The 115,343-nt window shown below is 35.7% G+C and carries 84 protein-coding genes and 1 tRNA gene (2 of these 85 cut by a window edge); 56 read left to right on the top strand and 29 right to left on the bottom strand.

Features of this window, described 5'->3' with window-relative positions:
* From AVL50_RS06105 to AVL50_RS06085, 5 genes are all read left to right on the top strand, one after another.
* A protein-coding gene (locus AVL50_RS06105; RefSeq protein WP_062615599.1) for an ATP-dependent endonuclease crosses the window boundary here: on the top strand, positions 1–1,028 show its end. The gene continues 1,198 nt to the left of window position 1, outside the view; 1,028 of the gene's 2,226 nt are visible here — the last part of the coding sequence; its start codon lies beyond the left edge, outside the window; it ends in the stop codon at positions 1,026–1,028.
* A gap of 3 nt (positions 1,029–1,031) precedes the next feature.
* Complete coding sequence (locus AVL50_RS06100; protein WP_062615598.1) at positions 1,032–2,930, top strand: UvrD-helicase domain-containing protein; 1,899 nt, start codon at positions 1,032–1,034, stop codon at positions 2,928–2,930.
* Positions 2,931–3,297: 367 nt separating this feature from the next.
* Positions 3,298–4,407, top strand: a complete 1,110-nt coding sequence (locus AVL50_RS06095) for an efflux RND transporter periplasmic adaptor subunit (protein WP_062615597.1) — start codon at positions 3,298–3,300, stop codon at positions 4,405–4,407.
* A gap of 16 nt (positions 4,408–4,423) precedes the next feature.
* Positions 4,424–7,579: an efflux RND transporter permease subunit gene (locus tag AVL50_RS06090; RefSeq protein WP_062615596.1), complete on the top strand. Its 3,156-nt coding sequence runs from the start codon at positions 4,424–4,426 to the stop codon at positions 7,577–7,579.
* Positions 7,566–8,963 (top strand): TolC family protein, encoded by a 1,398-nt coding sequence (locus tag AVL50_RS06085; RefSeq protein WP_063850571.1) that lies wholly within the window; start codon positions 7,566–7,568, stop codon positions 8,961–8,963. The genes AVL50_RS06090 and AVL50_RS06085 overlap by 14 nt, the downstream gene beginning before the upstream one ends.
* A 246-nt stretch (positions 8,964–9,209) precedes the next feature.
* Here AVL50_RS06085 and AVL50_RS06080 read toward each other — a convergent pair whose 3' ends face one another.
* On the bottom strand, positions 9,210–9,815 hold the full coding sequence (locus AVL50_RS06080; protein ID WP_062615594.1) for a hypothetical protein: 606 nt from the start codon (positions 9,813–9,815) through the stop codon (positions 9,210–9,212).
* A 346-nt stretch (positions 9,816–10,161) separates the two neighbouring features.
* Between AVL50_RS06080 and AVL50_RS33290 the strand changes: the two genes are divergently transcribed.
* From AVL50_RS33290 to pheS, 17 genes are all read left to right on the top strand, one after another.
* On the top strand, positions 10,162–10,455 hold the full coding sequence (locus tag AVL50_RS33290) for a hypothetical protein (RefSeq protein ID WP_172826775.1): 294 nt from the start codon (positions 10,162–10,164) through the stop codon (positions 10,453–10,455).
* A 392-nt stretch (positions 10,456–10,847) separates the two neighbouring features.
* Positions 10,848–11,216, top strand: a complete 369-nt coding sequence (locus AVL50_RS06070; protein ID WP_062615592.1) for a DUF423 domain-containing protein — start codon at positions 10,848–10,850, stop codon at positions 11,214–11,216.
* A 51-nt stretch (positions 11,217–11,267) separates the two neighbouring features.
* Entirely contained in the window at positions 11,268–12,965 is a 1,698-nt protein-coding gene (gene recJ, locus AVL50_RS06065; RefSeq protein WP_062615591.1) for a single-stranded-DNA-specific exonuclease RecJ, read from the top strand.
* Between the two features lie 32 nt (positions 12,966–12,997).
* Positions 12,998–13,897 carry a rhomboid family intramembrane serine protease gene (locus AVL50_RS06060; RefSeq protein ID WP_062615590.1) on the top strand — a complete coding sequence of 300 codons (900 nt, stop codon included), beginning with the start codon at positions 12,998–13,000 and terminating at the stop codon, positions 13,895–13,897.
* 557 nt (positions 13,898–14,454) lie between these two features.
* Positions 14,455–15,264: a rhomboid family intramembrane serine protease gene (locus AVL50_RS06055; RefSeq protein ID WP_062615589.1), complete on the top strand. Its 810-nt coding sequence runs from the start codon at positions 14,455–14,457 to the stop codon at positions 15,262–15,264.
* Positions 15,265–15,572: 308 nt separating this feature from the next.
* Complete coding sequence (gatB, locus tag AVL50_RS06050) at positions 15,573–17,030, top strand: Asp-tRNA(Asn)/Glu-tRNA(Gln) amidotransferase subunit GatB (protein WP_062615588.1); 1,458 nt, start codon at positions 15,573–15,575, stop codon at positions 17,028–17,030.
* A gap of 174 nt (positions 17,031–17,204) precedes the next feature.
* Positions 17,205–18,302 (top strand): TlpA disulfide reductase family protein, encoded by a 1,098-nt coding sequence (locus AVL50_RS06045; RefSeq protein WP_157491170.1) that lies wholly within the window; start codon positions 17,205–17,207, stop codon positions 18,300–18,302.
* 356 nt (positions 18,303–18,658) lie between these two features.
* On the top strand, positions 18,659–20,203 hold the full coding sequence (locus AVL50_RS06040; protein WP_082795685.1) for a M28 family peptidase: 1,545 nt from the start codon (positions 18,659–18,661) through the stop codon (positions 20,201–20,203).
* 361 nt (positions 20,204–20,564) lie between these two features.
* A complete protein-coding gene (locus AVL50_RS06035) occupies positions 20,565–20,870 on the top strand; it encodes a hypothetical protein (RefSeq protein ID WP_157491169.1) in 306 nt (101 codons plus the stop codon).
* A gap of 368 nt (positions 20,871–21,238) precedes the next feature.
* Positions 21,239–27,250 carry a fibronectin type III domain-containing protein gene (locus AVL50_RS06030; protein ID WP_062615584.1) on the top strand — a complete coding sequence of 2,004 codons (6,012 nt, stop codon included), beginning with the start codon at positions 21,239–21,241 and terminating at the stop codon, positions 27,248–27,250.
* Positions 27,251–27,422: 172 nt separating this feature from the next.
* Positions 27,423–27,791, top strand: coding sequence for a hypothetical protein (locus AVL50_RS06025; protein WP_157491168.1), 369 nt, complete (start codon positions 27,423–27,425; stop codon positions 27,789–27,791).
* Positions 27,792–27,904: 113 nt separating this feature from the next.
* Positions 27,905–28,813, top strand: coding sequence for a bifunctional enoyl-CoA hydratase/phosphate acetyltransferase (locus AVL50_RS06020; protein WP_062615582.1), 909 nt, complete (start codon positions 27,905–27,907; stop codon positions 28,811–28,813).
* Positions 28,814–28,816: 3 nt separating this feature from the next.
* Complete coding sequence (gene buk, locus AVL50_RS06015; RefSeq protein ID WP_062615581.1) at positions 28,817–29,896, top strand: butyrate kinase; 1,080 nt, start codon at positions 28,817–28,819, stop codon at positions 29,894–29,896.
* Between the two features lie 3 nt (positions 29,897–29,899).
* Positions 29,900–31,084, top strand: coding sequence for a hypothetical protein (locus tag AVL50_RS06010; protein WP_062615580.1), 1,185 nt, complete (start codon positions 29,900–29,902; stop codon positions 31,082–31,084).
* A gap of 10 nt (positions 31,085–31,094) precedes the next feature.
* A complete protein-coding gene (locus tag AVL50_RS06005; protein WP_062615579.1) occupies positions 31,095–31,343 on the top strand; it encodes a DUF4177 domain-containing protein in 249 nt (82 codons plus the stop codon).
* A gap of 920 nt (positions 31,344–32,263) precedes the next feature.
* Entirely contained in the window at positions 32,264–32,728 is a 465-nt protein-coding gene (locus AVL50_RS06000; RefSeq protein ID WP_062615578.1) for a peptidylprolyl isomerase, read from the top strand.
* Positions 32,729–32,974: 246 nt separating this feature from the next.
* Positions 32,975–33,994, top strand: a complete 1,020-nt coding sequence (gene pheS / locus AVL50_RS05995) for a phenylalanine--tRNA ligase subunit alpha (RefSeq protein WP_044210091.1) — start codon at positions 32,975–32,977, stop codon at positions 33,992–33,994.
* A gap of 202 nt (positions 33,995–34,196) precedes the next feature.
* On the opposite strand, the gene AVL50_RS05990 is transcribed toward pheS, so the two are convergent.
* Entirely contained in the window at positions 34,197–34,730 is a 534-nt protein-coding gene (locus AVL50_RS05990) for an acyl-CoA thioesterase (RefSeq protein ID WP_062615577.1), read from the bottom strand.
* Positions 34,731–34,883: 153 nt separating this feature from the next.
* Here AVL50_RS05990 and AVL50_RS05985 point away from each other — a divergent pair.
* Positions 34,884–34,954, top strand: a tRNA-Cys gene (locus AVL50_RS05985).
* Between the two features lie 224 nt (positions 34,955–35,178).
* On the opposite strand, the gene AVL50_RS05980 is transcribed toward AVL50_RS05985, so the two are convergent.
* Entirely contained in the window at positions 35,179–35,958 is a 780-nt protein-coding gene (locus AVL50_RS05980) for an SDR family oxidoreductase (protein WP_062615666.1), read from the bottom strand.
* Positions 35,959–36,599: 641 nt separating this feature from the next.
* Between AVL50_RS05980 and AVL50_RS05975 the strand changes: the two genes are divergently transcribed.
* The 6 genes from AVL50_RS05975 (at position 36,600) to AVL50_RS05950 (ending at position 45,372) form a co-directional block, all read left to right on the top strand.
* Complete coding sequence (locus AVL50_RS05975; RefSeq protein ID WP_062615576.1) at positions 36,600–37,850, top strand: c-type cytochrome; 1,251 nt, start codon at positions 36,600–36,602, stop codon at positions 37,848–37,850.
* Positions 37,851–37,910: 60 nt separating this feature from the next.
* The gene (locus tag AVL50_RS05970) at positions 37,911–41,129 is read left to right on the top strand and encodes a TAT-variant-translocated molybdopterin oxidoreductase (RefSeq protein ID WP_062615575.1); all 3,219 of its coding nucleotides are present in this window, start codon (positions 37,911–37,913) and stop codon (positions 41,127–41,129) included.
* Positions 41,130–41,204: 75 nt separating this feature from the next.
* Positions 41,205–42,632 (top strand): NrfD/PsrC family molybdoenzyme membrane anchor subunit, encoded by a 1,428-nt coding sequence (nrfD, locus tag AVL50_RS05965; protein ID WP_044210028.1) that lies wholly within the window; start codon positions 41,205–41,207, stop codon positions 42,630–42,632.
* Positions 42,633–42,646: 14 nt separating this feature from the next.
* Positions 42,647–43,261: a DUF3341 domain-containing protein gene (locus AVL50_RS05960; protein WP_062615574.1), complete on the top strand. Its 615-nt coding sequence runs from the start codon at positions 42,647–42,649 to the stop codon at positions 43,259–43,261.
* A 30-nt stretch (positions 43,262–43,291) separates the two neighbouring features.
* Complete coding sequence (locus AVL50_RS05955) at positions 43,292–43,987, top strand: cytochrome c (RefSeq protein ID WP_062615573.1); 696 nt, start codon at positions 43,292–43,294, stop codon at positions 43,985–43,987.
* 38 nt (positions 43,988–44,025) lie between these two features.
* On the top strand, positions 44,026–45,372 hold the full coding sequence (locus AVL50_RS05950; protein WP_062615572.1) for a hypothetical protein: 1,347 nt from the start codon (positions 44,026–44,028) through the stop codon (positions 45,370–45,372).
* A 62-nt stretch (positions 45,373–45,434) separates the two neighbouring features.
* Here the strand turns inward: AVL50_RS05950 and AVL50_RS05945 are convergent, their stop codons facing one another.
* The gene (locus AVL50_RS05945) at positions 45,435–46,034 is read right to left on the bottom strand and encodes a hypothetical protein (protein ID WP_157491167.1); all 600 of its coding nucleotides are present in this window, start codon (positions 46,032–46,034) and stop codon (positions 45,435–45,437) included.
* A 497-nt stretch (positions 46,035–46,531) separates the two neighbouring features.
* Here AVL50_RS05945 and AVL50_RS05940 point away from each other — a divergent pair, with 497 nt between their 5' ends.
* A complete protein-coding gene (locus tag AVL50_RS05940; RefSeq protein WP_062615570.1) occupies positions 46,532–47,158 on the top strand; it encodes a hypothetical protein in 627 nt (208 codons plus the stop codon).
* 171 nt (positions 47,159–47,329) lie between these two features.
* On the opposite strand, the gene AVL50_RS05935 is transcribed toward AVL50_RS05940, so the two are convergent.
* From AVL50_RS05935 to pbpC, 7 genes are all read right to left on the bottom strand, one after another.
* Positions 47,330–47,995 carry a hypothetical protein gene (locus AVL50_RS05935; protein WP_062615569.1) on the bottom strand — a complete coding sequence of 222 codons (666 nt, stop codon included), beginning with the start codon at positions 47,993–47,995 and terminating at the stop codon, positions 47,330–47,332.
* Between the two features lie 123 nt (positions 47,996–48,118).
* Positions 48,119–49,246, bottom strand: coding sequence for an alpha/beta hydrolase-fold protein (locus AVL50_RS05930; protein ID WP_063850567.1), 1,128 nt, complete (start codon positions 49,244–49,246; stop codon positions 48,119–48,121).
* A gap of 82 nt (positions 49,247–49,328) precedes the next feature.
* Complete coding sequence (locus AVL50_RS05925) at positions 49,329–50,987, bottom strand: hypothetical protein (protein ID WP_157491166.1); 1,659 nt, start codon at positions 50,985–50,987, stop codon at positions 49,329–49,331.
* Positions 50,988–51,005: 18 nt separating this feature from the next.
* Complete coding sequence (locus tag AVL50_RS05920) at positions 51,006–52,304, bottom strand: OmpP1/FadL family transporter (RefSeq protein ID WP_062615566.1); 1,299 nt, start codon at positions 52,302–52,304, stop codon at positions 51,006–51,008.
* Positions 52,297–53,019 (bottom strand): type III pantothenate kinase, encoded by a 723-nt coding sequence (locus tag AVL50_RS05915; RefSeq protein ID WP_063850565.1) that lies wholly within the window; start codon positions 53,017–53,019, stop codon positions 52,297–52,299. The genes AVL50_RS05920 and AVL50_RS05915 overlap by 8 nt, the downstream gene beginning before the upstream one ends.
* Before the next feature lie 122 nt (positions 53,020–53,141).
* The gene (locus AVL50_RS05910) at positions 53,142–54,956 is read right to left on the bottom strand and encodes a sodium:proton antiporter (protein ID WP_062615564.1); all 1,815 of its coding nucleotides are present in this window, start codon (positions 54,954–54,956) and stop codon (positions 53,142–53,144) included.
* A 64-nt stretch (positions 54,957–55,020) separates the two neighbouring features.
* Positions 55,021–57,252, bottom strand: a complete 2,232-nt coding sequence (pbpC, locus tag AVL50_RS05905; RefSeq protein ID WP_172826774.1) for a penicillin-binding protein 1C — start codon at positions 57,250–57,252, stop codon at positions 55,021–55,023.
* A gap of 354 nt (positions 57,253–57,606) precedes the next feature.
* On the opposite strand from pbpC, the gene AVL50_RS05900 reads away from it, so the two are divergent.
* Positions 57,607–59,241 carry a hypothetical protein gene (locus AVL50_RS05900; protein WP_062615562.1) on the top strand — a complete coding sequence of 545 codons (1,635 nt, stop codon included), beginning with the start codon at positions 57,607–57,609 and terminating at the stop codon, positions 59,239–59,241.
* Positions 59,242–59,373: 132 nt separating this feature from the next.
* On the top strand, positions 59,374–60,645 hold the full coding sequence (locus AVL50_RS05895; RefSeq protein ID WP_062615561.1) for a Glu/Leu/Phe/Val dehydrogenase: 1,272 nt from the start codon (positions 59,374–59,376) through the stop codon (positions 60,643–60,645).
* Positions 60,646–60,706: 61 nt separating this feature from the next.
* Here AVL50_RS05895 and AVL50_RS05890 read toward each other — a convergent pair whose 3' ends face one another.
* Positions 60,707–61,831, bottom strand: coding sequence for a DUF4421 family protein (locus AVL50_RS05890; RefSeq protein WP_172826773.1), 1,125 nt, complete (start codon positions 61,829–61,831; stop codon positions 60,707–60,709).
* A 339-nt stretch (positions 61,832–62,170) separates the two neighbouring features.
* Here AVL50_RS05890 and AVL50_RS05885 point away from each other — a divergent pair, with 339 nt between their 5' ends.
* Both AVL50_RS05885 and AVL50_RS05880 read left to right on the top strand, forming a co-directional pair.
* Positions 62,171–62,839 (top strand): peroxiredoxin-like family protein, encoded by a 669-nt coding sequence (locus AVL50_RS05885; protein WP_062615559.1) that lies wholly within the window; start codon positions 62,171–62,173, stop codon positions 62,837–62,839.
* Between the two features lie 223 nt (positions 62,840–63,062).
* Entirely contained in the window at positions 63,063–63,806 is a 744-nt protein-coding gene (locus tag AVL50_RS05880; protein WP_062615558.1) for an AAA family ATPase, read from the top strand.
* Positions 63,807–63,864: 58 nt separating this feature from the next.
* On the opposite strand, the gene AVL50_RS05875 is transcribed toward AVL50_RS05880, so the two are convergent.
* Genes AVL50_RS05875 through AVL50_RS05860 form a run of 4 tightly spaced genes read right to left on the bottom strand, consistent with a single transcriptional unit; the run spans position 63,865 to position 65,925 of the window.
* Positions 63,865–64,281 (bottom strand): cytochrome c maturation protein CcmE, encoded by a 417-nt coding sequence (locus tag AVL50_RS05875; RefSeq protein WP_062615557.1) that lies wholly within the window; start codon positions 64,279–64,281, stop codon positions 63,865–63,867.
* A gap of 16 nt (positions 64,282–64,297) precedes the next feature.
* Positions 64,298–64,549, bottom strand: coding sequence for a CcmD family protein (locus AVL50_RS05870; RefSeq protein WP_062615556.1), 252 nt, complete (start codon positions 64,547–64,549; stop codon positions 64,298–64,300).
* 13 nt (positions 64,550–64,562) lie between these two features.
* Entirely contained in the window at positions 64,563–65,228 is a 666-nt protein-coding gene (gene ccsA / locus AVL50_RS05865; protein WP_062615555.1) for a cytochrome c biogenesis protein CcsA, read from the bottom strand.
* A 22-nt stretch (positions 65,229–65,250) separates the two neighbouring features.
* On the bottom strand, positions 65,251–65,925 hold the full coding sequence (locus AVL50_RS05860; RefSeq protein ID WP_062615554.1) for a heme exporter protein CcmB: 675 nt from the start codon (positions 65,923–65,925) through the stop codon (positions 65,251–65,253).
* Between the two features lie 359 nt (positions 65,926–66,284).
* Between AVL50_RS05860 and AVL50_RS05855 the strand changes: the two genes are divergently transcribed.
* The 4 genes from AVL50_RS05855 (at position 66,285) to fabV (ending at position 71,245) form a co-directional block, all read left to right on the top strand.
* On the top strand, positions 66,285–67,376 hold the full coding sequence (locus AVL50_RS05855) for a hypothetical protein (RefSeq protein WP_062615553.1): 1,092 nt from the start codon (positions 66,285–66,287) through the stop codon (positions 67,374–67,376).
* A gap of 151 nt (positions 67,377–67,527) precedes the next feature.
* Entirely contained in the window at positions 67,528–69,396 is a 1,869-nt protein-coding gene (locus tag AVL50_RS05850) for an ATP-dependent RecD-like DNA helicase (protein WP_062615552.1), read from the top strand.
* Between the two features lie 16 nt (positions 69,397–69,412).
* Positions 69,413–69,865, top strand: coding sequence for a helix-turn-helix domain-containing protein (locus AVL50_RS05845; protein ID WP_157491165.1), 453 nt, complete (start codon positions 69,413–69,415; stop codon positions 69,863–69,865).
* A 192-nt stretch (positions 69,866–70,057) separates the two neighbouring features.
* Positions 70,058–71,245 carry an enoyl-ACP reductase FabV gene (gene fabV / locus AVL50_RS05840; protein ID WP_062615550.1) on the top strand — a complete coding sequence of 396 codons (1,188 nt, stop codon included), beginning with the start codon at positions 70,058–70,060 and terminating at the stop codon, positions 71,243–71,245.
* Positions 71,246–71,320: 75 nt separating this feature from the next.
* Here fabV and AVL50_RS05835 read toward each other — a convergent pair whose 3' ends face one another.
* Both AVL50_RS05835 and AVL50_RS05830 read right to left on the bottom strand, forming a co-directional pair.
* The gene (locus AVL50_RS05835; RefSeq protein ID WP_063850563.1) at positions 71,321–71,812 is read right to left on the bottom strand and encodes a GNAT family N-acetyltransferase; all 492 of its coding nucleotides are present in this window, start codon (positions 71,810–71,812) and stop codon (positions 71,321–71,323) included.
* On the bottom strand, positions 71,787–73,097 hold the full coding sequence (locus tag AVL50_RS05830; protein WP_062615548.1) for a peptidoglycan DD-metalloendopeptidase family protein: 1,311 nt from the start codon (positions 73,095–73,097) through the stop codon (positions 71,787–71,789). The genes AVL50_RS05835 and AVL50_RS05830 overlap by 26 nt, the downstream gene beginning before the upstream one ends.
* Positions 73,098–74,366: 1,269 nt before the next feature.
* Between AVL50_RS05830 and AVL50_RS05825 the strand changes: the two genes are divergently transcribed.
* From AVL50_RS05825 to AVL50_RS05790, 8 genes are all read left to right on the top strand, one after another.
* Positions 74,367–84,017 (top strand): T9SS type A sorting domain-containing protein, encoded by a 9,651-nt coding sequence (locus tag AVL50_RS05825; RefSeq protein ID WP_157491164.1) that lies wholly within the window; start codon positions 74,367–74,369, stop codon positions 84,015–84,017.
* 168 nt (positions 84,018–84,185) lie between these two features.
* Complete coding sequence (locus AVL50_RS05820; protein ID WP_157491163.1) at positions 84,186–89,363, top strand: GEVED domain-containing protein; 5,178 nt, start codon at positions 84,186–84,188, stop codon at positions 89,361–89,363.
* 93 nt (positions 89,364–89,456) lie between these two features.
* Positions 89,457–90,629 carry an SAM-dependent methyltransferase gene (locus AVL50_RS05815; RefSeq protein ID WP_062615545.1) on the top strand — a complete coding sequence of 391 codons (1,173 nt, stop codon included), beginning with the start codon at positions 89,457–89,459 and terminating at the stop codon, positions 90,627–90,629.
* A 128-nt stretch (positions 90,630–90,757) separates the two neighbouring features.
* Complete coding sequence (gene hflX / locus AVL50_RS05810; RefSeq protein ID WP_062615544.1) at positions 90,758–92,017, top strand: GTPase HflX; 1,260 nt, start codon at positions 90,758–90,760, stop codon at positions 92,015–92,017.
* Positions 92,018–92,130: 113 nt separating this feature from the next.
* Positions 92,131–92,565 carry a DUF4440 domain-containing protein gene (locus AVL50_RS05805; protein WP_062615543.1) on the top strand — a complete coding sequence of 145 codons (435 nt, stop codon included), beginning with the start codon at positions 92,131–92,133 and terminating at the stop codon, positions 92,563–92,565.
* A 506-nt stretch (positions 92,566–93,071) separates the two neighbouring features.
* Positions 93,072–93,803 carry a bacillithiol biosynthesis deacetylase BshB1 gene (bshB1, locus tag AVL50_RS05800; RefSeq protein WP_062615665.1) on the top strand — a complete coding sequence of 244 codons (732 nt, stop codon included), beginning with the start codon at positions 93,072–93,074 and terminating at the stop codon, positions 93,801–93,803.
* Between the two features lie 229 nt (positions 93,804–94,032).
* The gene (locus tag AVL50_RS05795; RefSeq protein ID WP_172826772.1) at positions 94,033–94,356 is read left to right on the top strand and encodes a hypothetical protein; all 324 of its coding nucleotides are present in this window, start codon (positions 94,033–94,035) and stop codon (positions 94,354–94,356) included.
* Positions 94,357–94,556: 200 nt separating this feature from the next.
* Positions 94,557–94,799: a hypothetical protein gene (locus AVL50_RS05790; RefSeq protein ID WP_157491162.1), complete on the top strand. Its 243-nt coding sequence runs from the start codon at positions 94,557–94,559 to the stop codon at positions 94,797–94,799.
* A gap of 123 nt (positions 94,800–94,922) precedes the next feature.
* On the opposite strand, the gene AVL50_RS05785 is transcribed toward AVL50_RS05790, so the two are convergent.
* From AVL50_RS05785 to AVL50_RS05770, 4 genes are all read right to left on the bottom strand, one after another.
* Positions 94,923–95,384, bottom strand: a complete 462-nt coding sequence (locus tag AVL50_RS05785; RefSeq protein ID WP_062615540.1) for a hypothetical protein — start codon at positions 95,382–95,384, stop codon at positions 94,923–94,925.
* A gap of 244 nt (positions 95,385–95,628) precedes the next feature.
* The gene (locus AVL50_RS05780) at positions 95,629–96,132 is read right to left on the bottom strand and encodes a hypothetical protein (RefSeq protein ID WP_062615539.1); all 504 of its coding nucleotides are present in this window, start codon (positions 96,130–96,132) and stop codon (positions 95,629–95,631) included.
* Positions 96,133–96,279: 147 nt separating this feature from the next.
* Positions 96,280–96,822, bottom strand: coding sequence for a hypothetical protein (locus AVL50_RS05775; RefSeq protein WP_062615538.1), 543 nt, complete (start codon positions 96,820–96,822; stop codon positions 96,280–96,282).
* A gap of 173 nt (positions 96,823–96,995) precedes the next feature.
* Complete coding sequence (locus AVL50_RS05770; RefSeq protein ID WP_062615537.1) at positions 96,996–97,517, bottom strand: hypothetical protein; 522 nt, start codon at positions 97,515–97,517, stop codon at positions 96,996–96,998.
* Positions 97,518–98,048: 531 nt separating this feature from the next.
* Here AVL50_RS05770 and AVL50_RS05765 point away from each other — a divergent pair.
* Positions 98,049–98,837: a hypothetical protein gene (locus tag AVL50_RS05765; protein ID WP_062615536.1), complete on the top strand. Its 789-nt coding sequence runs from the start codon at positions 98,049–98,051 to the stop codon at positions 98,835–98,837.
* Between the two features lie 74 nt (positions 98,838–98,911).
* Here AVL50_RS05765 and sucD read toward each other — a convergent pair whose 3' ends face one another.
* Positions 98,912–99,790, bottom strand: coding sequence for a succinate--CoA ligase subunit alpha (gene sucD / locus AVL50_RS05760; protein WP_062615535.1), 879 nt, complete (start codon positions 99,788–99,790; stop codon positions 98,912–98,914).
* A gap of 176 nt (positions 99,791–99,966) precedes the next feature.
* Here sucD and yidD point away from each other — a divergent pair, with 176 nt between their 5' ends.
* The 4 genes from yidD (at position 99,967) to AVL50_RS05740 (ending at position 103,479) form a co-directional block, all read left to right on the top strand.
* Positions 99,967–100,188 carry a membrane protein insertion efficiency factor YidD gene (yidD, locus tag AVL50_RS05755; RefSeq protein WP_062615534.1) on the top strand — a complete coding sequence of 74 codons (222 nt, stop codon included), beginning with the start codon at positions 99,967–99,969 and terminating at the stop codon, positions 100,186–100,188.
* 175 nt (positions 100,189–100,363) lie between these two features.
* Complete coding sequence (locus tag AVL50_RS05750) at positions 100,364–101,479, top strand: aminopeptidase C (RefSeq protein ID WP_062615533.1); 1,116 nt, start codon at positions 100,364–100,366, stop codon at positions 101,477–101,479.
* A gap of 91 nt (positions 101,480–101,570) precedes the next feature.
* On the top strand, positions 101,571–101,987 hold the full coding sequence (locus tag AVL50_RS05745; RefSeq protein ID WP_172826771.1) for an FdtA/QdtA family cupin domain-containing protein: 417 nt from the start codon (positions 101,571–101,573) through the stop codon (positions 101,985–101,987).
* Between the two features lie 172 nt (positions 101,988–102,159).
* The gene (locus AVL50_RS05740) at positions 102,160–103,479 is read left to right on the top strand and encodes a lipopolysaccharide assembly protein LapB (RefSeq protein WP_157491161.1); all 1,320 of its coding nucleotides are present in this window, start codon (positions 102,160–102,162) and stop codon (positions 103,477–103,479) included.
* Positions 103,480–103,544: 65 nt separating this feature from the next.
* Here AVL50_RS05740 and AVL50_RS05735 read toward each other — a convergent pair whose 3' ends face one another.
* A complete protein-coding gene (locus tag AVL50_RS05735) occupies positions 103,545–104,291 on the bottom strand; it encodes a porin family protein (protein ID WP_082795683.1) in 747 nt (248 codons plus the stop codon).
* Between the two features lie 184 nt (positions 104,292–104,475).
* On the opposite strand from AVL50_RS05735, the gene AVL50_RS05730 reads away from it, so the two are divergent.
* Positions 104,476–105,366 (top strand): fructosamine kinase family protein, encoded by an 891-nt coding sequence (locus AVL50_RS05730; RefSeq protein WP_062615529.1) that lies wholly within the window; start codon positions 104,476–104,478, stop codon positions 105,364–105,366.
* Between the two features lie 246 nt (positions 105,367–105,612).
* On the opposite strand, the gene AVL50_RS05725 is transcribed toward AVL50_RS05730, so the two are convergent.
* The 5 genes from AVL50_RS05725 to kduI all read right to left on the bottom strand — a co-directional run bounded on the left by AVL50_RS05725 (position 105,613) and on the right by kduI (position 111,482).
* Positions 105,613–106,470, bottom strand: a complete 858-nt coding sequence (locus AVL50_RS05725) for an NAD(P)H-binding protein (RefSeq protein WP_062615528.1) — start codon at positions 106,468–106,470, stop codon at positions 105,613–105,615.
* Between the two features lie 351 nt (positions 106,471–106,821).
* Positions 106,822–108,027 (bottom strand): DUF4861 domain-containing protein, encoded by a 1,206-nt coding sequence (locus tag AVL50_RS05720; protein WP_062615527.1) that lies wholly within the window; start codon positions 108,025–108,027, stop codon positions 106,822–106,824.
* Between the two features lie 27 nt (positions 108,028–108,054).
* On the bottom strand, positions 108,055–109,395 hold the full coding sequence (locus tag AVL50_RS05715) for an MFS transporter (RefSeq protein WP_062615526.1): 1,341 nt from the start codon (positions 109,393–109,395) through the stop codon (positions 108,055–108,057).
* Positions 109,396–109,695: 300 nt separating this feature from the next.
* Positions 109,696–110,484 (bottom strand): gluconate 5-dehydrogenase, encoded by a 789-nt coding sequence (locus AVL50_RS05710; RefSeq protein WP_062615525.1) that lies wholly within the window; start codon positions 110,482–110,484, stop codon positions 109,696–109,698.
* A gap of 161 nt (positions 110,485–110,645) precedes the next feature.
* The gene (gene kduI, locus AVL50_RS05705) at positions 110,646–111,482 is read right to left on the bottom strand and encodes a 5-dehydro-4-deoxy-D-glucuronate isomerase (protein WP_062615524.1); all 837 of its coding nucleotides are present in this window, start codon (positions 111,480–111,482) and stop codon (positions 110,646–110,648) included.
* A 341-nt stretch (positions 111,483–111,823) separates the two neighbouring features.
* Here kduI and AVL50_RS05700 point away from each other — a divergent pair, with 341 nt between their 5' ends.
* The 4 genes from AVL50_RS05700 to uxuA form a co-directional block, all read left to right on the top strand.
* Positions 111,824–112,858: a LacI family DNA-binding transcriptional regulator gene (locus AVL50_RS05700; RefSeq protein ID WP_062615523.1), complete on the top strand. Its 1,035-nt coding sequence runs from the start codon at positions 111,824–111,826 to the stop codon at positions 112,856–112,858.
* A gap of 60 nt (positions 112,859–112,918) precedes the next feature.
* On the top strand, positions 112,919–113,929 hold the full coding sequence (locus tag AVL50_RS05695) for a sugar kinase (RefSeq protein ID WP_063850561.1): 1,011 nt from the start codon (positions 112,919–112,921) through the stop codon (positions 113,927–113,929).
* 295 nt (positions 113,930–114,224) lie between these two features.
* Complete coding sequence (locus tag AVL50_RS05690; RefSeq protein WP_062615521.1) at positions 114,225–115,067, top strand: SDR family oxidoreductase; 843 nt, start codon at positions 114,225–114,227, stop codon at positions 115,065–115,067.
* Positions 115,067–115,343: the 5' end (the start) of a mannonate dehydratase gene (gene uxuA, locus AVL50_RS05685; protein ID WP_062615520.1), read on the top strand. The gene runs 947 nt beyond the window's last position; the window shows 277 of its 1,224 coding nt (coding positions 1–277); its start codon is at positions 115,067–115,069; the stop codon falls past the right edge of the window. The genes AVL50_RS05690 and uxuA overlap by 1 nt, the downstream gene beginning before the upstream one ends.

The raw sequence follows: 115,343 nt of genomic DNA, 5'->3' as shown, positions 1-115,343 counted from the left end.
TAAGTACTCACAGTTCACATATCGTTTCAGAGAGTGACTATGATGATATAAAATACCTCAAAAAAACAACAGATAATAATGTTGTTGCAAAAAATATTAAAGACCTTGAAAAGGAATATGAAGAGAATGGTGAGCAAGAAAACTATCGTTTTTTAAAACAATACCTTACTTTAAATAGAGCCGAACTGTTTTTTGCTGATAAAGCAATACTAATTGAAGGAGATACAGAGAGAATCCTACTTCCTGCTATGATGAAAAAGTTTGACAACGAATATCATACTGATCAAATAACAGGGAGTACTCTACCTTTATTATCTCAAAATATTTCAATTGTCGAAGTAGGTGCTTACTCCCAGATATTTGAGAAATTTATTGATTTCATTGGTGTCAAAACTTTAATCATTACAGATATAGATAGTTTCTACGAGCAAGTTCTGTATGAAACAGATGGTGTTACGCCCAAGTGTTATGGGAATGGGAATGTGAAAAAAGAAACTGTAAAATGCTTCGCAAGTAATTCTGCAGCAACTCATACGTCTAATACAGCACTTCATTTCTTTCATGGAAATCAAAAAAAGTTAAACTATTATACTAATTTGGATTTTGATGCGAAAATTTTAAAGAAAGATAACTGTAAAATATGGATGGTAAATACAGAAGGAGATGTTTGGTTAGAACAGCCAAGAAAATGGATCTCAAGCGAAAGTGGAAATGTTTTGTTAGTATTTCAAACTCCAGAAGCAAATTATCACGCAAGAAGTTTTGAAGATGCTTTTTTTCACATAAACTCTGAGTTTATAAAAAATAAAAATCACTCGTTTAATTCATTAACTTCGAAATATTTGAAAAAATTCAAAAGTGATGAGATTAGTGTATTTGATTTTTCAGAACAAGCAGTCAATAGTAAACCATCTCTTGCAATTGAAATACTGTTAAACAGTAAGACTGATATTGATGGTAATTTGTATAGTAATTGGCAAACACCAGCATATATTAATGAAGGTTTAACTTGGCTAAAGGAAGATTAAGCAATGGACGAATTTCAACAAATAATGGAACACATCCATCGGGGAGAAAATTTTTTGTTAAGCGGTGGAGCTGGTAGTGGTAAAACCTATTCACTTGTTCAAGTAATTAAACAAGTAATCGAAGAAAACCCAACAAAAAAAATTGCATGCATGACATATACCAATGCAGCTGTTAAGGAAATTGATGAACGAGTAAATCATAAGAACCTAAACGTAACTACTATTCACGAGTTTCTTTGGGATGTTATAAGGCGTTATCAAAAAGAAATAGTAGAAGCATTGGTTGAATTAATTAATGACCCAGAAAATACAAAATTTAAAACAACCGAAACAGCACCTATTACAACTAACTTTTTTTCTGATGAGATAGAATACTCATATCTTTCAACAAACTTTTCTAAATGTAGAATTTCTCACGATGAAGTTCTATTACTTTCAAATTACCTTTTTAAAAAACATAAGAAGTTATGCGATATTCTAAAAGATAAATACAAATACATTTTTGTTGATGAGTATCAAGATACACAAGAAGAGGTAATTGAAATATTTCTTGAACACATGACTCAAAGTAGTAAATTTTGCATTATTGGTTTTTTTGGTGATTCAATGCAAGCAATTTATGATGAAGGAGTAGGTGATATTGTAAAATATCTTGAGAATGATAAAGTAAAAGAAGTAATAAAGAGGCAAAATCGCCGTAACCCTAAGTTAATTATTGATTTGGCAAATAAACTACGGACTGATAGTATTGAACAAGAACCGTCAACCGATAGTAATGCTCCTAACATGCAAAGTGGAACGGTTAAGCAAGGAACTGTACAGTTTCGCTATTCATCCAACAAAAACGATTTAGAGAAGCTAAAAACAGAGCTTGGTTGGGACTTTGAATATAACACTGTCTCTAAGAAAACTCAAGCTAAAGAACTTAATCTGACCCATAACTTAATCGCAGATAAGGCTGGATTTAGAGATTTAATGGATATTTATGATAAAGACAAGATAATCGATTTCAAAAACAGAATTAGAAAGTACCTAAAAGAAAATAACATTCAGACTGATTTTTCGGACAAAACATTTGGTGAAGTTATTGATTCATTATCTGTTGGAAAAACAGATAATGAACTAAAAAAAATTAAACCAACACCAGTCCAACAATCTTTCATTAGTCAGAATCAAGACCTTTTTACCTTTGCCAAGAGACTTCCATTTTCTGTTTTTATCAAGACTTATGTTGATAAAGACCAGTTAATTGACGATAAGAAACAAGATGAAGACGATGAAAATAAAAAAGGAAGTAGACGAGATGAATTAATAAAGCACCTTCACAAGATTCAACATATAATCCATTTATATAAAACAGGTGATTACAACGAATTTTTGAAACATACCCAGAAGCGTATAAATTCAATTTCAGGTAAACGCCAACTAAAAGAAGACATTGATAATTTAATTAATGTTGGTGATAAAACTATTGAAGAGATTGTCCAACACGCACATGAAAGAGGTATTTGCTTTATTGGTGATAAACTGACTTCTTTTAAGAGAGAAATGAGTTATGTTTATAACAGAGTAGCAAGTGTACCATTTCTTCAGTTTCAAAAACTATATGAATATCTTGAAGGACGTACTCCATTTTCGACTCAACACAAAACAAAAGGAACTGAATTTGACAATGTACTTGTGGTTTTAGATAATGGAGGTTGGAAAAACTATAATTTCGAGGCACTGTTTCTCAATTCAGGAAGAGCAAGTGTTTTAGAAAGAAGCCAAAAAATATTCTATGTATGTTGCACAAGAACAAAAGAAAACTTAACTGTTTTTTATCATAATCCAAGTAGTGAGGTAATTGCTCAAGCTAAGAGTTGGTTTGGAAAGGAAAATGTAAAATCAATACATGAATGAAAATAACTCCTTTAACATGCTATATGACCTTATATTTTATGTCTCAGGTAAAATACAAAATATCTGTTAATTTGAATTATTTTTCAAATTAGAATTAGAAAAGAGAAACGGAGATGATAAATAAATTACACATGGTTTGAAGAGTTATTACTTTTTAAACTATGTGTATTTTTTTAGCAAAAAAATCAAAAGAAAAAGCAATAACTATATATAAGTTCCTGAAAAAGAAGCAAACTCCCCAAACCACCCCACTTTCCCACCTCTAAACTCTTAATAAATACTAATGAATCAACTTTCGTTTAAACAATTAATATAAAAGAAGGAAATTGCAACAACTTAATTATCAACCCTAACAGACAGGATCATAATGTCCAGTAACAAAAGCTTAATTCTTTTATTATCACTTCTTGTACTATCGTGTAATAAAGATGAACAGACTACAAACAACAAACCCATTCATCCTTATAAAGTCGTTGAGGCTGAGGTAAGAGATGTATCTTACGAAAAATCGTACCCTGCAAGTGTAAAGGGGGAAGTCAGTAGTGAAGTGCGTGCTAAAATCAGTGGTTATATTGACGCAGTTTATGTAGACGAAGGTCAGAAAGTAAGAAAAGGGCAAAAACTCTTTCATATCGAAACGGCTTCTTTGAGTGAGCAGGTGGAAACCGCAAAGGCTCAGGTGGCAGTGGCTGAAGTGGAAGTGGACCGTTTGCGCCCGTTAGTAGAAAAGAAAGTAATCTCGGAAATTCAACTGAAAACCGCTGAGGCAAGATTAGCGGAGATGAAAAGTAACTTGAATACGATCTATGCCAACATTAGTTATGCTACAATCACAAGCCCGGTGAATGGAGTGGTCGGTTCTATTAATTTCCGTCAGGGAACATTGGTAGGCCCCAATACGGCTTCATTGACAGAGGTGTCTGACATTCAGAATGTGTTTGCTTATTTCTCCATGAACGAGAGAGATTTCCTTTCTTTCACCAAAGATGTGAAGGGGAAAGACATGGAAGAGAAAATTAAAAACCTTCCTGCTGTACAATTGCAATTAGCGGACGGTTCTATGTATGCCAATGAAGGACATATTGTAACGATTTCTGGTAGTATCAATCAGGAAACGGGTTCGGTGTCTTTTAGAGCGAAGTTCCCTAATCAGGAAGGTGTTTTGAGAGATGGTAGTAGTGCCCGTGTGATTGTGAGCAACATGGTCAGCAATGCCTTGGTGATCCCTTATCAATCTACATTTGAACAACAAGGACAGACGATTGTGTATAGAGTTTCTGATACGGACTCTTTGTACACTAAGAAAGTGACTTCAAGGATCAAAACAGACAAATTATTGGTGATTGACGAAGGCATCAAAAAAGGAGATAAGATTCTTGCTGAAGGTGTGAACGTGGTGCGTTCGGGCCAGAAGATCGTTTCCAAACCAACAACTGTTGATGAAGTACTAGAAACTTACCAAGCCACATTCAAATAAGATTAACTCCAATTTCATGTTACAAAAATTTATTGACAGACCTGTATTGTCAACAGTAATCTCTGTGGTGATTACATTGTTGGGGATACTAGGTTATATGGACTTACCGGTATCTCAATACCCCAATATCGCTCCGCCTACTGTTGCTGTAACAGCCAGTTACCCAGGTGCCAGTGCACAGACCATTCTTGAAAGTGTGATTGTGCCGATTGAAGAACAGATCAATGGTGTGGAAGGCATGACGTATATGACGTCGAGTGCATCCAATGACGGTGCGGCTTCTATTACCGTTTTCTTTGAGCAGGGCATTGACCCCGATGTGGCGGCGGTAAACGTTCAAAACAGGGTGGCAAGAGCCAATGCCAAATTACCGGCAGAGGTGATTCGTAGTGGTGTGATCACAGAAAAGAAGGAAAACTCTTCTTTGATGTATGCAGCCATCTATTCAGAAAATAAAGATTATGACGAGACTTTCGTGTCCAATTATTTTAATATTCAGCTGAAACCTGAGTTGCAAAGGGTAAAAGGGGTGGCCTCTGTTTCTCCGTTTGGAGCCAGAGATTATTCGATGAGAATATGGCTTGATCCTGCGAAAATGTCGACGTATTCAGTGACGACTACTGATATTCAAAATGCCATCAATGAGCAAAGTTTAGAAGCGGCAGCAGGTGCTTTGGGACAAAACTCCGGTTCTCCTTTTGAGTTTGTAATCAAATATAAAGGCCGTTATAAAACACCGGAAGAGTACAAAGATATTATTATCCGTTCGGAAGGAAATGGCCGTTATTTACGTTTGAAAGATGTGGCGGATGTAGAGTTAGATGCCTTTTCTTATGATACAAGGTCCATCACATTAGGGCACCCAAGTGTGAGTTTTGGTATTTTCCAAACACCAGGTTCCAATGCGCAGGAAGTGATCGAAAACTTGCACGTAGAATTGCAGCGCTTAGAGAAGACCTTCCCTGATGGTATCAAGTACGTGATCAACTATGACACCAACAAGTTCTTGACGGCTTCTATGGATAAAGTGAAAATAACATTGATTGAAGCCTTTATCTTGGTATTCCTTGTGGTATGGATCTTCTTACAAGACTTTAAGTCTACATTAATTCCAGCCATTGCTGTACCCGTAGCCATTATTGGTACATTCTTCTTCTTGGGTGTTTTAGGATATTCCTTAAACTTATTGACGCTTTTTGCATTGGTACTCGCCATTGGTATTGTGGTGGATGACGCCATTGTAGTAGTGGAGGCCGTCCATGCCAAACTAGATAATGGAGAGAAAGATGCACACAAGGCGACAAGTAAAGCCATGAGTGAAATTTCTGGTGCCATCATCTCTGTAACATTGGTAATGGCGGCGGTATTCGTTCCAATTACTTTTATCAAAGGTCCATCAGGTGTATTCTATGAGCAGTTTGGTGTGACATTGATTATTTCGATTTTAATCTCAGCCGTCAATGCCCTGACACTAAGTCCGGCCTTGTGTGTACTCTTCTTAAAGTCACATGAAGGGGAAGAGAAAAGAACATTTTTAGATAAATTCTATGAAGCTTTTAACCTAGCATTTAATATAGGTGTAAAGAAATATACAAGAACTTTACAGGTATTCTTAAAGCACAAGTGGCTTACATTGGTGGCATTGGTTTTCAGTTTTGGAGGCATTTATTATTTCGATGCCAATACGCCATCAGGTTTTGTTCCTTCAGAAGATAGAGGTGTAATTTTTATCAATATGGAATTGCCAATTGGTTCTTCAATGGATAGAACTTTTGCTATGACAGAAGAAATGTTGGCGGCTATTAAAGGAACGGAAGGGGTACACTCTGTATCCATGCGTTCGGGTTCCAACTTCTTCTCAGGTGCAGGTAGTTCATACGCTTTAGGTTTCGTGCTTTTGAAAGATTATAAAGAAAGAACAACTCCTGAAACAACTAAAGACGGTATCATTGCAGAGATGCAAAGAAGAACGGCTCATATCAAAACGGCCAGAACGATCTTCTTTGTACCTCCAAGTATCCCAGGTTTTGGTAGTTCAGATGGTTTTGAATTCCAGATCTTAGACAAAGCTTCAGGTCAGTTGTCAGGATTGGATGAAGTGGCGAAAAAATTCACTTCAGAAATTCAAAAGTCAGAAGTAATTGCCTTTGCTTCCAACTCATTTAATATGGAATTCCCTCAATTAGAAATGGAAATTGATGTTGCGAAAGCCAAAGAATCAAAAGTATTGGTGGGTGATATTTTCAAATCCATGCAAGGGTTTATCGGCGGTTATTATGTGGCGGACTTTACACGATTCGGTAAACAGCTTCGTGTGAATATGCAGACCAAACCGGATGATCGTAAGAATGAAGGAAGTTTGGATAATATGTTCGTCAGAAATAGCGAAGGGACTATGGTTCAGATTTCAGAATTTGTGAAACTGACAAGGTCCTATGGTCCTCAGTCTATCAATAGATTCAACCTTTATAATGCCGTTTCTGTAAAAGGTGGTGTAGTTGCAGGACACAGTTCAGGTGAGGCCATTGCTGAAATCAACAGAATTGCTCAGGAAACATTGCCATTGAATTACGAAATCGCTTACTCTGGCTTGACAAGAGAGGAGATCAGTTCATCAGGGCAGTCGGTCTATATCTTTATGCTGAGTATTTTGTTTACGTACCTTTTCTTAGCGGCGCAGTATGAAAGTTATGTTCTTCCATTTGCTGTATTGTTCTCTATACCTTTTGGGGTATTGGGTGCTTATAGTTTTACAAACTGGAGAGGTTTAGAAAACAACATTTACTTCCAGGTAGCGATGATCATGTTGGTAGGTTTATTAGCTAAAAATGCCATTCTGATTATTGAGTTTGCCTTGCAAAGAAGAAATGAAGGATACTCACTTTATGATGCCGCAGTGGAAGGTGCAAGAGAGCGTATTCGTCCGATCTTAATGACATCATTTGCATTTATCTTAGGTTTGACTCCATTGGTAATGGCTAGTGGAGTAGGAGCTGCTGGTAATAAATCTATTGGTACAGGTGCTGTGGCAGGGATGTTAGTGGGTACTTTATTAGGACTGATTTTTATTCCGGTATTGTTCGTGGTGTTCCAGGGCATTCATGAAAAACTATTTAAGAAGCGTACTCCTCAAAAACCTGAAAAAGAAGAACTAGAACATGCAGTATACTAAATTAACCCTATTAAGTGTACTCCTAAGTATGCTTATGTCTTCTTGTCTGATCCGTAAAGATTATACAAGAACTGTAGAGATAGACGACGAAAGCCTTTACAGAATCACCAACGAAAATGTGGCCCATGATCAGAATTTTGGGCAAATCATCTGGTCTGATTTCTTTAAAGACAGCTTGTTGACAGATTATATAGACAGAGCTATCACCAACAATTACGATGTAAGAATAGCATTGGAAAATGTGGAGATTGCCAAGTCACTATTCAAGCAAGGAAAGAGTGTAAACCAACCGACTGTCAATGGTAATATTTCGGCGGGTTACACCCAAAACTCTGCCAATACTCCAATAGGTAATGCTTTTGGTAATCAACAGCAATACAATGTGGGAGTGGATATGTCTTGGGAAGCGGATATTTGGGGTAAATTAAAAGCCACAACGGAAGCTTCAAGAATGAATTTACTGACACAAGAGGAAGTAAAGAAAGCTATTGTTTCTGATTTGGTCAGCCAAGTGGCCTTTAATTATTACCGCCTGATTGGTTTTGATAAACAAAGAGAAATTTTGTTGAAAACGATCAAATCAAGAGAGGAAAGCTTAGAGGTGACGGAAGCATTGTACAAAGCTGGTGAATTGACTTTGGTGGCCGTAAAGCAATCAGAAGCTTTGCTTTACAATTCAAAAGTGTTGTTGGTGGAAGCGGAGAAGAACATTGAAATCTCAGAAAATGCCATTTCTTTCTTAATGGGAGAAAACAACCACGCCATTGAAAGGGATTCTGTATTCAATGACCGTTTTGATTTTAAGTTAGATGTAGGTCTGCCTATACAGTTATTAGAAAACAGACCTGATGTAAAAGCAGCGGAGTACAATTTGATCAGTACTTTTGAAAGGGTAAATATCGCGAAAGCAAATTTCTATCCTTCTCTAAGAATTTCTGCTTCAGCAGGCCTTCAAAGTATTCAAGTGCAGGATTGGTTTAACCCGTCTTCTTTCTTGTTTAATGTTTTAGGTTCAGCAACACAACCGATCTGGAATCAACGTCAGATTAAAACACAATACGAGATCACACAAAGCGAAGAGAAAATTGCTTTACTGAATTTCCAGAAGCAAATCCTTTTGGCAGGGCAGGAAGTCTCGAACTCTGTTTTAATTATTGACAAACAAGAAGAGGTGATCATCAATCAAGAAGCAGAATGTGAAGCTTACCGTCTAGCGGTAGAGTATTCTCAAGACCTTTTGGGGTCAGGATCTGCCAATTACTTGGAAGTAATCACTGCCCGTCAAAACCTTTTGCAAGCAGAAATCATTTTGGTCAATAATAAATTGGTGAAAATTACAGAACTGATCCGCTTGTATAACGCCTTAGGTGGCGGATGGAGCTAGGTTTTTGAGGGAAGAGTTTTGAGTTAAGAATTAAGAGGGAAGAGGGATGAGGTATTTCCTCCTTTTATATCGCAAGTGTTAAGCCGATAGGCGCCACTTGTGATGGCACATTGGCAAAGTCTCCTGACTTCGAAATGAATAAAAATAGGGTATTTATATTCGAAGTCAGGAGCCAATAATCAGTTCCAAGTGGCACTGTCGCTTAATACTTGAAACATCGTGATTGGATCTGCTCTATTTTATTTTTTAGAAAAACATATAGCCCAAATTAAACCTAATTTCCATCCCTTCTTTTTGATATAAATCTTGATCTGTAGGAGTGTGATCAGGTGTGTATAATCCAATAGGGTAACTTGCTAATACCTGATAAATAAATCCTTTCTTGCCCACATGTCTGTAAGTTAACTGTGGTGCAATATAGGCTTGAAAAGGAAAAACTCTTCGTTCTGCGTAAGTGTCAAATGATGAACCCGCTAATCGTTTTCCAGTATCCCATTGTCCCAGTAATGCAGCGCTTAAGAAAAGCTGTTTAAGATGTCCCCTTTTAGATATTCTATTGTCATGGATATAATATTTTGGAGCAATGGATAATACATTGAATAATCCAAGGGCAGTTCCATCAATATAGTTGTTTGTACCCATTTCAAAACTGACATCCCCTTGAATTCCCCATTTATCACTAAACTGATAATCATAGAAAAGATGAATATTAAAAAGTGGAAGCATTTTAAAGGAAAAAGGTGTATTTAAGATACCCATGTGTGAAATACCTTTCTTTACTTGTTGAGAATAAGAAGAAAATGAAATTGTGAAAAATAAGAATAGCAGGATTGATTTTATTTTGAATGACATTTTAGATTGAAGATTACGTTGCTTTTTCAATTAGTTTATACCCTAGATAAATGAAGGAGAATTGATGACAAGGTGTATACTTTGTTTTGGGATCTTTTAACAGTGATTGTAATGAAGCGTTAAGAATGTAGAATTAAGAAAAATGGTTTGTGTGGACGTTGCAGAGATGGTCTTTTCTACACCATGTTTCAAGTGTTAAGCGTTAGCGTCACTTGGAACTGAGTATTGGCGAAGTCTCCTGACTTCGAATATAAACACCATAATTTCATTCATTTCGAAGTCGGGAGACTTCGCCAATATATCATCACAAGTGGCGCCTTTCGGCTTAACACTTGCGATATAAAAAGTGGGAGATGTCTTCCCAAAAGCCCATAATTTCAATTATGGGTCTACGTCTACGAGTATACGGCATATGGTCTTTGTTGTGGTTCAGCGGACGTTGCAATGCAACATCCCTACAGGGTCTCTTTCAATCAATGATACTTCAATTGAAAAGATGTCGTTATGTAGAGCCACAATGCCTTGTGGCTTAAGAACCACCATAAAAACCACTTACCAACTAGATTTTCTATTATTTATGGAATTTAGAAATCAGGAGATTTCTGGTGATCTGCAGGACACGAATGACGCTATCGCTTAACATTCGCGCCAGTGGGAGATGTCTTCCCATAAGCCCATAATTTCAATTATGGGTCTACGTCTACGAGTATATGGCATATGGTCCTTGTTGTGGTTCGGCGGACGTTGCAATGCAACGTCCCTACAGATGGTATTCTTCATTCATTATCCCTATCTTGCATACTAAGTACTAGGACAGAAGAAAAGGGATAATTTTAGCTTGTTATTTTTTATTCTAATCAAGGCAGATTTGCAGAGCATAGCCTTAGTTACGCGATAAAAATCTAACAAGGCAGATTTGCAGAGCATAGCCTTAGTTACGCGATAAAAATCTAACGAAGAGTAGGATAAAAAAGATAAGATAAAATGTACCTTTACTTTTGTCACAGTACTTATATAAACCAACAAACAAAAATGGAGAAAAAAATCATTCAAACAGGAGCCATAATTTGTGCTTTGGCCGTTGCGATAGGTGCCTTTGGTGCACATGGATTGAAACCCACATTAGAACAGTTTGGAAGGACCGAAACCTTTGAAACAGCAGTGAAATATCATTTTTATCATGGATTAGGCTTGTTGCTTTTAGGAGCATTAGCCAATAAGATAGAAGGAAGCTGGTTGAAATGGTCTGCCGTATTTATGGTATTGGGTATCCTTATTTTCTCTGGAAGTTTATATATATTGTCAGTAACCGGAATCACATGGTTAGGAGCGATTACTCCTATTGGTGGTGTAGGTTTTATTGCTGCTTGGGTGGCATTGGCCTTTGGCATAAAAAAATAACGTACGCGTCGTTGGGGTTGACCTATTTGTCTACCCACAAAATAACAGAACATGAATAAACAGTGGACATTAATCCCTGAACCTAAAGAAGAATACGTCAAAGCTTTATTAAAGCAACCCAATGTGCCCAAAGTGATAGCAAGTTTGCTGGCACAAAGAGGAGTGCATACTATTTATAGTGCACGCGACTATTTCCGTCCTACATTAGAAAAACTGCACGATCCATTTTTAATGAAAGATATGGATGTGGCTGTAGCCCGTCTGACATTGGCCATTGAGAAGGGAGAACGTATTCTTTTTTATGGAGATTATGATGTAGATGGCACAAGTGCTGTAGCTTTATTTATGCATTTCTTTCAGGATTTTTATCCTAATATAGACTTCTATGTTCCTGATAAATACACTGAAGGATATGGTGTTTCATTAAGAGGCGTAGAATACGCTGTTGCTACCAATTGTCAATTGATTATCTCGTTGGACTGTGGCAGTTTGAATCATGATGAAATAGCAGAGTCCATCCATAGAAATATAGATTTTATAGTTTGTGACCATCATCAAGTAGGAGAAGAATTACCGGAGGCAACAGCCGTTTTGAATCCCCAAAGAAGCGATTGCAACTATCCGTTCAAAGGGCTTTCAGGATGTGGTGTTGGATTTAAACTATTGCAGGGCTTTTGTCAGAAACATGGCATTGACCCAACGCCTTTATGGCAACATCTAGATTTGGTAGTACTTGGAACTTCTTGTGATGTGGTACCAATGCTGGATGAAAACAGGGTATTATGTAATCAAGGTTTAAAGTATCTCAAAAATACTGAAAAAGAAGGATTAAAAGCCTTGTTTACCGTATTAAACCTTACGCCGGCGGATTTAAAACTACAGGACTTAGGATATAATTTCGGGCCATTGATTAATTCAGCGGGAAGAATAGCACACGCACAAATAGCGGCGGAAGTTCTATCATCCAAAGATCCCAAAGAAGCTCTGGAACAAGCCAAGGAACTCGGTCGTATCAATGATCTGAGAAAAAAATATGATACGCAGAATACCAAAGAGGCAATGGAGATGGCCGAAACAGAACAAAACAAGAGTGCCTTAGTTTTATATAGTGAAAATTGGCACAAAGGTGTTTTGGGTATTGTAGCTTCAAGGTGTGCTGAAAAATATGGTAAACCAACGGTGGCACTGACGCTTTCAAGAGATGAAGTGACAGGTTCGGCAAGAGGGATAGGTGATTTTGATATTCATGCTGTTTTGACCAGCTGTCAGGACTTGCTGACAAAGTTCGGCGGTCATACTTCAGCGGCAGGTGTGTCATTAAAGGAGGAAAATCTGTCAGCTTTTAAGCAAAAATTTGTGGCAGAAGTGGACAAACTGACGAATGGAAAGGAATTTGTATCGGAGGTAAAAGTAGATTTAAATGTAAATCTATCCGATCTGGATCTTGCTACCGCAGGTATTATTGAGAAAATGAGGCCGTTTGGACATGATAATCCTCCACCTGTTTTTCAAGCTAATAATGTCATTGTAGACGGTACTCCAAGAGTGTTGAAAGACAAGCACCTTAAGATGAAAATAAGTCAAGGAGAAAGAGAACAAAAGTTTGATGCCATCGCTTTTAGTCAGGCAGAAAAAATGGAAGCATGTGTTGGCGGTAAAGTGGATGTTCTTTTTAGATTGGAAATCAATGAGTATAAAGGAAGGAAAAACCTGCAGCTCAACATTAAAGAAATCAAGCCTTCAGAATAGTATATTTTGAGGTTAAAGACTAAATTATAAATATGGGACAGAACTTAACACCTTATGTTAAAATACTGCTGATCATGAATTTGGTGATATTTGCCTTGCCGTATGTCGGTGGCATTTTACCCAATATGTCAGCAGAGTACATCGATGCATTTATTTCGGATTCTTTAGCCTACCATCATCCTTGGTCTGAAAAGTTCCAGATCTTTCAGCCTGTCACTTACATGTTTGTACACAGTGGTTTCCGTCACTTATTTTCCAATATGTTTGCCCTATTTATTTTCGGGCCAATGCTGGAGAATGTATTAGGATCGAAACGTTTCTTGATTATGTATTTCCTGACAGGGATTTTTGGCGGTTTGTTATTCGGAATGGTCGAATTTTATGAAGTGTACAACATAGAGGTCTTAGGTGCTGAATATATGATGAATCAAACACCTCAGAACTTTTACAATTTTGCAAATGGCTATTCTAACTATGAATTCTATCAGAAATTTGGTGTTTTAGAACTATTGCAATATGGTAAGCAAAACTATCTTCCATATGTAGAGAGTGTAGGTAATATTTCATTGTATGATTTTACAGAGAATGTATTTTTCTCATCGCCAGATAATGCCAGTTATAAAGAGTTAGGATCAGCGATGGTGAAAATGTTCCATACCTTAAAAATTGATAGTCCTATGATGGGTGCCTCAGGAGCTATTTTCGGCATCCTATTCACTTTTGCCTACCTGTTCCCTAATTTAAAATTGATGCTTTTATTCCCACCTATTCCAATCAGAGCGAAATACTTGGTAGGTGCTTATATCTTATATGAAACATATGAATTGATTGCTCAAAATCCAGCAGATAATGTAGCACACTTAGCCCACTTAGGAGGAGCTTTGTTCGCTTACATTTTGATGAAGAGATGGAGATATCAGAGCTATCAGTAGTTTGAGTTAAGAGTGAATAGATCTGATCGTGGTCTGTAAAATGACGTATACAGGGACGTTGTATTGCAACGTCCTCGCGAACCATCACAAGAACCACCTTGCTTTTAACTTCAAAGCCTTGAATTTTTTGCTTCGTTTTTGTTTCAAGACAAAAATGAAGAAGAAGGAAGCTTGGAAGTAGCACCTTTAAAGCTTGCAGAAAAATCAATTGATAACTACCGGAAATTTAGTTGACAAAGTAGTTGTCTTAATATTGAAATAACCATAGATTGACGTCTTCTAAATAAGGACTTCATCTATCTAATATAAAAATGTAAAAAGGGATGAATAATAAGGAACATTTTTAAAAGTAAGGGATTTTCCGTAAATTAAAATACCTAATACTTAAACCTTTATGATTAAAGTAGGTTCTCTAATTATCACCCATTAAACCTTTATTATAACTTCTTATGAATGGCTTTATCTCCGATTTAAAGTATACATGGAACAAACCTGGAAGTGGGCTACTTCGACTAATTATTGTAAATGTTGTCGTATATGTTTGTATGAGTCTTTTGATGCTCGTATTCAAACTGTCAGGTTTACATGGTATTTATGATCAATATATCTTCAGCAACGTAGCCTTACCTCCTTATATATTAGATGCAGTAGTGAAGCCGTGGACGCTTATCACTTACTTCTTTATGCACAGCATGAGTGATTTCTTCCATATCCTTTTCAACATGTTGATCATGTATTGGTTTGGAATCATCTTTACTGAGTTTTTAGGCGACAAGAAGTTAGTTGCATTATATTTCCTAGGTGGTATTGCAGGCGGTTTAGCTTACTTATTGATGTACAATGTGGTACCTTATTATAAAGGACACATGGAAATGGTAAGTGGATTGATTGGTGCATCAGCTTGTGTATATGCAATTGTAGTAGGAGCAGCAACGATTGCCCCTGATTACAGAATAAATCTTTTGTTTGTTGGTCCTGTAAAAATCAAATACTTAGCGGCTGTTTATATTTTCTTGTCTTTGATTCAGTCGGCAGGCAGTAATGCTGGCGGAGAAATTGCTCACCTTGGCGGTGCTTTGATGGGATTCTCTTACGTTTCTTTACTGAAAAGAGGGACAGACCTTGGAAAGCCATTATATGCGATGACTAATTTCTTTACAAATCTGACGAAATCAGATAGAAAATTGAAAGTAGTACATAGATCAAAAAAGAAAACAGCCAGTAAGACACAGACCACTTCTACCACAAATCAACCATCACAAGATAGTGTAGATGAGATTTTGGATAAAATATCAGAAAGAGGGTACGAAGGCTTGACGCAGGAAGAAAAAGAAATACTATTCAAGGCAAGTCAACGTAAACACTAAAGATGATTTATGGTAGGTACAAAGCCAAAAATAATTTTGTCTTGGTACTTAAATAAAATGTGATCGATAATTTTATCATTCCACTTAGTGTAATTCCCTTTATTTTATTAATATTGTAATGAAATAGCTTAAAAGTCATTTTTTCTTAAAAGAATGACTTTTTTGTTTATGAAATTTTAAAAGTAACAATCAAGCACAATTGAAGGTGTAGCCATTAAACTGCAGATGAGTCAGGTACTTATTAACCTTTTTATTTTTTTCAACTGCTCTACACTGACTACCAACGCTTTGAAATAAATACATAGCATATGGATAAAGCAATTTTGGATAAATATGAACTTGTAGTAGGATTGGAGGTTCATTCACAATTACAGACTCAAAGTAAAATTTTTGCTTCAGACCCGACGACCTACGGTCAAGATCCTAATGTTAATGTCAGTACAATTACACTAGCATTGCCGGGCACATTACCCAAAGTGAATAAATCTGTAGTAGAGTATTCTATAAAAATGGGATTGGCATGCCACTGTAAAATTTCAGAATATCAATTCTTCGATAGAAAAAATTATTTCTATCCAGATTTGCCAAAAGGATATCAAACCACTCAAGATAAAACACCTATATGTATCGGTGGACACGTGGGTGTAGTCACTAAAGCAGGTGAAAAAAGTACGGTGATTCTAAACCGTATTCACATGGAAGAAGATGCCGGAAAGTCAACACACTTAGAAGGTTCGCCTGATACATTAGTGGATTTGAACAGAGCTGGAGTGCCATTGATGGAGATCGTAACAGAACCTTGTATTCATGATTCTGCTACAGCGGCGGCATTTGTAGGAGAAATCCGTAAAATTGTCCGTTACTTAGAAGTATCTGACGGTAATATGGAAGAAGGTTCATTACGTTGTGATGCCAACGTTTCTGTTCGTTTGAAAGGCGATACAAAGCTAGGGCAGAAATGTGAGATTAAGAACATGAACTCTATGCGTAATATCCAAAGAGCCATCGATTATGAAATGCAGCGTCAGATTGCCATGATTGAGAAAGGAGAGGAGATCATTTCTGAAACAAGAACGTTTAATGTTGAAACGGGAAAAACCTACGGGATGAGAACCAAAGAGACATTAAATGACTATAGATATTTCCCTTGCCCAGATTTACCGCCTATGATTGTAAAACCAGAGTGGGTGGAGAAAATCAAGCAAGAGATGCCAAGCTTGCCGTATGAATTGGTAGAGAAATTTATCTCAGAATTCAAGCTTTCAGAAGCAGATGCGTATCAGTTGACGGAAACTAGAGAAACAGCAACTTATTTTGAAGCTATATGCGGTGCCACAAAGAACTTTAAATCAGCAGCAAATTGGATGAACGGTCCATTGAAATCAATGGTCAACGAAAGCGGTGTATCTTATGCTGATCTTTCAGTTCAACCGGCTCAAGTTGCAGCAATTATTGGATTGGTAGACGACAAAAAAGTAAGTCATGCTGCCGCAACGCAACAATTATTGAAAGCAGTAGCTGAACGTGAAGGAAGCAAGCCAGAAGAAGTAGCTAAAGAGTTAGACCTTATTCAAGACAGTGGAGATGACTTCTTATTGCCATTAGTAGAGCAAGCAATTGCTAAATTCCCGGATAAAGCAAAGGCATATAAAAAAGGAAAGAAAAACCTTTTAGGCCTCTTTATGGGAGAGGTGATGAAAATGGCAAAAGGCAAAGCAGACCCTCAAAAAACAAATCAATTGCTCCGAGAAGCATTGGAAAAATAAAGATCTGTGTATATTGCATATTAGAAAGCACCTTGTTATATGAATTAATAAGGTGCTTTCTCAGTAAAACGTTGATTTTTTTAACCTTTTTAAAGTCTTATGCTATGGTTTTAGAAGGAAATAAGTCAATATTACTGCTGTATTGAGAACATAGCATTAAGTAAACGTATAACAGTGAAAACATTACACAACATTTTTTTCCTACTCCTTGCTTTTATTATGGTAAGTTGCGGTGGGTCTAGTGTAGGAGATAAAACATATCCTGCTTCTGTAAAAATTTCTGGTACTCTTAACGATCAAGCTGAAGGTACAAAAATCATATTATACACGATTCAAAGTGTTGGCGGTAAGAAAAATGTGGCAGAGACAACAACGGATGCGAAAGGATCGTTCACATTAGAATATACTGTTCCAAAAATTGGTCTATATACTTTAAATATTGGTAATCAAGCGGAAGAGCTTCTTGTACTTGAAACAATGGATTTGAAGGTTGAAAACAGCGGAGAATTCTTCAAGATTACAGGTTCTAAAGAAAATGACCAATTGAATGAGTTGAAAAAAATGTATGATTCCTTCTCTGAAAAAGGAAGTGAGTTGCAACAGGAATATGCAACATCTGAAAATAAAGAAGCTGTTTTAGAGAAGTTCAAAAAACTACAAGACGACCAGAAGGAAGCTGTCAAAGCAATGCTTAAGAAAATGGACGGAGCCTATGTGACTTTGGTAGCCCTAAACTTTATTCAAGATAAAGAAGGTAGTTTTGAAGCAATCTCAGAAACTATTGAAAAGCTAGAAGCAAAATTCCCTCAAGACAGTTTGGTGATGGAAGTAGCAAAAAGTTATAATGCTTTAAAAGCTACAATGGTAGGCTCAGAGGCAATGCCAATTGCATTAGCAAGCCCAGAAGGAAAGACAATTGCTTTGGAATCTTTCAGAGGAAAATATGTAATGATTGATTTTTGGGCGTCTTGGTGTAGACCTTGCCGTATGGAAAATCCAAATGTCTTGAAAGCTTATACAAAATATAAGGACAAAGGTTTTGAAGTGTACGGTGTATCTATCGACAGAGATGCTGAAGCTTGGAAAGGTGCTATTGCACAAGATCACATTTCATGGACTCAGGTACTAGATGCTGATGGTGAAGTAGCAAGACAATATGGAGTGGAGGGTATCCCTTTTACTTTGCTATTGGACCAAGAAGGAAAGATCATTGCTAAAAACCTAAGAGGTGATGCTTTAGAGAAAAAGCTTGAAGAGCTTCTAGGAAAATAAGAAATAACATGACTGAGTAAATTCAGTTCTAATTTAAGCAGTAGGACATTTAAAATTAGGATAAGTTGGATAGTTATTTTTTAGTCTAATAAAGTCATAATAGAAGAGCTACGTGATGATATTCTAACGAAGAGTAGGCTAAAAAAGAAAATCCAAAACTTCTGATTTTCATTGATCAACTGCTTTTAAACCCCAAAAATGTTGTTATGACTTTTTTGGGGTTTATAATTTTTAAGCCTATTTTCGAACTAAACTATATAAACACGCATGATTAAAACTTAAATCAGACTAACTATAATTAGATAATAAGCTTCTTCATCGTGTTAAAATCAAAATAAATTAAAGTTAAACTATTTATGAATTGCAAAATAAATATCATTACTAGCCTATTGGCTCTATTCAGCCCCTGCTTTTTATTTGCTCAAAATGTTACTTTATCTACAACTGCTTCAGAAATGAATAGTGTAGTAAGTTATTTATCAAAAGATGCTTTAGAGGAGCATACCAAAGTATTGGCAAGTGATGAAATGAAAGGTCGTAATATGCTGGAAGGAGGACATAAACTAGCAGCTGACTATATCAAATCTTTTTATAATCTTAATAATATTCCAAAGTATAATGAGGAACGAACCCTTCAATTTCCAACTTTTGTCCCTCAATACACAAAGTTTAAAGTGTATAATCAGAATGCCATCTTGACAAAGGATCACTTTGACTTATTTCCATTTAACAGTGTTGATCTGAATGGAGATATAGAAATTTTGTATGTAGATAAAATTGATTTTAAGAATCTATACAGAAGGTATACTAGAGATAAAGGAGTCATATTTCATCATTATGACCCTTTTGATAAAATGAATACAGTGAAAATTGAAGACCTAGATGCAAAAATTTTATTCTCAATCAAGGACAATGAACACAATTTAAATCGTAAAGACTTTAGGTCAATTAGTAAACAACTACCAATTGCTTATTTAAGAAAATCGGAATATGAAAAATGGATTGCTAAGAGCGATGATGCTTCTTCTGAGTGGGTCGGTGTAAATTGGAATACAATTCTTTCTTTATTTTCGGAGGAACAACAAGAAATGATTAGTAGGTACAATATGCTTAAGAAGAAAGAACAAAGGCAACTAAAAACCGAAATACATATAGAATCAAAATATGAAGTTTTGGAATATGAAAATGAGCATATTCTAGGGTTTATTGAGGGGACTGATTTAAAAGATGAAATAATATTGGTGAATGCTAACTATGATGGAATTGGAGTTCAAAAAGGTGTAATTTACAATGGAGCAAATGCAAACGCTACAGCAACCGCTGCAGTAATGGAATTAGCATTGGCCTTTCAAAAAGCAAAAGAAGCAGGTTATTCACCTCGAAGATCTATACTTTTTGTAAACTTTACCGTCAATGAGATCTTCTCAATAGGTGAGTTTTTCTTCTGTGAGTATTCTGGCTTACCAATAGATAATATTGTAGCCAATATTACTTTTAAGCAATTAGGGAGAAAACATAAAGAGGTAGAAGATGAAAACTATTGTTACTTGCTTGGTACACAACTGCACTCTTCAATGTATGAGAAGATCATTCTTGAAACGGCGAACACCTATGAGAAGGACCTGAAAATCTATACCAAAACTTCAAGCAGTACCTATTATGATAATAATCGAGTTTCTAATGCACTAGTGTTTAGAAATATACCAACTACTGTTCTAACAGATTATTGTCAAGAGGATTTATATGCCCCCACAGACGATGTTGATAGAGTTAACTTTGACTTAGTTTATAAAAGAACAAAACTAGGGATGAAATTAATATGGGAAATGGCTAATCGTTCGGATACTTTAGAAAAAGATTTATTTGTACCGAATAAGCATTACCCTGAACATTATTGGTAAGTACAAATTCAAAATTATCTCATACTAATACTAATTCTATTTATTGTTTTGTGATTACTTCCTTCAAAAAACGTATTAATAGTGGTTCTATTAATACGTTTTTTAGCGTTGTAAGCTCAAAAAATAAATTAGAATTAACTATGATTTATTTTTGACTTAGTACTTAAAACACAATTATTTAGTAAAAAGGAGAGTTTGTATAAAGTGTTCATGTAATGATTGGGAATACTGTTTAATAGTCATTGAACCAAGTAGTAGTAAGTAATTTACCTAAAATTGAACGATGGGTAATCTTCTATCTGAAATAGAGTCGTTTTCCGGGAGATTTACAGTATTAATAAAAATTATAACTCTCTCTGATATGAAAAATTATTCTAATGTATATTTGTCGTTAACCGAGACAAACAAATTTCTCGTTGAAAAAGTTCAATGGATAGAAAAAATTAAAAAATTATATAAAGTTTGTATCAATTATGTTGAAAATGAATTGATTCCGTCAGTTGACAGCATTAGAAATCTTCAAAAAAAATATACACCTTTATATCCATCTACGCTAGAAACAGACGTTCCAGTTGTTGTTTCAAACATTCTTACCATTCCGTTAGAATTACATTATAAGAAAAGGAAAAAGGATAATAAAGAGGAGAATTTAGATTATTCCGGTTAGATAAAATCCTTTATACTTAAAATGATAAGTGGTAGGGAAATTCTCAAAAATTAAACCACAGGCCTGGCAATTGGTCAATGTTAGGAGAAATGAAGTCTTTATATTGTTTTACCAAGTAAAACTGTTAATAGGCTACTTTCAGAGCGGTTTATTTACTATATTCCTATAAACCTAATTTAATGAGAAATTAATGATTTACCCGTTTAACCTAATTTTAAGTATATAAATCTATTTCTATTTAACTGATGAAGAGGAAGTGATAAAAATGCTTTTACTCTACCTCTTTCAATCTATTTTAATGTTATCACTCTTTAGACCTAATTTTATTAAGAGTGATTGCTACCTAATGCAATACCCTATTATCACTCATGAAACCACTTACTACTTCAGCATTTTTCTACCAGAAATTGCTGTTTATCATCGCTACACTCCTATGCCTGAATGTACCCGTTTTAGGCCAAGATATCATAGAAGATATAACAGGAGAAGAACCCGTTTATCATAAGTTTAAAAGATTGAAAGATGATCCCATTGCTCGTCAACAGTTTGAGCATTTAATGTTGGAAAATCCAATCACACATGAAATTCCGGCTAATATTTTTGATCAGGAAAAGGCATTCATTCAGAATATACATTTCCAGAACGCTAGACTTTCTAATCTATCAGCTTCCAATCTGAATACACCGCAATGGCTAAAAAGAGGCCCTTTTAATGTGGGAGGTAGAACAAGAGCGTTAGCAATAGATCAAACAAATGAGAACATTATTTTAGCCGGAGGTGTTGCCGGTGGGTTATGGCGTTCAATTGATGGAGGAACGAGCTGGACAAAAGTAACTGAGCCAACGGACCGTCAAAGTATTACCTGTATTGCACAAGACCCAAGACCACATTTTTCTAACGTTTGGTATTATGGTTCGGGTGAGGTTTATGGTAATTCAGCTTCTGGTGGAGGAGCAGTTTACAGAGGTAATGGAATATATAAATCTACCGATGGAGGTGTTTCATGGACTTCTTTATCTGGAACCACTTTCGACCCTACCATTTCAGGAGGAGATTTCCAATATACCTCAAGTATTGTAATTCATAATGATGGAGGAATTTATGTAGCACATCAAGGAGGAATTTCAAGATCCGTCGATGGTGGTGTTACTTGGAATAAAGTTATTGATAACGAGCATTCCATTTATGCTGAATTAGAAACGGATGCTTCAGGGAAACTATTTGCGACGCTTTCGAATCATGGTTACTTCATGTCGGAAGATGGGGAGCAATGGACTGAAATAACACCATCACAGGTGGCGGCCATTAATTTAAACAGGACAGTCATTTCTTCTGCTCCATCTAATTCAGATGTGGTTTATTTCTTTGCACATACACCTGGAAAAGGAACAGGAAACCATATGCTATTCAAATACACCGTTTCAACAGGTACATGGGAGGACCGCACTCAAAACCTTCCTGCATATGGCGGTTATGTTGGAGACCTTTCACAAGGAAGTTATAATCAATATATAGAAGTGAAACCCAATGATGAGAATGTTGTCTTTATTGGAAGTACTAATCTTTACAGATCTACAGATGGTTTTTCAAGTACAACTAATACAACATGGATAGGAGGTTATGCACCAGCCAATAATGTGAGTCAATACAAGAATCATCACCCTGATAATCATGCGATGGTTTTCTTACCATCCAACCCTGATATAGTAATTACAAGCCATGATGGAGGTGTTTCAAAATCAATCAATATTATGGCGAAAGAAGTGCAATGGGAATTCCTAAACAACGGCTATTATACTACTCAAGCTTATGCTATTGCAATTGATGAAGGAACTGCAGGTGATGCAAGGATATTGGCAGGGTTTCAGGATAATGGAAAGTGGTATACGGATGCTTCTGCTGCAAATGCAGATTGGGAAGAAGAATACGCTGGGGGAGATGGATGTTATGTAGCGATTGTATCAGGAGAACATATCCGATATACAAGTACTCAATATGGAAAAATTTTAAGGTTTAAAGGTGATGATCCTTCAAGACCTTTAGATTATGATGGTATTCAGCCAAGAGATGCAACAGGTCAGTTGTTTGTTCACCCGTATATCCTTGATCCAAATGATGAAGATGTGATGTATTATCCAGCCAAAACTAAACTATGGTTTAACTTGTCTTTATCAAGTATTAATTCAGGTTATACATTCAATGGTACTTCAAAAGGCTGGTCAACTTATTCCAATGTATCTACTTCTGGAGGAATTACAGCATTAGCCGCCTCAACTGTTCCAGCCAATATTGTCATTGTAGGAACTGGAAATGGTAATATCTATAGAATCAATAATTCAAGATCAAAAACTTCATCGGTAGATTTCATTTCCTCTGGAAAAGGATTACCGAATGCTTATGTTTCATGTATTGCTGTCAATCCAAAAGACGCAAATCATATTGTAGTGGTTTACTCTAACTACCAGACAAGAAGTATCTTTCAAACGAAAGACGGAGGCGTAAACTGGACACACGTATCGGGTAATTTAGAAGAAAATGAAGATGGTTCTGGAGCTGGTCCTTCCATTCGCTGGGCAGAATTCCATCAGCCAGAAAATGGAGAAGAAGGGCTTTTTGTAGGAACAAGTGTTGGCCTTTATTACGCTCCTCTGTCGAGTATTGCGGAAGGCACACAATGGATGCAGCAAGGTGAAGAGGAAATTGGTGATGGTGTAGTGACCATGATCAAAACAAGAGAGGATGGATTGGTTGTTGTAGCCACACATTCCAACGGCATTTACTCTTCTTATTATGGAGTTCAATCAATGCCTCCTTTGGTAAAAACAACAATAGAAGACCGTAATTATTCTTTAGGTGAAATTACAGAAGCTATAGACCTTAGAGATATTTTTGAATCCCAAAATCAAAATGAATTAGTGTTTGAGGTGGTGACGTCAGATACCAGCATTATTCACACTTCTATTTCAAATGATACACTTTATATCGAAACCAATACGTCAACAGGAATAGCAGAAGTAACACTTTTAGCATATGATAATACACTTTCATCTAAAATTCAGTTTAGAGCAAAAGTAGATAATATTATTCCAGCCTTGCACACTCAAACCAATAACACAGGGTCTACTTATAGGTCTCAGTACTTCCTTGATTTCCAAAAAGCAGTCTACTTGGCAGATGACATTACAGTTCCGGAGGGTAAAAATTGGGTCATCTCTAAAATTAAAGCCTATGGCCGTAGTACAGGTATAGAAGTGCCAAATGTTGAGGTATTTATTTTTGAAGATGATAATGGCAAACCTTCTAACAAAGAAGTATATCACTCAGGACATGTAGCCGTATCTTCCTATGATGATGGAGCAATTACACATATTTTACCTACACCTGTAGCACTTTCTTCTGGCAGATATTGGATTTCTGTAGCAGCTGTGATGTCTTATAGCAAAGAAGGAAGCTGGTTTTGGAAAGGTACAGGCGACTTGGAAACAAAAGGGGAGACATTTTATTTGATTGATCCTGATAATCTTTTTGGAAGAAGTTATTCGGATTGGACTGACCCAAAAGAATTTAGTGCAACAGATACCAATTTGTCTTTTGATGTATTTGGATCAACCACTGGAAACAATGCAATTGATGAACTGACGGTATTGAACGCATCGTTGTTGCCTGATGAAAATATAGCATTGGATTGGGATGGCATTGACAACGTTTCTGGCTATGAAATAGAAAGAGCAGAACACCAAGAAGGACCATATGAAGTGGTTACTAAAGTATCATCCGATAAAATCAATTGGGTGGATAAATCACCAAAGGCATTAGGAGAAACGTATTATTATAAAGTGAAAGGATTTAGTGCTGAAGGTATAGCAAGTAATTCACCTATCGCATCAGCAACATTGAAAGATATTCCAAATCCTATTGAAAACTTGACTGTTGAACTTCAAAGTACAACAAGACATCTTTCTGTGAATTGGGAAGATAAAAGTGATACAGAAGATGGTTTTTATGTTGAATATTCTTTAAATCCAGATAAAGGATTTGTACCATTAGCAATTGTAGATCGAAATACCACATCTTATGATTTTACCAATAATACTTTAGGTTCTATCCGCTATTACATTAGAGTAACCTCTTTTAATGGAAGTGGAAGGTCAACACCAGTAACGGCTTCTATATTCACTCGTTTGGAAGCTCCAAGAGATGTATTGTATGAGGAAATTACTCCAAACTCTATTTTATTCACTTGGAAAGATGTTTCAGCATTGGAAACAGGTTTTTTAATTGAATACTCTACTGATTTAGGTAAAACTTTCCCACATTCTTTTGTCACTGACGTAAATCAGCAATCGTTTCTTGTAGATGGTCTTAAAAAAGGCTTTACTTATTACTTTAGAATCAGTGCTGTCAATGGTCTTTTTGAGGGTAAACTGAATAGTATTTATTTACTGTTTGTACATACCATGAGCAACAGCTCCAAACCAAATGCAGTAGAAGAAGTGAATATCACAGCGCTGGATAATGCAATTGAATTAGTGTGGAAAGATAATATTGAAAATGAATTAGGGTTTGAAGTATTAAGAAGGAAAACAGGGGAATCGGAATTTACATTAGCGGCTTCACTGGAATACAATGACAGTACGTTTGTGGATCTTGATGTAGAAAAAGGAGAAGTGTATGAATACGTGATTAAGAGTTATAATTCTCTTGGAAATTCTTTAAGCTCGCCAGTGTCAGCTCAAGTGCCTATTGCCGCTCCACTGATTACGAGCCTAGAAAAAGTAAATGGAGGACATCAAATTCAGTGGGAAGATCTTTCGGATTTAGAAGAGCATTATGTCGTCTATCGTCAGGAAAAAGAGGAGGAATTTGAAATGTTGGCTATTTTGGATGCTTCAGTTACAAGTTATACAGATGCTCATTTCAATTTGAACACAGAATATACATACAAAGTGGCATCAGAGAGAAACGGAGTGTATTATGATTCAGAATGTAAATCCATTTCTACAGTGCCTCCTGCACCTGTTGGTTTAGCTAATTTTCATATTCAAAATACCACACAGCATACTGTTAAACTTAGTTGGGAAGATATGCATTCGGATGAGCATGGCTACAGAATTTTTAGACAATCTGAAGATGAAAGTACTCCACAGCCTATTGCTGATGTGAATGCCGAAACCAGAATATTTAATGATAGCTTACTTTCTGAAAATACAACTTATACCTATAGTATTCATGCCTATATATTTGATATTTGTGGAGATACTTTAGAGTTGGAGGCAACTACTTTAGAAAGGGAAATCGAATCGCCTGTGAAACCTTATCAGTTAACTTTGAATTATGACTCATTAGACAATACAGTCACAATTACATGGAATGACTCATCTGAAATAATAGAAGGCTATGAAGTGTATAGAAAGCAAAAGAATGCAGTTGCATCGGCAATATTAATCGCCTCACTTCCATCAAATCAGCTTTACGTAGTAGATGCAGATTTTGATAAATATCAAGATTACATTTATAGTATTGTTGGATTGAATAGAAAAGGGTCATCTGATCCAGCAAAAATTAAATATAAAGGACAGGAAATACCTCAACCTGAAGAAGAAGAAGATCCAGAAGAGGAGGATAGTTCAGAGGATGAAGAGGATACTAATGAGGAGGACGATACTACCGATGAAGATTCGTCTGACGAAGAGGAAGACCCAGCGACTGATGAAGAGGAAGGTGAAGACGATGATGATACTTCAGAAGACGATGATACAACAGACGATGGAGAAGAAGATCCTGCGAAAGAAGATGAAGATTCAGAAGATGAAGAGGATCAGTCAGATCAAGATAGTGTTATTGTAAAAGCACCTTCTCAGGTAGTAGCCACTATGCTTGATGATTATTTAAGAATTTCTTGGCAGGATAATTCAAGAAATGAGGAAGGTTTTCACATCTGTTATTATGACTCATCTTCACATAAAAAAGTATTAATCGGTACCACGGATAAGAACTCAAATATTTTTAGAGATAGACGTTCATTTGAGGATGGTAAACATACTTATTATATCAGTGCTTTTACTACATCGGCAGTGAGTGAGGAAATTAAATTTGAATATGTTCATGAATCTTCCACAATTCTAGATGCTTTCATAGATCAGCTCGATGCTAAGGTTTACCCTAACCCAAGTAATGGTGTTTTTGCCGTTGATTTAGAAGATAGTTGGTCTAATGGAGTAGAAGTTAGTGTCTTCAGTACAAGTGGCAGAAAAGTATATCAAGGAACGTTCAACAGTAATCATATTCAATTGGATATCTCGCATCTCTATTCCGGACAGTATATTGTTCAGTTTGCAGGGAATGGAAAGCGAATAAGGAAATCAATAATAAAGCGATAGTAAGGAGTGATTTGGGGATCAGGTTCTAGTAACTTGATCCCCTTTTATTCTTAATGGATCTCTTAATAAAAGTAAAAACCGTTATTATTAAATTCGCGTCACTTAAATTCGCTCTGAAATCCACATTGTTTCAACACAAAACGATTTATTTTACAGCATGAAAATCAACCAAATGAAAACACTCCATTATCTTTTAATTACAGTATTTTTCTGCTTCGCTTATGGATGTAAATCACACCAAGTTCAGATTGTAGGAGGGGACAGTCAAGGGCAAGTTGTTGCAGACGATAATAGTTTGCATGTAACGCCGGGTACTTGTGTTTTTTATGGAGAGGTGTTGATGATTGAAGGCGGAGGGGTGATCTTCTTTGTGAAATCACTTGACGGTTGTGGACCGGGTGTAACAAGGTACCCAAAGGTGGGAACAAAGTTATCTGCTCGATTTAGAGGCGAGATACCATGTCAAGTAGGAGAACATGTACAGGTGAAAGTTTCTGAATTTGAAAAAGCGTATTCAATTTTAGAAGTAATACCTTTGTAGACAGTGTCTTAAAAGTTGTAAATTGCGAAACCATATACAGTCAAACCATTTGTAGCACTTACAAGCAGAGGTTTGATTTACCATACATATATACATACTAACCATTATTTATTATGCTTAAGAGTATTTCTGAACTAGTTGATATTTTAAATGCTCAAACGGCCAAACGTAGATTAGTTTTATGTGCAGCTGCAGATGACAACGCATTAGAGGCAGTGCATAAAGCTTACAAAGCCAACATCATCGAACCTGTTTTGGTGGGTAACAAACATGACATCCAAAACGTTTGTAATGAACTTAACATTTCTTTCGGAGAGGAAGTAGAAATTTTTCATGCTATTGATGTAAAAGAAATGGTTAAAACATCCGTTTCATTAATTCATGATGGAAAAGCTGATTTTTTAATGAAAGGACACTTGTCAACAGCCGAACTGATGAGAGGCGTTTTGAACAAGGATTGGGGCTTAAAGAAGAGCAGGGTTATCTCTCACCTCGCATTATTTGATCTTCCTGCTTATCACAAACCTTTAGCACTGACAGATGTAGCCATGAACATTGCTCCTGACTTGGAGACAAAGATTGGTATTTTGAACAACGCCATTGATTTCCTGAGAAAAATTGGAATTCAGAAGCCTAAAGTGGCAGCGCTTGCCGCTGTTGAGATGGTCAATGAAAAAATGCCAGCTACATTAGATGCTGCATTATTGACTATTATGGCCAACAGAGGTCAGATCAGAAATTGTGAGATTGATGGTCCATTGGCTTTTGATAATGCGATTAGTCAAGAATCATCGTCACATAAAGGTATTAAGGGGGTGGTAGCAGGTGATGCAGATTTATTATTGGTGCCAGATATTGAAGCCGGTAATGTGTTGTATAAAGCGTTTGTATTCTTTGCGAGTGCAAAAGTGGCTTCCATTATTTTAGGTGCAAAAGCACCCATTGTATTGACTTCAAGAGCTGACTCAATGGAGACAAAACTAAACAGTATCCGTTTGGCGGCCGCATCAATTGAATTTTAAACTATGAATAACAGAATCTTAGTGATAAACCCTGGATCTACATCCACAAAAGTGGCTGTTTTTGAAGGGAACAAAGAAATTATAGAAAAGACTTTAAGGCATTCATCGGAAGAACTGTCAAAATATCAGGAAGAAGAAGCACAACTTAATTTCAGAAAGGAAAAAGTGCTTTCATTCTTAAAAGAGGAAGGCATCGCTCTAGAAAGTCTTGATATTGCTATGGCAAGAGGAGGTTTGAGTAAACCCATTTCTTCGGGCGTTTATTTGGTAGACAATAACTTGCTGCATGATTTGAAGGAAACGCCAAAGAAGCATGCAAGTAATTTTGCCGCTAAAATTGCATTTGATATCGCTTCTCCTTTAAAAATAAAAGCATGTATTGCAGATCCTGTGGTAGTAGATGAACTATCAGATATAGCACGTATGTCTGGGCATCCCAAATTTCCTAAATCTTCTGTATTTCATGCTTTAAACCAAAAGGCAATTGGCAGGGAACATGCATCAAGAGAAGGAGCAAATTATGAAGATCTTAATCTGATCATTGCTCACCTTGGTGGAGGAATTTCTGTAGCGGCACATGCCAAAGGGCAAGTCATTGATGTGAATCAAGCTTTGGATGGATCAGGTCCTTTTTCACCGGAAAGAAGTGGTTCATTGCCTGTAGGCGATATTATCAGAGCGGCATTCAGCGGCGCTTATACTCAACAGCAGATGATGGAAATGCTGGTAGGAAAAGGTGGAATGTTTGCCTATTTAGGGACTATTGATGCTAAAAAGGTAGAAGAATTAGCCATCGAAAAACCTTCCAAAGAAAGAGAAGTAATGGAAGCGATGATCTATCAAATCTCAAAAGAAATAGCTTCTTTGGTAATACCATTAGAAAATAAAGTGGATGGGATTTTATTAACAGGTGGATTGGCCTATGGTAAATGGTTGACTGATAAAATTAAAAATAAAGTTGATTATATTGCCCCTGTTCATGTTTATCCAGGAGAAGATGAGATGAAAGCCCTTGCTATGAATGGGCTGAGAGTTTTGAATGGAGCAACAACACCAAAGTTATACGGAGAGACAATTTTCTAATATATGATCAATCAGGCTACAAAACAATTTATTCTGGAGCATGAAAATGAAGATCCATCAAAAGTGATTTTCAAAGCCGCGTCTTTAGAAGGAGTAGATGGTAAAATTGCAGCGCATCAAATTACATCAAGACAAAAAGCAAAGAAAAAGCTGCCGACTTGGTATGCCAATGAAAATATTATCTACCCCAATAAAATTCCATTAGAGCAAAGTTCATCTGAACAAACTGCAAAGTTCAAAGCAAGCATTTTAAAAGGAGAAATACTGGCTGACCTTACGGGAGGAATGGGTATTGATGATTGGGCTTTTTCGGATGTTTTTCAAAAAGTATATTACTATGAACGTCAAGAGGACTTAGCGGAGATTGCAAAGCTCAATTTCACTGCATTGGAGAAAAATAATATTGAAGTGAATGCTGGAGATAGTGTGGAGTGGTTGCGTACTCACGCCTCAAAACTGACGGCAATTTACCTTGATCCCGCTCGAAGAGATGCACAGAATAATAAAATGGTCGGTATATCTGACTGTGAGCCTGACGTTATAGCATTAAAAGAATTGCTTTTTGAAAAAGCAGATAAAATACTAGTGAAACTGTCTCCAATGATTGATATCAAGCAAGGAGTGAGAGAATTGGGGTCAGTTTCGCATGTTTTTGTGATTTCAGTCGAAAATGAGTGCAAGGAGGTATTGTTCTTGATAAATAAGAATTATGATGATAATACTTTGATTCATTGTGTAGATTTCCCTAAAAACCAATCCAAAACTGAATTCCTATTTCAACTGGAAGAAGAGGAATATCAGAAAGTAGAACTAGCAACCGCATTAGAGCAGTTTTTATATGAACCGAATGCCGCAGTGATGAAAGGAGGAGGTTTTAAGAGTATAGCACAGCAGTATGAATTAAAAAAGTTGGGGACGAATTCCCACCTTTACACATCACAAAAATTAGTGGAAGATTTCCCAGGACGTAAATTTAAAATTAAAGCCAAATCTCAAGTACAGAAGAAAGCTTTACAAAAATTACTTCCCGGAATGAAAGCAAATTTAACAGTAAGAAATTTCCCTCAAACTGTGGATCAATTGAGGAAAAAACTTAAATTGAAAGAGGGCGGAAATGATTACATATTTGCAACCACTGTAATGAGTGACGAAAAAGTGTTATTATTGTGCGAACGAATTAATAAATAAACCTATAATTATGTACAAGACTGTTCATTTAAAAACAAAAAAAGAGTCAAGAAGAACAACCTCTGATAGATTGCGTTCAGTGAAAGTAAGCGGTGAAGAAACATCTGCTTCTGTAGACGAATGCATTCAGGCACATGCTGCTGAAGGTTTTAAGTTAGTAAGCATTACGCCATTGGTTTCTGCAAGCTCAAGTAATGTTGGTACAGGTGGCTGGGGTTTCAGCTACACTGAAGGTTTAGTTATTGTCTTTGAAAAGTAACCAAAAACAACATCTATTCTTTCTGTATCTGATTTTTAGCATTAATGATAGTATGGAATTAATGTAAAATAGAAAATCAACATCGCTATTAAATTGTATCATTCACCAATGTGATATAAATCCAGATATTTTCTATTCAACTTTTTTTGGAAAAGCTTAGAATCAATTTTGATGATTTTAAGCTTTTCTTTTTTTCAGTATTTCCTATGCTGTAAATGAAATGACTATCAATTTTCAATCTATATTTCTACACGTTTTGTACGTTCTACTTTCAAGCTGTCCTCTTCTTCATTTTTGTCTTGAAACAAAAACGAAGCAAAAAATTCAAGGCTTAGAAGTCAAAAGCTAAATTCCATTCCTTTCGCCTAAATGATTTTAAACTCGCTTCCTCTTCTTCATTTTTGTCTTGAAACAAAAACGAAGCAAAAAATTCAAGGCTTAGAAGTCAAAAGCTAAATTCCATTCCTTTCGCCTAAATGATTTTAAACTCGCTGCGCTCAAACAAGAAAATCATTTTTAACGGCTCACTCCATGAAATTCTTAACGCTTTTCCCTTCAAGGCCGGGGGAGGTACAGCATAATGGTTGACTGATTGCTAATCAAAAGGAAAAAACACTGGTAAGAACGTTAGGCGTTAGCATCATTCTTCCTCTATTGATCTCCAGAAATCTCTTGATTTTCAAAACTATAAATGTTCTGAAACTTAGTTTCAAGTCTATTACTTTTCATCTCAAATAACTACTCTCTTAACCACTTAGAAGATCGAAAAACAACCACTCACTTACTATTATTTATAAATGAAATATAATCTGAGCAAACTCTTTTAAATATCTTTTAATAAGATCTTGTTTACTATCAACATCTTAGTAACTTTGCGTCCCTAGAGCGTAGGTTCGCTCTTTAAGTTAAAAGATAATACAATGTCAGTAGCAAAAAAAGGTGATAAAGTAAAAGTGCACTATGTTGGTACTTTAAACGACGGTTCTCAATTTGATTCTTCAGTAGAGCGCGGTGAGCCTATCGCATTTACATTAGGTGCGGGACAAATGATCCCAGGTTTCGACGCAGCTGTAGATGGTATGAAAGTAGGTGAGAAGAAAACTGTAAACATCCCTTCTGACCAAGCTTACGGTCCTGCTAGAGAAGATTTAATCATCGAATTCAAGCGTAGCGATATTCCTGCAGATATGAACCCTAACGTAGGTGACCAAATCGGTCTTCAAAGCCCACAAGGTCCAATTCCTGCAACAGTAGTTGAATTAACTGAAGAGATCATCAAAGTTGATGCTAACTCTCCAATGGCAGGTAAAGATCTTAACTTTGACATCGAGTTAGTTGAGGTTTGTGATGCAGATTCTTGTGAAGACGGAAACTGTAACTGCTAATTTGTAGTTCAATACAGATATAAACTTTATAAAAAAGCACCTTTTCGAGTTATCGGAAAGGTGTTTTTTTGTTATCAATTGGCAACATGAGGATAAATTTGGCCGATTATCGTCTTTTTATGATTTTACTCGTGTAATAGGTGAATAAAGTTATTAAATTTGCAGATTGAAAAGGAAGAGCATATTCTTCCCAAAAGAATTTGATTATAGATGGGGGTATCCTCATTGTCAATATATTTAGAAATTATGCTTGAGCAGATTAAAAAAATCGAAGAACAAATAGAGAAAGCAACAGCTCAAACGAAAGAAGAGTTGGAAGCATTCCGCGTAGGTGTAGTAGGTAGAAAAGGTATTATTGCAGATCTTTTTTCTAAAATGAAAGAAGTGGCTCCAGAGGAAAGAAAAACTTTTGGACAAACTGTAAATGCATTAAAAAATGCTGCTCAAGAGAAGTTTGACGAATTACAAACAGCTTTAGAGGATTTACAGGCAGATGATATCAACCATCATGACCTTACACTTCCAAATATTCCTAACGAGATGGGTGCTGTTCACCCGATCACGAAAGTACGTGAGGAAATCAACAGAATTTTCGAACGTATTGGTTTCAATATCTCTGAAGGACCAGAAGTGGAAGATGATTGGCACAACTTCTCTGCATTGAACTTCCCTCCAAACCACCCGGCGAGAGAAATGCAGGATACTTTCTTCATTGAGAAAGATCCAGATATTGCACTTCGTACACACACTTCATCAGTGCAAGTTCGTGTAATGGAAAACCAAAAGCCTCCATTCCGTACTTTATCTCCTGGTAGAGTATACAGAAACGAGACAATTTCCGCTCGTGCACACTGTATCTTCCACCAAGTAGAAGGTTTGTATGTAGATAAAAATGTATCTTTCAAAGATCTTAAAGATACTTTATACTACTTCGCAAAAGAATTCTTCGGTCCAAACACAAAAATCCGTTTAAGACCATCTTACTTCCCATTCACTGAACCATCAGCAGAATTAGACGTTTCTTGTTCAGTTTGTGGCGGTAAAGGATGTAACATCTGTAAGTACTCAGGATGGGTAGAAATCGGTGGTTGTGGTATGGTAGATCCTAACGTATTGAAAGCGTCAGGTATCGATCCAGAAGAATACACAGGTTTCGCCTTCGGTATGGGTATCGAGCGTATGACCATGTTGAAATACAAAATCAATGACCTTCGCTTGTTCACAGAAAACGACCTTCGTTTCTTAGGACAGTTCAAAGGACTTTAATTTGAGTTAAGAGTTAAGAGTTAAGGTTCTCTTATTCTTTAATTTCGAGGCTCTCCTTATATATTAAATCCCCAATTATTCTGTATCAAACCAGAGTAATTGGGGATTTTCTTTTTAATAAAAAGCCTTAAGCTCGCTGTCATGAACCAAAGAAGCCATATCTTTCTTACCTCTTACCTCTTACCTCTTACCTCTTACCTCTTCATTCTTCATTACTCATCCCATCCTTCATCATTTGATGCAGTGATTTCGCGTCTTTCGGCTTCATTCTTCCCGCCATCATTAATCTTACCTCTCTTCTTTGTAATGCCCCATCGTATAGTTTTTTCTCACTATCGGTTTCAGGGACAATTTTAGGAACAATAATAGGTCTTCCAGTTTGATCAACGGCCACAAAAGTAAAGAAGGCTGTATTGGTTTCTACTTTAGTGCCATTGGGAATATTTTCACTCCATACTCTAATAAATACTTCCATTGAGGAGTTAAATGCTCTTGTGACTTTAGCTTCTAATGTTACGGTGTCTCCAAGTTTAGGAGAATATTTAAAAGAAACATTATCTACTGAGGCAGTAACCACAACTCTGTTGGAGTGCTTTTGCGCAGAAATAGCGGCAACCACATCCATAAGGTGAAGTAATCGGCCTCCCATTAAATTATGTAAGGGGTTGGTATCATTGGGAAGGACCATTTCCGTGCTAATAACGAAGGAATCCTTTGGGAACTTTTCTAATTTCATGTGTTTATATCTAATGTTAGAACAGAATGGAAAGTTAATGATATTTTAATTGTATGTTTTATAGATACTTAAATTTTATTTAGAGATTTTTTTCTCAAATTGTTTTGCAAGTAAAAAATCATGTGCTACTTTTGCATCGTCTTAAAGAAACAGGGTGCCATGGCCGAGTGGCTAGGCATCGGTCTGCAAAACCGCGTACGGCGGTTCGAATCCGCCTGGCACCTCTAAAAGGTCAAGATTTTAATTAATCTTGGCCTTTTTTTATGCTTGAATTTACATGAAAAACCCTATCCCCAATTATGATATTGAAGATAGGGTCAATTAAATAAAGCTGTATGAAGAAAAGAAAGAATATGTTTTAAGTAAAAAGAAAAACTTTGCTGAAATGCTCAATATGCCATATCTTTCTTAACTCTTAACTCTTAACTCTTAACTCTTAACTCAAAAACTAATTCGTCTCCTGCATCTGACGAACCTGTTTTAAAATAATTTTCTTAGGTGTAAGAGGAGCAAAAGCTGTCATGATTTTCTGAGAAGTAGTTAAACCAGAAATTACATCCAATTTCCCTTTCATCATTCCATTATATCCGTCTAATGCCACTTTGTACGCACTAGCTGTTTTATTGAATAAAGAAGTTTTATCCATTCCTGAAACTTTACCAAATTCAGTGGCTGTAGCGCCAGGTAGAAGGGCTGTTACAGTAATATTAGTATCATGAAGTTCTTCAGCTATTGCGTTACTGAAAAAAGTAACATAAGCTTTGGTAGCATAATAAACTGCTTGAAGCGGACCAGGAATCAAACTTGCAGTTGAAGAGACATTAAGCACTCTACCACTATTTCTTTTGACCATATCAGGTAGGAAAAAGCGAGTCAAAGCTGTAAGTGCAGTAATATTGAGGTTGATCATTGCAAGATCCTTTTCCCATTCTCTTTCGTGGAACTTACCAACTCCACCAAAACCAGCATTATTGATAAGATACTCCACTGTGATAAGCTTTGATTTTACCTCTTTGTAAATTTCCTGAGCTGATTCAAGCTTAGTAAGGTCTTTAGCAATTACTTTAACCGATATTCCATATGTTTGTTCTAATTCATTTTTCAGTGCAATCAATTTATTTTCACTTCTTGCTACAATGACTAAATCGCCCCCCTTTTGAGCGTGAATTTTTGCAAACTCTTTACCAATTCCTGAAGATGCTCCTGTGATTAATGCTACGTTTTTCATGATGATTAATTTAGATGAATTTATTTTGTCTCTGACTACAATACAAATGTCATTATCATATCTATTACTTAATAACACAAATTCCTTAACCTTAAACACAAATCACTTTTTACAATAAGGAAAAGATGATCTAATACTCTTTTTTGGGGAAGCCGAGGTCCTATTCTGAATGGAAAAGTATTTTCAGTGAGATTGTTAGGATATATTATTAAGGATCAAATGAAGGTTGATATCATTCGGAAATCTTTTATTAAATAAATTTCAACCGGTTCAGAACAAATTTCATTAACAGTGGATTGTAAATATTGATTGATAAAAAAGTTATTATCTATCAATGCAATGTTTTCATTTATTGTGAATATTAACACCTGTTAAAATATTAAGCTGACGAGAGTTAAGGGCAAAAAGATGTCTAATGTCACTTTTTTTTGTAATTTGGAATGATTATAAATAATGATTTATTGAATTTTACCTGTATTAAATCGTTGATATATAGTGTTTTGTGGGTTAAATTTTGTATTTTTTAATAGATCGTCTGTTTTGATGCCAAGTTTGAAATATGTCCATCCCGTATTAGCTTTGCAGTCGAATGTACAATTGCATATTTCATCTAATTTTTTAGTATACAAAACTTCAATGGTATGAGTATCGGCAGAAGTGTATTAAGGTTGCGCTACACATTGGCTGTGGTGTGCGGTTTACTGCTAACAAGCGTAACAGCGTTTGCACAAGGAGACGGCATTCCCACTGATGAAGCGTCGATCTCGGCCGGGATGGAGCTTTTCGATGGCAACTGCTCTTCCTGTCACCAAGTACACGAAAAAGGCGTCGGGCCGGCGCTTAAAAATGTTTATGAGCGTCGTGATGTTAAATGGTTAACGAGCTTTATTAAGCACCCAGGCAAAACAATTGAAAGTGGCGATGCATACGCAGTAGCTCTTTATGATAAGTTTAAGCCTACAATTATGCCTAACCAAGATCTTTCAGATGCAGAGATCTTACAGGTTTTAGCATATGTAAAGGATGCGACAATAAAAGGACCGGCAAAACCAGAAGCAGCTGCTGATGTAGCAGGCGCAGGAGCAACAGCTCCACAAGAGGGTATGGTAGTTAGTTCTAACTTATTAGTTGGAGTAATTATCGGCCTATTAGTGTTATTAAGTATTGTTTTAATTGTATTAGTAGTATTAGCTAATGTTTTAACGCAGTATTTAAGACAACAAAAAGGACTAGACGAAGACGACACAGCTTACATTAACGAAAAATTCAGCTTAGCTGCGATTTTCAAAAGCCAAGTTTTCATCGGAATGTCTTCTTTTGTATTCGTAATGATTGTAGCTAAAGTAACTATTGATTCTTTATTCGCAGTCGGAGTACAACAAGGATATGCTCCAGATCAACCTATCCAATTCTCACACAAACTTCACGCAGGGTATTACGAAATTGATTGTAAGTACTGTCACACAGGTGTAGAAAAGTCTAAGAATGCCAACATTCCTTCAGCGAACATCTGTATGAACTGTCACAACAGTATCCGTCAGAATTCTCCAGAAATTCAAAAAATCTATGCGGCGATTGAAAACAACGAACCTATTCAGTGGGTACGTGTTCACAACTTGCCTGATTTAGCGTATTTCAACCACTCACAACACGTGAAAGTTGGTGGAGTTGAATGTCAGACATGTCACGGTGAAATCGAGAAAATGGAAGTAGTACAACAACACTCATTATTAACAATGGGTTGGTGTATTGACTGTCACCGTCAGACAGATGTAAACGCAAAAGGTAATGCGTATTATGACAAAATGGTAGAAATGCACGAAGCTACTTCTAAGGATCCAATGAAAGTAAAAGACATTGGTGGTTTAGAATGTGCAAAATGTCACTATTAATTTGTCGCTTTTTGAACCTTTTGTTCACTAAGCTTTCAACAATTTTCTACATATAGAGAAATGGCAAAGAAAGAATATTGGAAAGGCGTCGAACAACTAACGAACGACCCTGAGTTTGTAAAATATGCGGAAAAAGAATTCCCTCAGCATCTAACTATCAAAGATGCTTACGGAGATAATACGGAGGGTGAATTCAAAAGCAACAGACGAGACTTCTTAAAAGTAATGGGATTCTCAGTAGCTGCAGTTTCTTTAGCAGCATGTGAAGCTCCAGTGAAGAAGGCGATTCCTTACTTAAACAAGCCAGAAAACATTGATCCAGGTGTAGCAAACTATTACGCTTCTACATTTTTCAATGGTTCTGATGCAATGCCTGTAGTAGTGAAAACAAGAGAGGGTAGACCTATCTTCATTGAAGGTAACACTTTCTCAGCGTACTCTCAAGGTGCAATCACTGCTCGTGCAAACGCGTCAATCATGGGCTTATATGATGAGGAAAGAGCTAAGGCTCCTTCTAAAGGTGGTGCTGCCACTACTTGGAAGAAAGCTGATGCTGAAATCATCAAAGGTTTAGCTGCCGCAGGAAAAGTAGCAGTAGTATCAAATACTATTGTATCTCCATCTACAAAGAAAGTTTTAAATCAATTTGCAGGTAAGTACAATGCTGACTTGGTAACTTATGACCAAGACAACAACTCTGCAATTATTGAAGCAAATAAAGCACAATTTGGTAAAGCTGTAGTTCCATCATACGCTTTGGATAAAGCAGATGTGATCGTAAGTTTTAATGCTGATATCTTAGGTAACTGGGTTGCTCCAGGTGTTTTATCACAAGATTTCGCTAAAAACAGAAAAGTAGGACCTAATAAGAAGAAAATGTCTCAAGTATTCAGTTTTGAGACAATGCTTACTATTACTGGTGCTGCTGCGGACTACCGTTCACCATTAAAACCTTCTCAAGAAGGTGTAGCTGTAGCTGCTCTTTACAATGCAATCGCTAAAGCAACTGGAAATACTACTGTAAAAGGTACATTGAAAGACGCTAACATTGCTCGTGCAGCGAAAGCTTTATTAAAAGCAAAAGGTAAATCAGTTGTAGTTTCAGGTATTAATGATGTTAACGTTCAGCTTTTAGTGAACGGTATCAACCAAATGCTTGGTAACTATGGTAAAACAGTTGATTTAAATACTCCTCTTTACACTCGTCAAGGTAGCGATGTTCAGATGAATGCATTTGTTGATGCATTGAAAGCTGGAAAATACGGTGCTGTAATCTTCTATAACTGTAACCCAGTTTACGATTACGCTAGAGGTAAAGAAATTGCAGCAGGTATCAAAAAGGCGAAATTGTCAGTTGCGACAAACGACCGTTTAGATGCTACTGCTAAACTTTGTACTTTCAATACTCCTGATAAGCACTTCTTGGAGTCTTGGAATGATGCAGAGTACAAGAGAGGTTACTTCAGTGTTGCTCAACCAACAATCAATACTATTTTTGATACACGTCAAGCTCAAGATTCATTCTTAGCATGGGCAGGTAGCGAAGAAGAGTATGATGACTTAGTGAAATCATTCTGGAAGAAAGACGTATTCGCGTTACAATCTAAGGAGTCTTCATCACAGTCATTCTGGGTAAGAGCATTACACAACGGTATCTTCGAAACAGAAAATACAGGTAGCTACAAGTCAATCCACGACACAGGTGCTGATAGCGTTGATTACTCAGCGTCATTCAACATAGCTGATGCAGGTGCGAAAGTAGCCGCTAAATATAGAACAACTTCAGAGTGGGAGTTTGTTGCTTATGCATCGACTGTAATGGGTTACGGTACATTAGCAAACAACCCTTACGTACAAGAAACTCCAGATCCAATCACTAAAGTGACTTGGGGTAACTTCGTAGCAATTACTCCTGAGGACGCTCGTTCATTAGACGTTCACAAAGAGTTTGAAACGAAGAAGAAAGTACTTAAGGTAGCAACGAAAGGTGGTAGCTTTGAATTACCAGTAATCATGCAGCCTGGTTTAGCAAAAGGTGTTGTTGCAGTTCCTCTAGGATACGGACAAACATCTTTAGGTAAGGTTGCTGAAGAAGCTGCTGGTTTCAATGCAATGTCATTATTGAGTGCTAAAGGTTTAACAAACTACTCGGTAACTTCAGGTGTTTCAGTTGAAGCAACTGATGCTTCAGTAGATGTTGCTCAAACTCAAACACACGAAACAATCATGTCACGTGAGTCGATTATCCAAGAGACTACACTTGCTCAGTATGTGAAAAACCCTGCTGCTGCTAGACATGACGTGATGATCAACACTTACTCTGGACCAGAGAAAGCAACGGATATTTCTGCTTGGGATATCAATAACAACGGTTACAAAGATGACCGCCATAACAAAAATGATGATAAGCCAGGTGCTGCATTATTATGGAACAGTGTTACTGGTACTAAAGCAGATGTTCACGAATACCCTAACCACCACTGGGGGTTAGCAATCGACTTGAACTCTTGTGATGGATGTTCAGCTTGTGTTACTGCATGTCATATTGAAAACAATGTGCCGATTGTAGGTAAGCAAGAAGTAATTAACCGTCGTGAAATGCACTGGTTGCGTTTAGACCGTTATTACAGCCAACGTCCAGAGGAGGAGTTTACTGAAGAAGAGAATGCATCAATGACGGATTATGCTAAGATGGAGCGTGCAGCACGTAACCCTGAGGTAGTATTCCAACCAATGATGTGTCAGCACTGTAACAACGCTCCTTGTGAGACTGTATGTCCAGTAGCTGCAACTTCGCACTCTTCAGAAGGTCTAAACCAAATGACTTACAACCGTTGTATCGGTACGAAATATTGTGCAAACAACTGCCCTTACAAAGTACGTCGTTTCAACTGGTTCAAATATCACAACAACGAAGAGTTTGACTATCACATGAACAACGATTTAGGTAAGATGGTGTTAAACCCAGACGTTACTGTTCGTTCTCGTGGTGTGATGGAAAAATGTTCTATGTGTGTGCAAAGAACGCAAGCAGGTAAATTGAACGCGAAGAGAGAAGGCCGTCCATTGGTTGACTCTGACGTTTCTACTGCATGTGCTTCTGCTTGTGCGAGCGGTGCGATCAAGTTTGGTGACTTGAACAATCCAGAATCAGAAGTTCGCCAACTATTAGAAGGTGAATTACATGAGCGTGCATACAATGTGTTAGATGAAATCAACACTCGTCCTAACGTTTACTACCTAGCGAAGGTGAGAAACAAAGACGAAAAGAACGCATAATTAAAGGATACCTTCGGAAGCAATTCAAAAGGTGTCCACTTTAAAATTAGTTATTCATACTCTACATAAGATAAAATGCAGATAGTATCGAAAGTCCGTGAACCACTGGTAACTGGTGGTAAAACATACAAGGACATAACAGAAGATGTCTGTCGACCAGTAGAAGCGAACCCTTCTAAGGGTTGGTTTGGAGGAATGGCGTTATCGTTATTCTTACTTCTTGCAGGTGGTTACTATTTAGGTGACATGCTGTGGAACGGTATTGGTCGTTGGGGTCTTAACAAGACAGTTCAATGGGCGTGGGATATTACCAACTTCGTATGGTGGGTAGGTATCGGTCACGCGGGTACACTAATCTCAGCGGTATTGTTGTTATTCCGTCAAAAATGGAGAACTTCAATTAACCGTGCAGCGGAAGCAATGACAATCTTTGCCGTAATCTGTGCCGCTATCTGGCCAGTAGTACACATGGGTCGTCCTTGGATTGGTGGTATTTGGGCATTGCCATTACCAAACACTTATGGTTCTCTTTGGGTGAACTTCAACTCACCACTACTTTGGGACGTATTCGCGATCTCGACGTATTTCTCAGTATCATTAGTATTCTGGTTTATTGGTCTTGTTCCTGACTTTGCTACAATCCGTGACCGTGCAATCAAGCCGATTCCTCGTTTGATCTACGGTGCTCTTTCAATGGGCTTCAACGGTTCAGCAAAAACTTGGATGCACTACGAAGCAGTTTCATTGATCTTAGCAGGTTTATCAACACCTCTAGTACTTTCAGTACACACCATCGTATCAATGGACTTTGCAACATCAGTAATTCCAGGATGGCATACAACAATCTTCCCTCCATACTTCGTAGCAGGTGCGATCTTCTCAGGTTTCGCTATGGTATTAACGTTGATGTTGGTGACGCGTAAGTTGTATAAATTAGAAGATTATATCACAATGGAGCACATCGAAATGATGTCACTAGTAGTAACAATTACTGGTTCTGTTGTAGGTATCGCATATATTACCGAATTCGTAATCGCATGGTACTCAGGCGTAGAATACGAACAATATGCATTCGTAAACCGTATGACTGGTCAATACTGGTGGGCATACTGGTCAATGATGGCATGTAACGTAATCTCTCCTCAGGTATTCTACGTGAAGAAATTAAGAACAAACATTCCGTTTATCTTCTTTATCTCAATCGTAGTAAATATTGGTATGTGGTTCGAGCGTTTCGTAATTATCGTAACGTCACTTCACCGTGATTACTTACCATCATCATGGTTGTACTTCAACCCTACAATCACTGACGTGATGTGTTATGTATTTACTTTTGGTTTATTCTTCACATTGTTCTTAGCATTTGCGAAGTACTTCCCAGTAGTAAACATGGCAGAGGTGAAATCAGTATTGAAAGATTCTGATTCTAAGGTGTACAAGTCTCGTCGTACTATCTCAAACGAAGTAGTACCTGAGGCAGATAGAGTTCCAGTTGATCTATAAAAAAGCATTTAGAGATGGAAAAAAACACAAATTATTTAGTAGGCGTTTTTGGTGATCAAGATATCTTGGTTAAAGCCGTAAAAGCTTTAAGAAAGAAAGGTGTGAAAATCTATGAGGTATTTACTCCGTATCCTGTTCACTTCTTAGAAGATGCATTAGGTTATAAGCGTTCTTGGATGCCAAGAGCAGCTTTCGGATTTGGAGCTCTAGGTACTACTTGTGCGATTTTATTACAATCGTGGATTATGGGTTATGAATGGCCTATGATCATTGGTGGTAAAGGATTTATTGCAATTCCTGACTTTGTGCCGATTACTTTCGAATTAACAGTATTATTCTCTGCATTCGGAATGGCGGGTTCATTCTTCGTTTCACAAGACTTGAAGCCACACAAAGTTCCTCAAATCTTCGACCGTCGTCAATCAGATGACAAGCATATCATGGCTATTGATTTAGCTAAGAATTCGCTTTCAGAAGATGAGCTTAAAACTTTATTGCAAGAAGTTGGTGCTGAAGAAGTAAACAACAAGAGTTTCACAGAAAGAGAAAAGAAAGCTTCTTTCTTCGATTATGTGTCAGACTTGTTTACGAAAGGCGTAACAGATTCTGCGAGAGAGTTAAAAGGTTAATGATCTTATCACGAAAAAACATTACGCAATATGCGAACGAATAAAGTTGTAATGAAAGCAATCGCGATAGGTGCAGCAGCATTGGCAATGACAGGATGTAAGATTCAAGGTGACGGTAACTTTACCGGTCTTGAATATGCACCTCAAATGTACCACTCAGTACCTTACGAGCCACTTTCACAGTTTACAGATGAGGACATCGCTGGAGGAGTATTAGAGCAATTCTACTACCCTGACTTTGTCAACTCGACACCTTACAATGATTACTACTCTGAAGGTAAAAAGAGAAAAATCAACGTTAAGGATCCAGTTGCTGGTACTGTAAAGCGTCAAAACTTTACAAAAGTAACTGGTCAAGCAGCACCTACTGCGGATCAAGCAATCCTTTATTATATGGAGGTTTCAAAAGATTCATTAGAGTGGGCAGCTGCTAACTTAAAAAATCCATTAGAAGCAACTCCTGCTGTATTAGCTCAAGGTGAGCACTTATTTACAGCTTACTGTATGCCTTGTCACGGTGAAAAAGGTGACGGTAAAGGTAAAGTAGGTAAAGTATACGGTGGTGTAGCTAACTTGAAAGGTAGATCGATCAAGAAAGCAACTGATGGACATATTTTCCACGTGATCACTCACGGTAAAGGAAATATGTGGCCTCACAAATCTCAGGTAAACCCTGAAGAGCGTTGGGCTATTGTTAAGTATGTTAGAAAACTTCAAGGAAACTAGATCGTCCCAACGATCTTAACTATATTAAATATAGAGATATGGCACACGTAGATGTAGATCTTAAAAATGTTCAAGAACAGTTTACTTTTGATGGTAAACTGAAGAAGAACGTGTTGCTCATCGGCGGTATCGGAGTGGTATTGTTCGTGTTGGGTGCGATCTTCTTGATGATGGGTGGTGGTCATGATGATCATCACGCAGCAGTACAGCATGCAACTGAGGTAGCTTCTGTTGCTTCAGATGGTGCTCACGGTGACGCTCATGGCGGAGGACACCACGGTGAATTCCACTGGTATCAGCGTATTATCGTAGATTTCTGGATGAGTGGAGTATTCTTCACAGGCGTAGCCCTGTTAGGTTTCTTCTTCTTTGCTCTTCAATATGTAGCGAACTCAGGTTGGCCTACATTAATCATGAGAGTAATGTTGAACTTCCGTCAGTTTATCCCAGTTGGTGGTATTGTATTATTGATTACTTTCTTAGTAGGTTCTCATACAATCTTCCACTGGACGCATGATGGAATTGCTGATCCTAACTCACCTACATATGATGCAATCATTGCAGGTAAAACAGATTTCTTAAACGTTCCTTTCTTCTTATTCAGAATGGTACTTTTCGTTTCAATTTGGACTTTCTTTGGGTTCATCTTGAACAAAGTAACTAAGGCTGAAGATCAAGATATGTCAGGAACAACGAAATACTTCAGAAAAGCACAAAGACTTTCAGTAGCTTTCTTAATTTTCTTCGGTATTTCTGAATCAATCACTTCATGGGATTGGATCATGTCAATCGACACGCACTGGTTCTCTACTCTATTCGGGTGGTACATCCTTGCAGGTTGGTTAGTAACTGCAGTGGCGTTCATGTCATTGTTTGTGTTGATCCTACAAGACATGGGTTATTTGAAATTAGTAAACGAGAACCACTTACATGACTTAGGTAAGTTCTTATTTGGTTTCTCTATCTTCTGGTCGTACTTATGGTTCTCTCAATTCTTATTGATTTACTATGCGAACATTCCAGAGGAAACAGTATACTTTATTGACCGTTTGAAGAGCGACACTTACGCTCCATTATTCTTCGGTATTTTAGTAACTAACTTCTTATTCCCATTCTTCGTATTAATGACTCGTGACGCTAAGCGTAAGACTATCATGATGAAAATTGTAGCAGTAGTTGTAATTTTCGGTCACTTCATGGAGTACTGCTTATTGATCGTTCCAGGTTCATTAAAAGAAAATGGAGGATTTGGTTTAACTGAAATTGGTACGGGTATGATTTTCTTATCGATCTTCTTATACTTGTATTTCACAGGTCTAAGTAAAGGCGGTTTGATCCCTCAAAACCACCCAATGTTAGAAGAATCAGTTCATCACCATACTTAGAAAGTGAGGAACTTCAAAATATTAAACCTCATATCCGAAAGGGTATGAGGTTTTTTCTTTTATTAATGAATTCTCATCCCAATACTCGCACCAAACATCGTATAAAAACCACCTGTTTTTTTTCTTGTTGATATATTATTCAACACCCTTTGACCTATATATAAATTTACGGTAGGAGTGACTTGAGGGATATTAAGGCCATTGAAGTCAACACCTACAGTTGCCCTGTACATAATACCTTCAAAATAGTTTTGCATAAAACAACCACCCAAGTCTAATTCAACAAAAAGACAATATTTGCTGTCAAAATCATCACCTGTTCTGAAATGTAGATAATAGGTATTCATTGGCCCTAAAATATCTTGCTCTACAAACTGTTGATGTTGATATCCTAACCCCACAAAAGAGGCACCGTCAATCATATAATTGAGTTGTAAGTCTAAACCATAAGATACAAATCCATGAGGGCGATCTTCTTCTCTTCTTTGATCTGGAGGTAAGTTGTGCCATTTGTCATCATCATCATCAAGAGGATCCCACTGAAAACCAATTTCACCAATACCTAGGGCTGTAAATTTTATTGATTTTAAAAAGGAGTTTTTTTCTTGGGCTAAAACTACAGATGAAGATAAAAAGAGTAATAAAAAAGTAAACGTTTTCATGAAGGTCATTAAAAGTATTCTAGATTGAAAATTAATATAAATAGATAGCTGTTTTAATGACAATTGGCACAATTATTTAATCAAATAAATAATCCTAAAAAATATAAAAAAAGTTTTATTTTAACTTTTTAATGTTACATTAAATAAACTGTTATATCATAGTGTATTTGGTACGTTTAATATTTTCCTCTATCTAGCTTTTTTTACAAAAAATTGAATTAATATGACGTGTTAAATATGTTTTTATCATTTTATTAATGATATGAGTGTTTCATTGAAATACTTATATTTTAAAATATGTTTTTTGACAGGTTTAAATATGGTGTAAAAAATTATATAAATGTGTTGATCGACATATTATAACTATTTCTCTACCTCTACCTTTGTCATGTATTCAATCACATACTAATGAGTATTCAAATTCAATTATTTAAGACAAAACATAGTGTTTCATTGCAGACAACTACTATTATTTCCCACTAATCACTCTAAATATTATGAAAAAACTAATCATCTTAAGCGCATTATTTATTGTATCGTTATCTAGCATTACAGCTTTAGCAAATGATTTTTATCTACCATTTAATGGAATCTCTTATTTTTTTAAGGCTTCCTTAAATGGTAAGGCTGTAAGTTTAATATTTGAAGATTTAAACGGAGAAGAAATTAACTTTAGAATATCTGATAAAGAAGGCAATATATACCATGAGAAAACAATAGTTTCTACAGGAAAAGTTAGAGAAGATATTAATTTGAAATCGCTTCCTGTTGGAAAGTTTATTTTTCAAATGAAGTTTGAAGATAAAATAATGACCCGTGAGTTTTTTGTGACTCCTTCCAAAACGGCAATTATGATGAATTATACTCTGACTTCTCAACAAGAAAAATTTGAAGTAGCAGTTAAGGATGAGGATCTATACTTAATGCTTGATACAAAAATAAAAGGCTTTGTGAAGCTGAAATTAATGGATGAATATGGTGAGACAATTTATTCTAACAAATTTCTAGCTGGAGCCAAAAAACATACTAAATATGAATTAAAAGACTTCCCTTCTGGAATATATATGATTGAACTTGAATTAGATGGTAAAAAATACACTGATTCATTTTCAGTAATAGAATAAAATTTTGCATACATACTGACCAATTCAATTATTGACCAACTTGAACTATACACTCAAGAAAAATTTGTTCAAGTAACACACTCATATAATTTACCTACAATTAATCGAATAATTAATTTTACGAAAAAAGGCTACCATTATTTTGGTAGCCTTTGTTGTATCAAAACTATTCTAAATTGTTGTTTTCATTTTTAGAATGTCCTTAAGTTCAATAATTTCTTTTTTCAAAATTTCAATCTCATCAAACATCTGATCGTATTGAGATTGATAATTATCGATTTCTTTTCTAATTCTATTGATATCATATTGGTACCATTCCTTTGTAGGATGTGAAGCTACAAGCTCATTATAGTCCTCTAGCTTATTTTGGTACTGTGCAATTAAGGAAGTTGTTTTCTTTTTACCTTCCATAGGTTTAATATACTTTCTATTGATAGTAAACTGAAGACCTTTGTCAGTTTGGAAAGTATAAGTGTGGTGGGAATGATTGATCAGTAGCACCGTTTCTCCTTCATCAAAATAATAATCTTTTTTGTCTACCTTATTGGTAATACTAATGTCTTTTTTGAAAATGCCAACAGCACTATTGATAGGGACTGCAGAGGAAAGGTACTGATGTATTGAGTCTCTTTCGTTTTCTATACTTCTGATTTCTCTTTCCAAACCATAAATCAGACTTTTGAAAGATACAGAGTCGATACTGAACTCCTTTTGTAAACTTTGTAGTTGATTCTCTTTCTCGGCTAATAATTTTTGATTGGTTCTGTAGTTCTGTGAATATAAACTTTGAGAAAAACAAAAGGATGAAAGGATGAGCAGTAGAAAATACTTTTTCATGTTCCTTATATTTTTTGATTGTAATGAATTCTAAGCACGAAAAGGGTAATTAAAGGAATACCCTTCCATTACAAAATTAAGGTAATAAAAGGGTTAATTGTTTGATTTGAAACTTATTATTTCTTAAAAAAACAATGAAATAGCATATGGAAAACGCTTTGCCCAGTCACTTTCAGAATGTCCAGCGCTTTTTTCAATAATAATATGAAGATCTTTGTTCTCTTTAAAGCCTATTTCTTTTAAGAAAGTTGACATTTTATCTACACCTTCCTGAAGTACTCTATCTACTTGCTTACCTCCATTATCAATGTAAAGTAAAATTTCCCTTTTGTTGTCTTTTCGTATGCTTTCTATAAAATCAAAATCCTCGTATTTAAATGCAGGAGACATACAAATTGCCCCTTTAAATAGATCAGGATACTCCCATACAATCATGAAACTAACCAATCCCCCCATCGAAGAGCCTGCAACTACTGTATTTTCCTTTTCTGGTTTCGTTCTGTAGTTATTGTCAATAAAGTTTTTCAAGTCAATAGCGATTGATTTACGGTATATTCTACCTTTTGAGGTATCTCCATAATCTTCAGTTCTGTCAGAAGTGCAATAAGACCCCACAATAATAATTTCTTTGAGCAGGTCTTTTTTGATTAAGCTATCGACTGTTTCATCTACTTGCCAATCTACTCCAAAAGAAGATGTTTTAGGATCAATGATATTTTGTCCATCATGCATATAAAGAACAGGATATCTTTTATTATTGTTTTTGTGATAGGATGGTGGTAACCAAACAATAATATCTCGGTCTAAAATCCCATCAATATGGAAATTTTTATGATATCGAACTTCTCCTGTGATCTGTCCTTGTGTGTTTTTTTCTTCCCCATCGGTCCATTTCTCAATAACTAAGTGAAATGTAGTATCTTTTTCTGGAACTAGAAATTCATCATTATTTCTTTCAATACCATTTTTACTTGCCGCTTGATATTTCCAATCTCCCTGAGTGAATTTAAATTCAAGAAGCTTTTGAGGTTCAACTTCATGGCTAAAAGTCCAATTCAGCTCGTTCACTTTTTTCATTTTGACCTGATTTGGATTCCAGTAACCTAAGAAGTCTTGATTTCCTACAATGTAAACCTCTTTCTCTATGGGATGGTTTAATTGTATATTCCAAGTCACAGTAACTTTATCCGAAGTGTTTTTACAGCCCATCAAGAGTAGACCGAAAAAAGTAATAAATAGTAAATTTTTCATTTCATATCAGTTAGTAGAGTCAATAAAAAAGCCCCATACTTGAGAAGTATGAGGCTTGATATATTTTCAATGTCTATTGAAACTATGGACGAACTCTTAAAGTAGTTGATCCACCAATCCAACATCCAATTTGTAATGCTTTACCTTCAGCATAACCTTTTGCAGCTAATGTAAATACATCAGATTTAGAAGGGAATTGCTTTTGAGCAGCAGCCATTTTTGATGAAGCACCTGCTTTAGCATACATATCATATGCCGCTAAGTAACAAGCTCTTTCGTGAACGTTGTCATTTGAAGACTCGAAACACTGCTTGTAAGAACCCATGTAAAGGTCACCAATGAAAGTATAAGCTTCTTTTGAGATTTCGCTATCAAACTCGACTGCTTTGTAAGCTTGAGCACGAGCTTGAGTTTTTAAACCTTTTTTGTTGTATAACTTAGCAAGGTCAATTGAAGTCTCAGCTTGTTTAGTTGGATCCTCAGCATATAATTCAATCGCTTTTTCTTTCCACTCGATTGCTTTGTCTACGTCATCTCTTTTGATGTATTGACCAGCAATTACACTTGCCATTGCAGCTTGAGGGTCAGCTTCAAATACTACTAAAGCAGCATCTAAGAAGTAAGGACCGTCAGTACATTTCTTACGGATAGAGTAACCGAAGATTTTCTTAGCCGTAGCAAGATCAGAAGGATCAGCTTTGAACTTAGCACCTAACTTGTCGTTGATAAAGTCACAGTCAATATCTAACATACCCATGATGTACTTATCAGCCATAGTTTGGATACGTGTCCAAGACTTCACTTCTTTGTCTTTTTTAGCAGCAGTAGCTGATTCAACGTTTTTACCAGCAATTTCAGAAACGAAGTCATACTCGTCCATTAACCAGTTTTCGTTGAAAGCCTTGTATTTTTTGAACTCAGGGTCGTTAGTTTCGAATTGAGTTTCAAGGTTTTCTAATTCTTTTTCAGCAGCTACTTTTTTAGCAGTATACTCTTTGATTTGATCATCAGTATACTTGCCATCTTTGTTTGCAATTACTGAGTTGGCAGTCAAGATAGCTGACTTTTGAGCTTTTGTCTTAGGATCTTTGTTGAATCCTTGAACTGCTTTTTTGTATGCAATGTGCAATTTAGCTACGATTGCAACATATGCAGACATGTTTGAATCGTCAGTTTTAACACCATCTCTATCCGCAACTTTTCTGTAGAAAGCATAGTAATCAGCAAGTTTCTCATCAAAATCAGGACGATCTTTTACATATCTGTAAAGGTATTTACCTTTTTCTGATTCCCACTTTTCAGCTTGACCGAAATACTTACCTCTTTCATCATAAAGCTTAAGCACCATGTCCTCATACTTTACGATCAAATCTTTATCTGCTGCGTCTTTTTTCTTTGTTTCAGTAGTAACAAGAGACTTGTATAATTTTAGACCGTAGATGTATAAGTTTTTATGGATATAAGGAGCATTTGTGTATAAATAATTAAATGCATCAAGTGTTTCCTGACCATAATTTTTTGCCTTCATATTATCAGAGAAGAAAGTGTATTTCGACTTAGTCTCTTCTACATTTTCACCCCAGCAATACCCTCTTGCATCACATCCTTTTTTCACGCTACCATCAGCAGCATTTTGTTCGGTTAAACCATTGTCCTTTTCGGCCTCTGTTCCTTCATCTTGTGCTTGAGCAATTCCTGCTACAAACATTAGTCCTAATAGAAAGGTTGCTAACTTATTCATTTTTGAAAATCCGATTGATTAGTTGATTTTTCGCCTTACAAACCAGCGATCGTTGATTGTTACACCTATATTTAATTGATAGTGACGATCCTCGAAAGTGTTGCTGTTCTGAATATCTGATTCTACCCACCCATATTGTCCAGAGACAGATAGGGATGAAAAGCCCATCGGGAATTCAATACCAGCCGTCACTAAATATTCTTTAAGCTTTTTTCCAGCCCCATAGGGCTCATAAGGAGAGGTTCCAAAAGAGAAACCACCTCTATATGTGATTCTGTCTAAATACTTTGTTGACAAATAATTGGAAGTGTACTCAACGCCAACTCCAATTTTATAGGAATCTTCTAATTGAGATCTTCCATCATAATCAACAAATTTAGACCAGTTTTGTTGCTTATAATCTACTGCTATTGCCAATTTACCCACCAATTCATAACTCAGCCCGACAGCAAATTCTTCAGGCATTGTTGCTCTTTGTGATTGATCAACAATAATAGTATCTCTATTTAAAATTAAATCAGTAGTAGAACGAGTCTGAATGTCTTCTAAACGTTTTACATTGATTTGTTGTTCAAACGTATATGTTGCACCAAAGTTTACTCTAGAGCCTTTTTCTTTTGCTCCAAAATGATGAGAGTAGTAAACTCCTGGCTTATAAATCAAACCTCTGTAGTTTAAACGAATACCTCTCGCTGAGATAAAATCACTTGAACCATCAAGAAGTTCGGTTTTTGTATTTCTTTCTATAATGCCAATATTATATCCTAGTTCAAGACCAATTGACAATCCTTTTGCTATACGGTAAGCATTTGAAAAGTAAACTTGGTTAATACCGCCTCTACCTTCATTTTGAATGCCATAATATTTGGCTGGCGTCATTTGACCGTTTACAGGGATACTTAGGGTATCTGCTTGTGAGAATTTATATCCCACCACAGTGTAAGGTTTGAAGCCTACACCCATCGTCCATCTCTGACTCACCGGAAATGCGAAAGTCATATAACTTAAACCTCCACCGTAATCAGCCTGTGTTTGATTTTCAGCAGTCAACGTTCTTTGTTCGGTAAACATACCAATCTCAAAGAGTGTCAAGTTGTTGTAAGTTAATGTAGCAGGGTTGAGCAAATTGGAGTGTCCATAACTCGCTAAACCTACACCTGTATAGCCCATACCTTTATTTCGGACAGAGGCTGCATCTACAGGATTTCCAACTCCTAATGCTGTAAAAGGAGAATTGCCTATTTGCGCTAAAGCTGTTGTAGTGAACGCAAAAATTGAGAGGCAAGTAAGAATGATATGATTAATACGTCTATACATGTAATCTCAGGATACTGTCGATTCCCTTGAGAACCAAATTTCGGTCTGCAAAGATGCTTGAATTTAATTTAGATTCAAAAGTATTTGCAACTCCACCGCATAGTAAATTATTAATTCTACCAAATTTTGCCTCATATTGGCGAATAATCCCATCAATTTCAGCCACGATTCCATTTACTGCTCCAGACAACATACAGTTGTCAGTACTGTTGCCGATCAGATCGACTTCAGAGCCTTCCCAATCCAAAAGAGGTAAGTTAGCCGTAAATGAATGCATTGCTTTTAATCTCATATTTATTCCAGGTGATATTCCACCGCCTAAATATTCGTTTTTATAATTGATGAAATCATAAGTGACACAAGTGCCGATATCAATAATAAGACAGTTCTCATTGGGGAAAACAGACATTGCACCAACAACTGCTGCAATTCGATCTACACCCAACGTTCTAGGAGTTGCGTAACGATTGATGAACGGTAATTTCAAATCTGATGTAATAATAACAACATCAAACTCTTTTTCTAGTTCTTGGACCAAATTATTTTCAATTTTGCCCACATTTGCTATACCAATACATTCACAAGAGAAGTCTTTTAATGCTTTTATAAGTTCTACTTCCTCTTTAAAGACACAAACATCTTTCAATTCGTTGTCTTGAAAGAATCCAACTTTCATTAAAGTATTGCCTATATCAATAGCGACTCTCTTTTTCATCACGTACTTCAAACTCACTTTTACGATATCATCACAGTACCGCTTACTATTTACATAAATAATGTTAGAGAAAAATTATTCAAAATATTTTAGGTTTAATTAACCTAATATTCAATGATTTGTTATTCATTAAACTTAATATAGACAATTTCATCTCCTTCATTGATCTCATTTAGAGAATCGGTTACTGGAGTTACATAACTATTTTCATGGATGATAAACACCGGTAAATCAAGTTGATCCAAAAAGTCTATGCTTTCTTCTTGGTCCATAGTCTTTTGAATTTTCATATGTTTTACCTGATGCTTTCTACGGATTAAGGTACTCAATCCAATAAAATCATATTTTCCTCTGAAAAGTAAATGCTGGGGTTTTTGAAGGGTGTGCATTTCTACTTCCATTTTTGAGGCTAAACGGAATACCTTATTCATACCCAGTTCTGAGGAAATTGTTCTATTACCTAAAATATTTATTTCATTATTGGAAGTGGTTGAAAAAAGTTGGCCATAGGCAGAAAAATCTACGTTTTCTATGGCTCCATCTGATAAAATACTTCCTTCATATATAGGTATTCTATGTCTTTTGGCTTCTCTTAAATTTTGTTCTGAGGTATCAGATACCATTACAGGGATGTGATATTGTTGTAAGATCTTGGCAATGAAAAGTCCGACTTCACTCGCACCAAGGAATAATATTCCGTTGGGTTCTTGTCGTGTTACTTTCAATAGCTTTGCAAAAGGCTTAGCCGTTAAGCCTTGAAGAATGACAGTGCCGATAATGATCATGAAGGTAAGAGGAAGCAATAGTTTAGCTTCTTCTACTTGAGCTTCTGTGATTGGAGCAATTCCTTGTGTTAATTTTAAGGTGAATAATGAGGCAACACCCGCCGCTACAATACCTCTTGGAGAAATATAGGAAATAAAAATTCGTTCTTTCCAAGTTAATGAGGGTCCCAAAGTACTGCAAAGTACTACCAATGGTCTCAAAACAAAGATAATGACAATGAATAACACCACACTATGAAAGTTGGCCAGCGCTTCAAAGTCACTGATATTCATTCTTGATGACAACATTACAAAGAGAAATGAAATCAGAATAAGTGTTACATCTTCTTTGAATGATAAAATGGATTTGATGGATGCTACTTTGGAATTGGCTAGTATCATACCGTAAACAGTTACAGCAAGCAAACCAGATTCGGCATGTAATAGATCCGAAAAAGCGAAAGTGGCAATTACAAAACCAAGTATAACTGTATTTTTAAGGTGATCCGGCAATAACCTCTGGTTTAGTACTTTGGTCGTAATAAAGGCGGCAATTCCTCCTGAAATCAATCCAGAAAGTGCTAGCAATACAAAACCTTTCAAAGCAAAAAATGTAAATAACTCATTGGGTTGCCCAGAAAGAATAAAATCAAATATCAAAATGGCAGTCAATGCTCCAACAGGGTCAATCAATATTCCTTCCCATTTTAAAATGGTATTAATTCTAGCATTAGGCTTTACATTTCTCAATAAAGGCCCAATTACTGTTGGTCCACTTACAATAATCAAGGCACTAAAAAGAAAAGCAATTCTATAACTGATCCCCATTATATAATGTGTGGCAATGGCTCCGCCAATCAATGTAATAAATGTACCAAAGAACAATAATCGCCAAATAACATTGCCTATGTTTTTGGTTTCTTTGAGTTTCAATGTCATTCCTCCTTCAAAAAGTATCAGACCTACAGAAAGATTCACCACATCGAACAATAGATCTCCATGGAAAATCTTATCTCCATCGATAAATTTTGAGCCATCGGATGTGAAAAAAGTGGAGAAAGGCCCCACCAATAGACCAATTAAAATAAGTGGTAAGATTGCAGGAATCTTGATTCTCCAACCAAGCCACTGTGCAAAAAATCCCAACCCGATAAGTCCTGCAAGTTCGATCATATAATGTAAACGCGTATTACTTTTTAAGAAGTTTTGAGTTCTAAAGAGTGTAAGTTTTTGAAACTTATTTTACAAAGATAGAAATATCGGTATTTCTACCTTTATCATCACTACAAGAAATCTTATTTTTTCCTGGTGAAGGTTTGTAGAAGAATGTTTCTCTTTTATTGATTTTTCCTTTGAATTTATCATTTATATACCAAAATACATAGTCGACATCATTGGAAGTAATGGCCTTCAATTCCAATTCAGCATTGGATTGAGATACATAATAAGTTCTTCCGTCAATTGGAGAAACAATTTCTGGCGGATTTCCTGAAATCAGACTCTGACACGCAGGGTTATGAGGTGGTGCAAATGGGAATGGTATTTTTTCATCGATATAATATTGTGTTAATGTTTCTGGCGGATTTGGATAACTTTTTTTGATATAACCGCCATTGTGTGGCAGACATTCAGAACAGTACGAGAATTTCTCATCAGGATGCACAAATACAATTTTCTTATGAGTACATTTTTTTGATGAGGAAACTAAAGGAATATACCAGTCTTCTACTTGATGATCGCAAAAAGTATTGGGTATGATCCCCGAAACAGCACAAACATTTCTTTTAAATAAATTATCAGGAACTTCAACTTCTTCTTGTTGTACATTATTAGAAGAATATAAGCTTCTAAATATTCTGAATAACAAAGGAGTAGCAATCTCGGCTCCTGTTAGTTCTTGCACGCCTTCATTGGAGAAATTGCCACACCAAACTCCCACTGTATATTTTGAATTGTAACCAATACTCCAAGCATCTTTACGGCCGTAAGATGTACCGGTTTTCCATGCAATTTTAGGTACATTAATACTGTTTTGAGGATTATTGGGTAAGTCGGGCCTTTTCAGTGTACTTAAAATTTCCCTGATCATAAATGCACTTTCCTTACTTATGATTTCAGTCTCGTTTTGATTCGTTTGATAGACTGGTGATATGCTATAATAAATTCCTTGATTGGCGAAAGCTGAATATAATTTAGCTAACTCTTCTAAAGTTACACCACATCCTCCCAAAACAGTAGATAAACCAAGCCTTTTCTGCTGACTTTGAATAGTTGAAAATTCTGCAAGTGTCAGTTTTTGAATGAAATCATGTACACCAACTTTCTCCACTAATGCAACAGCAGGAATATTCAATGATTGTGTAAGTGCTTCTTTCACTGTTAGACTTCCTCTGAATTTTTGATCATAATTCATTGGACTGTATGTGCCGAAATCACTCGGGACATCCAAAATCATTTGTTGAGGAGTGATTAATCCTTTATCGAAGCCCATTCCATAGGCAAGAGGCTTCAATGTACTTCCTGGTGATCTTACCGCTTTTACGCCATCCACTTGCCCTGAATATTGATCGTCTTCAAAGTCCTGTGATCCAATGTATGCTATAATCTGATGCGATTTATTGTCAATAATTACTGCAGCTGCATTTTGAATGCCATAAGATTGAATAACTCTAGAATAATTTTTGACTATTTTTTGTGAACGGATTTGTATTTTTTCATTAATGCTTGTGGGAAATGTGAGTTGAAGCGGGTGTTCATTATACAATCTCTGATTTAAGTGAGGAGTGAGGTTGTTAATGTTCTTTCTCTGAAAATAAATAGGCTCTGTCAATGCGGTATTTAAGGTATTCTCATTGAAAAGTCCCATTTCATAATACTTTTTTAACCATCTGTTTCTTTCTTTTTTAAGTTGTGTTTTAGAACTGTTGATGGCTAAAGAGGTAGGACGGTTAGGAATAATGGACAAAAGTGTGGCTTCTGCAGGGCTCAATAAAATTGGTTTTTTTTGGAGGTACAATAACGAAGCGGAATAAATGCCTTCAACATTTCCTCCAAAAGGAATTAGGTTAAGGTATAGGTTGAGAATTTCTTCTTTCGAAAAAGTAATTTCCAACTGAATAGCTTTAAAGATTTCAATCAGCTTATTCCAGTAGGTTCTTTCATTAGGTTCCAAAAGCCGAATCACCTGCATGCTAATTGTAGACGCGCCTGAAGTTCTCTTACCTGTTGTGATGTTATCAAAAAAAGCTCTGCCAATGGCAAAAGGATCAACACCACAGTGATAATAAAACCATTGATCTTCTTTTTCAATTATGGCTTGTTTAAAAAAGTTTGAGATACTGTCATTTTCAATATGTAATCTCCATTTATCAGTACTGTTTAATGTAGCTCCAATAATATTTTTTTCAGAAGACAAAACAATTTGGCCATAAGTAGTTTTAGGATTGTAAGGAAATAAAAATTTAATCACCAATATTACCTGAAATAGGATAATTAAAAGAAAGCTTACTCTGATAGAAAGTTTCTTTGTTAAGTGATTGGTATTTAACTCTTTAACTTGTGAGGTTTTCAAAATGGATTCTTAATTTATGTTTCATTACATTAGAAAGAAAACGATGCATACATCATGGTTTTCATTTCTCAAATGATAGAGTTTGTCAATAGCCCTGAATTATAGGATTCTAATCATAATGCTTCTAATAAAAAATCGAGCAAATTAGGGTTCAACAAAAGTACGCTTTATTTCAAAAAATAGGATTAGAAAGTATTATTTTCTAGATCTCATTTCTACCTAGTTACTACCCTTTATCAACTATCTCATCTCATGAAAACAAAATTTTATTTACTCCTAATTTTCATTTTGACATTAAATTTCCCAATTGACTGTCATTCACAAACTTTTGAAGAAAATACAATCAAGTTCCCAATGCTTCACGAATATGATGGTAATTACCACATCAATCCAATGGGTGACAATGGCTTGATTGTATTGAGAAATAGATATGCAGGAGAAAAAAAGCATATCATTTCTGAGCTAGAAGTCACCTACATCAAATCCAATTTCCAAAAAAAGTGGGTAAAGACGATTAATCTTACACATTATGGAGATTTTATTTCTGAAGATTTTGACGACAAATACGCTTATTATTTGATGCGTTCAAGCAAAAGAGCCTATCAAGTTTTAAGAATTCGATTGGACGATGGTTCACACAAGGTTTTCTTTTACAGAAATGTAGAAAAGATGACAGTGGATTATTTTGAAATAGAAGACAATATCTGTTTCCTTGGCGGTGCTGCTGATACACGTCCTTTTGTTTCCAGATGGAATTTAGAAAGTGGAAAAAGAACGATATTACCTTCAATCAACCAACTAAAAGGTGGTGTGGTATGCATGAAATGGGATCATGATGCCGACCTTCTTACTGTGGTTATAAAAGCGGAAATGTCGAGTGAGCACAGAGGTGTTTATATCAATGATTACACCGTGGATGGACGTTTGGATAAACAGTATTTTGAGGAAATTCAAAGAGATTATAACTACTTGACTTTTAGACCTTATCATAACTCTAGAGGTGAATTGATGATAATAGGAACATATGGTTTGGGAAGTTATGAAGAGGATGTGCAAGGCGTTTATACTATGGCTGTTGGTAAAAACAGTTATCGCTTGAGGCCTAAATTTTATGATTTCCTGTTTTTCAACAATTTCAATAGTCACTTGCCTGAAAAAGAACAGGAGCAGATTAAGACAAAGTTTGAGAATAAAAGAGAACGAAATAAGGTAATACCACAGCACCTGACTCTTCAAGAACATGAATTGCAGTTTATGAATGGACAGATCGTTTTTGTAATGGAAGAAATGGATTATGTTTATCCGTTTACAAGTGATGCAAAATATACCACTGAAAGTTTCTTTTCAAAAGCAGACGTACCAACGCCCAAGCGGTTTGTACAGGATTATGAAAATCAGATTGTAAAGAAAGGAGAATATATTCCTTATGCGTTAAATGTAGACAAGTTGCCTGGCGGGAATCCTTTTCCATTAGAGTGTAGATACAAAAGGGTGATTGCTTGTGGTTTTGATCCTGAAACAGGTAAAATGCAATGGGATAATACTTATTCAGCTCGAAGTTTAAAAAATAATCTGCCCGTTGAATCAGTACAAGCCTATGCCGACCATAAGAAAGTGGCTTTTGTACATGTGAGCAGGGATAGCTTTTTCTATAAAATTTCTGATCGTTTAGAATACAAAGATGATTGCGAAGTGATGGTATATAAAGATTATTCTCCTGCCAACGATGTAGAAAAATACATGAATGGAGGATTAAGTCATTGGTATGAAAATCACTTTATCCATACAGGAACTAAAAAAATTACTTCTAATTTAAATCGTAAAGAAACCCAGCAATATTTTTTCCTTACTTGCTTGTCTTACAGCAACCGTCAGTATACTGAATGATAAAATATCCATTTGATTATAAAATGATTACGGATTATTATTCCATCAAATTGAACAAAATATTTGGTTATTTGAATCCTTTTTAAGGTATTTGCATTAATAAACGTAATATTTACACATAAAATACATAAGATGGGGTACATTGAACCTGCACCAATTACTGACAAAGAGAATCCATTTGAGTCTATGATGGAGCGATTCAATATCGCTGCAGAAAAGCTTGGGTTAGATTTAGAAACTTATGAAGTTTTAAAAAGTCCTGCAAAGCAAGTGATTGTCTCATTGCCCATTGTAATGGATGATGGTCATAAAAAAGTATTTGAAGGATATAGAGTAATTCACTCCAACACTTTAGGGCCTTCAAAAGGTGGTGTTCGCTATGATATGGATGTAAACCTCGATGAGGTGAAAGCATTGGCGGCATGGATGACATGGAAATGTGCCGTTGTAGATATTCCTTATGGTGGAGCAAAAGGCGGAATCAAATGTGATCCGGCGAATATGTCTAAAGGTGAGCTGGAAAGATTGACAAGGGCTTACACTGTAAAAATGTATGAGATCTTTGGTCCTGATATTGATATTCCTGCTCCTGATATGGGAACAGGTCCTCAGGAAATGGCTTGGATTATGGATGAATATTCTAAAGCACAAGGAAAGACAGTTCAGGCAGTTGTTACGGGTAAACCGTTGGTCTTAGGAGGTTCGTTAGGCAGAGTCGAAGCAACAGGTAGGGGAGTGATGGTTTCTGCAATGGAAGCATTGCGAAAGATGAAAATTAACCCTAATGGAGCTACAGCTGCAATTCAAGGTTTTGGTAATGTTGGAAGCAACGCCGCTAAACTTCTTGCTCAAAAAGGATTAAGAATTACTGCAATCTCAGATCATACAGGAGCGTTTTATAACCCTGATGGAATTGATTTGAGAGAAGCAAGTGAATATAGAGCGACTTATAAAACATTAGAAGGTTTTACGGGTGGTGAGAAAATCTCAAATGACGCATTACTGGAACTAGAAGTTGATGTTTTGGTGCCAGCAGCAAAGGAAGATGTGATCAATATCAAAAATGCAGATGCTATCAAAGCCAAATTGATTGTGGAAGGAGCCAATGGACCAACAGGTGCTAAAGCGGATAAAATTCTACATGAAAAAGGAGTGGTGGTAGTACCAGATATTCTTGCAAATGCTGGTGGAGTTACGGTGTCTTATTTTGAATGGGTTCAAAACCGTTTAGGTTACAAATGGACTCGCGACAGAGTAAACAGAAGAAGTGACCGTATTATGAAAGAAGCTTTTGAAAGAGTCTTTAGTATTGCAGAAAAACACAATGTATCTCTAAGGATTGCCTCTTATATGGTGGCCATTACAAAAGTAGCTGATACTTATAAACTAAGAGGCTCTTTTTAATTGAGATACTCAACAGAGAACAAAATAAATTTTACTTGGTTATATTGGATAGGGAACAGGGCTAATCTTGTTCCTTATTTTTTTTGTTGTGCTTTCCTATCACCATCTCAAAGGTAGTTTTGATAAAGTGGTTGGCCCAATTGACAGTTTGATTCAGGCGGGGTCCCATATCGAAGCGGTAGCCACAATTGATTTCAAAGTTGGTAAAGTAACTGATGGCCAAAAATTCCTGATCAACAATAGATGGAAGCACACTGTAGGTAATTTCTGTATTGAGTGATAAAGTGATGAACATCCTTTGGGTATTGTATCCCGCAGAGGCTTTTGTATCCAACGCTGGTAAGAAAGCGTACCTTGTGCCTGTCTGATCTGCCAATGTATAATTTTGGTGCTGTACTCCCATACCTACTCCAACCATGGCTCCAAAATAGAAGCCTCGCCAGACAAGTGCACCGGCACCTCCTCCTAGTACTGTGAGGTCATTCATCACAAGCCTGCTCATTGTACCAAATTTCGATTCGGGATTTCTTGCCAATGGAGGAAGGAAAGGAGCTGCTGCGTTGTAATTTTCCGATCGGTATCTTGCTTTGAAATAAGTGGTGAAAGCACTCTTCATTTGAATCTCCTTCTGTTTGAAAATAGCTTTATAGCTGAACTTTTTGTTAGAGAACCGAACGGCGTGAAGATTGATTGAACGTGTGATGATGTCATCCCTGATCAGCTTTTGAGGTCTGTTCCATGTACTATCATAAATAGCCACATTGGTATCGGTAAAACCCGTATACCGATAATATTCGGCATCCAAATACCACTTCTTCACAAAACCATCTACTCTCAAACGGAATACACTCGATTTTCCATAAAGGTCTTCATCGTATTCAGAAATAGGTGTTTGAATACTGGCTCTGATGCCGAGGTTTCCAAAGCTGACACCTAGGCCCACCAAATAACTATTATTGGGAACGTAGATCACATCTTTCGGACGATCTCTACGTATCAAAGCATCATTATCCCACCAGTTTTTTGGTGGAAAATTATTGAATAGGAGTGTGAGTTTTGAATTGGATAGAAATACACTTCCCGTTATTTTATCATTAATATCTCTTACGAACCCATGAATATGGGTACTGTCATTTGTTGTAGATTGACCATAAATAAATGAAGTACTAAATAATGTAATGAGCAAAAATATAATGTGAACAGAAAGAGTTCTCATAAGATATAAAAATGTAATCAACTCTGAAAAATTACTTTTTTTAGAGATATAGAACAAAAATAGAAGTGTTTAGACGAGTTTTTCATAAATTAACAAAAAATGAATGATATGTACCATTTATTATCCTCAATGAACTAGAATGTTTTTTCGTTAAAGGTGCACTGAAGTATTAAATTTATCTTGTTAAGTGATGTATGATGTAATGTTTTTATTCTTATTTGGCTATTATGTCTAAACATTTTAGTACCTGATTTGTTTAAATTTTCATTGCCTCCTTTCTAATTAAAACACTCTGACTATTAAACAATTATGCTTGATTATCAAATGTATTTCCCAAACCTCAATTCAAACCTATTATTAAAGGCCATTTTTATTTTATTTTTTGGTGCTGCCGCAATGAATGTGTCTGCCCAAAAAGTACCAGCAAGTGCCAATGACATTTCACCGTTATTGATTGGAGAGTATATCCCAAAGGATATTATGCTTCGTGATGTAGATGGAAATGAAGTGAATCTCAAAAAAGAGATGAACAAGAAACCAACAATCCTGATTTTTTACAGAGGGGGATGGTGCCCTTATTGTAATCGACAGCTTTCTGGACTAGGCGAAGTATCTGACTACCTTGTTAGTATAGGGTATCAGATTATTGCCATATCTCCAGATACGCCAGAACACCTGTCACTTACTTATGATAAACACATGATGAATTATTCATTGTTGTCAGATAGTGATATGACTGCTGCTAAAAGCTTCGGGTTGGCTTTTGAACTGAATGATAAAGAGTTCAGTAAATACACCAATCTAGGGATGGATATTGTAATGACAACAGGTGGAACTCACCGTATGTTGCCAGTTCCTGCTGTCTTTTTTGTACGTCAGAATGGTGAGATTAATTTTGAGTACATCAATCCAAACTTTAAGAAAAGAATCAGCTCTTCTTTATTGATCACAGCGGCAGAAACAATGAGTTCTGAGTAGTTTGAATCTAAAGGATTGAACAAATTTATTCGGGTGTTTTAATATAATTTCGGACTGTATTTTTGAATCTATCAAGTTCAGTATCAGAAATTAGTATTAAAACACCCGTTTTCATTTATCTTTCTTCTAGTCATTTGGTTTTGGTGATAGGCGTCAACGTAAATTTAATCATAAGTGTTTATATTACAGTTAATAAATCTTTAACCTATAAAACACTACTGTCATGGACGCAAATATCTATTCTCAGCTAATTAAAAACATCGAGTTACAGTTTAGGAAAAAACTAAAAAAGCATCCTTATTCAAAAGGAATGATTGTAACAATCTCTAGAGAATACGGATCTGGGGTAAGAGATGTTGGAGAAAAATTAGTGCAAAAATTGAATGATCAGAAAATAGGTTTCAACCTTAATGATCAACCTTGGAAACTCATTGACACTACAGTAATCCATGATCTTTCTGAAAAATTAAAAGTCTCTTATAAAGACATAGAAGAGTACGTTCCTTTTGAAAAAAAAGGATTCGTAGAACAATTGATTCACTCTTTCGGTAAAAATTATAATAAATTAGACGGGCATTTAACTTCAGCATTGGAAGCTATAATGCACACTTACTTTGAAAGAGGTAACGTAGTGATTTTGGGTAGAGGAGGTGGACATTTTGCCTCGATGCTCAAAAATGCCTTAAGAATAAAAATTAATAGCACTTATCAGTTTAGAGTGGCTGAAATTATGAAGAACCATAATTTGAACTATAATGATGCTAAATTGAAAATGCTGGAGTTTAGTAAGCTAAGAAATGATTTCTTAGAACATGTTCAAAAAGGAAACTCTGAGACCTATGATACAGTGATTGACAGGACTCGATTGGACGATGATACATTAGCAGATTATCTTCTTTCCTTTACAAGTGCTAAAGCAAAAGATCTTTCAAGATTGAATAAAGCAGCACAATTAGAGAAAGTTTAAATAAAAAAATCCCTTCCGGTTTGGTTCGGAAGGGATTTTTTATGTCTAGAATGAAATATTATAATTGAGTTTCCTCGTATTTAGAAGGGCATTTCATTAAAATTTCACTTGCTAAGAATTCTTGACCTTCGCCTTTCGCTCTGCCGATTACTACTACTTTTTCAGATTTCTCAAAATCTCTCATAGAAGCTGGAGGAGAGTAGCAAACTACTTTTCTAGCCACGTTTTTATCGTCAACTAAAGTAAATGCAAGGTAATTGGGATCTTTGGCAGGATTGTAATCAATGCCAATAACATTCCCGTTTTTATCTTTTTGAAGTTCACCAATTACGTGAACTTTTGATGTATTTCCATCAGCTGCTAAGCTATACGCTTCAGAGAAATCAACATATTGACTCGCATCGCCGGCAGTGACAACTAGAATACTGATCATTACAGCAATGATCACCAATCCAAAAATATGAGACTTTTTCATAGTGTGTTTAGATATTTTATTGTTCTTCTACCATTTTTTCCAACTTGCTTACCTTTTTATCTACCATAAAAAGATAAACAGTCATTCCAACCCATAATGCAGCAATAACAGCAACAACCACATAGATTTTACCATTGTCACGCATTACATCAGCCATCTCAATTCCATTGTTTCCATAATCTGCTGATGTGATAGGAATTTTATCTTGAGCAATTGCACTGATCACTGTTATTAATGATAAAGCGATCATTGAAAGCATCTTTTTCATCTTATATATAAATTTACTCGTTTTCTAATAATTGATTTTCAACCGTTCTCATTCTTACGTTCAAACTTGTAAACCATACGCCTAGTAATGTCCAGCCAATGATAGCAGGATAAAATACCAAACGAAGCTTACTGTCTAAGTCATACGCATTGAAACCTGGGTTACCTCCGTTACCTGGGTGCAAAGAATCAGTAAGACGTGGAAGAACGAAAATGAGAGGAATAAAGATTGCAAACGCAAAGATGTTGAAAATAGCACTTATTCTTGCCTTTTGCTCTTCATCTTTAAATGAACCTCTTAAGATGACATACGCAAAGTAAAACATCAAACCACCTGCGGCTCCGTTTTGTTTGGGGTCTCCACTCCAATAGGCCCCCCAAGTGAATTTGGCCCAGATCATACCTGTGACAATACCCAAGATCCCGAACAAAATGCCAGTATTAGCTAGTTCAGCCGCCCAAAGGTCGTGTTTCAAATCCTGTGATTTCAAGTATTTGATGGAATAAATCATGGATGCTAAAAGCACGAGGATCATTCCAAACCACATCGGAACGTGGAAATATAAGTTTCTGATTGTTTCGTTTAGAATGTCTAAGCGAGGGACTTCCAGTAATAGTCCTCCTATGAGGGTGTAAGCCATTAGGACTAATGCTGTGATTTTCCACCAAGCACCTTTCATTGCTGTTTAATTTAATTTTTATCTAACTTCTCCAAAGATAAGGAAATAGGAGATAGGAAACTGTAATAACAATAATATCAATTGCTAAAATAACCATGATTTCGTCCAAGGTCTGACTCCTTGCCAATCCATCAATTGCATTTTTTGAAGCCTTAATCAACATCAGAATCATTGGCAGAATTGCTGGTAATCCCAGAATTGCCATCAGTGTATTATTACCTTGAGCTTTGGAAGCAATTCCTGCTACCATTGTCAAGGAAGACGAAAAACCGATAGCTCCTAATCCTACACATACGGCAAACATCCAAGGATCTTGAATAGGGTTGCCCAGTACAATACTATAAACACCTAAACCAAGAAAGGCTACCAACAGCATCAGTAATGCATTGTAGACAATTTTTGATAAGATAATGGACTGCGGGCTTACTAATTGGTAGTAATAAAAGTGTCTTCCTCCTGCTTCCTGAGTGAAGCTTTTGGATGCACCATTCAAAGCCGTGAATAATTGTATGATCCAAAAAAGGGTATTCCAAGTAATAGGGGACAACTCTACTCTTCGTTGGTTAAAACTTAAATAACAGACGAATATTGTACTTATTGTATACAACAAAAGTCCATTAAGGTTTGAGCGTTCCCTCCATTCCAAAGCAACCTCCTTTCGGACCAGAACATTTATTTCTGAAATTATTGACTTCATATTGATATTTAAACACCGCAAAATTACCAAAAAATCATGAATAGATCCAATTGAAATTGAAACTTACTTTTTTTGGCACTTTATATGTTTGTAGGTTTATACTATAAGTGTTCAACCCAATAGGTTTTATACTTACTACCAATTAAATGCTGCAATAGAGTTACTTACTGTTTCTATTCCTTCATAACCTAATGATAAAAATATTAGAATCATTTCTAAATTTGTGTGTTGTGGTAGAGATGAAGCAGTGTGTGAAGTAGTAAAAAAGCATTTTTCTTGGTTTTAACTATTGAAATTATTTCGTCTTTTAACTTTAAATACTCTTTTTCGTGTTTTCATTAGAAAATACATTCAATTATATGAAACAAACTTTATTATATATTTCACTTTTATCTAGCTTGCTCTTATTTGATGGATGTGTGCCCAAAGTTTGTCCAGCATATATTAGTTCATTTTATCAGAAAGATGATACAAGTAGTTTGTATTATGTGAAAACTACTCCTGATACGGTCAATGATTACTTTGTACCTTTTGGAGATACAACTTATACTGTAAGAGGAAAAGTATCTTATATCAGCTATTTTTTAGACAGAGATTCTGTTGAGGCTAAAGAGGAAGAGTTATTCGCATCAAGAGAAAGAGGGTGGAATGGTATTGTAGAGCCAAGAGGACGTTTTTATGATAAGATTCTTAATTCAGAAAAGAAAAAAGCACATTCCAATTATCCTAATTATATTATTGGTTTACAGCATAATCCTTATCCATTAGAGTTGACAGCAGAAGATTCTGTAATCAATTTTATCCCTGAAGATAGTATTTACTTAGTGTCAGCTTCTGATTCATTAGAAAATATGTTATTTGCTGGTGGTCCAGGATATGATGATTCCATGGTGGCCAAAGAATTACCAGATCAAAAAAGTGATGAGGCTAATGAGGAAACAAATGACTCCCTCCCGCCAATGATGTATGACGGTTATGTTTATATGCAAAAATATGGAGATAGAGTGGCGAAGGAAGACAGTATGCGTGCGGGCTATTTCCTTGTCCCTGATTCTATGTATTTGGTGGAACGTAAATGGTTTGAACTCTGGAAGCCGAAATATTATATGATCCCAAAGAGCGTTTTGGATGGAAAGGATGCCAACAAAATGGCTAAATATGAAACCGACTCTTTATCACAGTTACCTCAGTATGATTCCTTGGGTAATGAAATTGTGGTGGAAAAGAAAGGGTTATTTGGTAAAAAGAAGAAGAAAGAGGAGACTGCTGAGGAAGGAGATTTGACAGATGATTCTACTGGTTCTAGTGATGTTTCATCGGTTGATGATGATGAAACTGAAGAAGGTGGAGAGGAACAAGAAAAAGAAAAGAAAGGTCTCTTTGGAAAGAAGAAAAAGGACAAAAAGAAAAAAGAAGAAGAGGTACAGCCTGCCGATGATGAAGATTGGTAATACTGCACTTTGAAAGTAATATAACCCCATTTTAGTGAAGGCTAGAATGGGGTTTCTTTTTAATAGGAAGGTCTCAGTTTGAATATTACTTTAATTTATCGAAATTGAACTTTTGTATTTAATCGCAATCCTATTAATAAAATTACGATTCATGAAAAATGTACATGCTGACCTTGTTTCTCGCTACATTAACACTACAAACTGTAATGTCTTTTTAACCGGAAAGGCAGGAACTGGTAAAACAACTTTACTTCGGGCTATTGAAAAAGAAACACACAAAAGTGTTGTGGTTGCTGCCCCGACAGGTATCGCTGCTATAAATGCTGGAGGAGTAACAGTTCACTCCTTATTTCAGATGCCTTTTGGTGCCTTTATTCCTGATGAAAATCTTCAGTTTAATGAAAGAGCAACAACGGTAGCACATATCAATACTCCTAAGTCTTTGCTGAAACAGCTTTCAATGAAAAAATCAAAACGAGACATATTGAGAAATATGGAACTTTTGATCATTGATGAGGTCAGTATGTTGAGAGCAGATATGTTGGATGCAATTGATTTTATTCTTCGTTTGATTCGCAAAAGAAAAAATGAGGCTTTTGGAGGAGTTCAGGTTTTATTTATTGGTGATATGTTACAATTACCGCCAGTAGTGAAAAATGACGAATGGCTCTATCTTCAAAAATACTATCATAACGCTTACTTTTTCAGTGCAAAGGTTTTTCAAGAGACCTCATTGGTACATGTTGCGTTGGAGAAGGTATACAGACAATCGGATCCTTTATTTGTAGGTGTATTGAATCATCTCAGAGAAAATAAAATTACAGCGGATGATTTGAAAGTACTCAACTCATTTTATGATCCAGACTTTGAGCAATCTTTGGAAGATGGGTATATACAGCTGACTACTCACAATAAGATTGCACATGAAAAAAATGAAGGATGGTTGCAGAAAATTACTTCTAAAGAGTTTAAATATCATGCTAAAATAGAAGGCGATTTTAGTGAAAATCAATTTCCGAATGAAGATACTTTGAGATTGAAAAAAGGAGCTCAGGTCATGTTTATAAAAAATGACTACTCTGGAGAGTCAAGGTATTTTAATGGTAAAATTGGAAGGGTTTCTTCTTTGTCTAATGACAGCGTTTATGTTCAATTTGATGATGGAGAGGAGGTGAATGTAGAACCTTACATTTGGGAAAACAAAAAGTACGTTCTTAATAAGGAAACTAACGAAGTTGAAGAACAAGTAATTGGAGAGTTCCATCAATATCCATTACGCTTGGCTTGGGCAATCACTGTGCATAAAAGCCAAGGTCTAACTTTCGATAAGGCTATAATTGATGTGGGAAGAGCTTTTGCCGCAGGACAAACTTACGTAGCATTATCAAGGTTAACGAGTTTGGAAGGATTGGTCCTTTCTTCTCCTATTGCCGCTAGAGGGATTGATATTGATAGACAATTAAGTCACTTTACACAAAGCAATCAAACCGTAGAAGAATTGACTCCTATATTAAAGGAGCAAAGTAAAAACTACATTTATCATACCTTATATAGTACCTATGATTTTCAGTTTCTTTCTGAACAGTTGCTGGAACACGTTGCCTCCTATATTAAAGATGGTGGAACTTCAAAGAAGCAAGCTCATAGAGAATGGGCAAAGCAGATTCATGAAAAAGTAAAACAATTAGTGAAAATTGGGAATAAGTTTATTCATGAAGTGCATAAAACCATCACAGAGGAAAAACCAGGTTACATTCTTCATTTATTAGAAAGAGTAAGTAAAGCCAATAAGTACTTTGATGAACAATTAAAAGCAGAGCATGTCAATATTCAAAATAAGTTGACCTCTTTGGATGGCGTAAATGGTGTGATGGGTTATAGGAATGAATTAATAGCTTTGTCATCCTTGTTTTATAACCATGCTAAGAAATTGATGCGTGCCGAACGTTTGATTATTTCATATCAGAAAAACGAGGACTTGAAGAAGAATGACGTAGGGAAACCTATCCTTGTTTTATAACCATGCTAAGAAATTGATGCGTGCCGAACGTTTGATTATTTCATATCAGAAAAACGAGGACTTGAAGAAGAATGACGTAGGGAAACCTGACTTCAAAATTTCTCACAAAGCTACTGAGGTAAAGTCATATGATAAACCTAAGTCAAAATCAGGCGAAGGAAAAAAGCCAAAAATGGCTACTCACATTCAAACTTATATTCTATTCAGACAAGGAATGACTATGGAGGAAATTGCCAAAGAAAGAGGGATGTCAGTGACAAGTGTGGAAACTCATTTTGCAAAGTTGATTGCCCTTGGAAAAGTGGATGTTAAGGAAGTGGTCTCCAATAAAAAGCGTCTGATTATTGAAGGTGAATTGGAGGAGGCAGAATCAATGTCTCTGAAAGCGATTAAAGAAAGTTTGGGAGACCGATACAGCTATGCTGATATTAAGTTTGTGATTGCATCCATTGAAGCATCTAAATCTTAGACAACGCTTTGAAGTGTACTTTAAAATAGTGAGTAATTATTCATTATTTAAAGAATCCTATAGTTTTGAGGAATATATAGCGCTCTGAATTATAAATCATAAAAATTATTTACCTTTGGGAGTTCAAAAAATAGGACCATTTATTTTTAAGTCATTTTCCGTTTTAATGACGGAACTAAACAAAGAACAAAAATGATTATTGAACCTAAAACTAGAGGTTTCATCTGTTTGACAGCACACCCAACAGGATGTGAGCAAAATGTGATCAATCAGATTGAATATGTGAAGTCAAAAGGAGAAATTAACGGTGCTAAAAAAGTATTGGTAATTGGTGCATCTACAGGTTTTGGATTAGCATCTAGAATTACAAGTGCATTTGGATCAGGCGCATCAACTATCGGTGTATTTTTAGAAAAAGGTCCATCAGCAGGTCGTCCAGCTTCACCAGGATGGTATAACAGTGCTGCTTTTGAAAAGCAAGCAACTGAAGCAGGTTTATATGCAAAAAGTATCAACGGCGATGCTTTCTCTAACGAAATTAAGCAACAAACTATCGATATGATCAAGGAAGACTTAGGTCAAGTTGATTTAGTAATCTATAGTTTAGCTTCTCCAGTGAGAACAAACCCTAACACGGGAAAAAGACATAAATCGGTTTTAAAACCAATCGGAGATGTATTCTCTAACAAAACAGTTGACTTCCATACAGGTAACGTTACTGAAGTAACTATTCAGCCTGCCAATGAAGATGATATTGCCAATACTGTTGAAGTAATGGGTGGTGAAGATTGGGAAATGTGGATCGACGCTATGAAAGAAGCAGGTGTTTTAGCGGACGGTTGTCAGACTTTTGCTTATTCTTATATCGGACCAAAATTAACAGAGCCAGTATACAGAAAAGGTACAATTGGTGCTGCTAAAGATGACTTGGAAGCCACTTCATTCAAAATTGCTGAGAAATTAAAAGACATCAACGGTAATGCTGTTGTTTCTGTTAATAAGGCATTGGTTACTCAAGCTTCTTCAGCTATTCCAGTTATTCCTTTATACATCTCTTTATTGTACAAAACAATGAAAGAAAAAGGAATCCACGAAGGTTGTATCGAGCAAATCCAACGTTTGTATGCTGACCGTATCTTCGGAGACGATATGCAACTGGACGAGAAAGGAAGAATCCGTATTGACGATTGGGAAATGCGTGAGGATGTTCAAGCTGAAGTAGATAAGCTTTGGGCAATTGCAACTACTGAAAACCTTTCTGAGATTGGAGACCTTAAAGGATACTCTGATGATTTCTTTAATCTATTCGGTTTCAAAGTAGAAGGTGTAGATTATGATGCAGATGTAAACGAGGTTGTAGAAATTCCATCTATTTCATAGTTTACAATTACTCTGATATCAAAATACCATCATCAGTTCACACTTTCGAATGTGGACTAATGATGGTATTTTTTATTAAAGCATTTTTTCATAACAATTGAACAGTCCTTTTCTGAAGGTCACATGTCCAACATTTTTATAACCCATTTTTTCATATAGTAAATTTGAAACTGGGTTCTTAGTGAAAGCATCAAATCGTAAAGATTTCAAAGTGTAATTGGTTGCTAATTCTTCTCCAAACTTCACAAGCTGTCTTGCTATACCTTTACCTTGAAAATCAGCATGCACAGAAAGACGGTGCATTACAAGGAAATCATCTCCTGAATTTAACCATTCAATGTCGTTGTATTCAACATCATATTCTTGATTGAAAATCACATACCCAGCTAATTTATAATCATATAAAAAGCCGTAGGCGTGTTGTTTAGCAATATCTTGTTGAATATCGTTGAGTGTAGGGTAATGTTCATCCCATTGGTCAATACCCATTGTTCTCATTTTAATAATCACACTTTTTACAATTTCCAATGCACTTTCAGCATCACTTACTGTCAATCGCCTGATCATATTTTTCTATTTCTAAATCTATTTCTGGTTGCTTAATTTTCATTTTGTCCAAATCCTTTTTGATAGGTTTGATCACCGCTTCATAAGAAGAAAGTAAAGAATCTGGAAGTGGATCAGATGAAGGTATCTCCTGTTGTCTTGGGTCTACCTGTTTGCCATTTTTCCAGAACCTGAAACAAAGATGTGGTCCTGTAGCTAACCCTGTTTTCCCCACATAACCAATCACATCACCCTGTTGTACTTGCTTCCCTTTTTTGATGCCTTTTTTAATTTTTGACATGTGAAGGTATTGAGTAGTGTATACTGAATTATGTCTCACTTTCACATAGTTACCATTGTATTTTGAATATCTTGCTTCGACAATTGTACCGTCGCCAACACTGTGAATTGGCGTTCCAATAGGGGCAGCATAATCTGTTCCTAAATGAGCTTTATATCTTTTTTGTACAGGATGATATCTTCTTCGTGAAAAAGAAGATGAAATTCTAGAAAAGTGAAGTGGTGCCTTTAAAAATTCTTTCTTTAGGCTATTTCCTTTCTCATCAAAGAACTGCTTTTTGCCTTCGTATTCGTATTCAAAGGCATAGTACTTTCTGTCTTGATGTTTGAAATAAGCAGCCTCAATGTGGTCTATACCAATTACGTTATTGTCAACAAGTTTTTCATGAAGTACCACTTTGAATGCATCACCTTTCTGAATATGAAAAAAGTCAATTTGCCAAGCAAATACATCTGATAGTGCATTAACCAATACCGGCGATTCATTAAGGTCCATCAAAGATTGATACAGTGAATTATTAATAGAGGCAGAAACTTCTCTTTTATTAAGTGTAATTGGCTTATCTCCTGTATAAACTTTGTTGCTGTCTGAAAGGTCAAAAACTATATAATGTATAGGGTCTTCCTGATAAATAAAATATTGAAGTGATTGCAGTGAATCATTGGTTTTCAATAAAGTATAGTCATTTCCTCTTTTTAATTTACGAACATCAAAAACAGGGTTGGCATTATTCGCTAATTGAAAAATAGTAGGGAAGTCTACATTGTTATCCGAAAGTATATCCGAAAGGTTTTGATTCTTTTTGACTACATTTTGTTCTACAATCAAGCTGTCTACATTGATCTTGTATAAATAATTAGAAGAGTCTACTTCAACGATCAATGAATCTTCCACGGTGAGGTCTGATTGTTCCTCGTGCTGAGAACTGAGGTCGCATGAAGACAATAATCCAATGAAAAACAAAAAATGAAGTAAGTACTTTAATGTAGATAGGTCTTTAAACATAAAGAATGAAACGTTTGTAGTATTATAAAATAGCAGAAAGTATTTTCTGTAGTTTTCGAAAGTAAAGTAAATCGTTTAGCATTCCAACAGTTAAAAAGCAGAATCTTAGATAGTTTAACTTGAATTAACGTTGGGAAGTAAGTGTGTAAAGTAAAGCAAGTTGAAATACTCTAAGTACTAAGTCAAAAATAAATCATAGTTAATTCTAATTTATTTTTTGTGAGTACAACGCTAAAAAACGTATTAATAGTGGTTCTATTAAAAGTTTTTTGAAGGAAGTAATCGCAAAACAATAAATAGAATTAGTATTAGATAATTCTGAATTTGTACTTATTATAAAGTAGTTTAATACTTTTTGTCTAATGCAATATGAAGTGTTTGTTTAGGTTTATCATATCATAAACTACAGTTTCAAAATATTTAGATGTGTTAAAAATGTACTGGTTTCATGGTCATGTTATTGAAATGTAAAACGACTTTATCTCCTCCGAAACTAAAATTGATATCATGCTTTGTGGTTTTTCTATCTCTTGAATTGAATAGTATTTTTAAGTCTTAAATTTTGAGTGTCCAGCAAAAAAAGCAGAGAAAAATTTTGGAGAATAAGCTTTGAAAAGTAGCGCAAATATCCCCAAAAAAAGATTTGTGATTTTGCTGTTCTTTATACTTAATAGTTGAAAAGAAATATCTATTATAACCTATTCATTATGTTTTAATTACTGTGTACTTATGATCTTTAATTAATATGAAAAATTTAGACCTTTTTATTGATTACTTTACCCTTAGATCTAAAAGTATTCTATGGAAGAATAATTATTCATTTTTTCTTTTTAGAGATAGACCAAAATATACCCCGTTGCTCATCAAAAAAGAGCGTAATTTTAGACATTCCTAACGGAAAAAAATGTACAATAATCATTGTTAACTTTTATTCACGAGTACTTAGATAGTTATGAGTAAAATGAAATTTCTAACCCTGTATCTGTGAATAAAGTTAAAATTTTTAACAAGTGTACTGTGTTTATTGAAGTAATAGGAGTATTTGACTTAAATTTTTCATATATTTCCGTAAAATTTTGATGATCTAAGTCTATTTTAACATTTACACTGTGTTATCAAGTTTTCAATTAAATGAACTTATTGTGAGCTACTTAAAATTAATGGTGAATTTTTCTTGACAATCAACTTTGAGTATTAATTACTGTGGACGCCATTTTTTAAGTAAACCTTTTTTTTGATTCAATTAACACGACAAACATAATTTTTATTATGAAAAGGCTATTTTTTCTTCTAATTCTGAGTTTAACTCTTGGAATGAGGGGGCATATTGTATATGGGCAAAACCCCGTAGACAATTTGTTGAACCACTCATTTCGTTTAAGTGCAGGGGATCATAATTCTGGGGACAATTCATGGAGTGGCTACCATGTTGACGCCGACAGAAATACGACTGCTGTGAAGTTTTCTTACGAAGCAGCTAACTTTCACACAAGTCATGTGAAACAAGCCCCCACTTTAAAGGAAAACGGTTTCAATAGTAAATCAACCATTCTTTTTGATGGTGAATCGGCTCTAAGAGCTGAGGCAGGTACTAGCATTGAAGCCAAAACGGTGTTCATTATTTATAAAGTTGGAGACACACCTCCTTCTCAATTGATGAACTTAATTTGTGATGAGTATTCAGGTGTGTATTTAGAAGGAAGAGTAAATCCTTCTAACATAAGATTTGCGGGCGATACATTTGGAGGAAAAAGAAATGTATCTGCATCCTATAGTATTAACTTCAATAGAACTTTCTCAGGCCCATTTGTTCAAAGTTCTTCTTCAGATCCAGCCCCTTACAAAACTGTTTCCGATGACTTTAAAATTATTGAAGTTTCTTTCCATAAAGACAAGGAGGATAACGAAATTTTATCAGGTGGTTTAACCTTAGAGAATGGTATCTATGTGGGCACACTACATAAAGATCATGCTTCAACAGAGCACGTTTTTAAGGGTGAAATTGCAGAAATCTTGATTTATGATGATGTTATTGATGCTGCCGAAAGAGCATTAGTACGTGATTATTATGAGTCAGAATATTTGAATATCACGAAGTGGTATACTTTTAAGAATAACATTCCAAAAGGTTGGAATGATGAGTACGTTTGGACGAAAGATCCTGACGGTTTATCTATTATTCCTAATGACAAAAACAACAGACCTGAAGCAGGTGATGAAATTCATATATTAAATGGTCAATACATCACTACAGCTTCAACTCTTCCTACATTGACAAAAGTTGTAGTGGAAAAAGGTGGTACTTTAGATTTTAAAGGAGATCTTAATACATTCGGTGAACTTACAGGACAAGGTGTTGTAAGAATTTCATCAGATAATATTCCTGCAGCAGATGGTTTGACAGACAAAGGGTTCTTTACCAAAGATGGTGGTACATTAGAAGTTTATGGTACTTCTGATATCACCTTCCCGAATAATATTGAATTTAATAACCTATCGGTCAAATTAGATGATACTTCTAAAAAAGTCTACATCCAGAACCTTAAATTAAATGGTGGTATTGAAGTAGCTAGTGGTAATATTGAGTTTGATGCCAGTGGTGATGAATTGACTATTGAAGGTGATATTCTAATCGGTAAAAATGGAGGATGGACTTATGACGGTCATTCGGCAGATGATGGTTCTAACTTTAAGGTGAGAAATAAAATCCTTACTCAAGGAAACTTCACCAACTTTGGTGAGGTAAATGCTCCAGATTTATCAATTAAAGCAGTTAATGCAACTTCAGAGCAAACGTTCCGAATTGCAGCAGATGCTACTTTGGCTCAGATTAGAGTAGAAAAAGCCTTCAAAGAAAATACATTATATGTATATGCAGAAAATGATGTGACGCTTTCTCTTATGGCCACTAGTGATTATGGTGGACCTCAAAACGCAGAAATTAATAAAGAAGATGACTACGCATTCTCTTTGTATCAAGGTACATTACGTTTGGGTAGAAACATTACATATGATTTAAAAACGGGATCAGGTAACAGAAATATCAATCAGAATGCGAGACTGTGGATTTCTGGTGCTGAGGTGTCTATGGGTGGTAATACTCAAAGTGCAACTGCATTGGTAATTTATGGAGACGTATTGATTACTGAAGGTATTCTTGATTTATACAATAACGGAACAGGCCCATCTTCAGGTTTTACATTGAGAACAGATGGTACATTACAAGTTGATGGTGGTGAGGTATTTACTAAAATGTTGAGAACATCAACTTATGGTGGAGCGCACAAAGGTGCATTTATACAGCACGCAGGTGATATCACATTCAAAGGTAATGGAGATAACCATAGTTTGTTATCATTGCCTTGGCCTGACAACACATTTATTATGAGTGGTGGCCGTTTGATGATTGAAGATACTGATGGAAGATCGGATAAAGGTCTATTTATTGGTGTTACTTCTTCTAACTATAACGTCACTGGTGGTACTGTTATCATCAAGACTGACGAAGGTTTTGGTTTAACAAGTACAGCACCTTTCTATAACTTAGAATTATTGGAGCTTAATCCAGCAACAGGTAACAGAGCTACAGTGACTTCAAGAGGAAATACTTGGGCAGTATCTGGAGATGATGATGTTGTTGTACCTGTGCAGGACTTGAGAGTTTTAAACAACTTTAAAGTTGAAGCTTTATATAAAGGTGGAGGTAAAGATATTTATGTTGGAGGTAGTTTAATTATCAAAAAACATGAAGCTTTAGGTCACGATAGAGATAATTTCTCTTATAACCGTTTGGTCTTTAATGGTCATGAAAACGGTGAGTTATTTATCGACTATCAATACCCTTATGTTGAAGAGGGCGGTGTTTATTATGCTGTAGATAGAACAGATACAAGATCAGGGACAGTAACAGATACAAAGAAAGCTTGTTCAGGAGATGACTGTCCTAATGGTTATGTTGAGATGGTCTCTAAAAATATTGGAGGGCAAGATTATTACGTTGAACCATCATCTAGTCCAACAGGTTTATCAGAAGTAAATAACTTTATTGTTAACCACTTTATAATTGATAAAGAAAGAGACAACGCCAAGATCACAGTCAAAGCACACCCATCATTCTGGGCGGCAAATGATGCTGATATTGATATGTCGACAAGAGACATTTACAGAGATCATCAAAACAACTCTAACCTTTTAGATATCTACGGAGATCTACAAGTATTGAAAGGTGTTTTAGATCACAGAGATTATTCGATCAGACCATTGAGAGGAGACATCATTAACTATGGTACAATTGGTGTTTATGAGCCTGGTGTTACAGCTTCTAATGCATTATTAAAATTAAGACCGGCCAACAAAGGTGTGATTCTTACTAAACCTGGAGCTCGTTTTGGTAACGTCAAAATGTTTATGGAGCATACAGGTATTGAATTTACTTCAGATGTTCATATTGACCGTTTGGTATATTATGATGGTTACATAGATATTGGTCATTACGAATTAGAAATTGATCAATTAGGATATACAGCTTTCCATTACGTAACAAGAGATTCAAATAATGGTAATGCAGTTACAGACCCTGGATTTGGTGATGCTCCACGTTTTGAAGAGTTTACAAAGAAGGTGAAAGATGGTGCTGTATTCAATGATGAAGATGTTATTTCATTTATTATGACGGATGGTAAATCCTCTTCAGGAGGTTTGAAACTTAAAGTTGATAATGGTACATGGACAAAATATTACAAATATGACGGAGAAGATAATACATTACTTTTCCCATTAGCGATTAAATATTCGGATACCGATTTTGAGTATACTCCAGCTAGATTGTCTGTTGAAAACGTATCAGGAATTGATGGTTACATTAGTGTAAGACCAGTAAGTTCTGTGTTGCAAACGGCAGATTATGATGAAGGAGATTTAGCGAAAATCAATTGGAGAGTAGAGCGTTCAGGTTTTGATGAAACGTCCCTGTCTTCTTTACCAAAGGTGAAGTGGGCTTTCCAAATGGATAACGATATTGATACTGAAAACAAATTCAGCCCTGATGGTAATCAGTTTGTACTAGGTGCAGGAAATGTAGTAACGGGTTATGTTGGCGGTAAAGTATTGAGTGGTGATGAAAAACTAATTGAACTTTACAGCAATGCAGGAATTACTTACCCTTCTTCGTATTATCAAAGAGAGTTTGCTGAAGATGGAAGTGTAGTGGGTGAAACAATCATTTCCTTGCATGAAAAATATTCGAATATCGGTACAATTGGTACTCCAGGTTATGAGAGACATAAGTCAGGTTTAAGTTCAACGCCTGCTCATTACACTCAAAATAAGATTTTGATCACTTTTGATAAAGTATGGGATGAGAGTGGTGTAGGTGCGGAAGGTTATTTTGCTATTGAGAATGCAAGTTATACACTTGGTGATATGGATACCTTCAAAGGTGAACCAATGGCTTATTACTATTGCAAGGGCTGTAGAGACGGCGTAAGCACGAATAATAACTGGACCAATGAAGATAGCTGGTATGTAGAAGTAGGAGGAACTTTGGTGCCTATTACTGATGATCTTACTAAATATCATATTCCAGGTGAAGGAGATGTAGCTATTATTGGTTCTCCAAAAACTGGATTTGATAGAGATAATGTTAAGAAGGAATTCAAAGGAATTACAATCGAGAATGATTATGACTTAACAATTGCAGAGATCAGGTTTGAGCAACAGTTTAAATCTAGAGAAGGTAAAAGTATCAAAATCAGTGAAAGAGCATCATTCAAGCCAGGATTAATTACTGGTACAGCAGAATTAAATATTGATTTATTTGCTACTTATGATGTAGATGGAAATGTTATTTCTATTGAAAAACCTGTCATTGAAGGAGATTTCAACGGATGGGCCGTTAATGATAGTAGTGTTTTCAAATTAAGAATACCTACGGGTGAAAATATTGAAATTCCGGATTACCCTTCGATACAAATCTATCCAAGGTATGAATTATGGAACAGAAATACAGAGGAAAATGATGATGGTACACTGAAAAATGCAGAGGTTTACCTAGCACATGATTTAAAAGCAAAAACGCTGGATATCTTCAAAGAGGTAGCATTATATATTAGAGGTGATCAAGCGGAAGGTGATATTTTTGTTGAAGGAGAAATTTACCTGAAAAATGGTGGAGATTTATACTTTACAGATGGTGCTTATAATCACACTATTGAAGCTGACTTCCTTCGCCTTGATAATAATATCAAGAAAAATGACGATGGCTCAATCCGATTCGAAAACAAGCCATTTGTTTATGTAGATAGATATTCAGCATCAACAGTTGGTGCGCATCACACTTTATATCTAAATACTGGCATTAAGTCACATAATGTGATTGGAGATTTTGATTTATTTGGTCACGATGGAGTAGGTCTTGATCTGATTGATATCAATAAAGTACCAAAAGTGTCATTGGTGTTTAACGGTGAGAGTGATGGTGAGATTGATTTGAAAGATGCAGATGAACTAAAGCTATATGACTTTACAGTGGATAAAGCAACTTCATCTAAAGTGATCAAAGTAGAGGATAAAATCTCTTTCGCAAGACCATCAGATGGAACATCAGAAGAGAAGCCTATACAACTTGTAAAAGGTGGCGTAGAATTTAACTCATCAAATATTGACATTGATATTAACTCTGGCGGAGGAAACTTTGCCATTCCAGTGGGTACAACGCTTAAGATCACTAAGAACGCGATTGTAAGAGTAACATCATCTATTGGTGGTATTGAATTGGATGGTACAATCCACGTTGATGGAGGTTCATTATTAATGGCTGATGCCGGAAAAGAAAACTATATTGAGTACGGATCAAGTGGAGCATCAAGAATCCTTCTTAACGATGGTGTAATTAAAGTTGGTTCACAAGTGAGAAGAAAACTGACAACTACTACTGGTGAATTACACTATGAACAAACAGGTGGTGCATTTGAAGTAGGTTCTCAGGGTATTACTTCGGCACTAAATCAGGAAAGAGGAGTTTTCGAAATCTACCATGAGGGATCAATTAAGTTGAACTTCGACCATAGTTTTGGAAGTGGAAGAACATTTGTAATCAAGACAGGTGCAATGATCAACCCTACAATGCCTTATGTAAATATTACTCCAGTATCATCTGAATTCAGCGAAGATGCAAAAATTGTATTTGAGCTTGCAGATGGAAAAACGGAGGTGTCTACATTAAGATCAAATGAAGATGTGAACTTACCTACATTGCTGATCAACTCCGGTGAGGTGAAATTAATGCCTTTATCAACAGATAAATACTATCAAATAGCAGGAAGGTTACAGATTGAATCAGGTGCCACTTTTAATCAAAACGGATTTAACGTTGAGTTTAAAGATGGTATCAGAAATGATGGATCGTATTTAGCAAATGGAGGTAAAGTGAAGTTCAATAGTGGCAATACTCAATCTATTGATAGATATGACAATAACAACTCTTCTTCATTCCAGTTAAATGATGTGGAAATTTCAGGAACAGGAACAATATTAGATTTGGATAGAGCCTTTTTTGATTTAGAATCAGGTAAGGTGAATGGTCTAAACATTGAAGGAGATCTTACGATTATCGATAATGCTGTTGTTAACTTGAATAAAAATCACTCTATATATTTAAAAGGTGACTTTATTGGTGAGGGTTCAATTGTTAGTAATAATAAAAGAGAGGCCTTAGTTCTGGATGGCAGTACATCTCAAAATATAAGAAGTAACAACGTCAATATTTCTTATTTGAAGATCAATAACAATTCAGGAGTTTCAACAGAGATTACTGGAGATAGCTTCTATGCCTTCACGATTAATAATGCATTAACGCTTGAACTAGGCCTTTTAGAATTAAAAGATAATCACATGTTACTGTCTGAAGGTGCTAGCATCAACGGTTCAGATGGAAAAAGCAGAGTGTCGAGTTTCTCTTCTCAAAATATGATCTTGTTATCAGGTAAAAGAAGAAGTGGAGGTGTGACGAAAGTCTATGCAACGAACCAAAGCGGTAAGTCATTTATTTATCCATTAGGAATTGAAGACAGTAAAACAGCGGTTTATAAGTTTACACCTGCAGTGGCAAAATACACAACAGGAGCAAGTGCTTATGGCGTCAATGTCAATATTTTAGATAAGATGTTCTCTCCTGCTATTGCAGATGGGAAAACAGAAGCAGATGCCCGTATTTTAGATTACACTTGGTTCTTGACTTCATATGATAAAAATGGAGATGAGATACAGATCAATGATGATTTCAGTGTTGATTTTGATCTATATTATAACGATTTAGATGTTGTAAATGATGGTGATGGAACAGCAGAAGCATCTTATGTTGAAGCTGTGAATTACGATAAAACGGGTATTTGGAAAGTATTGTCAGATGGATCTAACATCAACACTAATAACAATATCTTCACAACTTCATTTACAAAAGAATCACTGCATACATTCAACAACGGTTATGTGGCAGGTGTGTATATGATTGGAGATCCAAATGATTTCAAGAAATATACAATTCCTTATAAAACAGCATCGTCTGTAGATTTCTCAACTGAGCAGAATTGGAATAGTGCAATTTGGGTAAAAGCAGATGGTGTGGAGAAAGTACATGATTTATTAGATGCCGATTTAAATAAAATTGGAGAATATACCATCTTTGAAATTAAGCTTTCTGGAGAGGATACAGTGTGGACTACGGACTTAGTGAATGCACCAGAATTTACCAATGTATTGATTGATGAAGGGGCAAAAGTAATTTTGACAGCTCCACTTGAAGAGAACATTCTTGATCTAAGAGGAGAGTTAATCTTTGATGTTGATATTCCAGGTACGAAGTTTAATTCAGTAAAAGGTTCTGGTCGATTTGTTCGTAGATCAAATATGACAATTCCAGATAACTGGAGAGAATTCTATACAGTAAGTTCAGGTACTTTGGTAATGGACTTTGATACACCAAATGCTGGAGGCATTCCTTACGGTCTTCCTGATGATTTTAAAACAGGAGAATATGCGAATGTAAAAGGATTAGAATTGATGAACTCAGCTTACACTGCTGGCGACCCAATCGTTACTTATCAGTTCAATGATGAATTATTGATATTAGGTAAAGACGGTTTGAAAATTGGAGAAGGAGTGAAGTTTAAATTAGAATCTGATTTGAATGCAACAGAAGGCGGAGGAGTCGAAGTGGCAGACATTGGAGAATTAGAGCTTCCTTCAGGGGCGAATATCACAATCGATGGTGATTTAATAATCAGAAAAGAAGCTAAATTGACGGCTCTGAATTCATCAATCATATTGGGTGGAGACCTTACAATAGAGCAAGTAGACAGAGATGGAGACGGTAAACCTTCAAAAGGTTTGAACTACGATTTGAGAGACTTTACACTTGAATTGAATGGTACTTCTCAACAAACTGTCAATGCTAAGTTTGGTGCTTACCCTGGTGAATATCTTCCGATCTTGAAAGTCAATAATACGCATAACTTCAATGTATTGGGAACTCCATCAGTAGTGTTGACAGATACTGTTCACGTGGGAGATGCCTTGCAATTGATAAGTGGTACTGTAAATTCAACAGACGAGGGATTCTTATTCTATGATGATTTCAATAATAATTTACAGTCTAACGGTTCGGGTAATAGCTACGTGTTAGGTAGATCGCATTATATGGTTAAATCTGTTGATGGAAAAGTTGAAGGAGGAATGATCTTCCCAATCGGTTCATTAACGGGTGGTTTTAGACCAATTGGTATTGGTAGTTTGACTGCTAAAGGAAGTTTACCAAAGACGTTGGCTCCACAAAGCAGTGCTTCCAATTCAAGAGCGGCAAATAATGCTAGAATCACGAAAACAGAAGAAATTATTATTTGGTCTGTTGAGTACGCTCACAATAAAATTGATTTAGAGCAGAAAAACTATCCAGATGACATCACAAATGTTGAAGAAGGACAATGGCATTTAGTACCACTTGTAAAGCCAGGAGGACCGTCAACAGTGTCTACTGCGATCAACTATATTTCTGTAGAAAATGAAAATGTAAACAGATTCTTACTTTTCTCAGATGCAGAGTTAGCAGCAGGTTCGGAGACTTGGTCTTACATTGGAGGAGATTCATCTAAAGCAATTGTTGGTGGTAACAAGTTTAGTGAAGCATTATTGGATGATGAGCATTACTTCTCATCAACGTCTGGAGATCCTATTGTATTTGATACTAAAACAGGTCATAGTAAAGATAAAAAATCAGGATCAAGAGTGATGGGTAGTTCTAGTGCAAGAACAATGGCTTCTGATATTTCAGTGGAAGCAATGATCTCAGTAGGTTTCACAGAACAGGACTTACCAGTTGAATTGATTTATTTTGAAGCAGAAGTAAAAGACGCTGAAGTTGAATTGACATGGGCTACAGCTTCTGAAATCAACAATGATGGTTTCGTTATTCAAAAATCAAGAGATAAGAAAAACTGGGAGCTTCTTGATTTTGTAGAAGGTGCTGGAAATAGCAATATAACACTATCTTATTCATATACTGATGCCAATCTTTATGCTGGTAGAATGTATTATAGATTGAAGCAAGTTGATTTTGATGGAAGATTTGAATACTTCGGGCCAATTAGTGTTTTGGTTGACTCTGATGGAAGTTCAAGAGATATCTTATTGAGTCCAAACCCAACAAATGGTCAAAATACATCACTTTCATTATTGGATATTGACACTGATGTAGTTTCAATCTATGTCTATGATAACAAAGGTAGAGTAGTAGATAACTTTGACTATGAAACAATTTCTAACTACGACTTAATCGAGTTGAATACTGCTGAATTAGGTTCGGGTATTTACATTGTGAAAGTAGTAGCAGGAAAAGACGTTTTTGTGAAAAAACTAATAGTAAGATAAATAGCCAAAACTATTTGTCGTTTAAAAGGCCATGCTGAAAAGCGTGGCCTTTTTTATTTTCAAAAGAAAGAGTAGTAAGATTCACGGAGTAAGTATGTTATTCGTTTTGATCGTTGTATTTTATAATTACCAAACTAAGATCAGTAAAAAGTGAATACTAACTATACTATGAAAAACCTTATATTTCTATTACTGCTGTTAAACCATTTCTCCTTTGCTCAAGACTACTGTATACCTGAAGGGAATACTCCTGATGAATGGATTGAAAAAATTGAAATAGGAAACTGGACCTCCCATTCGGGAGATAATGAAGGTTACAAATACTTTACAGAAGACTCTACTTTGACTTTATCTTATGGGGAACAAATACCGTTTCTTTTGACTCCAGGTTATACATCAGAACATTACTCTGAAGGCTGGAAAGTTTGGATTGATTTTAATGATAATGGCAACTTTTATGATGAAGGAGAGGAGATTGTTTCAATAGTTCCAACGAAAGGTGAGGTGTCAGGAAGTTTTACTTTATTGCAACCTTTTCAAGGGAAGAAAAAAATGAGGGTGATGATGGCTTTTAATAAACAGCCGACTCCTTGTGCTAATCTCTCTTATGGTGAAATTGAAGACTATGATATTTTTATAAATGGACCTTCTCTTCTGCAAATCGCTGATCTTTCCACAACATCCACATCATGTACATTTTCTATTCATAAAACAGTACAGCAGTTTCCTTCTCAATGGGTAGAAATCGAATTGAGAAATGAGGAGAATGAAGTACAATATTTCACAACAAACCAAGATTCCTATCATATTGATCATTTAAAACCAAGAAGCCTGTACACTTTGCAACTGAGGGGATATGAAGAACCAATCGCTTCGGTTCCTCTTCAATTTTTATCCATTGATGAGGATAAGATCATTCAACTCCAAGATCATCAAATAGACACTGTGGGTGATCAACATACCATAGTTGATAACGGAGGTCTTAATGATGATTATTTATCTTTAACTCAGCTCTCTCATTTGTTTTTACCAGAAGATACTGCTAAGGTCTTAGCGTTAGATATTTTTCATTTTGATTTAGAAAAGAACTACGACTTCTTGACTATCCACGATGTAGTTGAAATGCAAGAGGAGAATCCAATGGATAGACTCACGGGTTTCATTTCAGGTGATAGGGTATTCAGTGATGCAGGAGGATTGAAATTGAATATGACTTCAGATCTCCGAATTAATAAAAGTGGTTTTGTGCTGTTCCCGACATTACTGAATCATAATCAAGACACATTACGCTTGATCCAAGCGTCCATTAATACTCTAGAATTCAATTGGCCATTACTTCAAAAAGATCAAGAGGTAACACTTCGAGTTGAGGATGAAGCTGGAAATTTCAGGAGAGAATCTTATCATTATGGAGAACCAATTCTCATTGAGAATCTATATCCTAATACGCATTACACCGTAAAATTCAACACTGAAACATCTTCTTTTTCTCAACCGCAAACTTTTAAAACGCAAAGAGGTTTTCCTGAACTAAGTGTGATGGATAGAGGAACTAACTTTATCAGTGTCCAATGGTCAACGGAAGGTTTCGAAGAAGAGATTTTTTACATAAAATGTCACTCCTCAAATGATACTATGTATTTCTCGACTGAAGAGAAGAGTGTGTTGATGGAGCAATTGGAGGCGGGTACAAAATACAATATTTCTATTGCTGTTGATTCTGTAAAGTGGAGTTCTCCTCATAAAGTAACTACTCTTTTTGAAGAGGTAATAGCTATGTCAAGTGATACAATTGTAGTGACAGAGGGTTTGATGTATACTGATCCAGGAGGCCTAAATAACAACTATACGGACAAGACGGAAATCATCCAGACATTATATCCTCCATCAGAGGACTACTTATTGTCAGTAGAATTTATTGATTTAAAACTGGAGGAAAACTATGATTCTCTGACTGTGTATGCTGACACCCTTAGAAATAGCGGTCAATTGTTACAAAAATATTCTTCTACTTATGAGGATTTAACTCCTCTTTATTCAAATCATCAAAGTGGTGCATTAATCTTTTCTTTTGATGCGGACAGGAGCGTCAATGCTGAGGGTTGGGTAGCGTTAGTTGACCTTCATATAAAACCGCCTCATTTAGCAGTCAATGAAGTGACAGAAAATTCAGTGAGTCTTAGTTGGCCTTCTGATCGAGGAGAGCAGTTTGTATTGGAATTAATAGAGAAAGATACGCCTGTTCAAATTATTAAAACAGAGGGGCATGAATACACTTTTCATGACCTGAATATAAATACAGAATACAAGTTCAGAATTAAAATTGATGAGAGCATATATGGGGAAATTGTGACAGTGAGAACATTGAGAAATCCTCCGAAGCTATCTCTTCATTCAGTATATGATACCTTGGTGTATTTGGAAATAGATTCATATGAAAACGAAGAAATTTCTGTGATTTTTGGAGATAGCTCTTTTGTAGTGAATACTTCCACTTTTTCGCTTCCTGATCTAAAACCTCAAACAGAATACCAGATTCAAGCCCAATATTCAAATTCAGAACTTTCAGAACCATTCCATTTCAGCACTCAAAAAAAATCACCTCCTATTCAGGTTTATCTCAAGCCTATTGCAGATACCATAGAGCAGGTTAGGTCAGGTGATGTACGGTTGATGCTGTCCAATGAATACCAATCCGTATTGGATCTGTCCGAAGAACAGTTTATTTATTATGAAATAGTCGGAGAAAAAGAGGTTTATACTTTTGAAGAACAGTCCAAAGAAAGTAAAGTCTACAAATACCAATTGAAGCATTTGGATGAATTGACTGCTTTTTTTGATATTCCACTAGCATATTTGATGCCTCAGGGTGACACGGTAAGAGGTGTTAATGCCTATTTTCATAACGGTAACAGAGGGCAGGGGGAACAGTTTTATATTCCTTATGCTTTTTCTGTTCGAAACATTAATACATTATTTCAAGGTGATACGGTGTTGGAATTAAGTGTAATGAATAGTTCAAAGGTTGAGAAAATTTATTTGGATCAACATCAGATAGATTTTGAGGTGAATAATGATACAATTATTATTCATTTACCAGAGTTTTTAGGGGAGACGGAGCACGAGGTAAGGTTAGAAAGTCAATTTTTTTATGAAGAAAAGCATTTTATAATAGAAGGAGAACAGCAATTACTCACACCGGAAATTCAAACTTTTTCTTTTTTGGAAGCCGATTCGCTTTGGTTAGACTGGCAAAAAGTATTTGGTGCATCAGCGTATGAATACGAGTTTTATAATGATAGTACTTTACTGAGTAAAGGAATAACGACGGATACGACTATCACACTAAGTGAGTTGAAAGAAGGCAATTTTTATCAAGTGAATATAAGGTCCATTTTTAACACAATTGGAGAAACGTCAGAGTGGTCATCAAAGGAATTTTATAAGCCAAGAGAGACATTTGTAAATCCTAAAATAACATTTAATGACGTCACGTACCAAAGTATTCATATCTCTTGGGATAAAGTAGCCGAAGCAGAAAAATACTACATAAGGTGGGGGGAGCATCAATCATTGGATAATGAAATGTATATGGATTCTAATACTTTGCGACTAGATAATTTATCTGATTCAACACTTTATTATTTTGAAATAGTGACCATCTATCCCAATGCAGAATACAGCGATTATGGTGCTCGTGATTCTATTTCAACTTTAAGGAAAATAAGGTCAATTGTATGTGAAATTCAATCAAATAGAGAAGGTCTTTACACGATTGCTATTGATGCAGATGATATTATTCTTGATACTCTTGAAATAGAATTGTCAGATGATCCGCTTTTCCAATCCTCTACTTTTGATACGGTAACAGTGACAAATAACAATTTCAATCATAGGATAGAGGATTCAAAGTACATAAGAGTAAGAGGTATAAAAGAGCAAGTTTACATCACAATAGTCTCTAATAGTTTGTACTTGGAGGAATATGTTCCTGAACTTCCAGTTTTATATGAATTGTCATGCAGAATTGAAGAACAGCAAGAAGATATTTACACTATTGTAGTTAATGCAGGTGAAACGGAATTTGACTCATTGGAGGTAGAGTTTTCAAATGATTCCACTTTTAGTGAATCAACTATAGATACAGTATTACTCGTCAATAATCATTTTGATTTTACCGTTTCAACATCCCAATATATCCAACTTAGAGGTATAAAAGAGGGAGCATATGTAACTCATTTTTCTAATGTTATCTATTTGGAAGCTTACAGTCCAACTGTCCCAGAATTGGAAGAAATTCAATGTGGAATTGATGCACATTTTGAAGGGAAATATTCAGTTATAGTAGATGCAGGTGAATTAGAATACGATACTTTGGAAATTGAATCTGCAACAGACTCATTATTTGCATCATTCACTACTGATACTTTAGTTCTAGAAAATAGCTTTTTCAATATAGCTGTAAAGGAACCAAAATATATAAGGTTGAGAGGATTGAAGGAGAATTTTTATGTGACTGATTACTCTAATATTCTTTATCTGGAGGCATTTGTATATGAACAGCCGACTACAGAAATACAATCAATAACGGATTCAAGTGCTTTGGTCTTGTGGAATGAAGTTGAAGGTGCAAAGGAATATCAGATAGAACTAATTGATTCATTGGGTAGTTCTCAATATTATACCATTACAGATACAGCGTATTTGTTGGAAGGATTAAATTCTGATACTTGGTATAAGGTTAAAATAGGTGCGAAATATTATACATTGCCCTATCAAGACACTCACCTCATACAGACTTTTAAGACCATGAAAGTCGAAAAAAGAATGGGTGATTGTGAAGTGATGATCATGGAAAGTGAGGAAAACCATTATGTCATCTCGCTCTCTTCATCAAATGCATCACATCAATTTGAGATTATTTCCTCCTCAGATTCTTTATTTGAAACTACTTCTACAACAGTGCACCATGATAATATTTATACCATTGAAATCAAAGCATCAATGTTTTTGAAAGTAAGAGGTGTAGATAGTTTGAAAACAATTGAAACATCATGGTCCAATGTACTCTTCCTTGAATATGAAGAAGTCATTACAGCTGTGAATCAAAATAAAATCCTAGATCTCAAATTTAACGGACCTGAGTATACCTTTGATCAGCTGGAATTTTCTTACCCTGTTCATGGAACTTATTTATTGCATTATTCTGATGGTACGTTGCTTCATGAAGGAATTGTTGATGGAGTGAAAATAAATGATTTCCACAGTTCCTTACCTCAAGGTATTTACTTCTTGTCTGTTGTAAATAGGGGAGTATATCATATTTTTAAACTTATTAAGAGGTAGTTAAATTATATATTAAGAGCTATTGTTCAAATTCACAAGACTTTAGAATTAGAATTCATTACTTTTGTGGGTTGAATTTTAAAAAGGAGGAATATGAGTCTTATCAATGTAGATAAATTTGAACAGCATTTAAGGGATAGTTTGAAAAATGATACCCTTGTAAAAATTACATTGTCGAATAAGAGAAACAAAGAAGCAGACCTGAAGTCTATTAATGGAAAGCTAGCACAGCTGAAAAAAGGATTACATCTTTCATGTATCTACAGATACCCTACAAATGATATTACGAAAAATATTCCTTTTGAAGAGATTGTAGAAACAGTAATGAAGTATTTGGAGGAAGATTTCTTCAATGCTGATTTATACACTACAGAAAACGATTTCCATTTATTGATTTCACCCAAGCAATCTGCCAAGCTGAGAGTGAAAGCCGCTTCTATGAAGTCGAAGCCTAAGCTACAGCACGACAAGCAAAAAAGAAGATTGATTGATGCAAAAGACAATGTATACCTTCAAGAACTAGGTGTAACGACCAAGGAGTTTAAGGTGAAAAACAGCATGCAGGACAAATACCGTCAACTGAACAAATATGTTGAGATTATTGAAGGTATTTTGAAAAATGTGGACCTTTCTGGCAACTATAATGTTGTAGATATGGGGGCAGGGAAAGGTTACCTGACGTTCGCATTATATGATTACTTGAAGAATGTTGTGAAGCAATCTCCAGAAGTGATTGGTGTGGAGATGCGTCCTGAATTGGTGAAAAAGTGTAATGGAATTGCAGAGAAATCGAATTTTGAGCACCTGACTTTCAAAGAAGGTACCATCAAAGAAGTAGATCTTCCATCCATTGATTTATTGATTGCGCTGCATGCCTGTGATACAGCTACAGATGATGCTATTTATAGAGGTATCAAAGCACAGTCGAAAGTGATTGTTTGTGCTCCATGTTGTCATAAGCAAGTGCGTAAGCAATTAGAACCACAAGACAGTTTAGGTAAAATCACGCAGTTTGGTATTCTGAAGGAAAGACAAGCGGAATTGTTGACAGATGGTATTCGTGCGTTGATCATGGAAGCGTTTGGTTACAAGACGAAGGTGTTTGAATTTATTGCCACAGAACATACTGCAAAAAATGTTTTAGTAGTGGGAGTGCAAGATGAAATCAGAGATACGCCAAATCCAGAAGTGATAGAGCAGATCAATGAAATCAAAAAGATTCACGGTATCACTACACATCACCTAGAAACACTTTTGGGAATGTAAACGGGTTGAACTTAGGTTGATACGGATAAAAGTATTAAATTTGTTCAAACAAAACTTGAAATCCCATATTCTAGGGTTGAATAAAGTTATAAAGCTGACCTTTCAGTAGGTCATAAAAATAAAATTACTTGAAAAAAGAATTTCATCATATACGAGATAATAAGGCACCACAAGCCGTTTTGGTAGGTTTAGCCTTAAAAGATCAAAAAGTAGAAAAAGCACAGGAATACTTAGACGAGTTGGCATTTTTGGCTTCAACCTTAGGGATTGAAACCAGAAAAATGTTTATCCAGCGTTTAGAGCATCCTGACAAAAAATATTTTGTAGGTAAAGGTAAGTTGGAGGAGATCATGACCTATGTGAAAGCAGAGGGAATTGATACCATCATTTTTGATGATGACTTATCATCTGCCCACTCTAGAAACTTGGATAGAGAAGTGGAAGACGTAATGATCATTGACCGTTCGTTATTGATCCTTCAGATCTTTGCCATGAGAGCAAAATCTTCTCAAGCCAAAACACAAGTAGAGCTGGCGCAATACCAATACATGTTGCCAAGACTGACTAACCTTTGGACTCACCACTCTAGACAACGTGGTGGTGTAGGTATGAAAGGTCCTGGTGAAACAGAATTGGAAACGGATAAGCGTATCATCCGTGATAAAATCAGTTTGTTACGTAAGAAACTGAAGAAAATTGCGGTGCAGTCAGATCTTCGCCGTAAAGGAAGAGACAAGGAAGTACGTGTGGCATTGGTAGGATATACCAACGTGGGTAAATCGACCATCATGCGATTGTTGAGTAAAGCGGATGTCTTTGCAGAAAACAAACTCTTCGCCACGGTAGATTCAACGGTAAGAAAAATTACGATGAACAACGTTCCTTTCTTAATGACGGATACCGTTGGTTTTATACGTAAACTTCCTACTACACTTATCGAAAGTTTTAAATCCACTTTGGATGAGATCGTAGAAGCAGATATTTTGATTCACGTAGTAGATGTTTCTCACGAGTCTTTTGAAGAGCACGTTACTGTGGTTAATAACACTTTGAAAGAAATCAAAGCAACAGACAAGCCTACATTATTGGTGTTTAATAAAGTAGACAGCTTCGAGGAGAAAGAATACCCTCCATTTGAAGATCATCCACCAGCGACGATTGAGGAGTGGAAAGAGAGTTATTTAGCCAAAGAAAACAATTCAGTATTTGTTTCAGCCTTGAAGAGTGAAGGAGTAGAGGAGTTGAAGCGAAAAATCTTCGAATTAGTTTCTGATAAATTCTACAAAATCTACCCTAACCATCATTCATTTGCTTACAATCAATTGTGGTTAAAACACGGTGAAAATTGGGCAGAAGCATTGGATAATGGAGAAGGTTTAGACGAATAAAAATACCTCACTGAGATTATTGAGCATAAGGGTTCAGTAATCTCAGTCTTTTTTTAAGAGCATTATATTTTAAAACCGAATATTCAAATATGCCCTTAGCAAACTTTTTTAGAATGAAAAAATACATTTACCTCCTCCTTTTTACTTTAGTAATAGGATGCCAATCAAAACCATCTGATCCAAAACAGGAAATTCAACAAATTCACAACGTATTACAGACACAAGAAAAAGCTTGGAATGAGGGCAATCTTGATCAGTTTATGATTGGCTATTGGGAGTCTGAAAGGCTGATGTTTATTGGTAAAAGTGGTTTGACTTATGGTTGGCGTCAAACATTGGCTAACTATAAGAAAGGTTACCCTGATGTGAAAGCAATGGGAAAGTTGACATTTACATTAATAGAAACAGAGCTATTGGCAGAGAATGTAGCGCTGGTTGTAGGTAAATGGCATTTGGCAAGAGAAACGAATGACTTAGAAGGTCACTTTTCTTTAGTTTGGAAAAAAATAGATAACAAATGGGTGATCATTGCAGATCATTCAAGTTAAGTATTAAGCCAAAAAGAGTTTTGTCTTAGTACTTAATACATTGTAAACTAAGTTTTCGAATAGTTGTGTTTTTTAGAAGTCAGGAGATTTCTGGTGATCTGTAGAACATAAATGACGCTAACACTTAGTATCCGTATCAGTGGGCTTTCTACCTAATTCGTTTGGTAGTACTTCCCCGGCATTGAAGGGAAAAGCGTTAAGAATTTCATGTATTGAGCCGTTAAAAATGATTTTCTTTTTTGAGCTTTAGCGAGTTTAAAATCATTTAGGCGAGAGGAATGAAATTTAGCTTTTGCGTTCAAAGCCTAGATTTTTTGCTTCGTTTTTCATCAATGGAAAAATGAAGAAGAAGGAAGATTGGAAGTAGAACATAGAAAGCTTGCAAAAATATTGATTGGTAGTGAGTGATGGGAATTTAGTTTACAATATGCTTAATATAAAAATATACCCACTTAAACACTCTCATTTCTTGTAGAAGGAATAAGGTGTTTATTAATCAAGAAAAAATGAAATTAGATATCTTAGTAATCTGTGCTCACCCTGATGATGCAGAATTAAGTTGCTCAGGAACGCTGGTTAAAGCTATTAACGAGGGGAAAAAAGTTGGAATAGTTGATCTTACAAAAGGAGAAATGGGGACAAGAGGTACTCCAGAGCTCAGAATGCAAGAAGCACAGAAAGCTTCAGAAATCATGGGCTTGGCTGTAAGAGATAACTTAGGCTTTGCAGATTTTTTCTTTAAAAACGATGCGGAGCATCAAAGAGAAGTTTCAAGAATTATAAGAAAATACCAGCCTGATCTTATTATCACTAATGCACCAGAAGATAGACACCCTGATCATGGTAAAGGAGCACAGTTGGTAGTTGATGCTTGTTTTATGAGTGGTTTAAGAAAGGTAGAAACATTTGAAGATGGAAAGTCACAGGAACCTTGGAGGCCAGTAAATGTATTCCATATGATTCAATCTAATTTCTTAATGCCTGATTTTGTGGTGGATGTTACGAATGAATGGGATACTAAAGTTGAAGCAATCAAAGCATTTAGTTCTCAGTTTTTTGTTGGAGAAGGTGCTGATGCCGCACCGGGTGAACCACAGACATTTATCTCTACACCTCAGTTTATGCAGTTCTTGGAAGCAAGAGCAAGAGAGTATGGTCAGAGAGTAGGAGCTCAATTTGCAGAAGGGTTTATCAAATCAGCACCGATAAAAGTAAATAGCCTTTTGGATTTGATTTAGAGAAAGTTTCACTAAAAGTGAATTTTCACAGAAGTCCTCATAGTCATTTTATTTGCTGATGTAAGTTATTTGAATTGTTTATTAATTTGATTATCAATTAATTAATGTAAATAAAATTGAATCATTTTGATAAAATAGTGCTATTTAGCTTAAAAATTGTAATTTTGTACCGAGAGATAATGCACCTAGTTCTATTTATATGCAACGTCTAGAATCTTCTTTAAACAAAATGTTCAATCAAAAGGTTTTGGCAAACCTTTGCCCTTACCACCGTCAGCGTATTTCTACTTCATTGGAAAGTACGAAGTTAGAGATTCGTTCACTGTTTATGACTTTCGTAAATGGAGAGTTGGATCGCTTCAAGAAACAAATTGGAGAAGACTCAATCGAAATTACAAGAACAGTGGCTGAAGGTTATATTGATAACATTGTAGATTTACTGGAAACAAGAATGGCTAGTGATGGAGAATATTTCACTTCAGAAGAGCTGATTAATGGAGCATTAAGCGTTTTTAATACAGAAGGATGTCCAGTATTTCATCATAAAAAATAGTACATATTTTACATATATGAAAAATAACCATCAATGTGAGAGCATTGGTGGTTTTTTTTTGTCAAAAAAAAGAAAATATAATATGTTAGTAACTGATTGATTATGAGTTTTATGTAAAAATTAAAGTTAAAAATATTGTCAATGTTTTTTATTTTGACATTTATTTGTTTATGTTTGTAGCATACAAAAACAAAGGAAACATGAAAACTGTTGTAAGAGGTATATTGAGCAATGTTCAGGATAATGGCAAAAATGCTTTTGCTGTGCTGAATACTTTTGATGGACAGCAATTAGAATTGATTTTAAAGCCAGTAGGCCTGAAAATTTTGAAAGGATATGCCGAAAGAGCATTTACAGTGAGGGTGAAAGGATGGATGCAGGAGGAAGCTTATCATACAGGTTTTCACGTAACAAACCTTACAGGCTATTTAAAAGCCAGTTAAAGAAGAGATCAGTAATTTTTAACATAAAGATGATTAGTACGTTCTTAGGGGATAAGAATTTACGCATAGAAAAAGCGGCTCATATTGTGAGACCGCTTTTCTTTTTGAGATTTAAATTTCTTTTTAGAATTGGAAGGTAACACCAATTTGTGCACCTGAGCCAATAATAGCTTGCAAGCCGAAGCTTTCACTGATATGGAACTTACCGCCAATACCAATACCCCACCATAAACCGTTAGGCGCATTAATATTGAAACCAATATCACCGTTGGCAAAAACATCCCACTTTGGGTGAGAAATGTTCAATACCCGATCTGCATACCAGCGGAACCTTGCACCAACAGCAAAAGAAGATCCTTTGTACTCATTATTATCCCAGCTTTGAAATGCAGCTGAAACACCTACGGTGAAATCTTGTCCAAGTTGAGCAATTTCATAATCAGCTTGTACACCAAAATTGTAGGAATTGAATCCGGAGATCAAACCTACATTCAGAACCTTCGGTCCTTGGTAGTCTTGTGCAGAAGCAGAACTGAAAATGCCAAGAGAAGCAATTGTAAATAGTAAAAGAAATAGTTTTTTCATATTTAGTGGTAATGAGTTATTGTTGTAATAAACTAAGTGCAAAGAAATGTATTGTCTTGATTTAAAAAGACGTTGTATTGACTAAAATTTGCACTAACTAAAGCTAAATATTTACTTTTGAAGCATGAATAATTTCTTTAATAGTTACTTTTTTTTCTTGATAAAGGTCAAAAAAAGCAGTCCAAATACTTGAACTGCTCTTTTTGTTATCTATTCGAAAATAATTTTTTTACAGACGAACGGATTATAATTGGAATGAAACACCAAATTGTGCTCCCGAACCAACAATTGCCTGTAAGCTAATACTTTCATTAATATGGAATTTACCACCAATGCCAATGCCTAAATAAACAGGAGAAATAGAAGTGGCAATTTGATCTCCTGTAGCATTGTTGTTGTTTAATCTAAACCCAACATCGCCACTTGCAAAAACATCCCATCTCTTGTCAGTAATATTTAATACACGGTCAGCATACCACCTTACTCTAGCACCAACGCCGAAAGAACTGTAATTGATATTGCTATTTGACCAAGCTTGATAAGATGCTGAAGCACCAATTGTAAAGTCTTGTCCTAATTGAGCGATTTCATAATCGGCTTGAACACCAAATGAATTATGAAGCAAACCTGAAATTACGCCAACATTTAGAGTGTTAGGACCTCTGAAATCAGCACTTTTTTGAGCAAAAACTGAGCTTGATAATGTTACTAATACTAGAGTGACTAGTAGTTGAATTGATTTTTTCATTTGTATGTTTAGAATAAAAAATGGAGTTAAGGCAATGCTAAATTAATAAAAGACTGTCATTGCCATTTACCAAAGTGCATTCACAAGAACTCTCGTAACAAAATATTTTATTCAAATCTAATGAAAAAATATTCACTGTAAACAATATTACAGCCTAAAAGTAACACCAAAGTTGCCTCCACTGTATTGTGTACCTCCACCAAACTGAAGGTTCAAACCAAATTTTTCTGTGATAAACCAGCGTCCGCCAATTTGTGCACCAATTCTAAAGTAAGACCAGTTGTCAATAGGATGGTTACGTCTATCATTGTAGCAGTATAAACCAACATTGAGGCCTGCGTAAAAATCAAAGTTATTCGGAATATTTAAAATCCTATTAAAATGATAATTACCATTGAATGACAAATTCCATGCACGGTAACCATGATGGTAGTTTTTATGGTAATGCTTGTAATTATGAATGCCAAAACTACCTCCAATGGAAATGTCGGGGTGAACACCATTGTAGTCTAAGCCTAAATAAAATGGAACACCTCTAGTGTTTACGCCAACACCAGTGTTGATATAAAAGTTGGATCCATTCGAATAATTACTTGAAGAACGTTTTTTGGTTGAATTTTGAGCAGTACTTTCTAATGAAAATAAGACGGTAATCAGCAGTACAATTGGTAAAATAAATCGTTTGGTCATTATTGAATCATTTTGATTGATATTGTTTAATCATACAAATATAAATCCTACAACTTAGCCTCGTCTATTAATAAAATTCAATATTTCGAATGCTTGTTAATTGAGAGTATAAAAGAAAAAGGTACTCCATATAGTAGAGTACCTTGTTGTATAATGTTCTTGAAATTAATTCTTTAAAGTCCAAAAGTAACACCAATTTGTGCACCTGTGCCTATGATGGCTTGAATTCCAATTTTTTCACTGATGTGATATTTGGTACCGATACCAATTCCCCAATAAATAGGAGAAACATTATTGCCTCCTTGATGTTCTCCATAGTAATTTGAGTTTGTGATCCCGAACCCGATATCACCACTAGCAAATACATCCCATTTGTTAGATGTAATTCCCAAAACTCTGTCAGCATACCATCTGAATCTCACGCCAAGCCCAAAAGTATTATGTTTTGAATATCCGGTGTCCCATCCATAATAAGAAAGTGCGGCTCCCATGGTAAAGTCCTGCCCTAATTGCAGAAACTCATAGTCGGCATTAATACCGCTTGCTCCGTGATTAAATCCCATCCCAATGCCAACATTTAAAGAGCCAACACCTTGATAGTTAGTGTTGTTACTAGATTTTTTTTGAGTGTTGTCTTGGGCAAATCCAAAATTAGTAATGGTAAAGAATAATACAGTAACAATGATTTTATACATGTTTTTCATAACAAAAATTAATAAAGTAATATAGGTTTTTATTTATAGTGTTTTTGATTACAGAATATAGATACGGGACAATATTGTTTTAGGTTAAACAAAGTACATTGTTAATTCTTAATGTTTGTTTATGAAATCGAGTATTGATGTAGAGTAAGTACACTGTAAGTCTAAATTTCTAAAAATCAGGAGATTTCTAATGATTTGTAGTACGAAAATGACGTTTTTACTTCGTTTTGTCTTAATACAAAGATGAAGAAGAAGGAAGTTTGAAAAGAGATCTTAGAAAACTTGTAGAAATGTCGATTGAAAGTTAATGTAAACTTATAGCTTACAGTGTTATAGGTAGAGTAAAAGGAGAGGTAATGTTTTAGTTTGTAAATCAGAGATTTAAAGTGGTGTGTTTTGTGGGGAATTGTATTATATTTATAAAACATAATAGGCCAATTTTCAACAGAATCTATTTTACTGAATAATATATTTTCTAGTCGCTAATCTAGAACTCTTTTTAAATCGAAATTAACTATACAAATGAAAAACTTTATACTAATTTTCTTTCTTTTCTTCAGTTTTAATGCTTCAGGACAACTAATTGAGCTCCAAATGAATTACAGAATATGTACGTTTGCGATTTCATCCCTAACCTCCACCAAAGTATATAATTTAACTGCAGGGGAAAGTTTCTCAAATAAGAAAGATTACAAAACTCTTACTTTAGCTAATCAAACAGGAGTTTCTTATACTAAAAAGACGATTACGGTACCTTCATTGAATTCAACTGTAGATGATAAAGTTTACTTTATGTATGATCCCAGTAGAGTAAGTGAAGTCACTGCAGCATTGAGTTATGATAATTATAGCGGTTATAATCATGGAGGTTGTGTAACATCTTCTCCATCAAGTAGTTCAAGTAATAAAGCATTTCCACTTCACAACGGTGAAAATTTTAATGTAACTTTTACGACTAGTGATGAAGGTAAATTACTTTCCTCTCCAGGAGCATGTAATGTAGTTTTTCATTTCTTGAATTTTAAAAACAGATCTATTTTGATTAATGAAGTAAAACCAACCCGTAAAATGGGTTTCAATAACAGAGGAACAATTCCATATTTATATAAACCAGAAGTTTTTAATCAACTTGATGAAGACAATAAATGGGTAATACTTTTTTCTGATGGTTCTACTGTTGAGGTGGGAGAGAATTTAGATGAGTTTGACTTCTCGAATGAAACAATGGTTGCAGCCTATGTGAAAGGAACTTATTTTAAATCACAATCATATGTAAAAGATCTTGAAAGAGAGCAACTTATTGCAAAATAAAAAGAAATAAAAAAAGCTCAATGACTACAACAAGAGTCAATTGAGCTTTTTTATGATTGAAACTCTAATAGAGCTTACGCTTCAACTAAAAGTTTTGCTAAAGTTTCACCAATGTTGGCAGGAGACTTTGATACCGCAATACCACATGACTCCATGATACGCATTTTTGCTTCTGCAGTATCATCTTCACCACCTACAATAGCACCTGCATGACCCATTCTACGTCCTTTAGGAGCAGTTTGGCCAGCAATAAAACCTACAACAGGTTTAGGGTTGCCTTGTTCTTGGATCCATTTTGCAGCTTCAGCTTCATAGTTACCACCGATCTCACCAATCATTACGATGGCATCAGTATCAGGGTCTGCCATTAATAATTTCACAGCTTCTTTTGTAGAAGTACCAATGATTGGGTCTCCACCAATACCAATAGCAGTAGAAACACCATAACCTGCTTTCACAATTTGATCAGCAGCTTCATAAGTTAAAGTACCAGATTTAGATACAATACCTACTTTACCAGGTTTGAAGATAAAACCAGGCATAATACCTACTTTTGCTTCACCAGGAGTGATAACACCTGGACAGTTTGGTCCGATAAGCGTTACATCCTTACCGTTTAAGTAGTTTTTGGCTTTAACCATGTCTGCAACAGGGATACCTTCTGTAATTGCAATAATTACTTCGATACCAGCGTCTGCCGCTTCCATGATTGCATCTGCCGCAAATGCTGGCGGTACAAAAATGATAGAAACATTAGCACCTGCTCCTTTTACTGCATCTTCTACAGTATTGAATACAGGGCGATCAAGGTGAGTTTGTCCTCCTTTACCTGGAGTTACACCACCTACTACGTTTGTGCCGTAAGCAATCATTTGCTCGGCGTGGAAAGTGCCCTCAGATCCAGTGAATCCTTGAACAATTACTTTAGAGTCTTTATTGACCAATACACTCATGGTTGCAGTTGGTTATTTGTTAGTAAATATTAATATTACTTTTGCAGTTGCAATTTATATAATTACATTGTCAAAGTGAATAAAGATCATCCTTTTTATTACATTTTATCATTGGATCGCTCTAAAAAGGCTAAAAAAGCAGTTTTTTATAGCGACTTGTACCCGAATAAGCGAATATGAATAAGGTATTTTCAAAGGTTTTAGTGATTTTGGTTAGAGGTTATCAGTTATTGATCTCACCTTATACTCCCGCATCATGCAGGTATGTACCTACATGTTCAGAGTATACAATTCAAGCATTAAAAAAGCATGGAGTTAAGAAAGGTGGTAAGCTAGCCATCAAAAGAATTAGCAGCTGCCATCCATGGGGAGGAAGTGGATACGACCCAGTTCCCTAATGATGATGAACAGGCACTTTCAGGTTGCATTCTTCAAGTAAGTATTAAATATTTAGGCCAATTGAGGGGGGTAATTTATGCTTCATAAATTAGAGTTTGCGCTAAAATAAAAGTATATTGTATCTTTGTTACCGATAAATGGTACTATTTATCTAAAATATATAAACATAAGAATATGAAAACGCTATCTTTTAAAAGTGTAGTGGCTTCTGTATTAATGGCTGGTATTTCAACTGTCGCTGCTTTTGCCCAAAATGACGCAATTGTTGATGGAACACAACTAAAGGTAGTTCATCAGGTGAAAACCACGCCCGTAAAAAATCAAGGGAGAACGGGGACTTGTTGGAGTTTTTCTACAACTTCATTTATCGAGTCTGAGTTGATGAGAAAAGGAAAAGGAGAATTTGACCTTTCAGAAATGTATTTTGTTAGAAATACCTACCCAGAGAAAGCGGAAAAATATATTAGGAGACACGGGAAAACACAGTTTGGAGAAGGAGGACTGGCTCATGATGTCATGAATGTGATCAAAGAAGGAGGTTTTGTACCAAACAGTGTTTATGATGGGAAAGGAGGAAGTAAAGGAATCCATGATCATCAGGAGTTATTTGGTGTGATGGAAAGTATGTTAAATACTTTAGCTTCCTCAAAAAAGCTTTCTACCAAATGGAAATCAGCTTTAGAATCAGTTTTAGATGCTTACTTGGGAGCAAAGCCAACTTCTTTTACAGTAGATGGCAAAGAATATACTCCTCAAGAATTTGCTAAAGCAATGGATTTCAATCCAAATGATTATGTAGAGTTGACTTCTTTTACTAATCATGAGGATTATAAGCCATGCGTTCTTGAAATTCCAGACAACTGGTCTGATGGTATTTATTATAATCTTCCTTTGGAAGACTTACAAGCTGTGATGGACAATGCCTTGGATAAAGGTTATTCTTTAGCTTGGGATGGTGATGTAAGTGAGAAATCATTTTCACACCGAAATGGAAAAGCAACTATTGAAGATACCAACGGTGTTGAACCTCAAGTAACAGTAGAGGCTCGTCAAGAGGCTTATGAGAATTATGTGACTACTGATGATCATTTGATGCATATTGTAGGTATTGTAAAAGATACTGATGGCAAAAAATATTATGTCACAAAAAATTCATGGGGTGCAACATCCAATGATTTTGGTGGTTATCTATACATGTCTGAAGGCTATGTTCAGATGAAAACCGTATCAGTAATGGTACACAAAGACGCGATTCCTAGTTCAATTAAGAAAAAGATTGGACTTATTTAAGATATTTATTCCCTAGTGTTATTAACCCACTAGGGAAGGCTATTTATTATTTTGTGCGATGACTCTCAACAAAAAAAACACTATTAACACTTTGCCTAGGATTATTGAATTAGATGAATTTGGTTCATATGATCGAGGTTTTATCACTGCCGTAAGCGAATTATCTCAGGTTCCTTTTAATATTAAACGTGTATTCTGGACACATGGAGCAAACAAAGATACAGTGAGAGGCAATCACGCTCACAAAGAAACGGAAGAAGTGATCATAGCCATTAATGGCACTATAGAAGTAGAAGTAATTCTAGAAGATATGAAACGATGCGTTTATTTATTAGATAATCCGCGTCAAGGTTTATACCTGCCTCCGCACGTTTGGAGAACTTTGTATTTTTCAAAGGATGCAATTTCCATTACCCTTGCTTCTACAGACTATGATAAGGATGATTACGAGAAAGATATGGTGAATTGGCTTCAGCAAGACTTTTCTGACGATAAATTTTACTCATAAATTTTATAGTCAAAATAATAATTGGAGTTTTTAATTCGTTATAAATCCAAAAAAATCCCTTATTTTAGAGGGATACAATTTTCTAATGACGTGATTTTTAGTCAATACTAAAACTTTTGTTTACTAGACTCGCAAAAATATTGGAGGCACAAACTCAATGTACTCGTTTATTATGGCTCGAACACTATTCAAAATATTTATACTCTTAGTATTTTTTGTTACATCTACCCCTTTGTTTGCTCAGACAGACAAAGCATTGGATCATTTTGTAAAAGCTGAAAACCTTTTTAATAGTAAACAATTTACAAAAGCAATTGATGAGTATACTTTAGCAATTAAATACGATTCCACTCAGGAAAAATATTTTTTAAGAAAAGCAAAGTGCCAAGTGGCATTAAAGCAGTTCAACAATGCAATTGATACTTTTTTGGAAGGACTTTCTGTTTTTCCTGATAATGGTGTGATGAACTTTCAGATCGCCAATCTTTACTTGAGAAAAGACTATTTGGATGATGCTATCTATTATTTTGATAAAGCATTCAAATTCAACGAAACCGAAAAAATAAAAGTAGTAGCAAAGAATCAGATTATTATGATCCTGTTTAAACAGGAAAAATATGATCATGTTCGTTCTCATATTAATGATGTACTAGCAGTTGCTCCTAATAATTACTTGGCACTTTACTACTCAGCCAAGCTTTATAACATGAATGAAGAATTCCCTAAAGCAGTAGATGACATTCATAAGGCATTAGAGTATGTGAAGTCCAACAATAAGAGTCATCTAGCAAGATTTTATTATGAATTAGGGTATGCCTATTATAACCTTGAGGAATATGACAAGCTAGAAGGTATTATTGAAAAGGCTAATTACGGCTCTTACAGGAAGTTGGTGTTAAAGTTTACTCCCGAGTATAAATATTGGATAGCTTTATGTTATTACGAAATTTATGACTTCGAGAAGTCAACGGATTTATTATACACTGCTTTGAAACAAGATCAAAGTAACCTAAAGGTGCATGAACTTCAAATTAAGATTGCAGAAGTGACATCTGATAAAACGGAGCAAATCCAAAAAGCACATCATATGATTGATAATTTGGATGATGACCAAATGAAAGTGAAGACTTATCAGGATGTAGCCACTTGGCAATTGGGTTCTGAGCATTATGAGGATGCTATAAAATCTTGTAATGAGACGTTGGCCATTGATGAATATAACTACATTGTAAAGTATACAAAAGCGGTTGCTTTATTTAAACTTAACCGTACAAAGGAATCAATGGAGGTACTTAAGGAATTAGTAGATTACAATGGCTTGGATGTGAAGACAAAGTCAAAATACTACTTCACTTTAGGTATTGTGGCCATGAAGGAAAAGGAATATGACTTGGCATTACATTCTTTCAAGAGTGCAAAGCTTGATAAAACATATAAAGTTGCTGCAGATGAAGTAATTTCTTATTTAAAATCAAAAGAAGATAGCATCTGAAGGTAATTTTTATCCATAAAAAAACACCAATAAGCTTCAAAAGCTTATTGGTGTTTTTTTTGTGCTTAATCTCTTCTTTCCCAACCGCTCTCATCTGGTTGTTGGATTCCTTCACCAGTTTCATTATTCTTAGGTTTCTCTTTCCATCCGCTGATTGGAATGAGATAAGAGAAGGAAACTCCTCCCAATACAGAGCTAGAACGTTCAGTTGAAGTTCTTCTTTCGTTTTCTAAAACGTCCATCATACTAGCAGCAAAACGACCTTCTATTTGAAAATGACCAAATTTTGTAATCAAATTCAAACCGGCACCACCAGCTACTGAAACAGTGAAAGGATTGACAGGTTTTTCATAATAATCATAGGACTGATCATTGATATCTGTAATGATTTCTTTCGATTCATTCAGTAGAATATCCAATTGAGGTCCCAGTGTGATAAAAAACTGAAGGTTCTTCTTACCAATATATATATGTGTCAGGAAAGGAATTTGAACGTATTCAAACTTCCTCGTGTAAATCTCTTGTGTAATGTCAAAACGATTGACTTCAGTCCAGCCAATTCCATTGTAGTTGACTTCTAGTTGGGCACCAAAATACTTTTCGCCATGGTATTTGGCCACAACACCAAAACTAGGAGTAGTTTGTGGCAAAGTACTGATAGCAGGGAAAAATCCAATTGATGTAGAGTAATAACCTCCTTTTATTCCAGCCGAAATTCTAGCTGGTTTAAGAATGTTTTTTTGTGCAAATGTTGAAGTTGACAACAAAAGAACGGAGATGATGACTAAGAAGGTTTTATAAATTAGATGCATGTAAAAAATAATATATCTAGCATAATTTTTAGTAAAGATAATATCAAATTCTAATGTTTGATAAAATCTGAACTATAAATTCTCTTTTCGAGAGGTTTAGAATAAGTAACTATTCTTTCAATTGATTAAATTGAAATATTGACAGTTTTAAAACATGCTTCTAAAATTTTAATGTAATCGTCTTATGCAAACAGATCCACATGCTTTTTATCAATCTTTATTACAGAAAGAATTAGGGAGACATCTTCAGTTACAAGAACTCTCTTCCATTTCTGGAGGCTGTATTAATGAGGCTTTCAAGGCGGTTACCAATCAAGGTGTTTATTTTTTGAAAGTAAACCAGCAAATGCCGGTTCATTTTTTTGAGGCTGAAAGGGAAGGGTTGGACTTGTTAAGTCAAAAATCCCGTTTCACGATCCCCAACACCATCGGTCTGGGTACTTTTGAAGAACTACAATATATATTGATAGAGTACATTGATAGCAGGAGGACATCTGTAAATTACTGGGAAGAATTGGGAGTGAGGTTAGCAGATCTGCATCAAAAGAGTAATGCTACATTTGGAGGTGTAAATGATAATTATATTGGAAAACTTCCGCAGTCCAATCAGGATAAGGACAATTGGTTGGATTTCTTTATTGAAGAAAGACTTTTGCCTCAAGTGAATTTGGGAGTGAAAAATGGAACAATTCCTTTAAAATATATTGAAAGTACTGAAGCACTTCGTCAATTGCTAGAAAACTATTTTCCAGAAGAAAAACCAGCATTGTTACACGGTGATTTGTGGAGTGGAAATACAATGTATGACAACCAAGGTTTACCCTGTATTGTAGACCCTGCTGTATATTATGGACATAGGGAAGCTGAATTGGCATTTACCACTTTGTTCGGTGGTTTTGATAAGCTTTTCTTTGAGGTTTATAATGAGGTTTTCCCTTGGGAAAAAGGGATTAAAGAGCGTTTGGAAGTCTACAATATTTACCCGCTTCTAGTACATACCAATCTATTTGGAGGTGGATATTTGGAGCAAGTCAATGCTATTTATAAGAGAATTGATAAAGCCTTAGGATATTAATCGAAAGAAATAGTGGGTTTGTCGAAAAAAGAATCACATTAGGCGAAATAACAAGAAAGTAAATATTTAATAATGTAATTTTACATTACACTTAATGATTAAGTGTCTTGAGTTTTAATTAAAAGCTCACCTGTTTCAATACAGAATAGATATTTAATTACATTATTTGGTTTAATTGTTAAGGGGAGAGAAACTCACTGTTTTGCAGTGAGTTTCTTTTTTTTGTTAAGAGCTCACGTTCTCGTTTTATTTCATTTCATCGTAAGTGAAATCCACTGGATTTTCATACAAGAATGTAAAGCCTATTTTATCTGTAATTTTCTGACTGTCCACAATTTTAAAAGGAGGAGCAGATGCAGGTGAAATGAAAGTAGGAACAATATATTCTCCATATTTAGCAGTAGACTCATAAACAGTCCTTTTGGGAGGATGCTCAGGAGCCACCAAGTTGAATACCTTATTCCAGCTATTGTGGTCGTTTACCTCAATTACTTTCATGATCGCTCTTATAACATCATCTCTGAAAACATAGTTCACTGGAATGTCTCCTGTTATCAAATCTTTTTTGCCATCAACATATTTTGCAGGTATTCTATCGTAACCCATTAAGCCTCCACAGCGGAGAATTGTAGCATCAAGATCGGTGTTGATTCTTAATACTTCTTCTGCTAATAACACTGATTTTGAACGTGGATTGTCAGAAGTTTCACCATTTTCATTGACATGATCATTAACGTCCTTATAAACGCTTGTTGAACTGGTGTAGATCACTTTATTGACTGGAAGGTTTTCGATTTCGTCTCGAATCACCTTGATCTGTTCTGCATGAAAAGTCATCATTTTATGTTGGCTGAAACGTGGTGCCATGCAAATTATGACTGCGTCTGTATCTAAAAGGTCAATCAAGTCTTCAGTATCATTACATGTAGGATCAAAACGAAGATAATAACCCTTCGCACCTAATTCTTCAATGGAAGCGACTTTAGATTTTGTTCCCGTGCTTGCTTTGACTTCAAAACCATTTTTTATTAAAGTAGAAATGAGTGGTAGACCTAGCCAACCTGCTCCAATGATGCTCACACGTTTTATTTCGGGGAAACTCATAGTTGTTTTTAGTTGATGTTAAAAAGAGCTTTAAAAAAAGAGCATGTTCTTATCAGGCTCTTTACACAAAAAGTATTGTTACAAGGAAATATACATATTAGGAAAGTAAATTCCATCTTTCAACCTGCATTTCTTATTACTTCTATAAAATAAGAAAGTACTAGAGCTCCATCTATGCCCTAGTACTTAATAGCATAACTGTCTACTGTATCAGTTTTTGTTTTTAGCTATTTTTTTGATTCACAAAACACTATTTCTAAATCATTAGATTCGTTTAATTTTTCGTCTTATTGTTTTTTACATTAGCTTAATATTTTCGCTATTCGTCCTCAAAATTATAGAAGTAATTTCTTATAAAGCTAAATGTACTTGCAATGGTTTTTGCACCTTTTTGGCAAACTGTTCCAAGTACTGATTCCATTCTTTGTCAGAAGAAAATTGCTTGCTTCGTTCCCAGCCATAACCGGCGTAATAATTTACTTTAGCTTCATTAGGTGTAGCCAACACTAATAGATGACTGGCATCTTTGTGTTCTACCTTTCTTTCGAAAGCATCGTTGAGTTGTTCTTTAGGTAAAACAATACCAAGTCCCAACATATCTTTATCAATTTCTTCCCAATAACTGTACACTCCATCTTTATTACTCAGATACGTTTTTCCTGATTTATCATGCAAACTGATGCCAATGGCCACAGGAGGTAATTTTGCATCACTTTTAAAAGTGGATTGGAAATGACACATGTTGCTTCCCAAATCAAGACTGATTAATTTCTCTTCAGAAATACTTACCCCATTCACATCCCAAGGTTGGTATTCAAGAATGAAAACAGTTCTGATAGGGCCTTCTGTGATTTTTTTATAAGAAGAAAAGTTTTTGGAAGTATACAGTGAATCTGCAGTCCAGAAACCAATTCCCCCAACTCCTCTGCTTGGTCCTACATGGTAAGGATCATATCCTTCTCCTGTATCAATATGATAAGATCCTTGTTGCTCTTCATTATTTTTATACCACTTATTAATAATAGGGTAATCTACACGTTTCAGCCAAGCATCAATACCACTAGTAAGAGTACCGCCAGGTTGATTATTTTCGATTCTTTTCTGGGCATCTGGTCCGAAGGTTCTGAAAGCAATGCGGTCGTTTTCCCAAGCATAATCATCCGTTCTTTCCGGAACAAAACGAGAATACGTCATTTTTGATGATTGAGGTTGAGATTCTCCCTCTTTTAGAGGACGTACAATAAACTCCTGTTGTCCCATTGAATGGATATCAGTCTGAAACAGCCATTGGTCTTGTGTCCCATCACCGTTCAAATCTATCCATTGGTTGACTAATAAGTTGCCTGTTTTCTTATTGATAATTGCTAGTTTTTCATAGCCATACTGTTGGATTAAAGCCTGGAAATCGTGAGCATTCAGTTCAATAGTCTCTGATTCCCGATTCATTTCAATAGGGTTTTTGACAGTTACAATCACCTCGTGATTTTCATTACACCCTATAAGATTCGATAGTAAGGCTGTGGTAATTACAGCGTAGTATTTTATAAACTTTTTCATCTTGTTATGGGAAAAAAATGGTCGTTTTTATTGATTGATTTTAGCCATTTCTAATTTAGGTAATATCAAATGAATAATTCCTAAAATTGTAAGGTAAGAACAGCCTGCAATTAAAAACATCCAGAAATAGGCTGCAGAACCTGATCCATCTAACACTTGACCTAAGATAAAATCGATGGTCATCCCTGTTACAGCACCAACCATACCACCAAAACCTACTACTGAGGCCGTTGCTTCTTTTGGCATTGTATCAGAAACGACTGAAAATAGATTAGCAGACCAAGCTTGGTGCCCTCCAGATGCTAAGGCGATTAAACAAGCGGCTATCCATTGATTATCCGTTGTGGTAGCAAAAACCACCGGAAGGATACACAATGCACAAATTAACATTGAAATTTTTCTGGCTTTATTCAGTGTCCAGCCCTTATCAATAAAGAAGCGTGACAGATAACCACCGCCAATACTTCCTAAGTCAGCCATAACATATACAATAACCAATGCGGCACCTAATTCTTTGATAGAAACACCAAATCGATCCGTAAAGAACATTCCTGACCAGAACATAAAGAAGTACCATACTCCATCTGTCATTTTACCAATAGAAAATGCCCATGTTTGTTTCAGCTGAATCACTTTTTTCCAAGGAAGTTTTGTGACTGCTTTTTCTTCTTCGTCCATAGTGAGTTCATCTTGCTGTATGTAAGCTAATTCTTCAGCATTTACGTGAGGATTTTCTTCAGGCTTCTTATATACCTTCAGCCAAAGTACTACCCAAATTGCACTCAACACTCCTGTTACTAGAAAGGCATATTGCCAGTTTGTACCGTCTTCCATTACGATAGCAGCAACTGCTATAGGAGCTAAAATTGCACCTACATTTGAACCAGCATTAAAAATACCTGTAGCAAATGCTCTGTCCTTTTTAGGAAACCATTCCGCTACGGTTTTTACAGCGGCAGGAAAGTTGCCAGCTTCACCAATACCTAAACCAAACCTTGCCAAAATGAATCCGATAAGACCAAATGCAGGTCGTAATGCTGCATGAAGCATTCCAAATGTACTCCAAATGGCAATTGATAACGTATACCCGATTTTTGTTCCGAATTTGTCAATAATCCCTCCCATTGATAACATACCTATTGCATAAGCACTTTTGAAGGCAATATTGATAGTAGCATAATCTGTTTTGCTCCAGTTGAATAACTTTTCTAATGTAGGAGCCAAAACACCAATAATACTTCGGTCCATATAGTTGATGGTGGTGGCCATGAAAAGCAAAGCTAAAATTCGGTATCTATAATTTCCTTTTTTAGCGGGAGTTTGCTTTTTGACACTATTTTCAACCATGATATCTTGTTCGGTATTCATAGCAGTATATGTGTTGTGTTGTTATTAATTATGATTTAATAAAGAAGAGCGTGAAAAACATCATTCTATACAGTAATGTTTTTTACTTTTTCACTCTCAAAAATTACCTATTAGAATAGAATCAGGAATTCATTTCATGGTATAAAATGGACTCAATAGGCCTTTTTTGGAAGTAAAACTTTTGAAGTGAGATAAGGAGAATTGAAAAGCAGATTAGGAATAGGTTATAAGAAATGGATTTAATCAATTCCATTTTCAATTCTCCCTTTATGAAGTTCTTTAATAGGTAAGGGGAGAGACTTATTCCTCTCCGTGAGGTTTACCGATTGTGGCTAAAATACCTCCATCCACATATATTACTTGCCCATTGACAAAGTTGGATGCGGCAGAAGATAAGAATACAGCCGTACCTGCTAGATCTGATGGATCACCCCATTTTCCTGCAGGTGTTCTGTTGAGAATAAATTCATTGAAAGGATGACCATCTACACGGATTGGGGCTGTTTGTGAAGTGGCAAAATAACCTGGCCCAATTCCATTAACTTGAATGTTGTATTTCGCCCATTCAGTGGCAAGGTTTCTTGTCAACATTTTAAGTCCACCTTTAGCAGAAGCATAAGCACTGACACTGTTTCTTCCCAACTCACTCATCATTGAACACATATTGATAATTTTACCTTGTCCTCTTTCTACCATTCCCTTCGCTACATATTTTGACATGATAAATGGACCTACAAGGTCAATATCAATTACTTGTCTGAAGTCGCTTACTTCCATTTCCAATGCCGGAGTACGCTTTATGATCCCCGCATTATTCACCAAAATATCAATCCCTCCAACTTCAGCTTCAATTTTTGCGATTCCTTCTTTTACTTGTTCTTCTTTAGTAACATCAAATGCGTACGCTGCCACTTCAATGTCGTTTGCTAAATATTCTTGTACTGCAGATGATAGTTTGTCTTCAAATACATCGTTGATTACAATTCTCGCTCCTGATTTTGCTAAACCTGTTGCAATAGCCATCCCTAGGCCATGTGTACCGCCTGTTACCAAGGCAACTTTACCTGCTAAACTAAATGCTTGTGTCATAATAATATTGTTTTGTAGATGATAGAATAATAGAAGCCACAACAACCATAATTTTAAGATCATAGCTTGTTGTTAGTTTAGTAATGTTGTTGTGGCTTAATAATAAAGACTAACTGTTTTTTGTTCTCTGTTAAACTAAAGAGTAATAGTAGTTAGGGTAATTATTTTAATTCGGTAATGGCAAACTTATCCATGTCGTCGTAGTCTAAGTTTTCACCTGCCATTCCCCAAATAAATGTATAGTTGCTAGTTCCTGCTCCTGAATGCATTGACCAAACTGGCGAAATAACCGCCTGCTCATTATGCATCCAAATATGTCTTGATTCTTCTTTTTGTCCCATAAAGTGACAAACTGCTTGCTCTTTTGGTACTTCGAAGTAGAAATAAACTTCCATTCTTCTATCGTGTACGTGACCTGGCATTGTATTCCAAACACTGCCTGACTTTAACTCTGTCATTCCCATTTGCAATTGACATGTATCTACTACAGAATTGACCAATAATTTATTGATGATTCTATGGTTTGAAGTTTCAGGAGTACCTAGTTCTACTTTTTCCGCTTCTTCCTGTGTGATTTTCTTTGTGGGGTAAGCTTTGTGAGCAGGAGTAGAGTTTAAATAAAATGATGCAGGTTGTGCAGTATCAACACTTTTAAAAGACACTTCTTTCACGCCTCTTCCTACATAAAGTGCTTCTTTGAAGTTTAAAGTGTAAACATCTCCGTCTACAATAACAATTCCTTGGCCTCCCACATTGACAATACCTAGCTCTCTTCTTTCCAAGAAATAGTCTGCTTTCAAAGGATCGATTGGTTGTAGCTCCAATGTTGTATTGACAGGCTTTGCTCCTCCAACAATATATCTGTCTTCATGAGAATAAGTCATTTTTATACTGTCTTCTTCAAATACCTTTTCAATTAAAAAATGCTCTCTTAATTGTTGAGTGTCATATTTCTTGGCATCCGAAGGATGTACCGAATATCTACTTTCATACTTCATGTCTTCGCTATTTAAAAAAAAAAATACAATCGATTGTACAATAATTCAAAAATAAAAAACCATGCTTTTTGGTTTCTTTGATGATGTAATATTACAAATGATTGTTTTACAATTCCAAATTTTTGGCAATAAAAATACAATCGATTGTATTTTTCGGAATTTAATTTCATCTTTGTTGAAGTTATTTATTGTTCTTAAACCTTATGTAAACTCTATTAATTAGTATTTTTGTGAGGAGTTTAAGTCAATGATTGACAAATCACCATTAGTCAATAGATTAAGTCAAACAGCTAGACTTTTTGTGTACTTACACTTCATCAAAAAGGACAGAGCAAGTAATTATGGAGAATAAGAAATCGGTCACTATACATGACATCGCAAGAGTATTGCAAATAGATAGTTCTACAGTATCAAGAGCATTGAATAACAATCCTAGAGTATCTGCAAAAACAAAAAAGATTGTGCAGGATAAAGCAAAGGAAATGCACTATAGACCGAATACTTTGGCCTCAAATCTTAGAACTCAGAAGTCTAATACGATTGGAATTATTGTCCCTCATATTACGAAATACTTTTTCTCAACTGCAATCAGCGGTATAGAAGAGGAGGCTCACAAAGCGGGTTATAATGTTATTATCTGTCAGTCAAAAGACTCTGAAGATTTGGAAGCGAAAAATATTAATACATTACTTTCCAGTAGAGTAGACGGGATTTTGTTGTCGCCTGCGATCAAAACCTCCACTATTGATCATATACAGAAAGCAATGGAAAGTAACATTCCGATTTTCTTTTTTGATCGATACATCAAAGAAGTGTCTACCACAAAGGTCATTACTGATGACCGTATCACTTCTAAAGAGTTGGCGTTACACTTGTTGTCTCAGGGAATTAGAAAATTGGCGGTGCTCACAGGTGATACAAAGGTGAGTATTTATGATAATAGAGTAAAAGGTATTTATGATGCTTTCAAAGAATCTGGTTTAAATACAGAGAGCAAGTTGATTATGCAGCAGATCAAACTTGACATTGATGAAGCACATGAGGCCATCAATAAATGGGTTGAAAAGAAAGTAGATTTTGATGCTGTATTTGCCATGAATGATATGGCGGCAATTGGAGCACAAAAAGCATTGCAGGAAAAAGGATTCAAAATCCCAGAGGATGTTTTAGTCGCTGGATTTAGTAATGAACCTATTGCCAAGTTGGTGAGCCCTCCAATTACGACAGTGCATCAACCTGCGGCTGAAATTGGAAAATTGGCCGCTAAGAAAATCATCAATCATATTCAAGAAAGCGATAAAAGTATATTGGCGTCTGAAACTGCTGTTTTGGATAGTGAATTGATTATCAGGGAGTCTACCTTAAGAAAAAAATAAGGATAGACAGATTTACGGCAAGGCTCCTTTCAAAAATAAACAACACTAATTTTTTTAATAATGAAAAACAAAATCATATGCTTTGGGGAAATAATGCTGAGGTTATCCCCTCCAAATCATCAAAAAATTGAACAAGCTGATACTTTCAATGCCACTTATGGTGGTGCAGAGGCTAATGTAGCTGTATCATTAGCACATTTTGATCAGTCAGTCTCTTTTGTAAGTAGAATTCCCGAAAATCAATTGGGTGATACTGCTATTGCTCAATTGAGAAAACATGGAGTAGATACAAAAAATATTGTGAGAGGCGGTGAAAGACTAGGGAGTTACTTTCTTGAAATAGGTGTAATGCATCGTACTTCTCAGGTGGTATATGATAGGGCATACTCTGGATTTGCTACTTTAAAAGAAAATACAATCGATTGGATTAAAGTATTTGAAGGAGCAGAGTGGCTTCACTGGTCAGGTATTTCTCCTGCCGTATCAGCAACGGCTGCAAAAGTATGTTTTGAGGCACTTTCAGCAGCAAAGAAAAAAGGACTTACAGTCTCATGTGATTTGAATTACAGAAGTAAGCTTTGGAAGTATGGCAAAGGTCCAAAAGAAATTATGCCTCAATTGATTGAACTGACAGATATCGTATTAGGAGGGAAAGAAGATGCGAGAATCATGCTGGGTGTTGAATTTGAGGAGAATGATGGATACGATAGTGCGCCGAGAAGAATCAAAGAACATTTTCCTCACTTGAAAATGGTTGCTACAAGTTTGAGAAAGTCTTATTCGGCCTCTCATAACAATATTTCTGGTGTTTTATTCGATGGCATTGAAGAATTCCGTTCCACTGCATATGATATGCCTTTTATGATCGATAGAGTGGGAGGTGGAGACGCGTATATGGCAGGGTTGATTTATGGCTTTATAAATTATACTGATGATCCACAGAAAATAATAGATTTTGCTGCCGCCGCGTCTTGTTTGAAGCACACAATTCATGGTGATGCAAGTTTGACAAAAGTAAGTGAGGTGGAAGGTATAATGGGAGGTAAAGACGCAGGATTGGTGTCAAGGTAAATTGATGCTCAAATGTATCAAGTCAAAAAACACGATTTATGTTTTTATTATAATGTTTGTATGTAATTAAGGTTCTTTCCCTGGGTTTTATGAGCCTCTAATCGTATTTCAAGTCAAATTGAAAAAGGGTTAGAGGCTTTTTTGTTATATATATTAAACTACTTCATTTTAGCGTGTAATTCATCTTTTTTGTCTAATTGTCTTTGAAAAATATTTAAAATTTTGATTAAATATAAAAATGCTCTGTATATTTATGATGTAATACATCATTTGTGTATAATTAAAAACACATAAAATGGCAAAACTAGCATTTACTGACTTAAAAGATAAAGTTGTGGTTGTGACTGGAGGGGCAGGTGTATTAGGATTAAGCATTTGTAAAGCATTTGCAACACATGGAGCTAAATTGGCAATTGTGGATCTTAATCAGGAGAAGGCTGAGAAAATGGCGGCGGAGATTAGAGAGGAATTTGGGAACGTTAATATTGGTTTGACGGCCAATGTATTGAATAAGCAATCGCTGTTGGACGCAAAAGATATTATTAATAATGAATTGGGAAGTATTGATATTTTAGTCAATGGTGCTGGAGGAAATCACCCTAAAGCAACTACACAAGTAGAGCAGATGGTGGAAGATAATGAAGAGGGAACATTCTACGATCTAGATTTAGAAGGCTTTGATTTTGTATTTGACCTGAACTTCAAAGGTACGTTGCTTCCTTCTATGGTCTTTACTAAAGATATGATTGGGAAAGGAAACAAAGGTGTGGTATTGAATATTTCTTCGATGAACGCTTATAAGCCTTTGACAAAAATTCCAGCTTACTCGGCAGCAAAATCGTCGATCAACAATTTCACAGAATGGTTGGCGATGCACTTGGCGCCACAGGAAATCAGAGTCAATGCCATAGCACCGGGTTTCTTTATCACGGATCAGAATAGATTTTTAGTGACCAATGAGGACGGTTCTTATACCGAAAGAGGTCAGAAAATTGTAAATGGAACACCAATGGCAAAGTTTGGGGAACCAGAAGATGTTCAAGGAGCAGTCCTTTATTTATGCTCTGATATTTCTTCTTTCGTGACCGGAATATGCATTCCAATTGATGGTGGTTATAACGCATATAGTGGAGTATAATGAAAAATTTAGGATTAGAACAAACATGGAGATGGTACGGGCCAAATGATCCTGTATCGTTATTGGACATTAAGCAGGTAGGTGCCACGGGTATTGTTTCTGCATTGCATCATATCCCTAATGGAGAGGTTTGGACAGTAGAGGAAATCATAAAGAGAAAGGAAGTGATTGAGGCAGTGGGGTTGACTTGGTCAGTGGTAGAAAGTGTACCTGTTCATGAAGACATTAAGAAGCAGACGGGAGATTACAAATTGTATATCGAAAACTATAAACAGT

This window comes from Flammeovirga sp. SJP92, assembly GCF_001583495.1.
GTDB lineage: Bacteria > Bacteroidota > Bacteroidia > Cytophagales > Flammeovirgaceae > Flammeovirga.
This window is presented reverse-complemented; position numbering and strand designations above follow the sequence as displayed.

Coding starts and splice junctions, on each gene's coding strand:
- AVL50_RS06100 (WP_062615598.1), top strand. CDS start 1,032: ATGGACGAATTTCAACAAATAATGGAACACATCCATCGGGGAGAAAAT.
- AVL50_RS06095 (WP_062615597.1), top strand. CDS start 3,298: ATGTCCAGTAACAAAAGCTTAATTCTTTTATTATCACTTCTTGTACTA.
- AVL50_RS06090 (WP_062615596.1), top strand. CDS start 4,424: ATGTTACAAAAATTTATTGACAGACCTGTATTGTCAACAGTAATCTCT.
- AVL50_RS06085 (WP_063850571.1), top strand. CDS start 7,566: ATGCAGTATACTAAATTAACCCTATTAAGTGTACTCCTAAGTATGCTT.
- AVL50_RS06080 (WP_062615594.1), bottom strand. CDS start 9,815: ATGTCATTCAAAATAAAATCAATCCTGCTATTCTTATTTTTCACAATT.
- AVL50_RS06070 (WP_062615592.1), top strand. CDS start 10,848: ATGGAGAAAAAAATCATTCAAACAGGAGCCATAATTTGTGCTTTGGCC.
- recJ (WP_062615591.1), top strand. CDS start 11,268: ATGAATAAACAGTGGACATTAATCCCTGAACCTAAAGAAGAATACGTC.
- AVL50_RS06060 (WP_062615590.1), top strand. CDS start 12,998: ATGGGACAGAACTTAACACCTTATGTTAAAATACTGCTGATCATGAAT.
- AVL50_RS06055 (WP_062615589.1), top strand. CDS start 14,455: ATGCTCGTATTCAAACTGTCAGGTTTACATGGTATTTATGATCAATAT.
- gatB (WP_062615588.1), top strand. CDS start 15,573: ATGGATAAAGCAATTTTGGATAAATATGAACTTGTAGTAGGATTGGAG.
- AVL50_RS06040 (WP_082795685.1), top strand. CDS start 18,659: ATGAATTGCAAAATAAATATCATTACTAGCCTATTGGCTCTATTCAGC.
- AVL50_RS06035 (WP_157491169.1), top strand. CDS start 20,565: ATGAAAAATTATTCTAATGTATATTTGTCGTTAACCGAGACAAACAAA.
- AVL50_RS06030 (WP_062615584.1), top strand. CDS start 21,239: ATGAAACCACTTACTACTTCAGCATTTTTCTACCAGAAATTGCTGTTT.
- AVL50_RS06025 (WP_157491168.1), top strand. CDS start 27,423: ATGAAAACACTCCATTATCTTTTAATTACAGTATTTTTCTGCTTCGCT.
- AVL50_RS06020 (WP_062615582.1), top strand. CDS start 27,905: ATGCTTAAGAGTATTTCTGAACTAGTTGATATTTTAAATGCTCAAACG.
- buk (WP_062615581.1), top strand. CDS start 28,817: ATGAATAACAGAATCTTAGTGATAAACCCTGGATCTACATCCACAAAA.
- AVL50_RS06010 (WP_062615580.1), top strand. CDS start 29,900: ATGATCAATCAGGCTACAAAACAATTTATTCTGGAGCATGAAAATGAA.
- AVL50_RS06005 (WP_062615579.1), top strand. CDS start 31,095: ATGTACAAGACTGTTCATTTAAAAACAAAAAAAGAGTCAAGAAGAACA.
- AVL50_RS06000 (WP_062615578.1), top strand. CDS start 32,264: ATGTCAGTAGCAAAAAAAGGTGATAAAGTAAAAGTGCACTATGTTGGT.
- pheS (WP_044210091.1), top strand. CDS start 32,975: ATGCTTGAGCAGATTAAAAAAATCGAAGAACAAATAGAGAAAGCAACA.
- AVL50_RS05990 (WP_062615577.1), bottom strand. CDS start 34,730: ATGAAATTAGAAAAGTTCCCAAAGGATTCCTTCGTTATTAGCACGGAA.
- AVL50_RS05980 (WP_062615666.1), bottom strand. CDS start 35,958: ATGAAAAACGTAGCATTAATCACAGGAGCATCTTCAGGAATTGGTAAA.
- AVL50_RS05975 (WP_062615576.1), top strand. CDS start 36,600: ATGAGTATCGGCAGAAGTGTATTAAGGTTGCGCTACACATTGGCTGTG.
- AVL50_RS05970 (WP_062615575.1), top strand. CDS start 37,911: ATGGCAAAGAAAGAATATTGGAAAGGCGTCGAACAACTAACGAACGAC.
- nrfD (WP_044210028.1), top strand. CDS start 41,205: ATGCAGATAGTATCGAAAGTCCGTGAACCACTGGTAACTGGTGGTAAA.
- AVL50_RS05960 (WP_062615574.1), top strand. CDS start 42,647: ATGGAAAAAAACACAAATTATTTAGTAGGCGTTTTTGGTGATCAAGAT.
- AVL50_RS05955 (WP_062615573.1), top strand. CDS start 43,292: ATGCGAACGAATAAAGTTGTAATGAAAGCAATCGCGATAGGTGCAGCA.
- AVL50_RS05950 (WP_062615572.1), top strand. CDS start 44,026: ATGGCACACGTAGATGTAGATCTTAAAAATGTTCAAGAACAGTTTACT.
- AVL50_RS05945 (WP_157491167.1), bottom strand. CDS start 46,034: ATGAAAACGTTTACTTTTTTATTACTCTTTTTATCTTCATCTGTAGTT.
- AVL50_RS05940 (WP_062615570.1), top strand. CDS start 46,532: ATGAAAAAACTAATCATCTTAAGCGCATTATTTATTGTATCGTTATCT.
- AVL50_RS05935 (WP_062615569.1), bottom strand. CDS start 47,995: ATGAAAAAGTATTTTCTACTGCTCATCCTTTCATCCTTTTGTTTTTCT.
- AVL50_RS05930 (WP_063850567.1), bottom strand. CDS start 49,246: ATGAAAAATTTACTATTTATTACTTTTTTCGGTCTACTCTTGATGGGC.
- AVL50_RS05925 (WP_157491166.1), bottom strand. CDS start 50,987: ATGAATAAGTTAGCAACCTTTCTATTAGGACTAATGTTTGTAGCAGGA.
- AVL50_RS05920 (WP_062615566.1), bottom strand. CDS start 52,304: ATGTATAGACGTATTAATCATATCATTCTTACTTGCCTCTCAATTTTT.
- AVL50_RS05915 (WP_063850565.1), bottom strand. CDS start 53,019: ATGAAAAAGAGAGTCGCTATTGATATAGGCAATACTTTAATGAAAGTT.
- AVL50_RS05910 (WP_062615564.1), bottom strand. CDS start 54,956: ATGATCGAACTTGCAGGACTTATCGGGTTGGGATTTTTTGCACAGTGG.
- AVL50_RS05900 (WP_062615562.1), top strand. CDS start 57,607: ATGAAAACAAAATTTTATTTACTCCTAATTTTCATTTTGACATTAAAT.
- AVL50_RS05895 (WP_062615561.1), top strand. CDS start 59,374: ATGGGGTACATTGAACCTGCACCAATTACTGACAAAGAGAATCCATTT.
- AVL50_RS05885 (WP_062615559.1), top strand. CDS start 62,171: ATGCTTGATTATCAAATGTATTTCCCAAACCTCAATTCAAACCTATTA.
- AVL50_RS05880 (WP_062615558.1), top strand. CDS start 63,063: ATGGACGCAAATATCTATTCTCAGCTAATTAAAAACATCGAGTTACAG.
- AVL50_RS05875 (WP_062615557.1), bottom strand. CDS start 64,281: ATGAAAAAGTCTCATATTTTTGGATTGGTGATCATTGCTGTAATGATC.
- AVL50_RS05870 (WP_062615556.1), bottom strand. CDS start 64,549: ATGAAAAAGATGCTTTCAATGATCGCTTTATCATTAATAACAGTGATC.
- ccsA (WP_062615555.1), bottom strand. CDS start 65,228: ATGAAAGGTGCTTGGTGGAAAATCACAGCATTAGTCCTAATGGCTTAC.
- AVL50_RS05860 (WP_062615554.1), bottom strand. CDS start 65,925: ATGAAGTCAATAATTTCAGAAATAAATGTTCTGGTCCGAAAGGAGGTT.
- AVL50_RS05855 (WP_062615553.1), top strand. CDS start 66,285: ATGAAACAAACTTTATTATATATTTCACTTTTATCTAGCTTGCTCTTA.
- AVL50_RS05850 (WP_062615552.1), top strand. CDS start 67,528: ATGAAAAATGTACATGCTGACCTTGTTTCTCGCTACATTAACACTACA.
- AVL50_RS05845 (WP_157491165.1), top strand. CDS start 69,413: ATGCGTGCCGAACGTTTGATTATTTCATATCAGAAAAACGAGGACTTG.
- fabV (WP_062615550.1), top strand. CDS start 70,058: ATGATTATTGAACCTAAAACTAGAGGTTTCATCTGTTTGACAGCACAC.
- AVL50_RS05835 (WP_063850563.1), bottom strand. CDS start 71,812: ATGATCAGGCGATTGACAGTAAGTGATGCTGAAAGTGCATTGGAAATT.
- AVL50_RS05830 (WP_062615548.1), bottom strand. CDS start 73,097: ATGTTTAAAGACCTATCTACATTAAAGTACTTACTTCATTTTTTGTTT.
- AVL50_RS05825 (WP_157491164.1), top strand. CDS start 74,367: ATGAAAAGGCTATTTTTTCTTCTAATTCTGAGTTTAACTCTTGGAATG.
- AVL50_RS05820 (WP_157491163.1), top strand. CDS start 84,186: ATGAAAAACCTTATATTTCTATTACTGCTGTTAAACCATTTCTCCTTT.
- AVL50_RS05815 (WP_062615545.1), top strand. CDS start 89,457: ATGAGTCTTATCAATGTAGATAAATTTGAACAGCATTTAAGGGATAGT.
- AVL50_RS05805 (WP_062615543.1), top strand. CDS start 92,131: ATGAAAAAATACATTTACCTCCTCCTTTTTACTTTAGTAATAGGATGC.
- bshB1 (WP_062615665.1), top strand. CDS start 93,072: ATGAAATTAGATATCTTAGTAATCTGTGCTCACCCTGATGATGCAGAA.
- AVL50_RS05795 (WP_172826772.1), top strand. CDS start 94,033: ATGTTCAATCAAAAGGTTTTGGCAAACCTTTGCCCTTACCACCGTCAG.
- AVL50_RS05790 (WP_157491162.1), top strand. CDS start 94,557: ATGAAAACTGTTGTAAGAGGTATATTGAGCAATGTTCAGGATAATGGC.
- AVL50_RS05785 (WP_062615540.1), bottom strand. CDS start 95,384: ATGAAAAAACTATTTCTTTTACTATTTACAATTGCTTCTCTTGGCATT.
- AVL50_RS05780 (WP_062615539.1), bottom strand. CDS start 96,132: ATGAAAAAATCAATTCAACTACTAGTCACTCTAGTATTAGTAACATTA.
- AVL50_RS05775 (WP_062615538.1), bottom strand. CDS start 96,822: ATGACCAAACGATTTATTTTACCAATTGTACTGCTGATTACCGTCTTA.
- AVL50_RS05770 (WP_062615537.1), bottom strand. CDS start 97,517: ATGTATAAAATCATTGTTACTGTATTATTCTTTACCATTACTAATTTT.
- AVL50_RS05765 (WP_062615536.1), top strand. CDS start 98,049: ATGAAAAACTTTATACTAATTTTCTTTCTTTTCTTCAGTTTTAATGCT.
- sucD (WP_062615535.1), bottom strand. CDS start 99,790: ATGAGTGTATTGGTCAATAAAGACTCTAAAGTAATTGTTCAAGGATTC.
- yidD (WP_062615534.1), top strand. CDS start 99,967: ATGAATAAGGTATTTTCAAAGGTTTTAGTGATTTTGGTTAGAGGTTAT.
- AVL50_RS05750 (WP_062615533.1), top strand. CDS start 100,364: ATGAAAACGCTATCTTTTAAAAGTGTAGTGGCTTCTGTATTAATGGCT.
- AVL50_RS05740 (WP_157491161.1), top strand. CDS start 102,160: ATGGCTCGAACACTATTCAAAATATTTATACTCTTAGTATTTTTTGTT.
- AVL50_RS05735 (WP_082795683.1), bottom strand. CDS start 104,291: ATGCATCTAATTTATAAAACCTTCTTAGTCATCATCTCCGTTCTTTTG.
- AVL50_RS05730 (WP_062615529.1), top strand. CDS start 104,476: ATGCAAACAGATCCACATGCTTTTTATCAATCTTTATTACAGAAAGAA.
- AVL50_RS05725 (WP_062615528.1), bottom strand. CDS start 106,470: ATGAGTTTCCCCGAAATAAAACGTGTGAGCATCATTGGAGCAGGTTGG.
- AVL50_RS05720 (WP_062615527.1), bottom strand. CDS start 108,027: ATGAAAAAGTTTATAAAATACTACGCTGTAATTACCACAGCCTTACTA.
- AVL50_RS05715 (WP_062615526.1), bottom strand. CDS start 109,395: ATGAATACCGAACAAGATATCATGGTTGAAAATAGTGTCAAAAAGCAA.
- AVL50_RS05710 (WP_062615525.1), bottom strand. CDS start 110,484: ATGACACAAGCATTTAGTTTAGCAGGTAAAGTTGCCTTGGTAACAGGC.
- kduI (WP_062615524.1), bottom strand. CDS start 111,482: ATGAAGTATGAAAGTAGATATTCGGTACATCCTTCGGATGCCAAGAAA.
- AVL50_RS05700 (WP_062615523.1), top strand. CDS start 111,824: ATGGAGAATAAGAAATCGGTCACTATACATGACATCGCAAGAGTATTG.
- AVL50_RS05695 (WP_063850561.1), top strand. CDS start 112,919: ATGAAAAACAAAATCATATGCTTTGGGGAAATAATGCTGAGGTTATCC.
- AVL50_RS05690 (WP_062615521.1), top strand. CDS start 114,225: ATGGCAAAACTAGCATTTACTGACTTAAAAGATAAAGTTGTGGTTGTG.